Genomic DNA, 115,343 nt, shown 5'->3' on the forward strand with positions numbered 1-115,343 from the left:
CTGGTGAAGAGGGTGAAGCCATTCGCCAAATGCTGATTCATGAGGCACCAAAATATGGTAATGATGATGATTATGCCAATCATTTGGTGGTGGAAGCTTATGAAACATATATTGATGAAATCGCCAAATACCCTAATACCCGCTATGGCCGAGGCCCAATTGGAGGTATTCGCTATTCAGGAACCTCTTCTATCTCTGCCAATGTCGGTCAAGGCAAAGGGACTTTAGCTACACCAGACGGCCGTCATGCAGGAACCCCACTAGCTGAGGGCTGTTCTCCAGAACATAGCATGGACAAGAAAGGTCCGACCTCTGTTTTGAAATCGGTTTCTAAGTTGCCAACAGAAGAAATTGTTGGAGGGGTCTTACTGAATCAAAAAGTCAATCCACAAACCTTGGCTAAAGAAGAAGATAAGATGAAGTTGATGGCCTTACTGCGTACCTTCTTTAATCGCCTACATGGCTACCATATTCAGTATAACGTTGTCTCTCGTGATACCCTAATCGATGCCCAAAAACATCCTGAAAAACATAGGGATCTTATCGTTCGTGTCGCAGGTTATTCAGCCTTCTTCAATGTCTTGTCAAAAGCAACCCAAGACGATATTATCGAGAGAACAGAACACACATTTTAAGAGGAAAATACCATGGAATATATGTTAGACACTTTAGATATTGAGGCCATTAAAAAATGGCATCGTGTGCTCCCCTTAGCAGGGGTGACATCAAACCCTACCATTGCCAAAAAAGAAGGAGATATTGATTTTTTTGAGCGAATCAAAGAGGTTCGTGCTATTATTGGTGATCAAGCTTCGATTCATGTGCAAGTGGTGGCTCAAGATTATGAAGGGATTTTAAAAGATGCGGCGGCTATTCGTCAAGCTTGTGGCGATAGTATCTACGTCAAAGTGCCGGTTACTACTGAAGGCTTAGCAGCTATCAAGACCCTAAAAGCAGAAGGCTATCGTATTACGGCAACTGCTATCTACACGACTTTTCAAGGCTTATTAGCCATTGAGGCTGGTGCGGATTATCTGGCGCCTTACTATAATCGTATGGAAAATTTAGATATCAATGCTGAGGAAGTCATTGGTCAGTTGGCAGCGGCAATTGAGCGTGATTTTTCTGACAGTAAGATCTTAGCAGCTAGCTTTAAAAATGTGGGCCAAGTAACTAAGGCCTTTGCTCAGGGAGCTCAAGCTATTACAGCAGGACCAGATGTCTTTGAAGCAGCCTTTGCCATGCCCTCCATTCAAAAAGCAGTGGATGATTTTGGCAAGGACTGGGAAGCCATTCATCATAAGTCCAGTATCTAAACAAGCTTTCCCCTTTTAGAAAGATAAACAAAGAGTGCCTGATCTCCTTAGACTAGGCACTTTTTAATAGTGATGATGGTTATTATCCTTTTTGGCTTTGCTGAAACATAGCGAATGACAAAAAAACAGCTTCTTAGCTTAATAGCACTAAAGATCAAAAAAAAGCAGAACGGCTCATTAGAGCTTCTGCTTTTTAAGTTCTTCAAAAGGTTGTTGTTGGTTAGTAATAGCACTCTTAGCAGGGTCATTGTGAGCAATACGACTGGCTGCAGCTGCTGCAATAGCGCTGACAATATCATCTAAGAAGGTATGACAGGAGTGTCCATCTTTGGTATTGAGGGTTTCAACTATGCCTGGCTTAGTCTTATCGAGATAACCATAGTTGGTAAAGCCTATAGATCCGTAAAGGTTAACGATAGATAAAGCCATGATTTCATCAATACCATAAAGTCCCTCATCTTTTTTGAGAATAGTCAGTAAGGGTTGACTTAATTGGTTTGATTCAGCGAGTTTATCGAGCTCTATACCTGTGATGATGGCATTTTGCACCTCGCGTTTTTCAAGGACAGCTTTAACACTGTCTAAACATTCTTCAAGTGTCAGATGGGGAATGTACTTGTTTTGTAAAAACAAGACTAATTCTGCCATGTCTGTTAAACTAACACCTCTTTCTTGGAGGAGGTGATAAGAGACTTGTCGTAGTTCTTGATCGTTGGTCATAAAACATCTCCTTTTCTAAGTTTCTTTGCAAAATGACTAGAATCTGTTAGTGATCTGATTTTTTACTTTTTATAGTTCATGCCAATAATCATTCCAAGTAAGAGACCGATGGATAATCCGAGAGACAGATTGTCAAAGACAATACCCAAAGAGCTTCCAATACACATGCCAATTGTCATACCCTCAGACATAAAATCGTCTGCTTGAGCCTTCTTTTGGCGGCGAGCTCTTTCTTGCTTAGTTTTAGCGCTATAGATGGCATAAACTGCTAGTAGACTGACTATTAGTAGTGGTAGGATAATTCTGATGATTTCCATAGCCTTCTCCTTAATAAGGGGTAATTTCCCCTTTCCTTTGTAATAATGATTATATCAATTTTTTCTTACTTAAGCTCTTTAGAAGTGGACCTACTCCTAGAAAAGCCATAAATGCTTTTACAAAAGATAGGAAAGCGATTACAATAATCTTAAGGTAAACAAAGACTTTTAATGTGAACAAAATGGAGGTTTGTGATGACAAAGAAGACCTGGTATGTGATTGGGTTATCCTTAATCCTATTAGTGGGATTAGGTGGTACTTGGGCTTATCAGAATCATCTGCAGATGCGGCAAAAAGAAGAGAGACAGTGGCGACAGCCCATTTTCTCTAAAAAAACCATTAAGCTACCAAGTCCTCAACTAATGTCTGCTAAAGAAACCTTTGAAAAAGATGGTAAGACCTATCAAATCCTGTCAAAGACCTTACCTAAAGATGCGGGGCACCTGTATTTTTATTGTCACGTTAGTCCTAACAAAGAGGGATTGACCATTGATAAGGTGGAAACCCTTGCTTATGCGGCAGGGAAACAGGCGCTATCAGATTTGATACCATATACCTTTACAAAAGGAGATAGCCGTATCCATTTTACCGTCAATGGTCATCTAGTTGCTCTTACAGGGTCTCCTGTTCTCAAAGAAAATCACAGTTTAGATTCTCAGGTGGGGCAAATCAATGTTAGTCAGCAGAATCCTGAACCTAAAATTGTGAGTGACCTCCTAATTCTTGTGTTATGATAGGACAATCATAACTTAAAGGAGCTTGTGCGATGATTAAAAAAGTGGCTATTGTGAGCTTATCTAGTGGGATGCTGGGAGAAGACTTTATCCAGCATGAGTTAGACTTGGGTCTTAAGCGTCTTGAGGCTCTTGGCTTAGAGGTTAGTTTTACCCCAAATGCTTTAAAGGGCATTGATTACTTGAAGGAGCATCCAGAAGCTAGGGCTTCAGATCTGATTGCAGCTTTTGAAGATCCATCAGTAGATATGATTTTATGTGCTATCGGTGGTGATGATACTCATCGCCTGTCTCCCTACCTCTTTGATCATGAGGCTTTGAAGAAGGTGGTTAAGCAAAAAGTCTTTCTTGGTTTTTCAGATACTACTATTAACCATTTGATGTTACACCAGTTGGGAATCAAGACCTTTTATGGGCAATCTTTCCTGGCCGATGTCTGTGAATTGGAATCCGACAGATTGCCCTACAGTCGTGCCTACTTTGAGGAATTGGTGACAAGTGGACAGATTTTAGAAATCAAACCTAGTCCCTATTGGTATGAGGAGCGTAAGGATTTTAGTGCTAAAGCTCTAGGAACCAAACGTGTCCGTCATTTGAATCGTGGTTTTGAGCTCTTAAAAGGCTCCCCTACCTTTAGCGGTGAGATTTTGGGAGGCTACTTGGAATCTCTCTATCAACTTTTTGATCATTCATGCTATGACGATAGTGTGGCTATAGCTAGGAAATACCAGCTCTTTCCCTCTTTAGCCGATTTGACAGGTAAGATTCTTTTGTTGGAAATAAGTGAAGAAAAACCAGACCCTCTCTTATTTGAGCAAATGCTCAAAACACTAAAAGAAACCGGCATTTTTTCGGTGATTTCAGGGCTTTTGGTGGGGAAACCTATAGATGAGACCCATAAAGAAAGCTATCGGGAAATCCTATTGAAGGTGGTGGATACCGATATTCCAATCCTATACAACTTGAATGTGGGACATGCCACACCAAGAGCTATTGTACCATTTGGCGTGATGGCAGAAGTAGATGCCGAGGCTTCCGTCATTCGTTTTAAGATTGATTCATAAAAAAACCTCTGCCTATAGTGGCAGAGGTTTCAGATTGAAGACAAACTGGTCTAAACCTCCAGTTTGTCTTTTCTTTTACTATCATTATGATGATTTGCCTCATTTTGGCAACTTTCAGGCAAAGAAATAAGGCTATTCCAGCCATCCATTTGCTGTATTTTTCAGATTTAAACACGCTAAAGTAAGCCCAAGGGTTGCCCCCATTTTGGACTTTCCTTTAATCTCGTATAGCGTAAGTTATGGTATTCTTTAGCTGTCCCAAACAAGCGTTCAATAGTCTCTTTACGCTGTTGATAACGCTCTTTCATCCCTAGTTGGTGTCGGATGTCTTCGCAGACTTCTAAGTCATCTTTCCATAAATGACGTGTGATGACTTTTTGGTGGTTCTTCGACTGGGTACAAACTGATAAAAGAGCACAAGTCTGACAAATAGCTGGACCGCTTTTATACTCACGGTAACCGTCTCGATTAGTCGTTGAATAGTGCAAAGGTTGGTTTTCTGGACAAAGATAGACATCATAATACTCATCATAGATAAATTCTTTTGGCCGAAGCAGGTCCTTTTTACTATGAGGTCTTGTATAGGGAAAAACTGGTATGACACCTAGAGTTAATAAGTAATGAGCGATGCTTGGGGTTTTATAACCAGAATCAGCAATGAGATAGTGAGAGTTCAATGCTTTAATCTTGTCAAAGAGTTCAGGAAATGCCTGACTATCATGGACATCTCCAGCGTGAATACTATACCCCAATGCCCAACCATGTTTATCACAAGCAACTTGAGCGTTATAAGCGAAGACTTGTTTATGCTCTCCTTTATGAAACCAACCACTATCAGGGTCTGTTGTAGACATTTTCTTACTTGCGGGCTCTTTCTCTTTGGCGAGCCTTAAGGACTTTTTCCGTGTTTCTCCCTATCTTTGGCAATTTCCTTCTCCAATTGGTCACTCATAAATTTAGCTTGTGCCTCAACTTCCTGGTTGATGTATTTGTGATGATTAGCAGCTGCCTTGATATGAGTCCCATCCACAAAGATTTCGGTAGGATCAATCAAACCAGCATTGAGGCAGAGACCTAGAATATGAGAAAAGATGGCTTCAATGACTTGTTTATCTTGGAAACGACGGCTGTAGTTCTTGCCGTATGTTGTGAAATGAGGCGCCTTATCTTCTAGAATCAAGCCAAGAAACCAGCGGTAAGCTAAATTGACTTCAATTTCTTTGATAGTTTGACGCATAGAACGAATGCCAAACAGACATTGAATCATAGGAATCTTAATCAACATAACGGGATCCAAACTAGGACGACCATTATCAGCACAATAACTATCTTCAACTAAGTCATAAATAAATGAGAAATCAATGGCTTGGTCAATTTGACGTAAGAGATGGTCTTTAGGGACCAACTCATCTAAGCTATAAAAGCCAACTTGATTACGATTTTAGTTCGGATTTTCTTTGTGGAACATAGAGAGACCTCCTAGAGATTCTTGTCTTTATTATAACTCTTAGCGAACAAAAAAGCTCTAGAAATTCATTTTTATAGGGCTTTGTCTTCAATCTGAGCCTTTGATTATCAAAGGCTTTTTTATCTTTTAAACTAAACGAGAATATTTATTTTTGGTTCCCTCGTTCTCATCTATCCAGTTAGGAATAACTTCTTGTAACTTAAAGCCATGCTTTAGATAGAAGGGTATACCCCTCGTGTTGCCTGTCGTAACATAAACTTCTTGACGACTAATTAGATAGTTTTCAATTTGATACTCAGTTAAAAAGTCAAGTAATGCACTACCAATTCCTATCCCTTTGAGATCGGGCTTGACATATAAAACGTAGATAAAACCAACCTCATTGTCACATGTCCCTCCAATACATCCAAGGATATCATTCCCATCATAAGCAACTATATAACCATACCAGTCCTTAGATGATTCTTTACATTCTTCAGTAATCCGCTCAACATTATAAAAGTCATCTATTACTTTGGAAATATACTCATTAGAATATAGTTGAGCGTATGCTTTTTTCCAAGCTTGTGAACAAATATCAGAAATAGCTTGCGCATCTTCAATAGCTGCAAATCTAACTTTTATCATAAAATCTCCTCTAATTGCATTTATTAGTACTTTTGTTTTTGAATAGACTTCTGAAATTTTCTGTTAGTAATATATAGAAATATACCCATGGTGCTAGTTAATTTCAAAATATCTCAAATTGTAAGCTAGTATGATTTGTTCAATCCTCAATTGCAGCCCTGTCATGCCCCTATCCAGTGTTCGTTCCATATCAAAAAGGGAACAAAGTTCTGAAAATCTAGTCTCAATGGTTCGTCTCATAGCCATTAGTTTCCAATGATTATGCTGTTTAGCCCCTTCCATATTTTGACGCAAGGGAGTCCAGAGGTGATAGCCATTTTGCTTCAACTCATCTTTCAGCTCACGGTTAAGGTAACCTAAGTCTGCTAAAATGACGGATTGTTCACACCTTTCTAGCAACTCGTAAACTGCCTTAATATCATGAACAGAGGCTGGGCTGACAACATAATTCAGAATGTAGCCTGATAAGGTCACTAGCATGTGAACCTTAAAACCGTAAAACCACATATGTTTAGAGGCGGTGTAACCAATATTAGCTATCCCATTGAAAAGTCTGACCCTGTGGTTACGAATAGATTGACAAAGTGGCAAGGAAAGCTGTCTATAATACAATGGTATTGGGAGAAATTTGAGTGTTCATTGCCTGACGAATCACTTGAACCAGCCAAATCAACTGTCTTGCACGCCTATTAAAGCGACTTCTTTCTAGTAATGTACCGCAGGGAAATAGCTGACAAATCCTATAAAAGTGACGTTGTGATTTAATACCTAGTTCAGCTTGTAATAGCAGTAAAACTAGAAGAGATTGGTCTGAAACTTTGGACAGACAGACGTTACGACGGTGTTTGAAGTCTTCCGGACAATAATCCTGATAAAACTGAGAACAAATTTTTGATAATTGACGCATATTCCATTGTAAGTGATGGGATTTAGCTGTATACTGTAAGTGGCTCATTTGGACTAACCTCCTGTTTGTGTAGGCACTTACAGTATAGTCCTTTTGGGCTTTTTATTGTATTTTGAGATTAACTAGCACCACGGGTTAAATATATTTTATCATTCATTTGATAGGGAAACAAGTAAAGTTCAGACTTCAAAAGTACACTAAGGTTTATGTTAGTTAGCCTGTGTAAAGCAAAAAACTAAAACTACTACTCTGCAAGGAGTGTTGCCAGCGATTACTAAAAACGTAGTGAGACGGATTAGGTATGGTGCTGTAGGTGGTGTGTGAGACTAGAAATAGTTTTGCTAATGGATAAGGTGAACTTATTCGAATAATTAAGGCTTATTTGTTTTGTCTTGATTAAATATGCGAAGATACGAGCATACATTTAATTTTGTTTATTCTAAGAAATTGAAAAATGATCTTTATTAATTTAGGGGTCATTTTTTATTTTTGAAAAGGGTACTAATTGATAGTATCTTTTTTTGAGATATGTTTATTGTAAAATCGTGATTTATTTCATGGTTTTTTTATTTTGTTAATTATTAAAAAAAGGGGGGGATTAAGAGGAAAATATAGATGAAAAAAGAAAAAGACTTTTTTAGTAAACTGGAAAAAGCGAGAAAAAAACAAGAAGAATTAGATGATTTGATTAATGAAATATTTAATATATTTGATTTTGACTTATCAGAAATTCCTTTTGCATCTACAAATGCTACTAATCTAGAGGAGGCAATTTCATGCTATATCCTTTATGGAGAGAAACCTATTACAGGAGATATTTCAGATTTTTGGAAATTTGCTAAAGGGTATGAGGATTTTCATAATGAATATTAAATCGAAATGGTTGTTATTATTTTCATTACTAGTTATTAGTGTTGGTTTATTTATTTTAGATAATAGAAGTTATTTAACTCAAAAAGATTATAGGGATAATATAAAAGACACTAGAGTTAATTTAGTCTTTTATAAAAAGGGCTGTCCATATTGTAAAGCAGGTAAGGGTGAAGTTATAAAACAATTAAGAAAAAGTAAAGTAAGAACGTATTTTATTGATGTTGAAACAGAAAAAGGAATTAATATTGCTAGAAGTTATCTGAAATATAAACTTTTTGTAGAAATGAAATTTAGTTTACTAACCATGGTATGTTATAATAGTAGAAAAGGAGGGGTAGAAAATTATGGTTTATACAATTGAAGAAATAAAAGAAAAGATTCAGCCAATAGCTGAAAAGTATGAGTTGCCAGTAGTTTATCTCTTTGGATCATATGCCAGGAATGAAGCTGATGAAGATAGTGATATTGACTTAGCTATCTCAGTAAAAAATTTGGATATTACAGGTTTTGAGTTATTAGACTTAGAAGATGAGGTAAAAAGTCAATTTAATATACCTGTTGATTTTCTGATTGTAGAAGATATTGAGATGGGGAAATCTCCAATTGCATTACAAGTTAAAAAGAATTTTGAACAAGAAAAGGTAAGATTATATGAGACAGGAACAGTTAGAAAGAGATTATTATTTTCTTAAGCAGATGGTTTACTATTGTGAACAAACATTTGCGAGAATTGAATTTGCTAAGAGATCCCAGCTATCAATTAATGATGAGATGGTTATTGATTCTTTGGCAATGAATCTAGGTCAAATTGGTGAGCAGTTAGATTCTAGTAAGTTATCTGAGGAGTTAAGAGAAAAATATACGGATATCCCTTGGAGAAAAATAAAAGATTTTAGGAACTTAGCTTATCATAATTACGGAGCAATTAGGATACAAGTACTTTTAAGGATTATTGAAAATGAATTACCCATTTTACTTGATCAATTGTCATCAGTTTTGAGTGATGTGGAACGGAAGTTATCTAATCGTTAATAAAAAAAGAAGTCATGATTAAGTTCAAGACTTCTTTTTGTTTTATAAAAATAGTATTGTAGGAGAAAATAATATGAATTTAGAATTGCAAAAGTTAGGTTTTGTTGAAGTAATTTATCATGGTACTGGTGAAATGTGTTTTCAAAAAAGAACTAGAGGTCGTTTTATACACGAATTTAATATTTTTCCTGATGGAGAATTGATTATTAATTTTTATAAAAGCAGTGGGAGTATTACAATTTCAGATGATGAAGTTCTTTGTAATCGTAATCTCTTGCATAATGAAGCAAAAGACTTATTACTAGAATTAAGAAAGATTGGGTATTATTAATGAAACCAAATATTAAATTAAGTAAAATAAATAAAAAAATATTGGGTTATGTATTATTGATTAGTACGCTTTTATTAGTATTATTAGTGATTTGCTTTTTAATTTCCATTCACGAAAACTTACCTTTTTTAAAGGTATTTTTATTTGGGTTATTGATTTGGGTTATTGATTTGGGTTATTGATTTGGATTATTGATTTGGATTATTGATTTGGATTATTGATTTGGATTATTGATTTGGATTATTGTTGGAATTATTTTTGGGTTAATTGATTTTTCAATGAAGTTAATATTTAGTTAGTTTATGAATATATTAGACAGAAGTTAAGTTTTAGAAAGTTAGTAAAAATATTAAAAAATAGAAGCTACAATAATTATGTTTCTTTATTTTTTAAGGAAGATGAAAACACTCTGTTATTCGTTAAAAATGGTAAGAAATATAACAGATGTTTTTTGGTTAAGTTATCTTCTTATGACCTTGGTGTCATAAAATCGTATTTTATAGATGGTGATTTCATTATTTATAGTGGTATTGTGAAGTCACCATTGTTCAATTTATATTAGATAATAAAAGAAAGTGGTAGTCTATTGAGTTTTGGGATATAGATTAAAATAGGTATAAGTAATGGAGATCAAAGATAGAATAAGGGTTAAATTGGTTATATATTGCCTAATTGAAATAAGAGAATTTGTGTTGTCTCAATATACTAGTGAACTTATGGAAAAAATCAATAAAAAATTAGGTGATAGAGATGGGCATGGGATGTTATTGTTAACTTTAAGGAACTTGTTACCTTTTAAGGAATCCATATCAATTATTGTAGATGAAATATTTAAGAGTTTAGTAAATGATGCTAGGCATGTTAATGATAGTAAGGAATTATTCGTTTTTGCTGATGAAATGATACCTAATTATATTAATAAATTAAGATATTTGATTTTGGAAGAGTAATCTACTGATTTCATAAATATAGCCTAAGTTTTCGTGAAATAAAGGATTTGGTTTAAGTGTTTTTCCACAAGTTAAATGATTTAATGTGTTTGTTTTTGGATCATAATAGATTTCTTGAAACCAGTGAGAAATATCATAAGTATTAAAGTTCTCAATATGGTTGTTATTTTCATACAAAGCAACATTAGAACTATGATTTCCATTATATATAATAATTAAGTTCAGTGATTTGAAAAATTCTGCTCTCTTGTCGTCATCTGGTTGGAATGTGTTATTTATAAGTTCTCCGATTGTATAAAAATTATCTAGTAGTTTTTTTTGACTCCATAGTGTTGTTACAGTTGGAAAGAGGTTTATATTTAGAGTATTTGTTTCATTATCAATCATTTTAATAGAGAAATTTTTATTACAGTGGTTACAGAAAAGTTCTGTTGGAAAAATATCGTATGCTCCTCCAAAGTTCGATAAATGATCTGCATTTTCGCCCTTTAATATACGTAGAGTGGTATTTTTTTTGAAGTTCTAAGGTTAATATTTTTTTGAATTTGAGTGAGATTGCTTTTAGTTCTTCTTGAGAAAGTTCTTTATTTTTCAGGAATCCCGCGTTGTAAAATGAAGTGCAACAAAAAAGACATGTTCGTCTGATATACTAGAATTCCCCAATTCAGTATGGAAAGCAGATGAACATGTCCAACATTAATTCTACCAGAAAATCATCCTATTCTCATCTTTCAGCCACAGAACGGGGTGAAATTGCTGCTTATCTTAAAATGGGAAAGAAACCCGCTGAGATTGCTCGACTCTTGGGTCGTCACCGTTCTACAATCTGCCGAGAAATAAAACGTGGTTCAGTAGAACAGGTAAAGGATAAGAATGGAAAACAAACCTTCTTCAACGCCTATTTCGCTGATAGTGGGCAACGTGTCTATGAAACCAATCGTCAAAAGAGTTCTTATCTCAAGTTGAATGACTGCTCCGCTAGGTTCATTGAACAATTAGAATCTGCCTTGACGGCTAACATTCGTCTCCATAGTGTGGATAGTTTTGTTCAGACTTACAAAGTGAACCATCCTGAAGAAGTCGTCCCCTCTACCAAAACGATTTATCGTTATATCAAAGAGGGGGTATTAGCTATTAAACCAATCGATTTGCCTAAGATGGTTAGTATCAGAAAACGTTCTAAGAAAGTCATGAAGACGAATAAGAAGACTTTAGGTAAATCTATCGAAGAACGTCCAGAATATATTAATGATCGTTCTGAATTTGGGCATTGGGAGATTGATTTGGTTCTCGGCAAGAAAACCAAAGGTGAAGCTGTTATGTTGACTTTGGTAGAGCGCCAGACACGCTATGCACTAGGAGTTAAGCTAGAAGACAAGCAGTCCCAAACCATTAACCGTGCTGTCACGCATCTCATCAGTCAGTATCCTATTGCATCCATCACAGCGGATAATGGTTCTGAGTTTAGTTTACTCTCAAACTTAGAAGCTGTTGAAGTTTACTTTGCACATCCCTATTCTTCACATGAGAGAGGAAAAACGAGAACTTCAATGGCCTCCTCAGAGAATATGTCCCTAAAGGAGTCTCACTTAATCCACTAACCTCTGAAGAACTTGACAATTATATTACTGCCATCAATGAGCGCCCAAGACGACTTCTTCAATATCAATCCTCAAAATTCCTGTTTGAGCTATCCCGAACAGCTTAACATCTGGAACTCTAGTTATCTATGAACTGGTTGCACTTGACTTGACAACTTGCGTAGAAGAAAAGTCCCTGATTTTCCAATGAAATCAACTCCCTTTTTTAAGTATTTAGTGCTATAATAGAAACGATTGAAATCTTTAGATGAAAAGAGAGATAGCCTAGGAGTGATTTCTTGGGCGACTTGATTTCTCTTTCTAATATGATGAACAGGAGAAGAAGCATGTCTAAACCAATTCGTGTGCGTTATGCACCAAGTCCAACGGGGCTTTTACATATCGGGAATGCCCGAACAGCCCTATTTAACTACCTTTATGCCCGTCGTCACGGAGGCGCTTTTATCATCCGTATTGAAGATACTGACCGTAAACGTCATGTTGAAGACGGTGAACGTTCTCAGCTTGAAAACCTTAAATGGTTGGGAATGGATTGGGATGAAAGCCCAGAAACGCATGAAAACTACCGCCAGTCTGAACGTCTAGAACTTTATCAAAAATACATTGATCAATTGTTAGCTGAAGGAAAAGCCTACAAATCCTATGTCACGGAAGAAGAATTAGCTACTGAACGCGAACGTCAAGAAGCAGGTGGCGAAACGCCTCGTTATATCAATGAATTTATTGGTATGTCAGCTGACGAAAAAGCTAAGTACATTGCTGAGCGTGAAGCAGCAGGTATCGTTCCAACAGTCCGTCTTGCTGTTAATGAGTCCGGTATTTACAAATGGACTGACATGGTTAAAGGTGACATCGAGTTTGAAGGTGGTAATATCGGTGGTGACTGGGTTATTCAAAAGAAAGATGGCTACCCAACTTATAACTTTGCCGTTGTTGTTGATGATCATGATATGCAAATTTCTCACGTTATCCGTGGCGATGACCATATCGCAAATACACCAAAACAATTGATGGTCTATGAAGCTCTTGGCTGGAAAGCACCAGAGTTTGGTCACATGACTCTTATCATCAATTCAGAAACGGGTAAAAAATTATCTAAACGTGATACAAACACGCTTCAATTTATTGAAGATTACCGTAAAAAAGGCTATATGCCAGAGGCAGTCTTCAACTTCATCGCTTTACTTGGGTGGAATCCTGGTGGTGAAGAAGAAATCTTCTCTCGTGAGCAACTAGTCGAGCTTTTTGATGAAAATCGCCTTAGCAAATCACCAGCAGCTTTTGACCAAAAGAAAATGGACTGGATGAGTAATGAGTACCTTAAACATGCTGATTTTGAGACAGTATTTGCGCTATGCAAACCATTCCTTGAAGCAGCTGATCGCTTGACAGAAAAAGCTGAAAAATTAGTGGAACTCTATCAGCCACAATTAAAATCAGCCGATGAAATTGTGCCTTTAACAGACCTTTTCTTTTCTGATTTCCCTGAATTAACAGAAGCAGAAAAAGAAGTCATGGCTGGTGAAACAGTTCCAACCGTACTAGAAGCTTTCAAGGCTAAGTTGGAAGCTATGAGTGATGAAGAATTCCAACCAGAAAATATCTTCCCACAAATCAAGGCTGTTCAAAAAGAAACGGGTATCAAAGGGAAAAATCTCTTCATGCCAATTCGTATCGCTGTTTCAGGTGAAATGCATGGCCCAGAATTACCAAATACTATTTACCTACTTGGACGTGACAAGTCAATTGAGCATATTTCCAAGATGCTTTAAATGATAGTATTATTTATATCACTATTATTTTTTTTCAATATAAGTATAAAAAAGACGAATGATTTTTTACCTTAAGTTTTCTTAAGAAAAATGATTTCGTCTTTTCCTTGTTGTCAAGGCATTTGTCAGCAAATGAAACGGTATCTTGAGGTAACATTTCCTTAAAAGAATCTATTTTTAATATTTTTTTCATGTAATATGCTCTTAATTATTGTATAATACTTTTTTATCTTGCTTGGACTATTATGACTTTTTAAAAAAGACGATTATAGTTGGAGATTTAATTGTAACCAAATAGTATTGTCGGCTAAAGATGAAAATATGCTAAAATAATAAAGTTGGAAGGAGGAGAAATGACTAATATTGACTATGTTTTTTTGCTTCTTTCTATTTTGGTCTATTATATGACAGAAATTCGAATTTTTTCGTTTTTGTCAGATATTAAATTAGCCATTTGGAAGCAACTTTTTTTGTTGGCAGTCGCCCTATTTTTTAATCAATTTGCTTTTTTATCACCCCTTCTCATTGATCCTTTATTATTCCTGTTCATTTTAAAGCTTGAGAAGCAGCCTTGTTTGAGTTTAAAATCACTCTTTTTAGCCTTTATTCCAAGTGTCTTTATCGACTTATTATCTCGTTTTACCGTTATCGTGGTTATTCCTTATATCTTTTTAGCTCATGATATTGATGTGGGACATGGAGTGATTGATTTTATGGCTTACTTATTCTTCCCAGTTTTGCACTTATTAATTATTTTGTGGGAAAAGATTATAAAATAATATTTAAGGCTGATCATTCCAGTCGGGCTAGAAATTTTTACAAAATCCTCCTTATTTTTATTATTGCTTATTATGTTGATATCTTTATGATTTTAGGTTTCACCGATCCTTTTTTACATTTCAAACACTCGGTGACGGCACCTAGGTCATATAAGGTCTTGTTCTTAATTTTTAGTTTGTTATTGATTTACCTCTTATCTTATTTTAACCATGAGTCAAAAGAGTACCTGAAAGGCGAGCTCAAAAAAGAACAAGAAATTTACATTGATAACTTAGAGACTTATGGTAAGCAATTAGAAAAGCCCTATAAGGATGTCAGAGTCTTTCAAAAAGATTACCTTAATCGTTTGGAATTGCTTGGAAAAGCCATCGATGAGCGTTGTGTTACACACATACAAGACGTCTATGCACAAACCGTAGAAGACGCCAGTGATTACTGGGACGATAAACATTACAACATTTCAAAGCTTGGTAAAGTGACGATTTCTTCTATATAAAAGCCTCTTATCAGCAAAAGTAGTAGAAGCAGAAAAAGCCGGGATTTCATTGAACTTGGAGGTTCCTGATCTTATTGAAGAAAGTTTGATACCAGAGCTTGATTTGATTTTACTAATGTCTATTTTTTGTGATAACGCCATTGAAGCGAGCCTTGAAGCAGAGCACTCTAGCATGTCAATAGCCTATTTTTTAGTAGATCATAAACAAGTCTTTGCTGTTACGAATAGCACCAAAGAAGAAAAGGTTGATATTAATAAGCTTTTTGAAGAAGGCTATTCTTCAAAAGGAAGCGATCGAGGCATTGGTCTTTCAAATGCTCAGCGTATTTTACGTAAGTACCCGCAGTTGACTCTAAGGACAAAAAGTCAAAACGGTCAATTTAGTCAGACCTTAACCATTCCAAAAGTGGAGGAGTAAATGATTTACATTTATAGTTTGTTTTTCTTTTATCTCATTATTTGAAAAGGCAACACTTTTCTGTACAACATTTATAAAGTGCTTTTTTCTTTAAGCAATTAATCTCCATGTCATGGGTGTCTGGTAGTTGAGACTGCCATGAATGCGATGGTAATTCCACCAGTGCACATAATCTTTCGTTTTAAGGATTAATTCTTCCAGTGACTGAAAGGTTTCTTGATGAATAAATTCAATTTTGAAAGCGCGATAGGTGCTCTCAGCTACCGCATTGTCATAGGGACAGCCTGCTTGGCTTAGAGAACGATTGATTCCAAAAGCTTCCAACATGTCATCAATCAGCTGATTATCAAACTCCTTCCCACGATCAGAATGGAAGATCTTGACCTTGGTCAGAGCGTAAGGGATGCTCTGAATCGCTTGTTTAACCAATTCGGCGGTCTTATGCCAACCAACTGACAAACCGATGATTTCACGATTGAAGAGATCAATAATCAAGCAAACATAAGCCCAGCTATTACCGACACGAACGTAGGTTAAGTCTGTTACTAAAGCATTTAGAGGCTTTTCTTGATGAAATTGTCTGGCTAAGTGATTAGGAATAGCTGCCACATTCTTCCCTTTTGAATGTGGCTTGAAGGCTGCTTTCTGATAAACGGATACTAAGTTGAGTTTGTGCATGATGCGACGAATCCGACGACGAGACAGCTGGATGCCTTCATTTTCCAAACATTTCTTGATTTTCCTAGCCCCGTATCTGGCCTTACTTTCGAGAAAAATAGCTTTGATATTTTCTTCAAGTTCCGCTTCAGAGACTGGTTTAACAGCCTTGTAGTAATAGCTAGAACGAGGAATGTTCAACCAACGACACATGGCTGAAATGCTATATTTGTCTTTATTAGCAGTGATTACTTCTCTTTTCGTGCCATAATCACCGCCGCTTGCTTTAGGATATCTAACTGCATTTCGAGTTCTTTATTACGCTTTCGGAGTTCAATCAGTTCACGCTGCTCATCTGTAAGATTATCAATAGTTTTAAAGGAACCAGTTGTTTTAGCCTGACGTACCCACTTATCGAAGGTTGATGGGGTTAACTCATATTCTTTGATAAGCTCACTTCGTTTCATCCCTGCATTGTGAAGGTCAACGATTTGTTGCTTAAAGTCATCGGTGAAGTGGCGACGTATTTTTCTAGACATAATATTCTCCTATTTTCTTTAGTGTAGAACACTTTATAAATTCTGTCTAGTTTAGTGTAACCTATTCAATTTTTATGGATAGCTTGGTGGTTTTTTCTAAAACGTCGGGGATCACATTGGGCTGGAAGAAAGGTCTTCTTATTGGCTTTATTTTTAGTGCCATCAATATCGCTATCGGAAATTTGGTTTTAATTGATCAAGCTTTCTTTATTGTTCTTAGTTTTCTTTATGCGCTCCACAAGAAAATTTTTGAGCACATTTTTAATGGACTTTTTTCCATTATGATTGTAGAATTACTTTTTCGAACCATCGGCTCTTTCTTTTTGCTAGCAGTTATCGGCTACACCGTCAGCCAAATTAATAATAATTTAGCATTGACGGGGCTCTGCTATCTCTTGGCTCTGCCAGCTTTTTACATGTTTGCTTACATTTTTAGCATTGATTTGTCGCTGATAAAATTTATTCGCGAAGATCAATTGAAAAAATGGGTGACCTGGATGAACATTTCCATGGTCTTCTATTATATGTTGATTCACTTTTTTGTTTATGCTCAGAGTGATATCTTAAAAATGTATTTTCGTTATCGCTCGATTTTAATTGTGATTTACTTAGCCCTTTTTATGTGGGTCATTATTAAATTAGATCGTTTTGCTAAAGATCAATTGTCTCAGCAGTTAGATTTAGCTCAACAAGAGCGGATTTCTTATTTGGAAAATTATAATCACTATATTGAGCAACTATACCGTGAGATTCGAACAGTCAAACACGATTCAGAAAATATCTTGATTAGTCTAAAAGATAGCATTGACAGTGCTGACTTAGATGAGATTACCAAGGTTTACCAAACAGTGGTACAAAAATCAGCTAGTTCTATTAAAGAGATTGGCTTTGAAATATCTACTTTGGATAATATCAGTGAACCTGTTATTCGGGGATTACTTAGCTCCAAGTTACTGGCAGCTCAAAATTGTGGGATCGATCTCTTTGTTGAAATACCGGATATTATTGAGGAAGTTCCTATCAAACTCCTTGATTTTGTAGCTCTTTTGACAGTGGTTTTGGATAACGCTATTGCATCAGCTAAAGGTAGTAAGCGGCCTTTTTTATCCATTGCTTATTTTAAGCAAGATCAGAAACAGTGTTTCATTATTGAAAATAGTACCAAGCCTAATCGGATTGATATAGCCAAAAAATTCGATTGGAATAAGGCGGATGATTCAGAAGCCTATCAGAAGTGTCTGAGACATTTTCTGACGATTTTAGATAGTTACTCACAGGTGACCTTTTCTACCAAAAGTGACCACTATCGATTAAGACAAATGTTAGAAATGAGATAATAAAGAATGAATATTTTTATTCTAGAGGATGACTTCATACAGCAAACGCGAATTGAAACCGTCGTTAGAGATATTTTAGAAGACAGTAAAATCTCTTGTAGCAAGTTGGAAGTCTTTTCGAGTCCTCAAAAATTATTTGATAGTATCCAAGAAAGAGGCGACCATCAATTGTTTTTGTTAGATATTGAAATTGGTCAGGAATCTCGCTGTGGCTTGGAATTGGCGGCAGATATCCGTCGTAAGGATCCAAATGCCGTTATCGTCTTTGTGACCACTCATTCTGAATTTGCTCCTATCTCTTTTAAATACAAGGTTTCTGCTCTTGATTTTATTGACAAAGCGGTTGATAGTCAGCAATTTAAGGAACAAATTGAGGAGTGTATTCACTATACTAATCAGATGATGTCAAGTCGTGAAACAGAAGATACTTTTTTGTTTGAAACGCCACAGACACGTCTGAAATTACCCTATAAGGATATACTCTATTTTGCGACCTCAACAACTCCTCATAAGGTTTGCTTGTGGACACAGACAGAACGCCTAGAGTTTTATGGTAACTTGTCTGAAATACAAGCTGTAGCCCCAAAACTATACCTTTGTCACCGCTCTTAATTGGTTAATCTTGACAATGTGGTACGAATTGATAAAGCCAAGCAGCTGCTTTATTTTGAAAATGGAGATTCTTGTATGGTGTCACGTCTTAAAATGAAGAGCCTTTTTGAAAAATGGAAAGCGGTTCACTAAAAAGAACATTTTAGGATGAAAAATTAACATTTCAGGAAAAATGTGTCATTTCTCAGAAAATTTCGATATAATAAGTAATGTAAATAAAGATCTACGAAATCATCAGTTTATTAAGTGATCAATCCCCAATTCAATCAAAATATTGTTTTCTCTCTCTCTCCATAAACAAATAGTATTTTTGATATGATTGCTTTCTATCCCCAATGATAATTTCAGTTGTCTTTGTTTGGATATTACTTCACTGGTTATTCAATCAGTAATCATAAAACTCAGGAAACTGAGTTTTATTTTTTTGCTTTCATGGCGCTTAAAAAATTGTCTATGATGTGTAAGCCTTGCCTTAAATTACTTAGGGTTGAGGCTTTCTTGACATTTGTGGTATAATAGTCATAATTTAGATATTGGAGTTAAGTTTTGAAGAAAACCTATCGTGTCAAGCGTGAGAAGGATTTCCAAGCTATTTTTAAGGTTGGAAAGAGTGTGGCAAATCGCAAGTTTGTCGTTTATCATTTAGAAAAAGAACAAAAGCACTTCCGAGTAGGTATTTCTGCGGGTAAAAGGCTTGGTAATGCTGTCACCAGAAATGCTGTCAAGCGTAAAATTAGACATGTCTTAATTGATTTGAGAGATTCTCTTAAATCAGAGGATTTTGTTGTCATTGCGCGTAAAGGTGTTGAAGACTTAAGCTATCAAGAAGTCAAACAAAATTTATATCATGTTTTAAAATTAGCGAAATTGCTTGAGGAAGGTTTTGAGAGTGAAGAAAAAGTTTAAATTAATCAGTTTATTACCAGTCTTGCTATTACTAGCAGCATGTGGACGTGGGGAGGTAACCGCTCACTCATCTAACGGTTGGGACCAGTTGGTTTATTTTTTTGCCAAGGCCATTAAATGGCTAGCCTTTGATGGCTCTATTGGGGTTGGTATTATTTTATTTACCCTCATTATTCGCCTTGTGTTAATGCCTTTATTTAATATGCAAATTAAATCTAGTCAAAAAATGCAAGATATCCAACCAGAGTTAAAAGCGTTGCAAAAACAGTATGCTGGTAAAGACACTGAATCTCGGATGAAGTTAGCTGAAGAAAGTCAAGCCTTATACAAGAAATATGGTGTCAATCCTTATGCTAGTCTCTTGCCCTTAGTCATTCAAATGCCTGTTATGCTGGCACTTTTCCAAGCTTTAACACGTGTGTCCTTCTTAAAAACAGGAACCTTTTTATGGGCTGAATTAGCACAGCATGACCACCTTTACATTTTGCCAGTTTTAGCTGCCCTATTCACTTTTGCTTCAACTTGGTTGACTAACATGGCTGCTAAAGAAAAAAATATCATGATGACAGTGATGATTTACGTCATGCCTTTAATGATCTTTTTCATGGGGCTTAATCTGGCTAGTGGTGTGGTTCTTTATTGGACGGTGTCAAATGCTTTCCAAGTCGTTCAGCTTTTGCTTTTGAACAACCCGTTTAAGATTGTGGCTGAACGTAAACGTTTAGCTGATGAAGAAAGAGAACGCCGCGTTCGTGAACGCCGCGCCCGTAAAAAAGCTTTAAAGAGAAGATAGGAGTTTAGGTTATGGTATTGTTTACAGGTAAAACCGTTGAGGAAGCTATTGAAAATGGTCTGGCAGAGTTAGGACTATCCCGCCTTAAAGCACATATCAAAGTGATTTCCAAAGAGAAAAAAGGATTCCTTGGTTTTGGTAAGAAGCCAGCTCAAGTAGACATTGAAGGGATTAATGAGAAGACCGTCTATAAAGCGGATAAAAAAGCAGTTCGTGGTGTTCCAGAAGAAATCAACCGCCAAAACGCTCCTGTCATTCATCCAGATGAGTTGGCAGTTCAAGAACTAAAAGAAGCCAAGGCCAAAGAAGTTGCTGATCAAAAGGTGGTTCCTTTAGAGGGGCATGTAGCAACTGGTGAAGTTTCAGCACCTACAATTGCACCAAATAAAGATGATGCAGATAGTAAGTCTGCAGAGGAAAATACTGACAGAGCAGTCGAAGATGATACTTCTAGTCAAGAATTAGAAGACAGCTTGAGTAAAGATATTGATCAAGCGGCTCAAGAAGTTTCTGATTATGTGACTAAGATTATCTATGAGATGGATATCGATGCTACCATTGAAAGAAGTAATAGCCGTCGTCAAATCAATTTGCAAATTGAGACCCCAGAGGCTGGTCGTGTTATTGGTTATCATGGCAAGGTGCTTAAGTCTTTGCAACTCTTGGCTCAAAACTTCTTGCATGATCGTTATTCTAAGAATTTCTCTGTTAGCTTAAATGTCCATGATTATGTGGAGCACCGTACGGAGACCTTAATTGATTTTACACAAAAGATTGCTAAAAGAGTTTTAGACTCTGGTCAAGACTATACTATGGATCCAATGAGCAATAGCGAGCGTAAGATTGTTCATAAAACCATTTCAACTATTGAAGGTGTCGAGAGCTATTCAGAAGGCAATGACCCTAATCGTTATGTGGTTGTTAGTTTGCAACGATAATAAGTAGGAGCTTAGGACAAGTTTGTCCTAAGCTCTTTTTGTTACTGGTGCTTTTATGAGGAGCTGACTGATTCTAACGTTAATAATGTTAAGGGCTTATCGTCTGTGCAGTATTTTTTTGATTGACAGTTTTTAAATGTCGTGATAAGCTATTTTTGGAAAAACAAATCAAGATTTTTTGATATGAGGAGACTGTGATGTCGGATTTTACAAGAGATGCCCAACTGTTTAAAGCCCTGGCAGATGAAAAACGTCTTCTTATTCTAGATTATTTAAAGAATGGAGAGACTTGTGCTTGTGTTTTGATTGACGTATTAGGGATAGCCCAGTCTGCCTTGTCCTATCATATGAAAATTTTATGTCAATCAGGTATTGTCTCTAGTCGTCAAGATGGGAAATGGAAGCATTATCGTCTTAGTGAAAGTGGAGCTGATGAATTGCTTGAGCGTTTAAAAGTGATAACTGATAGTAAAGGAGAGCCTGCTAATGCCTGTCCTTGTCTTCAAAAGTCATCGTAAGTATGGCTTTTCAGTTTAATTAACATATCAAATTTTGTTGATATGTTGTAGAAAAGGAATATACATGTGGACCTTTATTCAAGACCAACTTTTAGGAATGAAGTGGTTAAATGACTTAGTTGAACAGTTTTTAACAATGATAGGGGTAGAAGTATCCTCGCAAATAGGGGGGAAGTTTACATTTTTTTATTTACGATGTGATTAAAATTACTCTTTTGCTTTGTTTGTTAATCTTTTTCATCTCTTATGTGCAAAGTTATTTCCCGCCAGAGCGTAGCCGAAAGATTCTAAGACGCTTTGATGGCATTTGGGCAAATATAGTTGCTGCTTTATTGGGGACGGTCACTCCTTTTTGTTCGTGTTCGTCGATTCCTCTTTTTATGGGATTCACCAGTGCAGGTCTTCCAGTTGGTGTTACTTTTTCTTTTTTAATCTCTTCACCGATGGTAGATTTGGGTAGCTTAATCCTATTGATGAGTATTTTTGGCAGCAAGATTGCTTTGATTTATGTCTTTCTTGGCTTGATAGTTGCTGTTTTAGGAGGCAGTCTTATTGAAGCGTTAGGTATGGAAAAGTTCGTTGAGGATTTTGTTAAACAGGCTAAAATGCCCACATTAGCAGAGAAAAAACTTTCTTTACAAGATAGAATGCAGTTTGCAAAAGAAGCGGTTAAAGAGACCTTTAAAAAAGTCTTTCCTTATATCTTGATAGGTGTGGGGATTGGTGCAGGCATTCATAACTGGATTCCAGAAAGTTGGGTGATTGCTACTTTGGGTAGTCATAATCCTTCTGGAGTCTTCATAGCCACCGCTATTGGCATTCCCATGTATGCGGATATTTTTGGATCTATCCCCGTAGCAGAAGCTTTATTAAGTAAAGGGGCGCAGTTAGGAACGGTTTTATCTTTTATGATGGCTGTTACAACTCTTAGTTTTCCCTCGCTTATTATGTTAAAAATAGCCGTAAAACCTCCCTTACTAATTGCTTTTATGGCTATTTGTTCCATAGGTATTATTGTAGTAGGTTATCTCTTTAATATGTTACAGTATCTCATTATTTAGGAGGAAAAAATGATGTCACAAAATGTCGTAGATCACTTGTCTGTTAAGATTTTAGGGTCTGGTTGTAAAAAGTGCAATTTATTAGAAGAACATGTCCGACAGGCTTTTCTGGAGCTAGACTTGCCGGTAAGGATTGCACATGAAAAAGATTTTGCTACTATTTGTAGTTATGGCGTTATGGCGTTATGGCGTTATGGCGTTATGGCGTTATGGCGTTATGGCGTTATGGCGTTATGGCGTTATGGCGTTATGGCGTTATGGCGTTATGGCGTTATGGCGTTATGGCAACCCCTGCCTTAGCTTTTGATGAGGAAGTGGTATCTTCAGGAAAAGTCCTTACTGTTGATGAGGTTAAAGGCCTTCTCAAGGAAAAACTAGGCGATAAATAGGGATTGAGAAAGGTTTAGGGCTTGAGCGTTTCTGACATTTTTAGGAAACTAGCTTAATTCCAAGTCCTTAGGGATGTAGAGATTTCAAAATATCATGTCAAGACAAAGTAAAAGTAAGTGTCTAGAGTTTTGAGAATTAATAAGAATATCGAATCAGTTTAAGAGAACGAGAAATCGTTCTCTTTTTGTATTGCTTTTGATTAGCAGAAAGGAAGTCGTTTTATGAAAACAAATCAAAAAAATTACGTATACAACAAAAACAATCAAGAAATATGGTAATTGCTTCACTGATGAAAGATACAGGTTGGCCACGGTCTAAAGTTGAGGAGTCACTTCGTGAACTTGAACAGTTTAATTTGATTGAGTTTCCTTCAACTTGAGAAACGATGTTGTAAGTTATTGGAATTAGTTAATAACTTATCAACAAAATCTTTAGAGAAAGAACTTACGTAGTGATAATGTTAAAGGTATGCTTGGATTCATAGCTGATTGTCTTTTTTACGCTTTTATATTGTATTATATAATAAGGACGCATAATATAACAGTATAACATAAAAACGCTTTCATAAAAAGACTTGTATTATAAAAAAAGATTTGTTATATTAGATTTGTAAAAAAATAATGATAAGGAGGAATCCCATGTCTCACTTGATTAGATGGTTTATTGCATTATTTTTTATAGTCATTTATTTTGTCTTCGTAGATGCATTTTCTAACTGGATGTTAATTCTAACTACAGTATATTTATTATTGGCTACAGTTACTTTTCCATTAACCGAAGAATGGGCAAGTAAAAAAATGTTAAACAAGTTTCCAATGTTCTCAACTTACAGTATTCCAAATTTGAATATCCCACTTATCTATATACTGTCTCCTGTGTTATTTTACTTAAAAATGAGGAAAAAATGAATAAGAAATTTAAATATTTATCAGTGATTTTGCTTCTTCTAATTTCTATTGGGACTATTTTTTCACCGATATCAGTAGTTGTTTCAGCACAAACAGTTGAAACCGAAATGGTAGAGTATAGTGACAACGAAATTAAAGCTGTTGCAGAGGAATTAAAGTTTTATTTTAGTGAAGCAGGATATCTTGATGATGACGGTGTATATCATGTAACAAACCCAGAACTAATTAAGCAAAAAGCAGATAGTGGGTCAGATGAAGTACAAGATTTATATGACCTTTATCTCAGTAGAAATGCACCAATTTATTATAAGAGTGGTAGAGATTTTATAGTCTGTATTGCAAGGGATTATTTTGGAGTATACATTGATATTTTAAATGGGAATGTCATTAGTGCTTTACAAGGTTATGTTTTAAGTCAACAGTGGGAAAGAGCTGCATTCTACTTTTTACAATTAATAGGCAAATCAACTTCAAAAGCAAATATAGTTGCCACTGCAGGACAGTTAGCCGTCGCTGTGTATAATTGTAGATCTAAATTATAATTAGTATTTTTAAGGGGATATTCATTAAGCTCGATTTATCATCAAGCTTTTAGTATATAATCTAAAACATTTTTTAACTAACATAATGTTAGTTAAAAATAGAGTTATTAAGTTTGATAAGAAATCTTTAGGGGATTAACCAAAATCTCAGTTGCTTATTGAAGATATAAGGAATAAAGCATCTTCACAATGTCATGTCGAGACAAAGTAAAAAATTGTCTTGACATGACCGCTTATTTATTATAGAATATTATGGTATGTTTAGTAACTGATATCACAAATAGCCGGCTAAACGAATACGAAAATCTATGAGGAGGTATTCACTGTGAAACGTACTTATCAACCAAGTAAAATCCGTCGTCAACGTAAACACGGATTCCGTCACCGTATGTCAACTAAAAACGGACGTCGCGTGCTTGCAGCTCGTCGTCGTAAAGGACGTAAAGTATTATCAGCTTAATCGCCAGAATATAAATAAAGTAAAACCAGGAGTGCTCGAGGCTCGTGGTTTTTTGTTTGCCTTTTATTTCTGAAAATAAATTCAATAATCTCCTATTTTTGAGAAAATATGAAAGTAGTTTCTAAAGCTTCAACTAATATTGTAAACGCTTTATTTATTGTTATAATAAGGTTGTGAACGTTCGTAAGATTAAAAAGCAAGGAGTAGACGAATGAAGGCTAAGGTTGATAAAGACAGCTTTTTAAAGATGATAAAAGGGGGATTAATTGTCTCTTGCCAAGCCTTGCCAGGAGAACCGCTTTATTCAGAAGACGGTGGTATTATGCCTCTTATGGCAAAGGCTGCTCAAGAAGCGGGTGCAGTAGGTATCAGAGCTAATTCGGTTCGTGATATTAAAGAAATACAAGCCGTTACCGATTTGCCCATTATTGGCATTATCAAAAAAGATTATCCTCCTCAAGAGCCCTTTATTACGGCAACTATGGCGGAGATAGATGCTTTGGCAGCACTAGATATTGCAGTAATTGCACTAGATTGTACCAAACGTCCACGTCACGATGGTCAAACCATTAGTGACTTTGTGAAGGCTATTAAGTCGAAATATCCGAATCAATTACTCATGGCTGACATCAGCACTTTCGAAGAAGGGGTTCTAGCTTATGAAGCTGGAGTTGATTTTGTTGGGACTACCTTATCTGGATATACGGACTATAGTCGTCAATCAGACGGTCCTGATTTGGCTTTAATGGATGCACTTTGCCGTCAGGGGATTCCAGTGATAGCCGAAGGCAAAATCCATACACCACAGCAAGCCAAAGATGTTCAAGATATAGGATTTGCAGGCATAGTTGTGGGAGGTGCGATTACGCGTCCCAAAGAAATTGCAGAACGCTTTATTCAAGCGCTCAAAGATTAAGTTTGTGTTATTAATTAGCTTATTAATCATAAAGGAGATTGTATGATGAATTTGAAGAAATTGGCTTCATTAACTATGCTTGGGGCATCTGTTTTAGGATTGGCTGCCTGTTCTGGTAATTCAGATAAGTCAGCAAGTGGAGACAAAAGCTCTTCTGCTGATAAAACAGAAATTACCTGGTGGGCGTTTCCCGTATTTACACAGGAAAAAGCAGAAGATGGTGTCGGCACTTATGAAAAGAAAATCATTGCTGCCTTTGAAAAGAAAAACCCAGAGATTAAGGTTAATTTAGAAACGATTGATTTCACCTCTGGTCCAGAAAAGATTACCACTGCGATTGAAGCAGGAACAGCTCCAGACGTCCTTTTTGATGCCCCAGGACGTATCATTCAATATGGTAAAAATGGTAAATTAGCTAAATTAGATGATCTTTTCACAGATGACTTCACCAAAGATGTCAGTAATGATAAGTTGATACAAGCCTCAAAAGCTGGTGATATCGCTTATATGTATCCGATTAGTTCAGCACCTTTTTACATGGCTTTAAACAAAAAAATGCTAAAAGATGCTGGAGTGCTTGAATTGGTTAAAGAAGGCTGGACCACAGATGACTTTGAAAAAGTGCTTAAAGCATTGAAAAATAAAGGTTACAATCCAGGTTCCTTCTTTGCCAACGGTCAAGGAGGAGACCAAGGGCCACGTGCTTTCTTTGCGAATCTCTATAGCAGCCATATCACTGACGACAAAGTCAGCAAATACACAACAGATGATGCTGACTCTATTAAAGCGATGACTAAAATATCAGATTGGATTAAAGAGGGCTTGATGATGAATGGCTCTCAATACGATGGCTCTGCGGATATTCAAAATTTTGCCAATGGTCAAACTTCATTTACCATTTTATGGGCACCTGCTCATCCGGGGATTCAAGCCAAATTATTGGAAGCAAGTAAGGTTGATTATCTTGAAATCCCATTCCCTTCAAACGATGGCAAAGCAGAACTAGAATATTTGGTTAATGGATTTGCAGTCTTTAATAACAAAGACGACAAAAAAGTGGAAGCTTCTAAAAAGTTCATCCAGTTTATTGCGGATGACAAAACATGGGGTCCTAAAAATGTGGTTCGTACAGGTGCCTTTCCTGTAAGAACTTCCTACGGTGACCTTTATCAAGACAAACGCATGGAAAAAATAGCGGATTGGACAAAACTCTACTCCCCTTATTACAATACTATCGATGGATTTGCTGAAATGAGAACCTTGTGGTTCCCAATGGTACAGGCTGTCTCTAATGGAGATGAAAAACCAGAAGCAGCCTTGAAAGCTTTTACGGAAAAAGCTAACAAGACCATCTCAAAAGCACAATAAGTGTTTCGTAAAGATAGCTCCTTTCCAATGCTCATAACAGGACTATTGGGAAGGGGCTTTTGTCATGATAAACCTTGATAGGGAGAGAGGTACACGTAAGTGAATGTCAATAAACTAAAAATGAGAGAAACCCTAATCTCATATGCTTTTCTAGCACCAGTCTTACTTTTCTTTGGTATTTTTGTCTTGATACCGATGATTATGGGATTTGTAACTAGCTTCTTTAACTATTCCATGACAGAATTTCGGTTTGTGGGATTGGCTAATTATGTTCGGATGTTTCAGGATCCTATTTTTATTAAATCGCTCATTAATACCTTAATTATCGTCATTGGCTCTGTGCCTATTGTCGTCTTTTTCTCACTTTTTGTGGCGGCTAAGACTTATGATAAAAATGTGGTGGCACGTTCTTTTTACCGTGCGGTCATCTTTTTACCAGTAGTAACAGGTAGTGTCGCTGTTACTGTCGTATGGAAATGGATCTACGATCCTGTGTCAGGTATCTTAAATTATGCGCTGCGTTATGTGCATGTGATAGAGCAAAATATCAGTTGGTTAGGGGATAAGCACTGGGCCTTGTTAGCCATTATTGTCATTTTGTTAACCACTTCTGTGGGTCAACCGATTATCCTCTACATTGCAGCCATGGGTAATATAGATAATTCTTTAGTGGAGGCTGCTCGAGTAGACGGGGCAACAGAATTCCAAGTGTTTTGGAATATCAAGTGGCCGAGCTTGTTGCCGACTACTTTGTATATCGCAGTAATTACGACCATCAATTCCTTCCAGTGTTTTGCTTTGATTCAATTGTTAACTTCTGGTGGCCCCAATTACTCTACTAGTACCTTGATGTACTATCTGTACGAAAAAGCTTTTAAATTGTCTGAATACGGTTATGCTAACACCATAGGAGTATTCTTAGCTGTTATGATTGCTATTATTAGTTTCGCCCAGTTTAAAATTTTGGGAAATGAAGTGGAATATTAGGAGGAGTTAAGATGACAAAAGCAAAAATTACCTTATCTGATATTCTGACGACATTTATTTTGTGTGTGCTCACAGTCTTGTTTATTTTTCCTTTTTATTGGATTATGACGGGAGCTTTTAAGTCACAACCAGATACTATTGTGATTCCGCCCCAGTGGTGGCCAAAAGCGCCAACTATTGACAATTTTAGAGCCTTAGTCATTCAAAACCCAGCCTTGAAGTGGCTGTGGAACAGTGTTTTTATTTCTTTAGCAACCATGTTTTTGGTTTGTGGGACGTCATCTTTGGCAGGTTACGCCTTAGCTAAAAAACGCTTTTATGGGCAAGGACTTTTGTTCTCAATTTTTATAGCAGCAATGGCATTGCCTAAGCAGGTGGTTTTAGTGCCACTGGTACGTATCGTGAATTTTATGGGAATTCATGACACTATGGCAGCTGTCATCCTACCTCTTGTGGGTTGGCCTTTTGGGGTTTTCTTGATGAAACAGTTTTCGGAAAATATTCCTACGGAGTTATTGGAATCAGCAAAGATTGATGGGTGTGGGGAAATCAGAACTTTCTTTAATGTGGCTTTTCCTATTGTAAAACCAGGCTTTGCAGCCTTGGCTATCTTTACTTTTATCAATACATGGAATGATTATTTTATGCAATTGGTCATGTTGACTTCGCGAGATAACCTAACCATTTCTTTAGGAGTAGCCACTATGCAAGCAGAAATGGCCACTAATTATGGCTTGATTATGGCGGGCGCAGCAATGGCAGCAGTGCCGATCGTAGCAGTCTTTCTCATTTTCCAAAAATCCTTTACCCAAGGGATTACTATGGGAGCTGTTAAGGGCTAAGGAGGTTCGATGCCATGATATATGATGATATTAGCTATATTCACAGATACAAAGGGATTCATCCTGACTTGGATAGTGCCATAAGCTATTTAGAAAGTCAGGATATTAAGCAATTACAAGAAGGTCGACACCGTATCTTGGATGATAAAATTGTGCTCTTTATTCAAAAAAATCGGCTTTCCAAAGACAGTAATGAGACATTTGAATACCATAAGCGTTATGCTGACTTGCATCTTTTGCTTGAAGGAAGTGAGTCAATAGCTTACGGACAGGGTGCTTGCCAGTATCTGGGAGATTTTAAAGATCAAGAAGATATCGGTTTTATGTCTTGTGATCAGTCGATTGCTCTTGTTTTAGGAGCTGGGCAGTTTGCCTATTTTTATCCTGAAGAAGCCCATCAACCTAACGGTTTCAATCATGCAGGAGAAGAAGTTGTCAAATGCCTCATCAAGGTTTTGATGACACAGTAGAAATAGAAAGGAAGTAGCCAGTGGCAGGATCCAAAAACACGATTGTGCAATCACTTTTTAGGCTGGATAGTAAGTGGATGAGGTATTCAGCTTTCATTTTTGATTTGCTGATTTTAAATGGACTCTTTTTGCTAACTTGTTTTCCTTTGGTCACGCATGGAGTGGCTCAGCTAGCCCTCTATGCAACTCTAAGAGATTTACGCCAAGGGCAAGCGGCGTCTGTTTCGAGGACTTATCTTCATTACTGTCGTCGTTATGGTAAAAGAGGATTGCTTTTGGGGATAACAGAATTAGTCTTGTTAGGAATAGCATTTTTGGATTTTTATTTGGTTAAGAATCAGACAACTCCGGCTTTTCAAGTATTTAAGCTCTTTTGCTTAGCTATAGGTTTTTTAAGTCTTGTCATTTATCGCTATGCTTATCCTTTAGCTATTAGGACATCTTTTTCACTGATTACTTTATGGCGAACATGTGTCTTGTTGGCAGCTTACTTTTTACCGTGGACAATTGGTTTTTTAGGTGTCATGGCGCTTGTCTTTTTAATGCTACAGCTCTCCCTTTTTTATCTGCTAATAGGGCTTTCTTTTTTAGCTATAATCGGCTGTAGCAGTATAAGCTATCTCTACCTAATAGTAATGGAAGGCTTGTTCAAGAAACTAAAATTTGATTAGAAAATAGAGGAAACCATTTATGAGAGATTTAAAAAAATACCAAGGTATTATTCCTGCTTTTTATGCGTGTTATGATAAAGAAGGAGCTGTCAGTCCTGAAAGAGTTCGAGCTCTGACGCAATACTTTATCGATAAAGGAGTTCAGGGACTTTATGTTAATGGTTCGTCTGGCGAATGTATTTACCAAAGCCTAGAGGATCGCAAGTTGATTTTAGAAAACGTTATGGCTGTTGCCAAAGGAAAATTAACTATTATTAATCATGTTGCCTGTAATAATAGTCAAGACAGTATAGCCTTGGCAAAACATGCAGAAAGTTTAGGGGTCGATGCTATCGCAGCTATTCCTCCTATTTATTTCCGCTTGCCAGATTATGCGGTGGCAGCTTACTGGAATGCTATTTCAGAAGCAGCCCCTCAGACGGATTTTGTCATTTATAACATTCCACAATTAGCGGGAATTGCACTGACACCTAGTCTTTACCAAGAGATGCTCAAAAATGACCGTGTCATCGGTGTCAAAAACTCTTCGATGCCAGTTCAAGATATTCAAGTCTTCACTGCTCTGGGAGGGGAGGATCATATGGTCTTTAACGGTCCAGATGAACAATTCTTAGGTGGTCACTTGATGGGTGCTAAAGCAGGTATTGGAGGAACTTATGGGGCAATGCCTGAACTTTTTCTACGCTTAAATCAGTTAATTGCAGATAAAGAGCTAGAAAAGGCTCAAGAATTGCAATATGCTATAAATGATATTATTGCTGTCTTGGTTTCTGCTCGTGGCAATATGTATGCGGTAATCAAAGAAGTGCTTCGTTTAAATGAAGGCCTTGATATTGGTTCGGTACGCTCACCTCTATTTCCTTTAGTAGAGGAAGATATGGTGATTTGTCAAGAAGCAGCATTGATTAATCGTGCCAAGGAAAATTTTTGTTAAACAGTTGGTAAGGAGAAAAGTATGGCAAAATACCTATCCATTGATATCGGTGGCACAGCCATCAAGTACGGATTGATTTCAGAGGAAGGGCAGATTCTAGAAAAACATGAGCAGGCTACACATGCTTATAAAGGTGGCCCCTATATCTTAGAAACAGTCAAAGGCTTGGTGGAAGATTATCATTCTAAAGAATGTCTGGCAGGAGTTGCCATTTCCTCAGCTGGGATGGTCGACCCTAATCAGGGAGCCATTTTTTACTCTGGCCCACAAATCCCTAATTACGCAGGCACTCAATTTAAAAAGGAGATAGAAGAAGCCTTTCAAATTCCCTGTGAAATAGATAATGATGTTAACTGTGCAGGTTTGGCAGAAGCCATTTCAGGAAGTGCAAAAGATGCTGATGTGGCCATTTGTTTGACCATTGGAACAGGAATTGGTGGCTGTTTGCTGGTCGATGGAAAGGTCTTTCATGGCAGTAGATATGCTGCTTGTGAAGTGGGATATATGCTGTTGCCAGATGGGCAATTTCAAGATTTAGCCTCAACAACCGCTCTGGTTCATGAAGTGGCTAGGCGCTATGGTCAAGAAGCTAGTCAGTGGGATGGTCGACGGATTTTTGAAAAGGCTAAAGCCGGCGATGTTCATTGTATAGCAGCTATCGATCGCATGGTAACTTACCTAGGCCAAGGAATAGCCAACATATGCTATGTGGCAAATCCTAGTCATGTCATTTTAGGTGGAGGAATCATGGCACAATCAGATTATCTCGCGCCAAAATTAAAAGCTTCCCTAGCTCATTATCTGGTTCCTAGCTTAGCGGAAAAAACACAAATAACTTTTGCTAGTCATGGCAACAGCGTGGGTATCTTGGGTACCTACTATCACTTAAGGCAAAAAGAGAAAACCTTCAAACACACCGAGAAGTAAAAAGGCGTCCCTTTAGGGAGCCTTTTGCTTTTAATCAGATTTTTCTTGTCCATTAATAATGGTATTTTTAAAGATTTTTTCTTTATGGACTTTATCAATAGCCAGAACATAAGCGTAGATAATATCCATCATAATCAATAAGGGAAATTGAGGAGAAACACGATTACCATAGTTGAGCTGGTGTGTAGAGGAGACCTTTATCACCTCAAAAGCTTGATGATAGTCTTCTTCTGACTGAGTTGTTAATAAAATGGTTTTGGCACCTCGGCTAGATGCTTGATTTAGAGCGTTGATGACAGAAGAAGTCTTCCCAGAGAGGGAAAAACCAAAGACAAGACAGTCTTCATTGACCAAACTGTTTGCCCAAGTAAAGCCATCGGTATCAGAATAGGCATCGCAAATAATTCCCAGTCGCATAAAGCGCAGCTTCATTTCTTGGGCGACTAAGGCAGAGGAGCCTTTTCCAAAGAAGTAAATACGTTCGGAGGCATCTATGCATTTAGCCAGATTTTGTAGCTTGTCTTCATCCACCAAATCATAGGTTTTATTAATCAAGGCATTGTAGTCCATTAAAACACGCTTTGTAAGCTCTAGGTTAATGAATTGGAAGTTATCTTCTGCTTCTTTCAAGCTGTTAATGTAATCAAAGGCGAAGGCGCTCTATAACCTGAAAAGCCACACTTCTTAGCAAAGCGTGTCAATGCAGCTTGAGAGACATGCAGTCGCTTAATCATTAAGGAAGCAGTCAAATCTTGTGCTTGTAAGTCGGTCTCCATAAAAAAATGAGCAATATCTTTTTCTAAGCTAGTCATATGTTCTAAGGCGGCTTCGATGGTTGTCACTAAACGATGGCTTTTTCTCATGCAGGACTCCTAAGGGTAAGGCTTTTCCTACCTAGTATAACATAAAAGTTAAGCAGGAAGACAGCGCAATTTGCCATCAGACTCACTCTGATGAGTATGGGTGAAGAAGGGGCTTAGATATGGTACAATAAAAAAGAGATGCCTCAGCTAGATGGAGGCAAAAAGGATAGAAAAAGAAATGAAACCTATATTTGATACACACACCCACTTAAATGTGGACACTTTTAAAGGAAAAGAAGAAGAGGAGCTGGCTTTAGCTAAAGAGATGGGCGTCGCTTACCACAATGTGGTTGGTTTTGACCAAGAAACCATTGACAGGGCCTTAGCTTTAGCAAACAAGTACCCAGAAGTCTATGCCACCATTGGTTGGCATCCAACAGAAGCTGGTTCCTACACGCCTGAAATTGAAGAAATGATTGTGGCCAACTTAAAGAATGAAAAGGTCATCGCCTTAGGTGAAATTGGACTGGACTATTATTGGATGGAAGACCCCAAAGAGATTCAAATTGAGGTTTTTAAACGTCAAATCCAATTGTCAAAAGATTATAATTTACCATTTGTGGTCCATACCCGTGATGCTTTAGAAGACACCTATGAAGTGATTAAAGAGGCTGGTGTTGGGCCCTGTGTTGGGATTATACATTCTTTCAGTGGAAGCTTAGAGGTGGCTCAAAAATTCATCGACCTGGGTATGCTGATTTCCTTCTCTGGAGTGGTTACTTTCAAAAAAGCAACCGACATTCAGGAAGCTGCGCAAGCCATTCCCCTAGATAAAATGCTGGTCGAAACCGATGCGCCATATCTTGCGCCTGTACCAAAACGTGGTCTTGAAAATAAGACAGCTTATACCCGCTATGTGGTGGATAAAATAGCAGAGCTTCGCGGTCTGACTTCAGAACAAATTGCGGAAGTAACGACGGCTAATGCCAAGAGGATTTTTAAGATTGACTAAAAAAATTAAGATTCAAGAAGTCATCGTCGTCGAAGGTAAGGATGATACTGCTAATCTCCGACGTTTCTATGAGGTTGACACCTATGAAACAAGAGGCTCAGCAATTAACGATGCTGACCTAGAGAGAATTGACCGCCTCAATCAGCTGCGTGGTGTCATTGTCTTTACAGATCCTGATTATAACGGCGAACGCATCCGAAAAATCATTATGCAGGCCGTGCCGACTGTTCGTCATGCCTTTCTAAACCGAGATGAGGCCGTACCTGGTTCCAAATCAAAAGGACGCTCACTAGGTATCGAACATGCCTCTTTTGAAGACTTGCAAAAAGCCTTATCCAAAGTAACCCAATCATACGACGACCAAAATGAGTTTGACATCACTAGAGAAGACTTAGTGAAATTAGGACTGCTCCTAGGTGGTGACAGTCGTAAACGTCGTGAATATTTGGGTGAAACACTTCGAATTGGCTATTGTAATGGTAAGCAGCTCCTCAAAAGATTGGAACTCTTTGGCATTACTCTAGCTCAAGTCAAGGATGCCATGGCTGATTATGACACACCCTAACGTAGAAAAACCATTTAGAAATGAGAAAATATGAGAATTGCTGATTATAGTGTGACCCGTTCAGTGCTCGAACGTCATGGCTTTACCTTTAAAAAATCCTTTGGTCAAAACTTTTTGACAGATACTAATATCCTTCAAAAAATTGTTGACACGGCAGAAATTGATAAGGGAGTCAATGTCATTGAGATTGGGCCAGGTATTGGTGCCTTGACAGAATTTTTAGCAGAGAATGCTGCAGAAGTCATGGCCTTTGAAATCGATGACCGTCTGGTACCTATCTTAGCGGATACCTTGCGTGATTTTGACAATGTTCAAATCATTAACCAAGATATCTTAAAAGCGGATTTACAAACACAGATTAAAGCCTTTAAAAATCCCGATTTACCTATCAAAGTGGTGGCCAACTTACCTTACTACATCACCACCCCTATTTTGATGCACTTAATTGAGAGCAAAATCCCGTTTCAAGAGTTTGTTGTTATGATGCAACGTGAGGTAGCAGACCGTATTTCAGCTGAGCCAAATACCAAAGTTTATGGCTCCTTATCCATTGCGGTGCAATATTACACGACGGCTAAGGTAGCCTTTATTGTCCCCAGAACCGTTTTTGTCCCTGCACCAAATGTCGATTCTGCTATTTTAAAAATGGTGCGCCGTGACCAACCCTTGATTTCCGTGCAAGATGAAAATTTCTTTTTCCGTGTCTCCAAGGTTGGTTTTGTTCATCGCCGTAAGACGCTTTGGAACAACTTGACTAGCCATTTTGGAAAAAGTGAGGATACTAAAGCTAAGCTAGAAAAAGGCCTTGCTTTGGCAGATATCAAGCCTTCTATTCGTGGAGAAGCCCTTTCCATTCAAGATTTTGGACGATTAGCTGATGCATTGAAAGAAGCTGGACTTTAAATAGTACATTAGTAACCCCTGTCAATGGCTGACCTTAGCCGACTGAGGGGGGCTTTTTTAGAAGAGAAGTTCTGGAGATAAAGTACTGAAGGGAAATAGATTTTTTGTTATAATGGAATTATTATAAGAAGAAAAAGGGAGCTCATTTGCAAGGTAAAATTATAAAATCTCTGGCTGGTTTTTATTATGTAGAGTCAGAAGGTCAAGTCTATCAAACGCGAGCGCGTGGGAATTTTAGGCAAAAAGGACAAAAACCTTATGTTGGAGATCTAGTTGATTTTTCGGCTGATGATCAGTCTGAAGGCTATATATTAGCCATTCACCAACGAAAAAATAGCTTGGTTCGGCCTCCTATTGTCAATATCGATCAGGCGGTGGTCATTATGTCTGTCAAAGAACCCGATTTTAATAGTAACCTTTTAGATCGATTTCTGATTTTATTAGAGCACAAGGGAATCCATCCGGTTATTTACATTTCCAAAATGGACCTGTTAAGGGATCCTGAAGAAGTGCAAGCTATTGCTGAAATTGGACGAAATTATAGAAAAATTGGCTATGATTTTGTTATGGATTTGGAAAGCTTCTTGCCGCTGTTAGCTGACAAAACCACTGTTTTTATGGGACAAACAGGGGTTGGGAAATCAACCTTGCTCAATCAAATAGCTCCGGATTTGGCTTTGGAAACGGGTGAAATCTCAGACAGTCTAGGCCGTGGTCGACACACGACTCGGGCAGTTAGTTTTTACAATACCCACGGTGGTAAAATCGCGGACACACCTGGATTTTCATCTCTTGATTATGAAATTGATAATGCAGAAGACCTTAATGAAGCCTTTCCTGATTTGCGTCATGTTAGTCATGACTGTAAATTCCGCTCTTGTACACATACCCATGAACCTCAATGTGCGGTTAAAGAAGCCGTTGATAAAGGTCTTATTTGGTCAGTTCGCTATCACAATTACCTTCAGTTTCTCAGTGAAATTGAAGATCGACGTGAAACATATAAAAAAGTTATTAAAAGAAAGTAGGTCTACTCCATGTCAACACTTAAAATTGCACCATCTATCCTAGCAGCAGACTATGCTAATTTTGCTTCGGAGCTTAAGCGCATTGAAGAAACAGATGCCGAGTATGTTCATATTGATATTATGGATGGTCAATTTGTCCCTAACATCAGCTTTGGTGCAGATGTTGTTGCTAGCATGCGAAAACACAGTAAACTTGTTTTTGACTGTCATTTAATGGTGGTTAATCCAGAGCGTTACATGGAAGCTTATGCTCAAGCAGGAGCAGATATTATGACCATTCATGTCGAAAGTACCCTACATAGTCATGGGGCTCTGCAAAAGATTAAAGGAGCAGGCATGAAGGCAGGTGTGGTCATTAATCCTGGAACGCCAGTGACTGCTATTGAGCCACTTTTAGAATTGGTGGATCAAGTCCTAATTATGACCGTTAATCCTGGTTTTGGAGGACAAGCCTTTATTCCAGAATGTTTGGATAAAGTAAGAGCTCTTGTTAAGATGCGCCAAGAAAAAGGTTTATCTTTTGATATTGAGGTAGATGGTGGTGTTGATGATAAAACCATTAAAGCTTGTTATCAAGCAGGAGCGAATGTTTTTGTTGCAGGTTCTTATCTCTTCAAAGCTACTGACTTGGTTAGTCAAGTTCAAACCTTGAGGACAGCTTTAAATGACTAAAGTAGCGATGTTTGCAGGTGGAGACCTGACCTACGTCAAAGATGATTTTGACCATTTTGTTGGAGTTGATAGAGGAAGTCTGTTTTTAGTCAAAAACGGACTTCCTTTGACAATAGCAGTAGGTGATTTTGACTCTGTAACAAGAGAAGAGTTATCGATGATTAAAGCGAAAGCTCAGCGTTTGGTGACTGCGGATCCTCAAAAAAATGATACTGATACCGAGTTAGCTTTAAAAGAGGTTTTCAAGCGTTTCCCCAAGGCCCAAGTGACTCTATTTGGTGCCTTTGGAGGTCGGATTGATCATTTTTTATCCAACATCTTTTTGCCTGGCGATCCAGAATTGGCTCCCTTTATGGCTCAGCTAACTCTAAGAGATGAGCAAAATAGTGTGACTTACAGACCTGCTGGTCATCATCAGATTATTCAAGAAGAAGGCATGACTTATGTGGCCTTTATGACAGATGGTAACGCTGAATTGGCCATCAGAGGGGCAAAGTTTGAGTTGACAAAGGATAACTTCTTTAAGAAAAAAATCTACTCCAGTAACGAATTCAAGAATCAACCCATTGAAGTGCATGTTCCAGAAGGTTATCTCATCATCGTCCAAAGTAAAGATCGGAGTTAAGATGGATATTATTCTATTAGCTTTAGTAATAGCAGTGCTAGCGGTTGCTCTTTTTTCTTATAGAAAAGTACAGGAGCTGCAAGGACACTTAAAAAAAGAGCTAGAAGATCATGCTGATCATTTATCGGATCAGCTATCTTATCAGTTAGATTTAGCGACTAAAAATCAAGTTCTTGATATGAGTCAGCTTATTAATCGTCAACAAACAGAACTCTTTCAGCAGCTGACAGAGATGCGTGAAGTGTTGCATCAGAGCTTGTCGGATAATCGTGACCGTTCTGACCAACGCCTTCAAACCATACAAGAGACCTTGAGTCAATCGGTCAAAACCATGCAAGAATCTAACGAAAAACGCTTAGAGGAAATGCGTCATACGGTTGAAGAAAAGCTAGAGCAGACCTTAAAAAATCGCCTCCAAGCTTCTTTTGAAACGGTGTCCAGACAGTTGGAAACCGTTAACCAAGGGCTAGGTGAAATGCGAACAGTTGCTCAAGATGTGGGAACCTTAAATAAAGTCTTATCCAATACCAAAACAAGGGGAATTCTTGGAGAACTACAATTGGGTCAAATTATCGAAGATATCATGACAAGTAGTCAGTATGAAAGAGAATTCCCAACAATTTCAGGTTCTAGTGAACGGGTGGAATACGCCATTAAACTACCAGGCAATGGCCAAGGGGACTATATCTACCTCCCTATTGACTCTAAGTTTCCTTTAGAGGATTATTACCGTTTAGAAGACGCTTATGAACTAGGCGATAAAAACGCTATTGAAAGCAGTCGGAAAGCCCTTTTAGTAGCTATCAAACGATTTGCTAAAGACATCAACAAGAAGTATCTCAATCCACCAGAAACCACTAATTTTGGTATTATGTTTTTACCAACCGAAGGCCTTTATTCAGAAGTGGTTAGAAACGCCAGTTTTTTTGATGCCCTTCGGCGAGAAGAAAATATTGTCGTAGCAGGACCTTCTACTCTATCAGCCTTGCTTAATTCTCTTTCGGTTGGCTTCAAAACCCTTAATGTTCAAAAAAATGCCGATGATATCAGCAAGATTTTGGGGAATGTGAAGGTAGAATTTGAAAAATTTGGCGGCTTATTGAGTAAAGCTCAAAAGCAAATCAATACGGCCAATAATACCCTGGAGCAGTTGCTCTCAACCCGTACAAATGCCATTGTTAGAGCCTTAAATACGGTTGAAAGTTATCAAGATCAATCCACCCAATCCTTATTAGATATGCCCTTATTAGAAGAGGAAGACCATGAAAATTAATCAAATGAAAAAAGACCAGCTTTTTGAAGGGTTTTACTTGATCAAATCAGCTGACGTCCGAAAAACACGAGCAGGTAAAGACTTTATTAACTTTACTTTTCAAGACGATACAGGAGAAATTTCAGGTAACCTGTGGGATGCCCAACCATACAATGTTGAAGAATACGTAGCTGGTAAAGTGGTCTTTATGAAAGGGCGACGCGAGGTCTATAATGGGACCCCTCAGGTTAATCAAATTACCCTAAGAAATGTTCGTCCTGGTGAGCCTAATGACCCTAAAGACTTTAAAGAAAAAGCCCCAGTTAGTGTGTCAGAGGTCCATGATTACCTTGATCAGATGCTCTTTAAAATTGAAAATGCCACATGGCAACGCATTGTCAGAGCCCTTTATCGCAAATTTGATAAAGAATTCTTTACTTATCCAGCTGCCAAAACCAATCATCATGCTTTTGAATCAGGTTTGGCTTACCATACAGCTACTATGGTGCGTTTGGCCGATACTATTGGTGACATCTATCCAGAACTCAATAAAAGCCTGCTCTTTGCAGGAATCATGCTTCATGACTTAGCTAAAGTACTTGAACTAACAGGACCTGACAATACTGAGTATACGGTGCGAGGCAACTTAATCGGCCATATTGCGCTAATCAACGAAGAAATTACCAAAGTATTGGCTGAGTTATCTATTGATGATACCAAAGAAGAGGTCATTGTTTTGCGTCACGTGATTTTGAGTCACCACGGTCAATTGGAGTATGGAAGTCCTGTTAGACCGCGCATTATGGAAGCTGAAATCATTCACATGATTGACAATATTGATGCTAATATGATGATGATGACAACAGCACTAAGTCGTGTCGGAGAAGGTGAAATGACTAACCGTATTTTTGCTATGGATAATCGTTCCTTCTACAAACCGAAATATGACGCTTAATCTGAAGAAAAATCGGACATTTCTTGTATGGAATGTTCGTTTTTTATTGACTTTATGATATAATAGTAGAAAGTACATAAAAATGGGGAAATTATGAAATTAAGACGAAGTGAACGTATGGTTGTTATCTCTAATTACTTGATTAACAATCCTTATAAATTGACCAGTTTAAATACCTTTGCAACCAAGTATGAAGCTGCCAAGTCTTCTATTTCTGAGGATATCGCAATCATCAAAAAAGCTTTCGAAGAAGCTAATATTGGTGACATCGATACGCTAACAGGAGCAAGTGGTGGTGTGATTTTTACACCTAGCATTTCTGAAGCAGAGGCACGTGCTATTGTAGAGGACCTATGTCAACGTCTTTCGGAAAATAACCGCATTTTACCAGGTGGCTATATCTACCTTTCAGATTTACTAAGTACACCAAAGATTTTACAAAATATCGGCCGTATTATCGCTAATGCCTTTAAAGGGCAAAAGATTGACGCTGTTATGACAGTCGCTACCAAGGGTGTTCCGCTAGCCAATGCGGTAGCTAACATCTTGAATGTTCCTTTTGTAATCGTGAGACGTGATTTAAAAATCACAGAAGGCTCAACAGTATCTGTCAACTATGCTAGTGCTTCAAGTGATCGTATCGAGAAGATGTTCTTATCAAAACGCAGTTTAAAACCCAATAGTCGTGTTTTGATTGTGGATGACTTCTTAAAAGGTGGAGGAACCATCACCGGTATGATTAGCTTATTAGCAGAATTTGATAGTACCTTGGTTGGTGTTGCTGTCTTTGCAGAAAATGCTCAATCTCAAAGAGATCAAATGGCTTTTAAATCACTCTTAAAAGTTTCAGAAATTGATGTTAAAAATAACAATGTCGTCGTTGAACTGGGAAATATTTTCGATAAATAATAACCAATATCATTACAGTTAGAAAAGGAGTAAGCATGGAATTAGAAAATCCAAAGTCAAGTCACGTCAAAAATAAGATCGCTTTAACGTCGACAATCGCCCTACTAAGCGCAAGCGTGGGGGTATCTCATCAAGTCAAAGCAGATGACGTCAAAACAAATGATACACAGGCTACAAATGCAAATGATGATAATCTCATCAAACCAGAAACTTTGGATGAAGCCTTAGCAGCTGTTGAAAATGTTGATCGTCAAATTGGTCAACAAAAAAGAGAATTAAAATATGTTGATTCAGAAATTGCACATGCAGAATCAGAAGTTGCCTTACTAGAAACGTTGAAAAACAATGAAACGGCTACAGTTGACAATACTGAAAAAGCCCTTCAATCAGTTGTCACAGTTAGTGATGAGGAATTGGCGACGCAAAGAGATAAAACTCAAGCTTCCCTTACCTCAACAACGAATCAGCTAGTTCAATCTCAAGCAGAGCTAACAACAGAAGAAAGTAATCGTCTTGCGCAAGAAGAGCGTGTAGCAAGTGAAGCTGCCCAAGCTAGTCAATTAGCTAAAGAATTGTCGGCTGTTGACCAGAAAGTGGCTAGCTTAAATGATATGATTAGCCAGCCTGAGGCAGTTACTTCTCAAGCTAACGAAGCTAGTCATGCTGTCAAATCCTTAGCTCAAGACCTTGAAAAAGCTAAGTCAGACTTAGCTACAATCGAAGAAACCACAAAGTCGTTGTTGCAGCAGGACTTGTTGAGTAATGAAGCAGCCTTACGTGAAAAAGAAGTTGAATTAAGTAAACTAGTAGCTAATCAGCCAAGTCGTCAAGTAAATGTTTCAGGCAGTAACGTCATGAAGGTTCCAGAAGGTTATCCTTTTGAAGAAATCAAAAAACTGACAGCTAGTGGTTACATTGGTACCGCTAATTACAACCGTTACTACTATGACAATGCAGAGACTATCATCACTAAAGCAACTCCAGGTCATCATATTAACAACTATGTTGATATTCCAAGTGATTTGGATCGGATAGTTGACCCTGATAATCTTAGCCCAGAAATCCAAAATGAATTAGGACAATTCGCTGCGGATCTTATTAACTCTGTTCGTCAACAACTAGGCTTAGTTCCAGTTATTGTTACAGAAGGCTCTCAAGAATTTGCCCGCCTTTTGACAAAAGAATATAAAAAGACACATGGTGATTTTCGTCCGTCATTTATCTATGGTCAACCAGGCCGTAATGGTCATTATGGAGTAGGTCCTCATGACAAGACCATTATTGAAGCCTCTGCAGCAGCTGTAGGACTTCGTCCTAACGATGACAACATGTATGAAAATGTTGGTTATTTCAACGATATTCACACGGTAAATGGTATCAAGCGAGGTATTTTTGACAGTATTCGCTACATGCTCTTTACAGATAACTTGCACGGCAATGTGTATGGACATGCGGTCAACCTCTTAAGGGTTGATAAAACCAATCCAAATGCACCGATTTATCTAGGTTTTTCAACGAGTAATGTGCAATCAATGAATGAGCACTTTGTGATTTTCCCAGAATCTAATATTCTTGATGCTAATCGTTTTAGCAAAACACCAATTGCCAAAACAAGCCAACTTGTCAATGATTCGGCAAGAACACAGCTCTTGAAAAGTAATATCGCGACCATTAAAGCGAGAATGGTTAACTTACAGTCACGCTTATCTCATCTGTCATCAGAAGCATCAATTAAGTCAATTCAAGCAAAAGTTGATGCCTTGCAAGAAAAGTTAGCGCTTAGCCAAGAAAAATCAAGCCAACTCAATAAACGTGTGGAAGGGTTATCAGATTCTAAAGGAGCCTTACGCACTCAACTGCTAAAAGCTAAAGAAGAACAAGTAGCTTTGCAAGGAAAACTTGATAAAGCACTAGCAACATTAGCTTCTTCAAAAGTAGCGTTGCATCATTTAGAGTCAGATCTTGCTAAGAAAGTTGATAAGATGGCTAGTCTAAAAACAAGAAAAGCCCACTTAGAGACCTTGCTTGAATTAACGACAAGTTCAAGCGGTAAAGTAAAACTTCATCAAAAATTAAATAAAATGAAACTAGCTTTACGTTTGACAAGCGCTCAATTAATCACTGCTAAAGATAACCTACAAAAGTTACAAGATCATAAGGCTGATTTACAGTCATCCATTGCAACAGCTGAGCAACGATTAACCTTGCTTCATTCCTTAGCGCAAAACAATCAATTCCGACCTTTTGGTGTCTTGCGCAACAACCTCTTTCCATTTGCAGAACCAAGAATGCTAAAAGCATCTTCACAAGAAGAAAGTGAGTTTGAAGCGATTCCTACTGAAGAAACTGAAGAAGTCCTCAGTACCGAAACTCTTAAGAAGATTGCCAGACAAGTGACTAAGCGTTCTTTTAGTCGTACGGCACAACTGGTTGCTGAAAGCACAGGTCTAGCAGCAGGTGCTATGGTTGAACAAGCCAGTGATATCTTAGCAGCGAAAGCTAATACGTCACAAGCTTCAGCTACTAACCCAATGGCTCCAGCCGCAAGCACTTCTTATGGCGCAGGCTCTTCAACAACAAGCAATATGACATCCGATCCAAAAGAAAGCACGGAACGTGCTTTGAAAGCGGGAGTCGTTATGTTAGCTGCGGTCGGTTTGACTGGAGCAAAATTAAAAAAAGATAGTGAATAATACTCTAAAAGAGTAAAAACAGTTTGACATCAAGTACCGTCTATGTTATTATATTAGACGGTACTTTTTACTTTTGGTCTCTCAAAAGTGTACAGAGACGTGCTGACAATTGTTGCAAAAAGTGCACCGGATATAGGCTGTCACCAAGTGCTATATCAACCAAAAATAAAAAACACAGGAGAATGTAGATGCCTACAATTAACCAGTTGGTACGTAAACCACGTAAATCTAAAATTGAAAAATCAGATTCACCAGCTTTGAACATTGGTTACAACAGTCACAAAAAAGTTCAAACTAAAATTGCTGCGCCACAAAAACGTGGAGTTGCAACTCGTGTTGGAACAATGACACCTAAAAAACCTAACTCAGCCCTTCGTAAATTCGCTCGTGTACGTTTGAGCAACCTTATTGAAGTTACAGCTTACATCCCAGGTATCGGACACAACTTGCAAGAGCACAGTGTTGTTCTTATCCGTGGTGGACGTGTAAAAGACCTTCCAGGGGTACGTTACCATATCGTTCGTGGAGCACTTGATACTGCAGGTGTTGCTGACCGTAAACAAGGCCGTTCTAAATACGGTGCTAAACGTCCTAAAGGATAATAGAAGGGGGATAAGAAAAAATGAGTCGTAAAAATCAAGCGCCTAAACGCGAAGTATTACCAGATCCATTGTATAACTCAAAAATCGTAACACGTCTTATCAACCGTGTTATGCTTGATGGTAAACGTGGTACAGCAGCTACTATCGTTTACGATGCTTTCACTGCTATCAAAGAAGCAACAGGAAATGACGCTCTTGAAGTATTTGAAACAGCTATGGACAACATCATGCCTGTACTTGAAGTACGTGCACGCCGTGTTGGTGGTTCTAACTACCAAGTCCCAGTTGAAGTTCGTCCAGAACGTCGTATAACTCTAGGACTTCGTTGGTTGGTAAATGCATCACGTGCTCGTGGTGAACACACTATGAAAGATCGTCTTGCTAAAGAAATCATGGATGCTGCAAACAACACTGGTGCATCAGTTAAGAAACGTGAAGATACTCACAAAATGGCTGAAGCTAACCGTGCCTTTGCTCACTTCCGTTGGTAAGATCAACCATTGGCTAACTTTAGTGCCTTTGCCTTTAAAAGGTTGGCTTTCTAAAGGAACCATTTAAAAACGAACATTTATCAAACGGGTAGGTCCTGCCTATCCGTTTTTTATAAATAATGCTATAATAAAGAGTAAACTAAAAAAATAGGAGAAACACATGGCTCGCGAATTTTCACTTGCAAAAACTCGTAATATCGGTATCATGGCTCACGTCGATGCTGGTAAAACAACTACAACAGAGCGTATCCTTTACTACACTGGTAAAATTCATAAAATCGGTGAAACACACGAAGGTGCATCACAAATGGACTGGATGGAGCAAGAGCAAGAACGTGGTATAACTATCACATCTGCTGCGACAACTGCACAATGGGATGGACATCGTGTTAACATCATCGACACACCAGGACACGTGGACTTCACCATCGAAGTACAACGTTCCCTACGTGTTCTTGACGGTGCGGTAACCGTTCTTGACTCACAATCAGGTGTTGAGCCTCAAACTGAAACAGTTTGGCGTCAAGCAACTGAATACGGTGTTCCACGTATCGTATTTGCTAACAAAATGGATAAAATTGGTGCTGACTTCCTTTACTCAGTACAAACACTTCATGACCGTCTTCAAGCAAATGCTCATCCAATTCAATTGCCAATCGGTGCTGAAGATGACTTCCGTGGTATCATTGACTTGATCAAGATGAAAGCAGAAATCTATACTAACGACCTTGGTACAGGTATTCTTGAAGAAGATATTCCAGAAGAATACTTAGAACAAGCACAAGAATACCGTGAAAAATTAATCGAAGCAGTTGCTGAAACTGATGAAGAATTAATGATGAAATACCTTGAAGGTGAAGAAATCACTAACGACGAATTGATCGCAGGTATTCGCCAAGCAACAATCAATGTTGAATTCTTCCCAGTACTTTGTGGTTCTGCCTTCAAAAACAAAGGTGTTCAATTGATGCTTGATGCGGTTATCGCATACCTTCCAAGCCCACTTGATATCCCTGCTATCAAAGGTATCAACCCAGATACAGATGCAGAAGAAGAGCGTCCAGCTTCTGACGAAGAGCCATTTGCTGCCCTTGCCTTCAAGATCATGACTGACCCATTCGTAGGTCGTTTGACATTCTTCCGTGTTTACTCAGGTGTTCTTAATAGCGGTTCTTACGTTATGAATACATCAAAAGGTAAACGTGAGCGTATCGGACGTATCCTTCAAATGCACGCAAACAGCCGTCAAGAAATCGAAACAGTTTATGCTGGTGATATCGCTGCCGCTGTTGGTTTGAAAGACACTACAACTGGTGATTCATTGACTGATGAAAAAGCAAAAGTTATTCTTGAGTCAATCGAAGTTCCAGAACCAGTTATCCAATTGATGGTTGAGCCAAAATCTAAAGCTGACCAAGATAAGATGGGTGTTGCCCTTCAAAAACTTGCTGAAGAAGATCCAACTTTCCGTGTTGAAACAAACGTTGAAACTGGTGAAACAGTTATCGCTGGTATGGGTGAGCTTCACCTTGACGTTCTTGTTGACCGTATGCGTCGTGAGTTCAAAGTTGAAGCAAACGTAGGTGCTCCTCAAGTATCTTACCGTGAAACATTCCGTGCTTCTACTCAAGCTCGTGGATTCTTCAAACGCCAATCTGGTGGTAAAGGTCAATTCGGTGATGTTTGGATTGAATTTACACCAAATGAAGAAGGTAAAGGATTTGAGTTTGAAAATGCTATCGTTGGTGGTGTGGTTCCTCGTGAATTCATCCCAGCTGTAGAAAAAGGACTTGTTGAGTCTATGGCAAACGGTGTTCTTGCAGGTTACCCAATGGTTGACGTTAAAGCTAAGCTTTACGATGGATCATACCATGATGTTGACTCATCTGAAACTGCCTTCAAGATTGCAGCATCTCTTGCTCTTAAAGAAGCAGCTAAGTCAGCACAACCAGCTATCCTTGAGCCAATGATGCTTGTTACTATCACAGCACCTGAAGATAACTTAGGTGATGTTATGGGACACGTAACTGCTCGTCGTGGACGTGTAGATGGTATGGAAGCACACGGTAACAGCCAAATCGTTCGTGCTTACGTTCCACTTGCTGAAATGTTTGGTTACGCAACTGTTCTTCGTTCTGCTACTCAAGGACGTGGTACTTTCATGATGGTATTTGACCACTATGAAGATGTTCCTAAATCAGTTCAAGAAGAAATCATCAAGAAAAACAAAGGGGAATAATAATCCCAAAAAAAGAGCAGAGCTTATCTGCTCTTTTTTCTTGTTTTATAGAACAAAAAAAGATGTAAAAAACAAAAATGGGAGATAGAGACAGAAGAGAAGAAAGGGAATTTTTTAGCTTCATTAAAGGTTTTAGAATCTCTTTAAAGCCTCTGATTCCCTTGAAAATAAAGGGTTTGCTTTTATGAAAACAACGAATTTGTTTGCATTTTTTCTGAAATAGTTATATAATAGATTTGTTGAAGGGTTATTGCAAAGGACTGCAAGTTAATCTTTTCACAATGGGTAGGGAGTAATCCCTTTATAATAATTCTTTTGATTTTCATAAGGAGGAAATCACTAATGGTAGTTAAAGTTGGTATTAACGGTTTTGGTCGTATCGGACGTCTTGCGTTCCGTAGTATTCAAAATGTTGAAGGTGTTGAAGTAACTCGTATCAACGACCTTACAGATCCAAACATGCTTGCACACTTGTTGAAATACGATACAACTCAAGGTCGTTTTGACGGAACTGTTGAAGTTAAAGATGGTGGATTTGAAGTGAACGGAAACTTCATCAAAGTTTCTGCAGAACGTGATCCAGAAAACATTGACTGGGCAACTGACGGTGTAGAAATCGTTCTTGAAGCAACTGGTTTCTTCGCTAAAAAAGAAGCTGCTGAAAAACACTTACATGCAAACGGTGCTAAAAAAGTTGTTATCACTGCTCCTGGTGGAAACGATGTTAAAACAGTTGTATTTAACACTAACCATGATATCCTTGATGGATCTGAAACAGTTATCTCAGGTGCTTCATGTACTACAAACTGTTTAGCTCCTATGGCTAAAGCACTTCATGATTCATTTGGTATCCAAAAAGGTTTGATGACTACAATCCATGCTTACACTGGTGACCAAATGGTTCTTGACGGACCACACCGTGGTGGTGACCTTCGTCGTGCTCGTGCTGCAGCAGCAAACATTGTACCTAACTCAACTGGTGCTGCTAAAGCTATCGGACTTGTAATCCCTGAACTTAACGGTAAACTTGACGGTGCTGCACAACGTGTTCCTGTTCCAACTGGATCAGTAACTGAATTGGTAGTAACTCTTGATAAAAACGTTTCTGTAGAAGAAGTTAACGCTGCTATGAAAGCTGCTGCAAACGAAAGTTACGGATACACTGAAGATCCAATCGTTTCTTCAGATATCGTTGGTATTTCATACGGTTCATTGTTTGACGCAACTCAAACTAAAGTTATGGAAGTTGACGGATCACAATTAGTTAAAGTTGTTTCATGGTATGACAACGAAATGTCTTACACAGCACAACTTGTACGTACTCTTGAGTACTTTGCAAAAATTGCTAAATAATTCATTTTAGAAACCTAGTTAATCTAGGTTTCTTTTTTTTATTTTAGTCGACAAAAATTTTACCTTATCTAATTCTTTTCCTCTGGTTGACAATCTCTTCTTATGGTAATACAATGGAAGGTGGTTAAAAATTAACCATGCTTAAGAAAGTTTTCAAATAGGAGGATATTATGAAATCACAGAAGCTTCTTAGCCTTGTCTCACTTAGTGTGTCACTTGTATTGGTAACTGGATGTTCCGTCAAGGACAATAAAAAAGCGGTTGCTCCAAAGGAGCCTAAGAAAGAGCAAGTACTTCGTTTATCAAATGACCAATTGCGGTCTAAAGAAAATACCATGTCAGTGCTATGGTATCAACAGTCTGAAGAAGCAAAGGCTCTTTATTTACAAGGTTATCAAGTGGCCAAAGACCGTCTAGATAGTCTTTTGGCTAAACCAAGCGAAAAACCTTATTCTATTGTTCTAGATATTGACGAAACTGTTTTGGACAATAGTCCTTATCAGGCCAAAAATATCAAAGAAGGAACTGGTTTTTTCTCCAGAGTCATGGGATTTATGGGTTCAAGAAAAATCAGCAAAACCAGTAGCAGGAGCTAAAGATTTCTTACAATATGCTAATGATAAAGGGGTTCAAATCTACTATGTTTCTGACCGAACAACTAAGCAAGTAGACCCTACAATGGAAAATCTAGAAAAAGAAGGTATTCCTGTGCAAGGAAAAGAGCATTTCTTATTCTATGAAGATGGCATGACTTCTAAAGAGTCTCGTCGCCAAAAAGTTATGGAAACAACTAATTTAGCCCTATTATTTGGTGATAACTTAGTAGACTTTGCTGAATTCTCTAAGACATCAAAAGAAGACCGTCAAACACTGTTAGATCAACTTCACCAAGAATTTGGAAACAAGTTTATCATTTTCCCTAATCCAATGTATGGCTCATGGGAGAGTGCTGTATACAAAGGTGAAAAATTAGATGGCAAAGGGCAAGTTAAGGCTAGTGAGAAGGCTTTAGAAGCTTTTGGAAACTAAAGCAATTGTTTAAATCGAAAAAGTAAAAATGAGATTTCAGAATCTATGAAAATTTGTGAAATAATTATTTTATTGTTTTCATATTTTAACTTTCTCAAGAGAATTGTGATATAATAGATAATATCAAAAATATTAAGGAGTCTATTCATATGGCTAAAATGACTGTTAAAGATATCGACTTAAAAGGAAAAAAAGTTCTTGTTCGTGTTGACTTTAATGTACCTTTAAAAGATGGTGTTATCACTAATGATAACCGTATTTCGGCAGCTCTTCCTACTATCAAGTATATTATTGAAAATGGCGGTCGTGCGATTCTTTTCTCTCACTTAGGACGTGTTAAAGAAGAAGCAGACAAAGAAGGCAAATCTTTAGCGCCAGTAGCTAAAAACTTAGCTGAAAAACTTGGTCAAGAGGTTGTTTTCCTAGGTGCTACACGTGGTGCAGAACTTGAAGATGCTATCAATGCGCTTGAAGACGGTCAAGTCCTATTGGTAGAAAACACTCGTTTTGAAGATGTTGACGGTAAAAAAGAATCTAAAAATGATCCTGAACTTGGTCAATACTGGGCATCACTTGGAGATGGTATCTTTGTAAACGATGCTTTTGGTACAGCTCACCGTGCTCATGCTTCAAACGTTGGTATCTCAGCAAACGTTGATAAAGCAGTAGCTGGATTCCTTTTGGAAAACGAAATTGCTTATATCAAAGAAGCTGTTGAAACTCCAGAACGTCCATTTGTAGCAATCCTTGGTGGTTCAAAAGTTTCAGATAAAATCGGTGTTATCGAAAACCTTCTTGACAAAGCTGATAAAGTTCTTATCGGTGGTGGAATGACTTATACCTTCTACAAAGCCCAAGGTATCGAAATTGGTAACTCACTTGTTGAAGAAGACAAGCTTGATGTTGCCAAATCACTTCTTGAAAAAGCTAATGGCAAATTGATCTTGCCAGTTGACTCTAAAGAAGCTAACGCTTTTGCAGGTTACGATGTTGTTCGTGATACTGAAGGTGAAGCTGTTTCTGAAGGCTTCCTTGGTTTGGATATCGGTCCTAAATCAATCACTAAATTTGAAGAAGCCCTTGAAGGTGCTAAAACCGTTGTTTGGAACGGACCAATGGGTGTCTTTGAAAACCCTGACTTCCAAGCTGGTACAATCGGTGTAATGGATGCTATCGTTAAACAACCAGGTGTTAAATCAATTATCGGTGGTGGTGATTCAGCAGCTGCTGCCATCAACCTTGGTCGTGCAGATAAATTCTCATGGATCTCAACAGGTGGTGGTGCATCAATGGAATTATTAGAAGGTAAAGAATTACCAGGATTATCTGCCTTAACAGAAAAATAAACTTCCATCTGTTGCAAGTCTCTGCAAAATCCTGATTTTGTAGAAAAGGAACAACCCTGGAATGTTAGAGAAAAGGTCGCTCGCGGCCTTTTTTTGTATGAGATGAAAAAGGTAAGTGTTCTACGATTTTCGTTCTGGGATGCCGAACCTTTCTTATTCTTTTTCGGTAATTAGTTTTCAAGTTTTGGCAATCATGTTAGAATAAACAGTATCTATAATGGATAGAAAATAAATGAGGCCTAAGTACAGATGAAGTATCGGTTTGATCCTACAAAATTTAAAATTGGCATGCGAACCTTTAAGACAGGTTTGGCAGTCTTTCTTGTTTTACTCCTATTTTCCTTCTTTGATTTAGAAGGCTTACAGATTGGCGTCTTGACAGCTGTTTTTAGTTTGAGAGAAGATTTTGATAGAACTGTTTCTTTTGGTTTTTCCAGAATTATTGGAAATACGATTGGTGGAATTCTAGCTTTGATTTTTTATTTTTTCAATGCTCTTTTTCATCAGCACATGCTAGTCACCCTGATATTAGTTCCTATTTTAACCATGTTAACGATTATGTTTAATGTGGCCTTTGGCAATAAGTCTGGAATTATTGGAGCAGTTGCGGCACTGCTGATTATCACCTTATCCATTCCTACAGGACAGACCTTTATATATGTTATTTCTCGAGTTTTTGAGACATTTTGTGGGGTCTTTATTGCTATTTTAGTCAATACTGACGTGGATTTGATTAAAAATAAGTGGTTTGGTAAAAAATACTTGAAATGATGTTAGAAAACCTAACATATATACTTGACAGCTAAAACAATTCAGCCTATAATAAGGGGGTGAAAGGAGTTCGTCATGAAAGAAAAAGAATTGAGACGCTCAATGGCAGTCTTCCCTATTGGCACGGTCATGAAGTTAACGGATCTCTCAGCGAGACAAATTCGTTATTATGAAGATCAAGAGCTGATAAAGCCTGAGAGAACAGATGGTAATCGCCGGATGTTTTCGTTAAATGATATGGATAGACTATTAGAAATCAAAGATTTTTTAAATGAAGGTCTAAACATTGCAGCGATAAAGCGTGAATACGCTCGTCGTCAAGACCGCTTGTTGCAAAAGCAAAAAGCCTTGACTGATGCTGACGTGAGACGTATCTTGCATGATGAGCTTCTCAATCAAAGTGGTTTTTCAACCCCTTCACAACATATTGGCAATTTTCGTATCTAAGCGATACTTAGAATGATTTTAAAGGAGACCTATTCAATGGCAATCACAGCAGCTGACATTCGTCGCGAAGTCAAAGAAAAAAATGTGACCTTCCTTCGCTTAATGTTCACTGATATCATGGGAATTATGAAGAATGTCGAAATTCCAGCAACTGAAGAACAATTAGATAAAGTCTTATCCAACAAAGCCATGTTTGATGGCTCTTCAATTGAAGGGTTTGTGCGTATCAATGAATCAGATATGTATTTGTATCCTGATTTAGACACTTGGATTGTTTTCCCTTGGGGAGATGAAAATGGTGCTGTTGCAGGTTTAATCTGTGATATCTACACAGCTGAGGGCAAACCTTTTGCAGGGGACCCTCGTGGCAACTTGAAAAAAGCTTTGAAACATATGGAAGAAGTTGGTTATCAGTCTTTCAATTTGGGACCAGAACCAGAATTCTTCTTATTTAAAATGGATGAAAAAGGTAATCCAACACTTGAAGTGAATGACAATGGTGGTTACTTTGATTTGGCACCAATTGACTTAGCGGATAATACGCGTCGTGAAATTGTGAATGTTTTGACCAAAATGGGCTTTGAAGTAGAAGCTAGTCACCATGAGGTCGCTGTCGGACAACACGAGATTGATTTTAAATACGCCGATGTGTTAAAAGCTTGTGATAATATTCAAATCTTTAAGTTAGTCGTAAAAACCATTGCCCGTGAACATGGCCTGTATGCTACTTTCATGGCGAAACCTAAATTTGGTATTGCTGGCTCAGGAATGCACTGTAATATGTCCTTGTTTACCAAAGATGGTCAAAATGCTTTTTATGATGAACACGATAAACGTGGCATGAAACTGTCAGACGACGCTTACTACTTCTTAGGTGGACTGATGAAGCATGCTTATAACTACACAGCTATCACTAACCCAACAGTGAATTCTTACAAACGTCTTGTTCCAGGCTATGAAGCACCTGTTTATGTGGCATGGGCAGGAAGTAACCGCTCACCACTTATCCGCGTTCCGGCATCACGTGGTATGGGAACCCGTTTGGAATTGCGTTCGGTGGATCCGACAGCTAATCCTTATTTAGCCTTGGCTGTTCTTTTGGAAGCTGGTTTGGATGGTATCATCAATAAAATTGAAGCACCACAACCAGTGGAAGCTAATATCTATACCATGTCTGTGGAAGAACGTAATGCAGCTGGTATTGTGGATCTGCCATCTACTTTGCATAATGCCCTAAAAGCTCTTCAAAAAGATGAAGTGGTTCAAGCCGCACTTGGTAGTCATATTTACACTAACTTCTTAGAAGCAAAACGTATTGAATGGGCATCTTATGCCACATTTGTCTCACAATGGGAAATTGATAACTACCTACACAATTATTAGAAAATAAAAATCCGCTCAACTTTTTGAGTGGATTTTTATTAATTTATTCATGTGTTGTGATTATTTATGAATAAAATGCTTTTAAAACGCTTATTTATAGATGAAAAAAATTTATCAAAAAACATAAAAATAAAATAAAAAATTTTCAGATAAATGTGTTTCCTTTTTTAAGAATTGTGATATAATTTAATCTATCAATTTATTTGATCATTTCACTAGGAGGTCTTTATATGACAAGATTACAATCAGCTACATGGAAACGTGTTGGATTCGGCACATTAACCCTTGCCTCTGCCGTCCTTTTAATGGCATGTGGCAATAAATCAACGGCTACGTCCTCTAACAAGGATGAAATTAGCTGGTACACTCCGACTGAAATTATCACCTTGGATATTTCAAAGAATACAGATACCTATTCTGGTCTAGCCATTGGTAACTCAGGGAGTAACCTTCTTCGTGCAGATGAAAAAGGAAAATTACAACCTGATTTAGCTAAAAAAGTAGAAGTTTCAGAAGATGGCTTAACTTACACCGCAACTTTAAGAGATAACCTAAAGTGGTCTGATGGCAGTAAATTAACAGCCGAAGATTTTGTTTATACTTGGAGACGTATGGTTGATCCTGCTACCGCCTCTGAATATGCTTATCTAGCAACAGAAGCTCATCTTGAAAATGCAGAAGAAATCAATAGTGGTAAAAATAGCGATTTGAGCTCACTAGGTGTTAAAGCTGATGGCGATAAAGTTATCTTTACTTTAACTAAACCAGCACCACAATTTAAGAGCTTGCTTTCATTTGGTAACTTTGTACCACAAAAAGAATCTTTTGTTAAGGAAGCTGGCAAAGACTACGGCACATCTTCAGATAAACAAATTTACTCAGGACCATATACAGTTAAAGACTGGAATGGAACAAGCGGAAGCTTTAAACTGGTTAAAAACAAAAACTACTGGGATGCTAAGCATGTCAAAACAAAAACCATCAAAATTCAAACTGTTAAAAAACCAGATACAGCCGTTCAAATGTATAAGCAAGGTAAGCTAGACTTTGCTAATATCTCAGGAACACCAGCTATCTATAATGCTAACAAAAAGAACAAAGATGCTATTCCTGTCTTAGAAGCTACCACAGCTTATATGGTCTACAACCAAACTGGCTCTGTTGAAGGCTTATCAAATCTTAAAATCCGTCAAGCACTGAACTTGGCTACTGACCGTAAAGGCATTGTCTCAGCAGCTGTAGACACTGGATCAAAAGCAGCGACTGCTATTGTACCAACTGGCTTAGCTAAACTTAAAGATGGTACTGATTTAACCAAACACGTTTCACCTGGTTACAAATATGATGAAAAAGAAGCTGCTAAACTCTTCAAAGAGGGGCTTTCAGAATTAGGAAAAGACTCACTTAAACTAACGATTACAGCAGATGCGGACAATCCTGTTGCCAAAGCCATGATTGACTACATCAAGGAAACTTGGGAAAGTGTTCTTCCAGGTTTGACCGTTGAAGAAAAATTTGTGCCATTCAAACAAAGGTTAGAAGATACTAAAAATCAAAACTTTGAAGTGGCTGTTGCTCTTTGGGGTGGTGACTATCCAGAAGGATCAACTTTCTATGGTTTGATGAAATCAGATTCTTCTTATAACTACGGTAAATTCTCAAACCAAGCCTTTGATAATGCTTATGAAAAAGCTTTAACAACTGATGCTTTAGACACTAAAGCAGCTGCAGATGATTATAAAGAAGGTGAAAAAGCTCTTTATGAAGCAGCTAACTATAACCCACTTTACTTCCGTAGCGGCCAAGGCTTACAAAATCCTAGCCTAAAAGGACTCATCCGTAACACTACTGGTTTAAATGTTGACTTTACATACGCCTACAAAAAATAAGATCCAAATGCGTCATAGCAAGAAAACTAAAACGTCTGTATAGAGATGATCAAACAGCTTTAAGGATAGGTTTTAAAAGGCTATTGTAACGAAATATGGCAAGAATTGGTGATAGCCAGTTCTTGCTTTTGTTAGAGGGAAAATATGACAAAATATCTATTAAAACGTGTGGCCATTTTATTAGCTACACTTTGGGTTGTTGTGACCCTTTCGTTCTTCCTGATGCAGGTCATGCCAGGAACACCTTATAATAATCCGAAATTAACGGATGAAATGATTGCCATGATGAATAAACAATATGGTTTGGATAAACCCTTGTGGCAACAGTACCTAACTTATCTGGTCAATATATTGCACGGTGATTTTGGCACCAGCTACCAGTCTATCAACCAATCGGTGACAAAACTTATCAGTCAACGTTTGGGCGTTTCTGTTCACTTGGGCTTGCAAGCATTGGTGGTTGGAATCACCTCAGGACTTTTTGTTGGGGCAGTTTCAGCTCGTAACAAAAATAACAAAATTGATGGGGTCTTGAGTGTGGTCTCTACGCTTGGAATATCGGTACCTGCCTTCATTATTGGTTTGTTACTATTGGACTATTTTGGATTCAAATGGGCTCTTTTACCGTTATCTGGTTGGGGTACTTTTGGACAGACCGTTTTGCCAACTTTGGCCTTAGCGATACCTGTTTTTGCTCAAGTGACACGTTTTTTCCGAAGCGAGATGATTGAAACCTTGAATTCAGATTATATTCAGCTAGCTAGAGCTAAAGGTTTGAGTAAGCGTCAAGTGACCAAAAAACATGCTTACCGTAATTCCATGATTCCGGTATTGACCCTTGTGGGACCTATGGCAGCTAATATTTTGACAGGTTCAGCCTTGATTGAGCAGATTTTTTCCATTCCTGGAATCGGGCAACAATTCGTTTCTTCGATTCCGACAAAGGATTATCCTGTCATTATGGGAACAACCATTGTCTATGCCTTGATGCTTATGGTGGCTATTTTGATCACCGATATTATTATTAGTATTGCCGATCCGCGCGTGCGTTTGGGATAGGAGAGTGTTATGCTAGAAGATACAAAATCATTTCAACTTGTGGGAGCAGGTAGCTCTGACTCACAAGAAAAGATACAAAAGCCAGCACTATCTTTTCTTCAGGATGCTTGGCGTAGGCTAAAACATAATAAATTAGCAGTGATTGCTATGGGATTTTTAGTTCTTTTACTATTGTTTTCACTAGGGTCTTCTTTGGTGGTCTCTAAAAAGGATGCTAATGCCTTTAAGAGTAAAGAAGTCAGTGTTTATCGTAATTTACCACCTAAGTTGAGTGACAGTTTACCATTTTGGAATGGGAGCATTACTTATGCCGGAAATACAGAAGCTAATGATGCTTATGCGGATCAAGGGGTTCCAGAAGGTCAAAAATTTCTTTTAGGAACTGACAATCTTGGTCGTAGTCTTGGCAAACGTATTACCGTAGGGATTCGTATTTCATTATTGATTGCGGTTGTAGCTACCTTAATTGACTTGGTCATTGGGGTGACCTATGGCTTGGTCTCTGGTTTTACGGGCGGTAAAGTTGATACGGTCATGCAACGGATTATCGAGATTATCTCTTCGATTCCTAATCTGGTTATTGTGACCATGCTTGGTCTTTTACTTGGAAATGGGGTCATGTCTATTATTATTTCCATTGCTATTGTGGGGTGGACATCAATGGCCAGACAGGTTCGTAATCTGACGCTCTCTTATCGCGAACGGGATTTTGTTTTGGCCTCACGTGCGCTTGGAGAAAGTCATTTTAAGATTGCCTTTAAGCATATCTTGCCAAATATTTCAGGGATTATCATTGTGCAAATCATGATGACGGTTCCAAGTGCCATCATGTACGAGTCTGTTTTATCGGCTATTAATCTAGGGGTAAAACCTCCAACAGCGTCACTTGGATCTTTGATTACTGATGCTCAAGAAAACTTGCAATATTACCCTTATCAAGTCTTGCTACCAGCAATGGCTTTGGTCTTCATTTCATTGGCCTTTATTCTTTTGGGTGATGGGCTTCGCGATGCCTTTGATCCAAAATCAAGTAACGATTAGGAGGATGTCAGATGACAGAAGAAATAATTTTAGATGTTAAAAACCTCCACGTTGATTTTAAAACCTATGCTGGAGACGTTAAAGCCATTCGAGATATTCATTTTACCTTAAAAAAAGGGGAAACCTTGGCTATTGTAGGTGAGTCTGGCTCTGGAAAATCAGTGACCACGCGTACCTTGATGGGCTTGAATGCTAAAAATGCAACTATTTCTGGTGAAATCAACTTTAAGGGCAAACGTTTAGATGCTCTAAAAGAAGAAGAATGGGTCAAATTACGAGGCAATGAGATTGCCATGATTTTTCAAGATCCTATGACCAGTCTAGATCCTACCATGAAAATTGGCATGCAGATTGCAGAAGCCATTCTCATTCATCAAAAGATTTCCAAAAAAGAAGCTTTAGAGCGCGCCTTGGAATTGATGACACAAGTTGGGATTCCAAATGCTGAGGAACATATCAATGATTACCCTCACCAATGGTCAGGTGGGATGAGACAGCGTGCTGTTATTGCCATTGCACTAGCAGCTAACCCTGAAATCTTAATCGCTGATGAGCCAACTACAGCTTTGGATGTGACCATTCAAGCACAGATTCTGAAGTTGATGAAAGACATTCAAGCCAATACTTCCTCGTCCATTATTTTTATCACCCATGATTTAGGGGTGGTGGCTGGTATGGCAGACCGTGTAGCGGTGATGTATGCTGGTGAAATTGTTGAATATGGAACCGTTGATGAAGTCTTTTATAATCCGCAACATCCTTACACATGGGGATTGTTAAACTCAATGCCAACAACCGATACAGAAGCAGGAAGCTTGGAATCTATTCCTGGAACACCGCCGGATTTATTGAACCCACCTAAAGGAGACGCTTTTGCGGCTCGTAACGAATTTGCTTTGGATATTGACCATGTAGAGGAACCTCCAATGTTTAAAGTTAGTGATAATCATTACGCAGCTACTTGGTTACTTGATGAGCGTGCACCACAGGTCACTCCGCCTTTACAAATTCAAAAACGATGGGCCAAGTGGCAAAGAATGAAAGGAGGCGAGGCTTAATGGTAGAAACACGTAAAAAATTAGTAGAGCTAAAAAATGTCTCCCTAACCTTTAATAAAGGCAAAAAAAATCAAGTTAAGGCTATTGATAATGTCAGTTTTGACATCTATGAAGGAGAAGTCTTTGGACTGGTTGGTGAATCGGGTTCTGGAAAAACAACGGTAGGCCGTGCCATTCTTAAATTATATGATATCAATGAGGGTGAGATTATCTTCAATGGTGACAAAGTCTCACATCTTAAAGGCAAAGAGCTTCATCAATTTCGGAAAAATGCCCAAATGATTTTCCAAGATCCTCAGGCCAGCTTGAATGGTCGTATGAAGATTAAAGATATTGTGGCAGAAGGATTGGATATTCACAAGTTAACCAGTTCTAAAGAAGAACGCGAAGAACGTGTTCAAGAGCTGTTAGATTTAGTTGGGTTAAATAAAGATCACCTTACTCGTTACCCTCATGAGTTCTCTGGGGGGCAACGTCAGCGGATTGGTATTGCCAGAGCTTTGGCGGTTAAACCTAAATTTATCATTGCTGATGAACCGATCTCAGCACTAGATGTGTCCATTCAGGCTCAGGTAGTTAACTTGATGCAAAAATTGCAACACAAACATGGCTTAACCTATCTCTTTATTGCCCATGACCTTTCCATGGTCAAATACATTTCAGATCGTATTGGGGTTATGCACTGGGGCAAACTGCTAGAGATTGGAACAGCAGATCAAGTCTATCATAACCCTATCCATCCTTATACCAAGAGTCTCTTATCGGCTATCCCAGAGCCTGATCCTGTGAAGGAACGTCAACGGGTAGCAGAAGTCTATGATCCTAGTCAAGAGCTCGATGGTCAGGAACGTCACATGCATGAAATCAGTCCTGGACACTTTGTTTTAGCAACAGAAGCTGAAGCACAGGCTTACAGAGCTGAGCAACTCTAAATCAAAAAAATCCCTTAAGTTTATTGACCTCACTTAAGGGATTTTTGCTATCAAAAAACACGAGCTTTCTAGCTCGTGTAGACCTGTTAAATATTAATTATCAGGTGTCAGCACCATTGGAATAATAATCGGTTCACGCTCTGTCTTTTCGTATAGGAAAGGACGAAGTGCGTTAACGATGGCACCATTAACCGATTGGATACTAGCATCTTTATTTTTTAAAGCGATACGAATAGCATTAAAGAGGACGCGTTGGCTTTCACGGATTAAATCTCCAGATTCACGCATGTAGATAAAGCCACGACTGAGAATATCTGGTCCTGCCAAAATCATTTGTGTCTCAAAATCAACAGTTGCTACCGCAAGAACAACACCATCTTCAGAAAGATCGCGACGATCACGCAAAACAGCTGTTCCGATATCGCCGATACCGTTACCATCAACATAGATATCTTGCGCATTAAAGCGACCTGCTAAGCGAGCACTATCGCTGGTTAGGGCTAAGACATCACCATTTTCCATGATAAAGATGTTTTCTTCTGGAATACCCGTATCAACAGCCAATCCAGCATGGACTTTTTGCATACGGTATTCGCCGTGGACGGGCATAAAGTATTTTGGTTTAATCAAGCGCAACATGAGTTTTTGCTCTTGTTGGCCACCGTGACCAGAAGTATGAATGTTATTAATCTTACCATGAATCACGTCAACACCAGCTTCTTGAATAGTGTTGATGAGCTTATTGACACTAGTGGTGTTTCCTGGGATTGGACTAGAAGAAAAAATAACGGTGTCGCCTGGTTGAAGGCTGACTTGTCGGTGGGTACCATTAGCAATTCTAGCTAAGGCTGCCATCGATTCTCCCTGACTACCCGTACACATGATCAAGACTTCATTGGCATGATAGTTCTTAAGTTCGTTAGGCTCAATGAAGGTTCCTTTCGGGACTTTGATATAGCCAAGCTCAATCCCGTTGACGATTGCTTTTTCCATGGAGCGTCCGAAAACAGCGATTTTACGACCGGTTTTAACAGCTGCTTCAGCTGCCTGTTGTAAACGGTAGATATTGGAGGCAAAAGAAGCAAAGATGATACGTCCGTGAATGCCTTCAATGATTTTTAAAATGGACTGACCAACCACTTTTTCAGAGTTGGTAAAGGTCGGCACCTCAGCATTTGTCGAATCAGATAAAAGACAAAGAACGCCGTCCTCACCAAGGGCTGCCATGCGATGAAGATCAGCTGGATCACCAACGGGTGTAAAGTCAAACTTGAAATCTCCGGTACAGACAATTTTACCTTGAGGGGTATGAATCACAATTCCTAGAGGCTCTGGGATAGAGTGTGTTGTCCTAAAGAAAGTGACACTCATATTTTTAAAGGTGAGCTCAGTGTTATGGTTAATTTCGTAGAGAGTAGCATCACGAAGTAAGCCGTGTTCTTCTAATTTGCCACGAATAAGGGCTAAAGCCAATGGTCCTGCATAGATGGGCACATTAGCTTGTTTAAGAAGAAAAGGAATCCCACCAATATGGTCTTCGTGTCCATGGGTAATGACTAAGGCTTTGACACGATCAAGATTATCGACAATGTAAGAGTAATCTGGAATAACGTAATCAATCCCAAGTAAGTCATCTTCAGGAAACTTAATACCGGCATCGACAATGATGATTTCATCTTTGTATTCAATCCCATAAGTATTTTTTCCAATTTCCCCAAGTCCACCGATGGCAAATACCCCAACTTCATTAGGTTTTAAACTGATATTTGTCATCTTAGAACTCCGTTAATTCAAAAACACCGGTCTCTTTTTCGTATTCGAGGTGTTTATCTGAGAGAAGCTCAATAAACTCAACATTATATCCTGTTTTTTCCTCGACTAATTTGCGGGCTTTGATACGGCCATCTAATTCGTTATCAGCTGTAATGTCTAGGTAAAGAGCTTGAGTGTTCTCGCGGCGTGGGCTACGTTCTTTTGTTTCTTGATAGAAAACTTTATAAATCATGTGTGGTATCTTCCTTTCGTTGTGAATCAATTATCCAAACAATAACAAATAGGTCAAAGCTAGAGACTATTTCTTTGACGACTAACTATAAGGACACCCTCAACTTTAGCTTTGGTAAGCACTCCTTTAACTCAACAAGCTTTTCTTGTGGGGCTTAAAAGAGAAATATAGGGTGTTAATCATTGTGTAATAGATTTAGACCTGATTCTGTGCAATTACTAGAATTATACCATATAATCAGCTTTTAGTAAAAAGTTTCGTCGAAATACTTAGCCACTAGCTTAAGCTGGCATTTTTGTTCAAGTATTAGGTTTTGTGTTATAATGGTCAATAGAATTGACAGCAGAAAGGCCAAAAATGAAGATACTTGCATTTGATACCTCAAATAAAACCTTATCGGTAGCTATATTAGAAGATCAGCTCCTCTTAGCTGATATGACAATTAATATTAAAAAAAACCATAGTGTCAGCCTCATGCCAGCTATTGATTTTTTGATGTCTTCTGTTGATCCCAAGCCTCAAGATCTCGATCGTATAGTCGTGGCTCAGGGTCCAGGTTCTTATACTGGTCTTCGAGTTGCAGTGGCCACAGCTAAAATGCTAGCTTACAGCTTATCGATTGATTTAGTAGGCGTTTCAAGTCTTTATGCTTTGGCATCTCAGGTTTCAAGTCGCTATCCAGATGCCTTGGTGATTCCTTTGATTGATGCTAGAAGACAAAATGCTTATGTTGGCTGTTATCAAGATAAGCAAGCAATCAAAGAAGATAGTCATCGTCCATTGGATGCACTCTTATCAGAATTGTCCAGTGAAAAAGATCTGATTTTTGTGGGGGAAGTAGCTGCTTTTGAAGAGCTTATCACAGAAAAATTACCACAGGCTCGCATTCAAGCCACTTTACCAAGTGCTTTTGAATTAGGTCTATTAGGACAGACCTTGCCAAGAGAGACAGTCTCTGCCTTTGTTCCTAACTACCTTAAGCGAGTGGAAGCTGAAGAGAATTGGTTAAAAACACACCAAGAAACCAGTCCAGAAGACTATATTAAGCGAGTGTGAGCATGTTGTCGATTGAGGAAAAAGCAAAAGCTGTTTACAATCTTTTGAGTCAGGTCTACCCCCATTCCCCTTGGCAGCTATCTCAGATTATAGCTGACATGCAACAAGAACAGGTTGATTATTTTCTGATATTTGAAGGAGACCTTTTGGTGGCATTTCTAGCCATTCAAAATCTTGTTGGGGAAATTGAAATTACCAATATTGCTGTCTTACCAGATTATCAAGGTAAGGGCTTAGCTTCACGCCTGATGGGGAACCTCTCAGATGCTAGTGAAAGTGTTTTTTTAGAGGTCAGAGAATCTAACCATAAGGCGCAAGCCCTCTATCGCAAACATGGTTTTGAGTGTGTTGGCAAACGTCCAAACTATTATAAAGAGCCAGCAGAAGCTGCATTGATTATGAAACGAGAAGGAAGTCATGACAGATAGATACCTTTTAGCCGTGGAGAGTTCATGTGATGAAACCAGCGTTGCTATTTTAAAAAATGATCATATCTTATTAACGAATATTATTGCAAGTCAGGTGGAAAGCCATAAGCGATTTGGAGGAGTAGTCCCTGAAGTTGCTAGTCGTCATCATGTGGAAGTGATTACCACCTGTTTTGAGGATGCCCTTAAAGAAGCTAATATCACGGCCAAGGACCTTGATGCTGTGGCAGTTACTTACGGGCCAGGACTAGTAGGATCTCTTTTGGTTGGCCTCACTGTGGCTAAAGCCTTTGCTTGGGCTAATGGCTTGCCACTTATTCCTGTCAATCATATGGCAGGGCACCTTATGGCTGCGCGTGAGCAAACAGAGCTAGTGTACCCCTTGATGTCCCTCTTGGTTTCTGGGGGTCACACAGAACTAGTCTATGTCACAGAGCCTGGAAACTATCACATTGTCGGAGAAACACGTGATGATGCTGTTGGAGAAGCTTACGATAAAGTAGGTCGTGTCATGGGGCTTACCTATCCAGCTGGTCGAGAAATTGATCAGTTGGCCCATCAAGGAAAGGATATCTATCAGTTTCCACGCGCTATGATCAAAGAAGATCATTTGGAATTCTCTTTTTCTGGACTGAAATCTGCCTTTATCAACCTTCATCACAACGCCAAACAAAAAGAGGAGACCTTGGTTTTGGAAGACCTTTGTGCTTCGTTCCAAGCGGCCGTTTTAGATATTTTATTGGCAAAAACCAAGAAGGCTTTGGATCGCTATCCTTCTAAGATGCTTGTGGTAGCTGGAGGGGTGGCAGCCAATCAAGGACTAAGAGAGCGCTTAGCTCAAGATATCACTGAAGTCCCAGTGATTATTCCGCCCTTACGCCTCTGTGGGGATAATGCTGGCATGATAGCTCTAGCAGCAGCAGTCGAATACGATAAGGGGCATTTTGCTGGTTTGGATTTGAATGCTAAACCAAGCTTAGCTTTTGATAATTATGACGAAAAAGCTTAACGTGAAAATCATATAGTAATGTCAAAAACCACGCCAGATGCTTCGTGATAGCATTTCTAGACGTGGTTTTTTTGATTGTTAGCAAAAAAGCAAAAAAACAGCTCGGCATCTTGGCATACCGAACTGTAATGATGATAAATAATTGGCTTCTATGATTACTAAAAATTAAACAAGGTGAGTCAAGCTTACCAGCTGGCTTTAGTGACGCCAGGAAGCTGTCCTTTGTGAGCTAAGTCACGGAAATTGATACGGCTAACACCAAACCTACGCATGTAAGCATGAGGACGGCCGTCAATTTTATCGCGGTTCTTCAAGCGGTTTGGATTTGAATCACGAGGCAATTTGCGAAGTGCTTCATAGTCACCATTGGCTTTAAGTTCGCGACGAAGGTCAGCGTACTGTTCAATCAGTTGGAGCTGCTTTTGGTATTTAGCAATTTTTGACTTTTTTGCCATTGCTTTCTCCTTCTTAATATTTAATAACCTCAGAGTCGTTATCAGCGCTCTGAATTCCCTTAACTGGTATTTAACCAGTTAAGGGAACGTGTAACCATTATACAATAAATAAAAGGAAAAGCAAGCAAAAAAATTAACTAGTTACCCGTGGTGCTAGTTAATCTCAAAATACAATAAAAAGCCCAAAAGGACTATACTGTAAGTGCCTACACAAACAGGAGGTTAGTCCAAATGAGCCACTTACAGTATACAGCTAAATCCCATCACTTACAATGGAATATGCGTCAATTATCAAAAATTTGTTCTCAGTTTTATCAAGATTATTGTCCGGAAGACTTCAAACACCGTCGTAACGTCTGTCTGTCCAAAGTTTCAGACCAATCTCTTCTAGTTTTACTGCTATTACAAGCTGAACTAGGTATTAAATCACAACGTCACTTTTATAGGATTTGTCAGCTATTTCCCTGCGGTACATTACTAGAAAGAAGTCGCTTTAATAGGCGTGCAAGAAAGTTGATTTGGCTGGTTCAAGTGATTCGTCAGGCAATGAACACTCAAATTTCTCCCAATACCATTGTTATTATAGACAGCTTTCCTTTGCCACTTTGTCAATCTATTCGTAACCACAGGGTCAGACTTTTCAATGGGATAGCTAATATTGGTTACACCGCCTCTAAACATATGTGGTTTTACGGTTTTAAGGTTCACATGCTAGTGACCTTATCAGGCTACATTCTGAATTATGTTGTCAGCCCAGCCTCTGTTCATGATATTAAGGCAGTTTACGAGTTGCTAGAAAGGTGTGAACAATCCGTCATTTTAGCAGACTTAGGTTACCTTAACCGTGAGCTGAAAGATGAGTTGAAGCAAAATGGCTATCACCTCTGGACTCCCTTGCGTCAAAATATGGAAGGGGCTAAACAGCATAATCATTGGAAACTAATGGCTATGAGACGAACCATTGAGACTAGATTTTCAGAACTTTGTTCCCTTTTTGATATGGAACGAACACTGGATAGGGGCATGACAGGGCTGCAATTGAGGATTGAACAAATCATACTAGCTTACAATTTGAGATATTTTGAAATTAACTAGCACCATGGGTAACTAGTTATCTTTTTTTAGCCATAATATCAAAAAACTCCATATCTAAATATGGAAGTCAGGTATTAATAATTATCTAAAGGGTAGTTAATGAGTGTCGCTTTGGCAACTTTGAGATTGAATGTTTAAGTCAAATAAATCAGCTGGGATATAGTGTTTATTTGTCACTAGGACCTTTTTCCCTTTAAAGACACTTTCTTGAATCAGAATAAAAGCACTGTCTTCAGATAAAGTATATTTGGTAGCAGTGTAGTTACCGGTATTAGTATAGCTGATTTGATTGTGGGCATGAGTGGCATTGCCTGATTGGTAAAGTTTTTCTTCTAAAAAAGACTGAATAGCTTCTTCGTGATTGAGATCGATGCCAAAATCAGAAATGACCTCAACTGGAATAAAGGATAGGCTGTAAGCGATGACTTTATCATGAGAATGATACCAACGGTCAACAATGACTACTACAGGTGTTTCTTGTTGTAAAGAGGCATTAATGGCAACGGTAGGAACCTCAATACGAAATTCTAGCTCAATTCTGGTAATGTCAGCTGATAATCCGACATGAACAGGATGCTGAAGACATTCCAATCCCTGATGACAAGCACTCTCAGGGTGTTTTAGGATAAAATTACCCTTACCCCTAATGTTTTTGATTAAGTGATCTTCTTGCAAGAGAGCTAATGATTTTCGAAGAGTCATCCGACTAACATTGAGTTGTTCAGCTAGCTCTGGCTCTGATGGTAGCTGCATGCCAGGACTGTAAGTACCGTCTTGGATGAGTTGGAAAATTTTATTGTAGACTTGTACGTGTTTGAGCTTTTTGAGCTTGGTACTTAACTCATGGGCTGACATTTGACTTACCTCATCATAACTTTTGTCGTTTAACTTGTCTAAAAAAGAGTTGATTCTTTTAAAAAAGGTCTCATTTCTTAGAAATGCTAATAATTATAGTGTTAGTATCTCACAGGTAGGAGCCATTTGTCAAAAAAATTTGCCAAAAAAAGATCAGAAAAAAGCGTTTACAAAACAATTGGTGTATGATAATATACAAGTGTGTTAAAAATTAGACAAGTAAAATACAGGAGGTTTTAACATGCAAAATTATTCAGGTGAAGTTGGACTACAATACCATTTACAAATTCGTCCCGGTGATGTAGGACGTTATGTGATTGTGCCAGGTGACCCAAAACGTTGTCATAAAATTGCACAGCATTTTGATAATCCTGTTTTAGTTGCAGATAGCCGTGAGTATATTACCTATACAGGCACTTTGAACGGGGAAAAAGTCAGTGTCACCTCAACCGGGATTGGTGGTCCATCAGCCTCTATCGCTTTGGAAGAACTGGTTCTTTGTGGTGCAGACACCTTCATTCGTGTAGGTACTTGTGGTGGTATTGATTTGGATGTTAAAGGTGGCGACATTGTGGTTGCAACAGGAGCTATCCGTATGGAAGGTACTAGTAAAGAGTACGCTCCCATTGAGTTTCCAGCGGTTGCCGACTTAGAGGTGACAAATGCACTTGTCAATGCTGCTAAAAAACTTGGCTACACCCACCATGCTGGTGTGGTACAATGTAAAGATGCTTTTTATGGTCAGCATGAGCCAGAGCGTATGCCAGTAAGCTATGAATTGCTTAACAAATGGGAAGCGTGGAAACGTCTTGGGACGAAAGCTTCTGAAATGGAATCAGCAGCTATGTTTGTAGCCGCAAGTCATTTAGGGGTTCGCTGTGGTTCAGACTTCTTGGTTGTTGGTAACCAAGAACGAAATGCCGCTGGTTTAGATAACCCAATATCACATGATACGGAATCAGCTATCAAAGTTGCTATCGAAGCGATTAAGACATTGATTGAAGAAGATAAACGCAAGTAATCAAAGTTACAGGAGTTTATCATGTCATTTATTTATAACATCATCGGAATCATTCTGGCTCTTCTCTTAGTGCGTTTCCCGCTTGGACAAAAAGTGGTTAGCATTGTGTCTGATGCTGTCACTAAAGTGATCAACTGTGGACAAGCTGGTCTTAATTTTGTCTTTGGCTCTTTAGCTGACAATACAGCGGCAACAGGCTTTATCTTTGCCATTCAAACCTTAGGGAATATTATCTTCTTGTCCGCCTTAGTGAGTTTACTTTATTATGCTGGCATTTTGGGCTTTGTGATTAAGTGGATTGGTAAAGGCGTTGGAAAACTCATGCACACTTCAGAAGTTGAGAGTTTTGTCGCAGTTGCTAATATGTTTTAGGGCAAACAGATAGCCCCATCTTGGTCAGCAAATACCTCAAACAGATGACAGATAGTGAAATCATGGTTGTCTTGGTTTCTGGTATGGGGAGCATGTCGGTGTCGATTTTAGGAGGCTATATTGCCTTAGGCATTCCAATGGAATACCTCTTGATTGCTTCGACCATGGTACCGATCGGAAGTATCCTTGTGGCCAAGACCCTTTACCCACAAGTGGAACCCATTCAAGAAATTGAAACGGTTAAAATGGATAATAAAGGGCAACATTCAAACATTATTGATGCCATTGCTGATGGAGCTAGCACAGGTGCCCAAATGGCCTTCTCTATTGGAGCTAGTTTGGTGGCCTTTGTTGGACTCGTTGCTTTGATTAACATGATCCTAAGTGTCTTTGGTATTCGCTTAGAACAAATCTTCTCTTATGTGTTTGCGCCATTTGGATTCTTAATGGGATTTGACGGTAAAAACATTTTAATGGAAGGAAACCTTCTAGGTAGCAAGCTTGTGCTTAACGAATTTGTGGCTTTCCAAGAATTAGGTCAGCACATTAAATCGCTTGACTATCGTACAGCCTTATTGGCAACTATCTCACTTTGTGGGTTTGCCAACCTTTCTAGCCTTGGTATCTGTATTTCAGGTATTGCGGTCCTTTGTCCTGAAAAACGTGGCACTTTGGCAAGATTAGTTTTTAGATCTATGCTTGGTGGCATTGCCGTTAGTTTATTGAGTGCCCTTCTTGTGGGACTCGTTACCCTTATTTAATGTTATAATAATAGCAAAGCCTTGAGTTCTTTGAGCTTGAGGGTTTGCTTGCTATCAGAAAGAGAGAAAAACATGCAACTTGATCACATTTTAAAAACAGTAGACCATACCTTATTAACAACAACAGCTACTTGGGAAGAGATTAAGGTCATCTTAGACGATGCTATGGCTTACCATACAGCTTCTGCTTGTATTCCTGCTTCATACGTTAAAGAAGCAGCCACTTATGTGGAGGGTAAATTGCCAATCTGTACAGTTATTGGTTTCCCAAATGGTTACAGCACAACAGCTAGCAAAGTTATTGAAACCAAAGATGCCATTGAAAATGGGGCTGCTGAAATCGACATGGTTATTAACCTAACGGATGTGAAGAATGGTCATTTTGATAAGATTGAAGACGAAATTCGTCACATCAAAGCGGCTTGTCAAGACCACATTTTGAAAGTTATTGTGGAAACATGCCTATTGACAGAAGAGGAATTAATCACACTTTGTGGCGTCGTGACACGTGCAGGTGCTGACTTTATCAAAACATCAACTGGTTTTTCAACAGCTGGAGCAACATTCAAAGATGTTGAAATCATGGCAGCTAACATTGGTGAAGATGTTCAAATCAAAGCAGCTGGAGGCATTTCATCGTTAGAAGATGCTGAAAAATTCATTGAGCTTGGCGCATCACGTCTGGGCACAAGCCGTATTATTAAATTGGTCAAAAACGAAGCTACAGAAGCAGGTAGCTACTAAGATTACGTCAAAAGATACTATTTGACAGCGTAGTAAAGGAAAATAGGTTGAAGCTGTCTTAGAAACAGGTAATTCATATGCATTATGAAGAGCATTACAAGGAATGGCTAGCAAATCCTTTTATTGATGAGGCTAGCAAAGCAGAGTTATTGGCCATTAAAGATGACCAAGAAGAGATTAAGGACCGCTTTTATAGCAGTTTGGCTTTTGGAACAGCTGGCCTTCGAGGTAAGCTGGGAGCTGGAACCAATCGCATGAACGTTTACATGGTGAGTAAGGCCGCTCAGGCTTTGGCTAATACCATTAGTGAGCATGGACAAGAGGCTAAGGATCGAGGGATCGCTGTCGCCTATGATGTGCGCTACCAGTCGCAAGCTTTTGCGGAGTTGACGTGTGCTATCATGGCAGCTAATGGGATCAAATCCTATCTTTTTAAAGGGATTCGACCAACGCCAATGTGTTCTTATGCCATTCGACAACTCCAATGCATCTCTGGTGTTATGGTGACAGCTAGTCATAACCCACAAGCTTACAATGGCTATAAGGTTTATTGGCAAGAAGGCTCGCAAATCCTTGATGATATTGCTGATCAAATTGCAGGCCATATGACTAAGATTGAAGCCTTTGAAGAGGTTAAAGTCATGCCTTTTGAGGAGGCTCTAGCTTCTGGAATGGCCTCTTATATCAACGAGGCGCTAGAAGAGGCCTACCAACAAGAGGTGCTGGCTTTGGCTATTCACGATCAAGCAGTGGATAAAGCGATTAAGGTGGTTTATTCTCCTCTAAATGGGGTGGGAAATCTGCCGATCCGCCAAGTACTGAAAAGACGTGGTTTCACTAATGTCTCTGTTGTTCCTGAGCAAGAATTACCTGATCCAGACTTCACCACAGTGGGTTATCCTAACCCAGAAGTTCCAAAAACTTTTGCCTATGCTGAAAGATTAGGTCAACAGTTAGATGCGGATATTTTAATCGCAACAGATCCCGATTGTGACCGAGTGGCCTTAGAAGTCAAAGGCCCAGACGGTGGCTATGTCTTTATCAACGGCAATAAAATGGGTGCCTTGTTAGCTTACTACATTTTTTCTCAACGAAAAGAAATGAAGACAATGCCAGAAAATCCTGTCCTTGTCAAATCTATTGTGACCAGTGACTTTGCCAAAACCATTGCGACCGCTTTTGGTGTGGAGACCGTTGAAACTTTGACCGGCTTCAAAAATATCTGTGGCAAAGCTGATGAGTATGAGCTAACCAAGAGCCATAACTATCTCTTTGGTTTTGAAGAAAGCATCGGTTTTTGCTATGGCACATTTGTCAGAGATAAGGATGCCGTGAGTGCCTCTATGATGGTGGTTGAGATGGCAGCCTACTATAAAGCAAAAGGGCAGAGCTTACTAGATGTTTTAGAAGAAATGTATGAACGATTTGGTTATTATAACGAAAGACCAATAACCTTAGAGTTAGAAGGACTTGAAGGTCAAGAAAAGATAGCTGCCATTATGGAAGCTTTCCGAAAAGAACCAATCAGTCAGATTGGACAAATGACACTAGCCAAGACCATTGATTTTAAGTTGGGCTATGAGGATTTGCCAAAACAAAACTGTTTGAAGTTCTACTTTGATGATGGCTCTTGGTATGCCTTGCGGCCATCAGGAACAGAGTCAAAACTAAAAATCTATAGTTATAGTATTGGGGAAAATGTGGCAGACAGTCTTTCTAAATTGGACGCCATAGAAGCAGCTTGTCAGGCTAAAATAGCCAAGTTATAAAGCATAAAGAAAAACTGTCATCTTCTGATGGCAGTTTTCATCATTAATAATGCATGCTTCCGGCAACCCAGCCAGAGCAAAGAGCAGAGGTGATATTGAAACCACCAGTATGGGCATTGATATCAAGTACCTCTCCTGCAAAGTGCAGGCCAGGAACTTTCTTGCTTTCTAAGGTTTTGGGGTTAATTTCTTTCAAATCTACCCCACCCTTGGTGACAAAGGATTTGGCTAGAGACATTTTGCCAGTAATGGCAATAGGAAATGCTTTAAGCTTTTGAAGTAATTCTTGTTCTTGTGTAGGGGATAAGTGTTTTACTTTTTCTGGAAAATCACTAGCCAAAAAGTCAGCTAGACGCTCTGGGAGAAGCCCCTTCAGAGTATTTTTGATGGTTTTGTCACGGTTTTCACTCAAATAAGTTAGAATGACTTGAGGTGACTTTTGGGGTAAGAAGTCAAGATGAGCTATTTCCCCACCTTTGACAAATGATGACAGACGAAGCGCTGCAGGACCAGACAAGCCAAAATGAGTAAAGAGCAAATCGTGCGTAATGACATGTTTGCCATAAGAGAGGGTGACGTCATCAAGCGAAATCCCTTGTAAGGCTTTATGAGGGAAATCTGTTAACAGAGGACTCTCTGCGGCTTCTAAATCTGTGACTTGAAGTTTAAAATGCCTTGCGATCTCATGGCCAAAGCCGGTCGACCCCGTTGAGGGATAGGACTTACCGCCAGTCGTGACAATTAGCTTAGGGCAAGTAAACTGCTGATCGGCAGATTTGACCACAAAAAGGTCATCCATTTTTTTAACTGAAACTACCTCAGTATTGGTTAGCACTTGTCCACCCAAGGATTTGATTTTTTGCTCCAGAGCATCAATAATGGTTTTTGATTTGTCAGTGGTTGGGAACATGCGCCCGTGGTCTTCTTCTTTTAGAGCGACGCCATTTTCCTTGAAAAATTGGATGATGTCATGGTTATCAAACTGTGAAAAAACGCTATAAAGAAAGCGCCCATTTCCCGGGATTCCTGCTAGAAGGTCATCAAGTGTGCCATTATTGGTCACGTTACAGCGTCCGCCACCAGTTCCGGCCAGCTTTTTACCTAAGCGCTTGTTTTTTTCGATGAGCAGTGTTTTGTAGCCATAATAGCTACTAGCAATGGCTGCCATCATGCCAGCAGGACCACCACCAATAATAATCGTATCGTATTGTGTCATAACCCTATTTTAGCACATTGTACAATGCTTGAATAGAAAAGTGGTTACTTGGCAAAAAAAGAGGCTTCAACTCCTAGATTTCAAGGGCTTATCAACTAGGCTAAATTGACAGAAATCTAGTATTGTGTTACTATTTTTAATAAGAATATTCAGTATAATGATAAAGAGGAAATTATGGCAATTGAAAAGACAGTTAGTGAACTAGCTGACATTTTGGGGGTAAGCCGTCAGGCTGTCAATAATCGCGTCAAATCTTTACCTGAAGAGGATCTTGACAAAAATGATAAGGGAGTCACTGTGGTTAAGCGTAGTGGCCTTATTAAGTTGGAAGAAATTTACAAAAAGACCATTTTTGACGATGAGCCAATTAGCGAAGAAACCAAACAGCGCGAACTCTTAGAAATCCTTGTGGATGAAAAAAATACTGAAATCACTCGTTTATATGAGCAATTAAAAGCTAAAGATCAGCAGTTGGCTTCAAAAGATGAGCAAATGCGTGTCAAAGATGTGCAAATTGCTGAAAAAGATAAGCAACTAGACCAACAGCAGCAGTTAACAGCTAAAGCTATGGCAGATAAAGAAACCCTTAAGTTGGAGTTAGAAGAAGCCAAGGCAGAAGCTGATCAAGCAAGGTTACAAGTGGAAGAAGTCCAAGCAGAAGTGAGTCCTAAAAAAGGCTTCTTTGGCCGACTTTTAAGAAAATAAATCAATGAAGCAAGACCCCATTAGGGTCTTTTTTCGAGGAGAAAGATGAAATGATTAGAGACATACATTGCCTTTGACCTAGAATTTAACACAGTGAAAGAGGTAAGCCATATTATTCAATTATCTGCCGTCAAAGTGGTTAATCACCAAGAAGTTGACAGCTTTGACAGCTATGTTTACACTGATGTGCCCCTACAGAGTTTTATTAATGGTCTGACAGGAATTACGGCTGACAAGATCAGCAAGGCGCCAAAGTTAGCAGAAGTCCTTGAAGTCTTTAAAACCTTTGTGGGAGAGACTGCCTTAGTAGGCTACAATGCTCAGAAATCAGATCTTCCTTTGTTGGCAGAGCAAGGTTTGGACTTAAGTGGTCAATACGAAGTTGACCTTTTTGACGAGGCCTATGACAGACGCAGCACGGACTTAAATGGCATTGCTAACCTTCGTTTACAGACAGTTGCAGAGACGTTGGGCATTAAGGGCAAGGGACATGATAGCTTAGAAGATGCGCGAATGACAGCTCTTGTCTACGAGAAATTTTTGGAGTTTGATGACAATAAATCATATTTGAACCAGCAAGAAGAGGTGCAAACAGACAATCCCTTTGCGGCTTTGGGAGGCTTATTTGATTAGTCACGCTAGCTATCTTTTTAAAAAAAAGAAAAATTACCTAAGGTCAGGGCTTGCTTGTGACCCTGGGTAATGTTCTATCATTAGGACAGAAAGGAGGTGAAAGACATGTCTCAAACCTATTCCACTGGAGATTTGGCCAATCTTGCCAAAGTATCTGTGAGAACGGCTCAATATTATGATAAAAGAGGGATTTTAGTACCTTCTCAGCTTACTGAGGGAGGACGCAGAATCTACACTGAGTCAGATTTGGAACGGTTGAAACTTATTTGCTTCTTACGGGAATTGGATTTTTCCATCGAGCAGATAAAGCGCGTGCTAGCAGAAGATAATGCCATGGCAGTGTTAGAGCTTGTGTTGGTAGATCATATCCAACAGTTAGAAGAAGACTTAAGGACTAAAAAGCACCAACTTGACACGGCTGTCAATCTCTTGTCAGGTATTCGTCAATCATCTAGTCACTCTTTGGAAAACCTATCAGACATGTCGCTTACCATGAAAAATCAAAAAGCTTGGCGTCGTTTGCAGTTGAAAATGTTTAGCGGTATTATGCTAGCAATAGTGGTCCATCTTATGTCAGTGTTACTCACTAGCTATTTTAACTTATCTTGGTTGATATGGATAGAGGCTCCACTATGGATAATCTTTTTTACGTTATTGATCATTTATTTTCGGAAGCAATTTGAATACCTATGTCCAAATTGTCATTCTATTTTTGAACCAAGTTTTAAAGAGTTTGCTTGGGCAGGCCATACCCCAAGAACTCGCAAACTGACTTGCCTCCACTGTCATCAAAAATCCTATTGTTTAGAATTGGCTAAAGAAAAATAAGCAAAATCTCCACTGGATTGTCCAGCGGAGATTTCTTACTATTAAAATGGTAATTTGCCAGCAAAAGCGCCCATTGTTTTTTTAGTGGCATCATCGACTTGTTTAAGGGCATCATTGATGGCTTGAGTGGTCATGTCAGATAGGGTTTCCATATCTTCAGGATCAACAACAGCTTCTTTGAAATCAATAGCAACCAATTTCTTGTCGCCAGTAAAAGTAGCTGTCACCAAATCCTGAGCAGACTTGCCCACAAACTCCATAGCTGCCAAATCAGCTTGCTTTTGTTCCATTTGTTTTTGAAGCTTTTGTACTTGCTTCATCATGTTTTGCATATTCATCATGAGATTTTCTAGATTCCTTTCGTATCAAGGGGTTAGCCCTTGTTGATGATTTCTGGATGCCTTATGTTATGGTCAAATAAGGCATCAATTTTTGTTATTTAATAAGTATATCATAGAAAAAATGATTATCATAATAGCTTTATAAATTGTATTCATATTTCTTGTTAATAATAGGAAAACAGGCTTCTATATTAAAATTAAACGAATCTTTTGTAGATAGCATTATCTCCTAGCTACGGTTCTAAACTAAGGAATCACTATTTTTAAAGTAGAAACAATTAATAGATAAGGATTTTTCTTCTAAGAATAGGGATTTTTCCACTTTTTTTGAAAAAAGAAAGCGATTTTATGGTTTCCTAAGAATGACCTAAGAATTATTTTATATTTAGCTTAAACTTACTTTATGTCTGGTTGTTATACTTAGTTCATAAAATAAATAACAAAAAAGAAAGAGGTAATCGCCATGAAAAAAACGACTACAGAAAAACAATCCCTAACAACTAAATTTGTGAAACTTGGATTGGTTTCAGCAATGTTTACAGGAGGTGCTCTTCTTGCTCTGCTAGCTTCAGCTTCAACTTATACTGACTACGATTATGATGCAGCTTACCGCAATGCTCAAACAGCTGAACTACCAGAATACATTACAGGTTCAATCTACGGTATTCTTAACCAAAACTCAAGTGTGACCTATCCAAAAGATATTGATGGTGCTCAGCCAGTAGCTTAAAAAGCGCAAGAAACCCTAACCTTAACAGATGATGAAATCTTAGAACGTGTTCAAAAGCTTGAATTGCCAGAATACATCACTGGTGGTTCCGTAAATAGCATCATCAACCAAAATTTAAGCCAAACTTGCCGTTAAGGACTGCTACACATTATAGGATTGAGACAATCAGCTTGTGATGAGATAGGAACTGTTCAAGTGCCAGGAATATGCTTTAGCAGAGATAATCTCATCGGATGTTTGGCTCAAACAGGAGTTAGTGTTATACTTGAAAAAGTATAGCACTAATTTTTTTATCAAGGAGAAAACATGACTTACAAGATATTATTAGTGGATGATGAGCTTGAAATCACAGACATTAATCAACGTTACTTGCAACAGGCTGGTCATCATGTGACAGTAGCAAGTGATGGTGCGCAGGCTCTAGAGATTTTTCACAAGGATCAGTATGATTTGATTATCAGTGATATCATGATGCCTAAGATGGATGGTTATGATTTTATTTGAGAAGTGTTGCTGGAAAAACCTAAACAGCCTTTCCTCTTTATTACGGCAAAAATTTCTGAGCCAGATAAAATCTATTCCTTAAGCTTGGGAGCAGATGATTTTATTTCTAAGCCTTTTAGTCCACGAGAATTAGTCTTGCGTGTCAAAAACATTCTCAATCGGATTTACGGTAAAAGCAGTCAAAGTGACCAATTGGTCATTGGGGATTTAACCATGGATCACAGTACCCGTGTGGTGACTGTGGCTAATCAGGACCTCAATCTCACCAATAAAGCTTTTGATCTGTTGTGGATTTTAGCCAATCACTTGAACCATGTTTTTTCAAAAACAGAACTTTATGAGCGCGTGTGGGAGGAAGAGTATTTGGATGATACCAATACGCTCAACGTTCATATCCATTCCCTGCGCAATGACTTAGCAAAATATAGCACAGACAAGACGCCTAAGATAAAGACGGTCTGGGGTTTGGGCTACAAATTAGAGGGGTAAGATGCGACTAAGAACCTATATTGTTATCGGCTATTTAGTGTCCATGCTCATTACCATAGCAGGCCTAATTGTCGGTTTAAATCAAATGCTCATTACAACTAAAGACATTTCTTATATTTTAATCATTGCACTGATTGCCTCATTAGCAGGAGGAATTGTGAATATGATTCTTTTGACCAATGTCTTTTCATCGCTTAAGAAATTAAAGGAGAAGATGCAGGCTATTTCCCCCAAAAAACTTTGACCGTGACAGACTGATCAAGTCACCTTTAGAGTTTAGGGATTTGGAAGGTAGTTTTAACCAAATGTCCTTAGAGTTAGAAGCTAGTTTTGAATCACTCAATGAGAGCGAGCGTGAAAAATCTATGATGATTGCACAGCTGTCTCATGATATCAAAACACCACTAACCTCTATTCAGGCTACTGTGGAAGGTATTTTAGATGGTGTCATTCCAAAAGAAGAAGAACGCCATTATTTGAATACCATTTCAAGGCAGACCAACCGATTAAATCAACTAGTTGAAGAATTACATCTGGTTAGTTTGAATGACCAAAGGCAGCTTGATAAGCAAGCGGGTCAACTCATCTATCTCGAAAAGTTGTTAATTGATATCTTGTCAGAATTTCAGTTAACTTTTGAACGTGAAAATCGCTCGGTTCATATTGATATGTCAAAAGAGGTGGTTAAAATCAAAAGCCAATACGATGCTCTTTCTCGCATCATTTTGAATTTGGTCAGCAATGCCATCAAGTATTCAGAGGCCAATACGGCTTTGACCATTAAAGCCTATCGTCAAGGCGATTCTGTCCGAATTGATGTCATTGATCAAGGTCAAGGTATCAAAGCAGAAGATTTGGATAGGATTTTCAAGCGCTTGTATCGTGTGGAATCATCACGTAATATGAAGACAGGCGGTCATGGCTTAGGGCTTTATATCGCAAGGCAATTGGCTCATCAGCTAGAAGGTGACATTAGGGTTGACAGTCAATTTGGAAAAGGCAGTTGCTTCTCATTGATTCTAAAAGATTATTAGATACTGCCTAGCCTAGTTTACTCTATCAGTTATAGTCCTCTCTATTTTAGAGAGGCTTTTTGGTGTGTGCAGTTGGGGTTTGACTTCTGATTTTCACTGGTCTATTATGAAGATAAGATTTTTCAAGTAGCATGAAAGAGGAGGAAGAAATGTCTCAACGTATTTATTTAGCAGATGATGAAAAAAATATCCGAGAATTACTGGTTCCATTTTTAAAACGGGACGGTTTTGAGGTGGAAGCTTTTGAGACAGGGGATGCTCTTTTAGCAGCTTACGCTAAAACTAAGCCAGACTTGGTGATTTTAGATGTGATGATGCCAGGAACAGATGGTCTAACTGTTTTAAGTCGGATTAGACAAGAAGATGAGCAATTGCCTATTGTCTTATTAACTGCTAGGGATTCAGATGCTGACTTTATCACAGCTTTCATACTAGGGATAGACGACTATTTCACCAAGCCTTTTTCTCCCATTAAACTAAGCCTGCACGTCAAGGCTCTTCTTAAGCGTCGTCAAAAAGACCTTGGATTAAGTCAAGAAAAAACCTATTTAGACCTCACTTTAGACACTACAAGCCGCCGAGATCATTTGGCTGGAAAAGAGTTACCTCTAACGAAAACAGAGTTTGATTTGTTAGATATCTTACTTGAAAATCCGGGGACAGCCTATTCGCGTGAAGACTTATTAGATCGCATTTGGGGCTAGGGTGATATTGAAAGTCGTGCGGTAGACGATACCGTCAAACGCTTACGCCGGAAATTACAGGATTACCCAAGTCAGCTTCGCATTCAAACCGTTTGGGGATTTGGCTTTAGGTTAGGACAAGATGACGCATGACAAAAAGACGTTTAACCCACGACCTGATTTCAATTTCAGGACTGACCCTTTGCTTGGGTTTTATTTTAATCTATTTTTCCTTTCATTATGTTATTCGCGATTATGTTAATCAAATGACCAGAGAAGCTATGCAGACGCATTTTTTGGTATTAGATAGCATCAATCAAAAAAAGGACATCCCAGATATTGTGTCCGAAAATAATGTGTTTGTCTGGTCTCAATATGCTATTGTTGATCAGGAAAAGCAGTCTCTTTTTACCAGTGATGCTAAGCAAAAAAAGAAGGACAAGCTATCTACGATTATTTACTGGAACACCGCTTGCAAGAAACCGCCAAAGCTAACTCGGGCTTAATTGTGACAGCACCTTCTAAAAAAACCTACCTTGTTCGAACTAAGCAATATAAAGGTCAACTAGAAGATGGTTTGATTGTCAGAGAAGGACCAAAAAGTGATGAAAAAACCTACCTTGCCTTGGTCTTTACGGATGTGACAACTATCCAAAAGGTGGTTGACCGGGTTAATCTTGTCTTATTGATTATTCTCTTTTTGACCTTGTTGCCCTTGCTGTTAATTATGCGAAAAACCATTTCTGGTATTGGAGAATCCATTGAAGCGGTACGCCAGTATATTGCGCGTTTATGGCGAAATCAAGACCAGCCTAAAGCAGAAGCACAGCGGGTTATCTTTTCAGAATTTGATGGTTTGTTACAAGAAAGTCACGACATGGCTAATCGCATTAAAGAAGCTGAGGAGACTCAGTGCCAATTTTTCCAAAACGCCTCCCGTGAATTACGAACTCCTCTCATGTCCATTCAAGGTTATACCGAGGGACTGAAAGAAGGGGTAATCCCTCAGGAGCAAGCTTTGCCAGTGATTCTTAGTGAAAGCTATAAAATGAAGCAATTAGTGGATGATATGATATTCTTGTCACGTTTAGATAGTCGTGAAAAACTGTCTCAAGAGAAGCTTTCCTTGTCTCATTTAGTTCAGGATTTTTGTGAATATTTTACTCCGATTGCAAATCAAGAGGGATTAAGCTTGATTTGTAGTGGGCTGGATGATGGCCTTCAAATTATCGGTAATCAGGAACTGTTACAAAGAGCTTTCTCAAATATCATGACCAATGCCCTGCGCTATGCTAGAAAGTCAATTAAGATTTCTCAGAGTGAGGGACAGCTCAGTATTTCAAATGATGGCCCTGAAATTTCAGCTGCTGAACTGCCTCATATTTTTGAACGTTTTTACAAGGGAGCAGGAGGACAAACAGGTATTGGACTAGCTATGACCAAAGAAATTTTGGAGCAACATGGAGCGACTATCAGAGCTGAAAGCAAGCCTCATCAAACCACTTTTATTATTGATTTTACTTGCCACAAAATTGCCACAACTTCACCTCAAACTTTCGGAGAATAAGTTGGAAAAAAAGCCTATACTATAATCAAGATAAGAAAAGCTTATCTAAAAAAAAGAAAAGGCAGGTATCACTAATGAACTATTCTAAAACACTAAAACACTAAAACACCTTTCTATTGCAAGTCTTCTTACCTTTGGAACAGTAACGTGTCTGCAGGCTAGCCCTATTGTTTCAGCTGAGCAAGCGGTTAAAGAACCTGCATCCAGTATCAAAGTCAAATTAGAAGCTGCAGATAAGGAAGCAGAACCAATTTATCAAAAAATGGATAGCATCAACCAAGAGATTATGGCGCTAAAAGAAGCGACAATAGGTCATCACGAAAAAGAACTCACTCAGCAGCTTGATCACTTATATGATCAACACCAGGCCCTTTTGGAAAAATTCTATGACGCCATTTGTGACGCTTATTGGTCAACAAGTGACGAAGCTAAGGCCCTAGTGGCAGAAACTAACTTGTCTGAAGAAGACAAACAAAGTTTAGTATCATACTTTGATCAAACAGATAAGATTGAAAAAGAGCTTGATAAGCAGTATGAAGCCTTCGACAAAGAAGTGACTGAGCAAAATGCTCAACTTGAAGCCCTCACCAAAGAAGCAGATGCTATTTACCAAAAACATGGTATTTCAAAAGATGCTCTAGAAGTATTTTACATGGGTCAAGACCAGCTTCCAGCAGACTAATTTCTTAGCGACTCCTTTTTAAGACATCATAAAAAAGCTAGCAACCCTTAAAGGTCTTGCTAGCTTTTTTGATTGATTTGCTTTTTCTTGACTAGTCCTCTTTGGACTGATGGGATAAGAGGTCTTGTCCAAAATCTAACCACTTATTATAGTTGTTTTCAGAAAGGCGCTCCGAAATCATCATTAAGTCTTTTTGGGGCAGATGATAATCAACTCCCTTTGACTCAGAGGCTCTTAAATCTTCTTCCATTAGTGCGGTTAGACTGACGTTAAAAATAGCAGCAATATCACTTAAAAGTCCTGATTTTGGAGTGTATTTTCCTTTTTCCCATTCACTGATTGAGGAAGAGCTTTTGCGTCCCAAGAGCTTCGCAAGTTCTAATTGTTCCATATTCTTTTGTAATCTAAGATATTTTAAATTAGTTGCAAAAAAGGTTTTCTTTGCGGACATAGCGGTCTCCTTTAGTTATATATAAGCTATCATACCATAAATCAAATTAAATCAAAAGATTTAGAAAAAAGGTAAAAAGACAAAAAACTTGACTTCATAAAAACCGAAGTTTATAATATGATTAACATGTGGAACTAATATGGGATAAGTATAGGGGAGAAGAAAGTGACCAAGTCAACCTTAAGAGAGATCAGAATTGCCCAAAAGATAACGCAACATCAACTATCAGAAATGACGGGTATTTCTGTACGCACCATTGCCCGTTATGAAAAAGACATTCAGACTTTTCGGCGAGCCAAATATGAAACCTTAAGAGGAATTGCCCAAGCATTGACGGTATCAGTCGATGATATTTTTTTAGATGATGGATCGGATTTTATGAAATAGAAAATGCAGCAGTTGTGAAAAGCTGCATCTTTTTGGATTTTTAATATACTTAAGTATGATTTACTTTAAAATTAATAATAGTTATTTTTGACTGACTTTTTTCTAGGAAGGTTATATAATGTCGCTAGGGTCATTTGACTAAATGAAGAAAAGGAGTTCATATGTTAACAGAAGAAATGAAAGAGCTTATCGCTAATCAATTAGCCATTGTGGCAACAGTCGATGAGCATGGCAATCCTAATATTGGTCCTAAACGATCTATGAGATTATTAGATGATAAGACCCTTATTTTTAATGAAAATACAGGTGGTCAGACCCAAGCCAATATTGACGCTAATGGTAAAATTGAGGTTGCTTATATTGACAGAGAGAAATTAAGAGGCTACCGTTTCAGAGGTCGTGCGGAAATCATTCATGATGGACCTGTTTATGAAGAAGCCAAAGCTTGGGCAGAAGGTAAAATGGGAGTTCCCAAAGCGGCAGGTCTGATTCATATTGAGGACATTTACAGTTTGCACTCTGGTGCTGAAGCTGGTAAGAAAGTTACTCTATAAGATAAAAAAGAGTTTTAGTGTGTGCTAGAGCTCTTTTTGAATTATTTTTGACATAAATGACATCATAAATAAATATTTGTAACAAAAATGAAATAAAAGTATTGCTTTTTTTCTCGAATGAATTATAATGAAAGAGTAAAAATAAAAAATCATTTAGGAGAATGACATCATGAAGACTCTCAAAAGCACAGGTTTATTAGTAACGCTTTCCCTTTTAGTTGGGACAACTTATCCTATTCAAAGCGTTTTAGCTGAAGATATGGCTCCTACAACAAGCCTTCAGGAGAAAAGCCAAGGGAGTGTGACTGTGGATGCTCAGCTTAGACCTAATAAACCCATCATTGATACCAAAATTAGAACTAGTCAGCCTTTAAAAAAAGCAAATTAAGCAACTGTATTACTTCTGGATGCCAATGGTAATACCATAAATCAGTACGAATACGGTATGCAGGCAGGTCAATCACAATTTTCAGTCTGGTTTGAGTTAAACTACCAACAAGTTGGTGATTATAGTATCGCCGTGACCGTAAAAGATGAGACGACGACTTTCTCTGGAGGTTCAGAAGCAGTGCATTTTGATGGTAAAGTGCAAAAACAAACAAATTCAGAAAATAAAGAAAGCACAAATCAAACTGAAAACAAGAGCCAATCTTCTCTGACGCCAGAAAATAAAGTATCTCCTTCTACAAATACTACAAATCAAACAGTTAACAGTGGCAGCAATCAAAATAGAGTTAAGGCCTCTGCCCCATCTCAACAAAAGGTTAGTCAAGCAAAAACAAAGGCAAAGCCAAAAGATGAGCAAATGCTGTCTGATCGTGATGAAACACAAGTAGAGACGAAAAAATCATTTCCTTGGGGAGTGGTAGGATTACTAGCAGTAGCAGGTCTAGCCTTGTTAGCCTTACTTGCCAAAGTTTTTCTTCGAAAATAAAAGAATTAGAAAGGTTTATTTGATGGCTTTCATGCTATAATGAAACTATGAAAGATAATCAATTAATAGAAGAAAACAATGATATGGTGTACGGTGTCCATGCCGTCACGGAGAGTTTACTGGCAAATACAGGTAATAAACTCTACATTCAAGATGATTTGCGTGGCAAAAATGTTGATAAGATAAAGGCTTTGGCGACTGAGAAGAAGGTGTCCATCTCTTGGATGCCAAAGAAATCTTTAACCGAGATGACAGAAGGTGCTGTGCATCAAGGTTTTGTCTTACGTGTCTCAGCCTTTGCCTATACCGAATTAGACAATCTCTTAGCCAAAGCTGATGAAGAATCAAACCCTCTGATTTTAATTTTAGACGGCTTAACAGATCCCCATAATTTTGGTTCTATTTTGAGAACGGCAGACGCTACCAAAGTTTGTGGGGTGATTATCCCTAAACATCGTGCCGTTGGGGTGACCCCTGTGGTGTCTAAAACATCTACCGGCGCTGTTGAGCATGTGCCAATTGTCCGTGTGACCAACCTCAGTCAAACCTTAGATAAACTGAAAGAAAAAGGATTTTGGACCTTTGGAACCGATATGAACGGAACGCCTTCTCACAAGTGGAATACCTCAGGGAAGTTAGCCCTTATTATTGGAAACGAAGGAAAAGGCATCTCAGCTAATATCAAAAAACAGGTTGATGAAATGATTACTATCCCAATGGATGGACATGTGCAAAGTTTGAATGCATCAGTGGCTGCTGCTGTCTTGATGTATGAAGTTTTTCGACATAAACTATAACAGATGAAAAAAAGACTCTTATTGGTTGATGGCTACAATATGATTGCTTTTTGGCAAGAAACCCGTCAATTATTTAAAACCAATCGTCTAGATGACGCTAGAGAAGTATTGTTGCGTAAACTTAATAATTACGCGCACTTTGAGAATATTGAGATTACCTGTGTCTTTGATGCCCAGTATGTTCCTGGATTGCGTCAGCGCTATGATCACTATAAGATTTCAGTCATTTTCACTGAAGAAGAAGAGACGGCAGATGCCTATATCGAACGAAGCGCAGCAGAGCTCAACACAGCTCTTCAAATGGTAGAAGTAGCGACCAGTGACCTCAATGAGCAGTGGACCATTTTCTCACAAGGAGCCTTAAGGGTCTCAGCGCGCGAACTAGAGCAGCGAGTCAATACCGTCAAATCTGATTTAGATAAAATGTCTAAACAGATTGATTTGACCAAGCCCAAACTCAGACCTTGGGATGAAGGACAGTTATCTCAATTACAAGAACTTTTAGATGAATTATAGAAGGAACTCCAAGTGAGTTTCTTTTTTTGTCATAAATACAAAACAAAATGTAAAATATAATTGACAAAATGACAACTGAGTTGTAAACTAAAGCTATCGAAACGATTAGTGCATTTTGGATAAGGTTAGCATAAGCTGGCGCAAGCCAAGTCATAAGGAGGGCTTAAGATGAAGAAGCAAAATATCGTTAAAAATCAATGGATTGCTATTGGGATCACAGGTCCTATGGCTCTTGTTAGTCTCATTGCGGCCGGTACAGCTCAAAATCCCTTTCAACAGAAGATTTGTGGTATAGCTAGTCTTCTATTAGTGATCATTTTGATCTTATTACTTTGGGGACTTAAGTCGGCTAAAAAAATGCAAGACAAATTAGAGGCTGGATGCACTGAGGATAAGGATGTGCAAAAGCTGTTAAAAACACCTGTCTATGATGAACGTCAGAAACTTCTAGTCTCAAAAAGCTATCAGTATGGCTTTTGGACTATACTTTTCTTACTTTGGGTTCAGAGTGTATTGGGTCGTTTTTGGTCAGAAACCGTTTCTGCTGAGTTCATGGCTCTCTTAACTATGTATACAGGGAGCACTGTATCAGCTAATCTTAATGGAGCGTCACCGTTTGTTGATCAACGTTTTGGCCATATTGGAAAGATCATAACCCTTCCTACCATCCTATTGGGCCTACTTTCTAGTCTAGGCGCGATTTGGGCAATGACAAAAGCTTCTGGATTAGCTCAAGTCTTTGGACATAGCGGCGCAGCCAGCATGTTTTGTTTGGGAGTTTCTTTGATAGCTATGGGAGTATCGATTGTCATCGGTCGTCGCCGGTTTAATGAGGAGGAGTAATAGGAAGTAGAAAGCCGTTTTGGTTCCTCATCTTCAAGCACATATTAGGTCCTTTTGTTCTATTTAGGATACACAACATCCTCACAGATACTTATGTTTATCAATGATTTGCAAAAGATGACGAGAAATCTTTGAATAACAAAGATTCTCTTCTTTAAAAAATAAGACTAGAAAGAGGGGACACCGTGAAAAATTTGAAATTAAAGGCTGCGCGTGCAGGAAAAGATTTATCCCAGCAAGCCTTAGCTGATTTGGTTGGAGTCTCCAGACAGACCATTGCAGCAGTGGAAAAAGGCGATTATAACCCGACTATTAACTTATGTATTGCTATCTGTAAAGTGTTAGATAAAACCTTAGACGATTTGTTTTGGCAAGCAGAAGAAGACTAAGAACATGTCAGCTAAAAGAGCCTTATAAAAATGCTAAAAAATAAGAAAAAGAGTGTAAAATAACTTGACTTGAACACTCTTTCTTTGGTATGATAGTAGACGGTATTGTTTACCCCATTTGAAAGGCCCCGGAACCTTCCAAATACCTTTGCGTGGGACGGAACACCCACCAACAACTGTAAACAAATATTACGAATTCGTATAGGAGAAATCATGAACAAAACAACTTTTATGGCTAAAACTGGCCAAGTTGAACGCAAATGGTACGTTGTTGACGCAACAGATGTACCTCTTGGACGTCTTTCTGCAGTAGTTGCTAGCGTACTTCGCGGAAAAAACAAACCAACATTCACACCACATACTGATACAGGTGACTTTGTGATCGTTATCAATGCTGAAAAAGTTAAATTAACTGGTAAAAAAGCAACTGATAAAGTTTACTACACTCACTCAATGTACCCAGGTGGTTTGAAATCAATCACAGCTGGTGAACTTCGTTCTAAAAATGCTGTTCGTTTGATTGAAAAATCAGTTAAAGGCATGCTTCCACATAACACTCTTGGACGTGCACAAGGTATGAAATTGAAAGTCTTCGTTGGCGCTGAGCATACACATGCAGCACAACAACCAGAAGTACTTGACATCTCAGGACTTATCTAAGAGGAAAGGAGCATTATATAATGGCACAAGCACAATATGCAGGTACTGGCCGTCGTAAAAACGCTGTTGCACGCGTTCGTTTGGTTCCAGGTACTGGTAAAATCACTATCAACAAAAAAGATGTTGAAGAATACATCCCACACGCAGACTTACGTCTTGTTATCAACCAACCATTTGCAGTAACATCAACTGAAGGTTCATACGATGTTTTTGTTAACGTTGTTGGTGGTGGATACGGTGGACAATCTGGTGCGATCCGTCACGGTATCGCGCGTGCATTGTTACAAGTAGACCCAGACTTCCGCGATTCATTGAAACGCGCTGGACTTCTTACACGTGACGCACGTATGGTTGAACGTAAAAAACCAGGTCTTAAAAAAGCTCGTAAAGCTAGCCAGTTCTCTAAACGTTAAGAACAGCTACATTACAGCATTTACAGCACTTCATGGTTCACACCATGGGGTGTTTTTTTGTATAAAATTGTGTCACTCCACCGACCTAATAAATTTTCATATTAATGAAAAAGTGTTTATTGATACCTTAATATGTTATTTACCCGTGGTGCTAGTTAATCTCAAAATACAATAAAAAGCCCAAAAGGACTATACTGTAAGTGCCTACACAAACAGGAGGTTAGTCCAAATGAGCCACTTACAGTATACAGCTAAATCCCATCACTTACAATGGAATATGCGTCAATTATCAAAAATTTGTTCTCAGTTTTATCAAGATTATTGTCCGGAAGACTTCAAACACCGTCGTAACGTCTGTCTGTCCAAAGTTTCAGACCAATCTCTTCTAGTTTTACTGCTATTACAAGCTGAACTAGGTATTAAATCACAACGTCACTTTTATAGGATTTGTCAGCTATTTCCCTGCGGTACATTACTAGAAAGAAGTCGCTTTAATAGGCGTGCAAGACAGTTGATTTGGCTGGTTCAAGTGATTCGTCAGGCAATGAACACTCAAATTTCTCCCAATACCATTGTTATTATAGACAGCTTTCCTTTGCCACTTTGTCAATCTATTCGTAACCACAGGGTCAGACTTTTCAATGGGATAGCTAATATTGGTTACACCGCCTCTAAACATATGTGGTTTTACGGTTTTAAGGTTCACATGCTAGTGACCTTATCAGGCTACATTCTGAATTATGTTGTCAGCCCAGCCTCTGTTCATGATATTAAGGCAGTTTACGAGTTGCTAGAAAGGTGTGAACAATCCGTCATTTTAGCAGACTTAGGTTACCTTAACCGTGAGCTGAAAGATGAGTTGAAGCAAAATGGCTATCACCTCTGGACTCCCTTGCGTCAAAATATGGAAGGGGCTAAACAGCATAATCATTGGAAACTAATGGCTATGAGACGAACCATTGAGACTAGATTTTCAGAACTTTGTTCCCTTTTTGATATGGAACGAACACTGGATAGGGGCATGACAGGGCTGCAATTGAGGATTGAACAAATCATACTAGCTTACAATTTGAGATATTTTGAAATTAACTAGCACCATGGGTGTTATTTGTATAATGTAATTATATAATTGGGAAATTTTTTCTTTTATAATTATTACATATAAAAATTGTTATAAAAGTGAATTATTATTTATTAGGAGTTATAACGATTGTTTAACTTGATAATTGAATTTTTTAGTCAAAAAAATTAGGAGACAATTTTGTGTTTTTGTTTTAGTATTTTTGATTATTATGCCTTTATTAATTAATTTTGCATTTAAGATTTATATTAATGAATCTTTGTCCGAGTTGACCATAATTGATAAATTAACTCTCCTTGGTCAATTGTATGCCCCAAAGTTGCGGGTGCAGGTCACTCAAGTAAATATAGAAAATATTGTAATCAAAACTGGAAGAAAGTATCACAGGATAGAAATTGAAAATATTCTGGATATTTAATTATTAGAGGAATTTGCCTATGACTAGACGAGAATTATATGAAGATAAGTTACAGTTGGATTATATGTCAGAGAGTTATCTCAAATTTGAAGAGGATTTCTACAAATATTCTAATATGAAAGTACCTTTGACATTTTTAACAGATGATATATTACTCACCATGGCAAAATCGGAAAGAAATTATTTTAAATTAAATAAAGAGAATGCCAAAGATAATCGTGATTATTACTTTGTCTTTAATGTGGATGCGACTGAAGCTAAATGGAAAGTGAGGAAGTATGAGTATGTAGGAGAGAGAAGAATTATGGATTAAGCAATGCACAAGTCAGAAATGACTTGTTTTTATATATTTCAATCGAGTACAAATTTTTACTATCCTGATATGACCTCACGATTTCATGATATAATAACACTATATTAAAAGTGAAAGGAGCATCTATGCTACCGATTTCATATGATAAGTTGTGGAAATTGTTAATTGATCGTAAGATGAATAAATCACAATTAAAAAAAGATGCTGGATTAAGTTCCAACATAATCGCCAAAATGGGAAAAAATCAACCTGTGTCGCTTGAAACACTTGTTAAAATTTGCCAAACACTATCCGTCAATATTGAGGATATTATCACAATAACAGAGGACAATAAATGATTACATCAGAAGAAATCAAAAAAACGATTATGGGATGGGGCTAATGAGCTTCGTGGGTCAATGGATGCATCACGCTATAAGGACTACATGCTAGGTTTGATGTTTTATAAATTTCTGAGTGATAAAACATTAGAAACTTTTGCCAATAATGCTGGACTAAGTAAAAATGACAATGTACTAGAAGAGTATTCTAAAGCACGTGAAGAGCTTGGTGATGACATTGAGGATATGATCCTGAAGGATCTAGGCTACTTTGTAAAACCAGAATATCTTTATCAACAATGGATTAAAGATATGGATGAAGGTACCTTTGCCGTTCAAAAAGTAGCAGATAGTTTAAATGAATTTGAAAAAATTGCCAACACATCTCTAGATTCAGATGATTTTAAAGGACTTTTTGCCAGCTCAACATTAGACTTGAGTGATACGGCACTCGGTAGTAATTTAAATGAACGTAGTAAAAATATTGTTGCTCTTATTAGACTTTTTGAAGATTTGGATATGGTTTCTCTCCAAAAGGATGATGTTCTTGGAGATGCTTATGAATATCTCATTGGTCAGTTTGCTATGGAGTCTGGTAAAAAAGCTGGAGAATTTTACACACCTCGTCAAGTCAGTGAAGTTATGGCTCAAATTGTCTCAAAAACAAAGGACATGACATCTATTTACGATCCAACGGTTGGATCTGGTTCGCTACTATTAACTGTAAAAAAACATTTACCAGTAACAGTACAAAAGAGTCTTGATTATTATGGTCAAGAAAAGAATACAGCAACTTTCAACTTGACTCGAATGAATCCTCTTCTACATGGCGCACGTCCGGAAAAGATGAAGATCAAAAACGGTGACACTCTGTCACAAGATTGGCCAGAAGATCCAGAACGTCCAAATGAAGGTGTGCTATTTGATGCGGTGGTTATGAACCCACCCTATTCGGTTAAAAACTGGAATCGTTCAAACTTAAAAGTGAGTGATCCACGGTTTGAAATGGTCGGAACGCTTCCGCCAGATTCTAAAGGGGATTTTGCTTTTCTTTTACATGGTTTACCCATGGTGCTAGTTAATTTCAAAATATCTCAAATTGTAAGCTAGTATGATTTGTTCAATCCTCAATTGCAGCCCTGTCATGCCCCTATCCAGTGTTCGTTCCATATCAAAAAGGGAACAAAGTTCTGAAAATCTAGTCTCAATGGTTCGTCTCATAGCCATTAGTTTCCAATGATTATGCTGTTTAGCCCCTTCCATATTTTGACGCAAGGGAGTCCAGAGGTGATAGCCATTTTGCTTCAACTCATCTTTCAGCTCACGGTTAAGGTAACCTAAGTCTGCTAAAATGACGGATTGTTCACACCTTTCTAGCAACTCGTAAACTGCCTTAATATCATGAACAGAGGCTGGGCTGACAACATAATTCAGAATGTAGCCTGATAAGGTCACTAGCATGTGAACCTTAAAACCGTAAAACCACATATGTTTAGAGGCGGTGTAACCAATATTAGCTATCCCATTGAAAAGTCTGACCCTGTGGTTACGAATAGATTGACAAAGTGGCAAAGGAAAGCTGTCTATAATAACAATGGTATTGGGAGAAATTTGAGTGTTCATTGCCTGACGAATCACTTGAACCAGCCAAATCAACTGTCTTGCACGCCTATTAAAGCGACTTCTTTCTAGTAATGTACCGCAGGGAAATAGCTGACAAATCCTATAAAAGTGACGTTGTGATTTAATACCTAGTTCAGCTTGTAATAGCAGTAAAACTAGAAGAGATTGGTCTGAAACTTTGGACAGACAGACGTTACGACGGTGTTTGAAGTCTTCCGGACAATAATCTTGATAAAACTGAGAACAAATTTTTGATAATTGACGCATATTCCATTGTAAGTGATGGGATTTAGCTGTATACTGTAAGTGGCTCATTTGGACTAACCTCCTGTTTGTGTAGGCACTTACAGTATAGTCCTTTTGGGCTTTTTATTGTATTTTGAGATTAACTAGCACCACGGGTATGGTTTATATCATTTAAGTCAAAAAGGGACAATGGCCATTGTTTTGCCACACGGAATACTTTTCCGTGGTGGTTCTGAAGGAGCAATTCGTCAGAAACTACTTGAAAAAAACTTAATAGATACTGTTATTGGTTTACCAGGAAATCTCTTTACGAACACGGGTATCCCAGTTTGTGTTCTTATTTTGAAGAAAAACAGGGAGTTAAATGATCCTGTTTTAATGATTGATGCTTCTAATCATTTTATCAAAGTTGGTAAGCAAAATGTGCTACAAGATAATGATATCGCTCGTATAGTCGATACTTATCTTGAGCGTTCTGAAATGGAAGGATTTAGTCACCTTGCAAATCGAAAAGAAATTGTTGCGAATGACTATAATCTAAATATTCCACGTTATGTTGAATCAATAGACAAAGAAATACCTCAAGATGTTGAGGCTCATATTAATGGAGGTATTCCAAGACATAATATCAATCAGTTGACAACGTTGAATAATCTTGTACCAAATGTTTTAGAGAATGCTATTAGAGACATCAGACCAGGTTATGTTCAACTGACAGTATCTACTGACGATTTGGAAGAAACGATTTTATCAGATAAATCATTGACAGAACAATTTTCTAAAATTCAAGACGATACAGAGTCTTATATTGAGAAGTGTTGGAAAGCATTACATGGCCTTAATCCTGAATCTGATCTAATAGCTTTCAGAGAATCCATGCTATCCGAAATTAAAGATATTTTAGGACAATTTGATGGTGTCGATACATATGAAGGTTACCAATTGGTAGCTGATATTTGGAATAATTCTCTGAATCATGATATTGAACTGATCGCTTCAAGTGGTTTCTATGAAACTAGCCGTTTACGTGAACCCAATATGGTACTGAAAGGTAAAGCGAAGGAGAAAGCTCAAGATGGTTGGATTGGAAAAATTATCCCTAATGCACTAATTGAACATGTCCTTTTTACTGATGTGGTTTCAGAGATTTCAGACTACCAAGAAAAGGTGTCACAAATTGATAATGACCTCGCTGAGATTGTTGAAAATGCCAAAGTAGAAGATAGCGATGAGTATAATATCCTGTTTGACTTATTGAAGCGAGACAAAGAAGGTGAATTACAAGATAACTTTGATAATAAGTTACTGAAAGCAGAGTTAAAAATCGTTGAAAAAGAAAGTGAAAGTTACTATTTAATTAATCGTATTCTTTCATACGGAAATGAAAAAACAGCTTTAAACAAAACGATCAAAGAAAAAAGTTCGGAGATAAGAGATGCTATATTTGAAAAGATTATTACGTTAACCAATGAAGAAGCAGACGCATTACTCTATCAGAAATGGTTTGGGGATCTAACTGAACAACTGATTGCCTTGGCTAAAAAGCCAATTAAAGAGGAGTTACAAGTTTTATCTATACTAAATGATCGCTATGGATTGACATTGAATGACTTAGATAAAGAGATTTCGAATTTAGAAAACGAATTTGAACTACTTTTTTCTGAACTGGTGGTGAACTAAATGATACAAGAAACTACTAAATCACCTAAAAGACGGTTTCCAGGTTTTTCTGACACTTGGGAACAGTGGAAGTTGGGGGAACTTATTAATGTAACGTCAGTAAAAAGAATTCTACAATCGGATTGGAGAGATTTTGGAATTAGATTTTTAAGAGCAAGAGATATCGTTGCTGAGTATAAAGGAGAAAAAACTACGGATAATTTATACATTTCTGAAGAAAAGTATGAAGAGTATTCTAGAATTTCAGGAAAAGTTAAAATTGGTGATTTATTAGTCACAGGTGTTGGGTCAATTGGAGTTCCAATGCTTATAAAAAATGATGATCCCGTCTATTTCAAAGATGGAAACATAATCTGGTTTAAAAATGGAAAAACTATTGATGGAAACTTTTTATATTACTCTTTCATTGGGAATTTAATTCAGAAATATATAAAAAATGTTGCCGGTATAGGTACTGTGGGTACATATACTATAGAGAGTGGAAAAAACCACCAATTTCACTTCCAAGCAAGCCAGAACAACAAAAAATCGGACAATTTTTCCAATCTATTGATACCCTCATCACTCTTCATCAGCGTAAGCTTGATAAATTAAAAAAAGTAAAAGAAGCTTACTTAACAGAGATGTTTCCTCAAGAAGGTGAAGATGTTCCTAAAAGACGTTTCCCAGGATTTACTGAACCTTGGGAACAGCGGAAATTGGGGGAGTTGTCAGAAATTGTTCGAGGAGCAAGTCCGAGACCGATACAAGATCCAAAATGGTTTGATGTTAATTCTGAAGTTGGTTGGTTACGAATTTCTGATGTCACTGAACAGAATGGAAGAATATATCACTTGGAGCAGAAAATTTCTGAATTAGGCCAAGAAAAAACTCGTGTATTGCGTGAACCACATTTATTGTTGAGTATTGCAGCTACCGTTGGAAAACCAGTTGTGAACTACGTTAAGACGGGAGTAAACGATGGATTCTTAATTTTTATGAATCCAAAATTTGATAGAGAGTATATGTTTCAGTTGTTAGAAATGTTTAGACCTATGTGGGCAAAATATGGACAACCAGGTAGTCAAGTAAATTTTAATTCTGATTTAGTCAGAGAACAATCCATTTCTATTCCCTCACTGACTGAGCAGGAAAAACTTGGCCAATTTTTCCAATCCCTAGACAGTCTCATCTCTCTTCATCAGCGTAAGCTAGACAAGCTAAAGAAAACGAAAGAAGCATTCCTAGAAGAAATGTTTATATAGATAACAGACAAAGGAGTATTTGCCTATGAGCAATAAACCTAAAGATGCCTCAGAACAAATTTTTCAAGAAAATTTTGTCAAAGAACTAGTAAAATATAAGTGGGTTGCACCAGAAGAATTAAATGGCAATGCATATAAAGTTACTGTCGATGACCTGATCAATCATTGGAGACAAGAATTAAATCGGTTGAATGCCTCAAGTCTTGAGGGAGTTCCTCTAACGGATGGCGAATTCTCACAGGTCATGGCCAAAGTTAATCAAATTAATAATAGTTATGAAGCTTCTAAACTCCTATCAATGGAACAGTCAAATGGACGCATTGATGGTATTTTCAGAGATAATCATCCCGATGTGACACGCAAACAAATCACATTGGATATTTTCAAAAAAGCCCAAGTTGGTGGTGGAGAATCAACCTATAAAATAGCTAGAGAAGTTCAGACGGATAATGGGAATCGCTTTGACATTGTGCTTTTAATCAATGGTTTACCTCTCATCAATATTGAACAAAAGCGAACAGATAAATCATTAGATGAAGCTATTGGTCAATTTAAACGCTATTATAAAGATGGTGAGTATGTTAATAACTTCATGGCATTTTCGCAAATGATGGTAGTGACAACCGAAATTGAAACTCGTTACTTTGCGACTCTAAAATCTCTAAAAGATTTTAATCCATCCTTTGTTTTTCATTGGTCAATAAAGCAAGAAGTTGAAAGATCAGGTAATCTGGGAAAAGCATTCAAGCAACGTATTGTGTCAGATTGGCGAGAAGTTGTCAAAGAATTTTTAATGATCCCAATGGCTCATCAAATGGTAGGTGATTATCTAGTTATTGATGAAGCAGAAGATGAAGAGAATCGCAGACACATGTTGATGCGTCCTTATCAAGTGCAAGCTCTACAAGCTATTGAATCGGCAGCTTTCGGCTATGATAATAAGGATAAAATTCCCCACGGAGGATTTGTCTGGCATACGACAGGTTCGGGTAAGACCATCACAAGCTATAAAACAGCTCTATTCTTATCACAACGTGCTGGATTTGATAAAGTTATTTTTTTAGTTGACCGAAAAGACTTAGACAAACAGACAATTGATTCTTACACAGCTTACTCTGCTTACGAGAATGTAACGGTTGATAAGACCCAATATACCTCAAGTTTACGACAGTCCTTAACAAAAAGATCAGGAATTGTTGTGACGACAACATTCAAACTAAACAGCCTTGTTAAACAATTGAATGAGGCCCAAGATGATAGCTTGAAAAACAAACGATTTGTCTTTATTATTGATGAAGCCCACAGGACTACCATGGGTGAGATGATGATTACAATAAGAGGCTACTTTAAACAAAATGGCCTGTTCTTTGGTTTTACAGGTACACCTTTATTTGATGACAATAAAGTTAGAGGAATGATCAATGAAAAGAGTGAGTTGATCAATACCACTGAGAAATTATTTGGTCCCTTGTTACATCAGTACACTATTGATGAGGCGATTGCTGACGGTAATGTTCTAGGTTTCCACATTGATTATCTCAATACTGGGGAATTTGCCTCTTACGAACAGTTACGGGAAAAACTGCTAGAGTTGAGACTGAATGATAAAGAAGAACATCAATCTAAAAAAGAGCTTGAACGCTCTATTCAGGCTTTATCAGATTTGGAAATTGAAAAAGAGGCTCATAAGACCAATCTAATTACATACCAAGACCAAACACATATCCCTAGAGTAGTAACGGAAATTCTTGATAATTGGTATGAACAATCTCAGGGTGCTCAGTTTAATGCTATGCTAACAGTGGCATATAAGGAACGAGTCATTCAGTATTATAGGGAATTTAAAAAGCAAATTTCTGAAAGGGAAGATCATCAAAATGTTCCTAATGTTGCAATGACTTTCAGCTTTGGAAATGAGAATGACCTTGAGAATGTTTCAAGAGATATTGAAGAAGAAATGTTCGCAGACTATGAACAAATAACTGGTGTACACATTATTCCAGGTGATAATAAAAAGGGAGAGAAGTTCTATTTTGAAGATCTAACGGAACGAGTAAAAAGAGGAGGAAGCGGTCGTAATCCTAAAAATATTGATCTTGTCATTGTTGCCGATCAATTATTAACAGGATTTGATGCCAAACGTTTAAATACTCTATATGTGGATCGTAAATTAGAATTACAAGGACTGATACAAGCTTACTCCAGAACAAATAGAGTATTTGGTAAAGATAAAGAATTTGGTAGTATCATTAATTTCCAATGGCCAAAAATGACAGAAGAATATGTTTCTCAAGCACTGAAACTTTATGGAAGTGGCGGAAAAAATAGTCGAGTAACTGTTGAAAAGTATAGTTTAGCGGTTGAAGCTTTTGCTTCCAAAGTTAAAACGTTACGAGAAACGATGAAAGATCCATCAAAAGATTGGATTCTAATCAAAGATAACGAAGAAGCTAAAACAGAATACCGCAAAGTCTTTGTTGACGCTAATAGCCAGCTGAATAAAGTGAGTCAGTATTATGAGTTTGAGTGGGATGATGATCGATTTGGTATAGATGAACATTTATGGATGATGTACTACGGTGCTTATAAAAACTTGAAAGGTGATAATGAAGATGGTGGGGGTGATGATGAAGTTATCCTTCCACTCTTTAGTCGTACGAAATTACAAAGTACGCAAGTTATTGACGCGCAACATATCCTAAATCTAATTGGCTCAAATCTTTTTATCGTTAACGGTACTAAGCAACTGGACGCAGAAACCTTGAGACTTGTTTATGAGCAGATTCAAGAACTTAGTAATATGGGTCAAAATGACCAAGCTGAACTCTTGAAGAAATTTGTGGATGAAGAAGTTGCAGATGGAAATTTCTCTTCTGATCGAGACTTCACAACAGCTTTTACAGAGTGGAAAGAGGATATTCGTAATTCAGTTATTACAGAATTCGCAAGTGAGTGGGGAGTCAATCCTGCCTTACTGATTTCTTCAGTTGATGAATATTCAGCCAAAAATCCAGATTATATCCCATTTGGTGATGAAATCAGTAAAACTCTAGATCCACAAATGGCTACTAATGAATTTAAAGGTAAAAAATTACTTTTGAATATGAAACTAAAAGCCATTTTACCGAAGTGGATGAATGAAGTGAAGAAAAAGTATTAAGGGATTTATTGTGTTTAGTATGTTATTAAAATTAAAACGACTCTAAAATAAAACGATATATTAAAATCAATTTCATATTAAACTCAAGAAATTGGTTCTAGATAGTAAGGGGATATCTTTGCCTACGTTGCATTGCAGATGACGGCTATGGCTTTACTTGACTATAGTTTAGACCAGCCTGATCATGGTATTAATTGCCTTAGTAAGTCTAAGATTTTACAAGAATGTTTGCTGGCCCTGGGGATTCCTGCAAGGAGAATGCACTTGATGCCTTTTGGTCCCTATGATTTGGATTGTCATGTTGTGGTAGAACTTTTCGATGATCAGCTCCAAAAGTGGATCATGTTAGATCCTACAAGCGACACGTATTGTGTGAATGAACAAGGTCTACCGCTTGATTTATTAGAGATGCGAGAGGCTTTTGAGAAAGGCCAAGAGGTGACTATCTTAGTCAATGGCCGTCCTCTTAAGAAAAGCGACCAAAGAATGCTTAAGTCCTACTATGCTAAGAATCTTTTTTACCTTAAGGCAGATTGTCATCAAACGGTTGACTTTGATGGAGAAATGGTTGATTTTAGGCCAAGCCATTTTGACATCACTTCTTATCGTCGTGCTAATTTAAAATATCGTTATCAAACCTTAAAAAATATGCCAGAAGTTGAAGTCAAGCTATTAGAGGAGGCAAAGAAAGCCATGGAAACTTTTGTTTCTGATGATAGCAAAAACGTTAGGGTTGCTTGCTTAAAAAAAGGCCAGCCAATGTTAGCAGTGGGATACTAAAACCGTAAAATATGTTCCATTTTTCTGTTTTTACAATAAAAATAATTAACAAATAAATGCATTCTTGGTTAAAAAATTAAAATAACACTTGATAAAATATATAATTTTGCCATAATTTAGTTATATTTTTTAGAAAGGAGATAAGATATGTCTCGTGTATGGCTAAAATTAGCAGAATATATCTTGATTATTCCTTTTATCATTGGTTCTTTGATTTACCATTATGTTAATAAATAAAGCTATTTTGAGAGAGTGTTAAACCGCTCTCTCTTTTTTGTATCTTGGAAGGTCTTCAAATAAAAGTTTTCCTATAATGAATTACCTCTATGGAAAGGTTTTCAATTGCATTTGTTAACAGTCTGATTTATAATAAAGTCAAATTGTGAGATAATTTAACAATTCTTAGCTGAAAAAAGAGATTGTTATGAGAGAAACGACATGATAAGAATTGGCTTATAGTTTATATTAGTTTTAAAAATTATCATTAAAGGAGGGGAAACCTATGGTATTCTCTAAATCGAAATGCATTTGTTTAATGTCAGCTGCTACCTTGGTAGCAGGATTAACTTTTTCTCTGTCTCCAACCATTTTGGCCGATACGACCTGTGCTGCAAATCAGTTATCCTATGATTTATTAGACAATCAAGTTCCTGGGAAAGGGGCACAGAACGAAGATCCAAGCCTGGATCCGCTAGACAATCAAGTTCCCGGAAAAGATGCGCAGAATGAAGACCCAAGTCTGAATCCACTAGATAATCAAGTTCCTAGGAAAGGAGCGCAGAATGAAGACCCGAGTTTAGATCTGCTAGACAATCAAGTTCCCGGAAAAGATGCACAAAATGAAGACCCGAGTTTAGATCTGCTAGACAATCAAGTTCCCGGAAAAGATGCACAAAATGAAGACCCAAGTCTGGATCCACTAGACAATCAAGTTCCTGGGAAGGATGCACAGAATGAAGACCCAAGTCTGAATCCACTAGACAATAAAGTTCCTGGGAAAGGGGCACAGAATGAAGACCCGAGTTTAGATTCCCTAGACAATCAGGTTCCTGGAAAAGGAGCACAAAACGAAGACCCAAGTCAAAGATAAATGCTTTTGAGCAGTCAGGTTTATTTTGACGGGCTTATAATATTCATACTTAAAAAGTCACTTTAGCACAATGTTTTTAAACAAAGGTTAAAGTGACTTTTAGTATGGAAAGGTGAAGGCTATCAGCCTTATCGTTTTTTACTGTTTAATGAGAGGGTTGTTCTTGAAAGGCGGGTTGCTAGGGCAGATATGATGGATAATCCCAATAAATTCCAAACCAGGTTTGCTTTCTTCTCGTTAGTTTGAGGTAGTTGTGCCTGATACGCTTTTGGTTGGTACCCTTTAGCCATAAGGGTTTGTGTTGTTTTTTGGATACTTGGTGATAATTGAGTCGACTTGTTTTGTGTTTTGGATTCGAGGTCTACTTCAGGTGCTTTAAGCTCAGGAGCCTCAGCTTTTGATTTTTTGGCTTTAGAAGTTTCAACTATAGGAGCTTCAATTTTCGGTCTATCAACTTCAGGAGTATCTACCATAGGCGTTTTTACTTCGGGCATATCACCCTTAGGAGCCATTGCTTTGAGATTAGTTAACTTTTGAGTAGCCAGCTCAAGTGACTCTTTCAACTCTGTCAAAAGTTGAGCTGTTTGTGCTTTGCGTTCATGAGCAACGGAGAGGGGCATAGCTTTATCCGTTGGAACGGTAGCCTGTAGTTTTATTTGTAGGGCTTTTAATTGGTCAAGTTTAGCATGTAGCTCAGTGCTCTTAGCTTCAGCGGCTTTTAGTTCAGCTTGTCTTTTTGATAATGTTTCTTTTGCCTCCGTTAATTTAGCTTTAGCAGCTTCAAAACGAGAACGCATACCTGAGTTATCACTGAAGTCACCTTGATAAGGATTGTCAATTTTAGCTTTGTCAAATGATGCCTCAGAAAGAATTTGACTGTCACTTACTTGAAGAATATGTACGGTTACGACATTCCCAATTCGAGAAAGGCTTGTTCCAAGATAAGCGCCTGAAATTCCTGTGCCAACTAAAGATTCGGTATGTGCCCAATTTGAATCATGATCATTATTCATCATATGTTCGATAGATTGAAGAATTCGTTCTTTAAGATCTTTCAACGTGAACATATCAGTATCAGAATTTTTTGCCATACCCGCATCTTCATAGATGTTTTTACCTGGGCTTGTTTGTAAACCATTTGAACTTGCGGCATTGTTAATGTCATCATAATCATGACCTTTTTCGAAGGAATTAAAATTATCTTTTCGATATCCGTCAGCTACATTTTTAGCGAACTTAGTGGCCCCGTTAGTGACAAAGACATTTCCAGCATTTAGCTTGGCACCTGCTTTTCGAGCTTGGTTACGAATTTGGTTGACAATTGATGCTGTATAATTTGATAAGTCGATTAAATCGTCATCTGAAAGTTTATTAGGATCTACAGAACGAGAGTCACCAGCATTTTCTTTGAGTTCAAAAGTATTACTTGGTCCAAACATTTGAAGATCTGTAAAATAGTCAGTATCTCCTTTAGTAGCTAGAGCTTTTGCATAATCATCATCTAATTCCACCCTACTTGCTTCTTTCGGGTGACTAACTTTTGCAAGTTCAGCCTCGGCAGATGCATAAACTTGCTATGCTGTATCAAACGCTTCCTGTGCAAGTGCAAGTTCATCTCTTTCAGCAGTAAGGTTATCAGTGCTAGTAGATATCTCTTTTTCTAGCTTTGTTATTTCAGAACTTACTTCAGCTTTTTTGGCGTCAAGTTCTTTAGGGTTTGTTTCAGCACCTGTTTGCTCAGATTTTTCAACCGCTTTTTGGGCTTCTGATACTTGTGTTTGTAAGTCTTTGATAAGTGCTTCTTGAGCTTGAATGTCTTCATCAAGATTACTTTGATGACTTTTTGTGCTTAAAAGGGTTGGGGTGTTGGTGCTAATGCTTGTATCGGCTTGAATGGTGTTTGCGCTTACATAAACGCTTGTTAAAATGGCGGTGCTTGCCAAAAGGTACTGGCTGCTTTTTCTTATCATTCTCATAACTCTCCTTTAATGAGCTTTATAGCTTAATTACTGCTATTTTAACAAAAATGCGATACTTATTCAATACAATTTGTAATACAAATAAAAATATATACAAACCGGCAAAAACATCTTACTATTAAGGGTGGAATAGGAGACAAAAATGGCATTTCAACTAAAATCTGATAAAAAAGAATCGGAAACAAAAACAATTCGTTTTCCACTTGAATTAATAGCATCCATTGAAAAAGTAATTGTTAATAAAGAGGTTACTTTCTCAAGTTTTGTGATACAAGCTTGTCAGTATGCATTGGAAAATATGGACAAAGACCCTAAATAAGGTTTTTGAGAGACGAGTCATTCAAAAAAAGTTCGAGCTTTTGTTAGGATTTTTTATTTTTATCGTAAGAAGAAGGAAGGCATTTGGATGTTTGCACAAATAATTTTGTGATTTCGTCAATTACCAAATAGTCCTTATTTTTATAAGATGTAAGCGTAAACAAAAATATAAGGAGATTAATAAATGAATACGATAGAAATTCCCTGGTTTGCGGCTATCTTTGGTTTATTGTTGGCTATTTTTTTAATTTTAAAAAACTCAATCCTGTTTATTCCCTATTTTTAGGGGCAATTGTAGGAAGTTTGATTGGTGGCGTATCACTGGCAGATACAGTAACCATTTTGATTACAGGGACACAAAGTATCATGGGAACGGCTGTTCGTGTCTTGGCGGCTGGTTTATTAGCGGGTGTCATGATGGAATCAGGAGCTGCTGAGTCGATTGCCCATGCCATTGTGACTAAATTAGGTGAGAAAAAGGCTATTTTATCCTTGGCCTTGTCAACTATGATTATCACATCCGTTGGTGTGTTTATTCCTGTAGCGGTACTAATTGTAGCACCGGTAGCCCTATCTGTTGGTAAGCAAACGGGAATTGGTAAGCTTGCTTTACTAACTGCTCTATCTGGAGGCGGAAAGGCAGGGAATATTATCTCTCCTAATCCAAATACAATTGCTGCGGCAGAAGGTTTTCATTTAAATCTCAGTGATGTGATGTTAGCCGGTTTTATCCCTGCTATTTTTGGCCTTTTGACGGCAGTCTTGGTGGCAAATCTGATTAAGCATAAGGGCATTCCAGTTTTAGAGAAAGATATTGATCTTGTTGAAGAGAAAAGCTTGATGCCTTTGAAGAAGGCTTTGGTAGCACCTTTGTTAGCTATTTTCTTGCTCTTGCTCAATCCTATTGGTAATCTGTTGCAGTTAGGCTTTATTCAGGATTTGAAAATTGATGCCCTTTATATTTTACCTTTAGCTTCGGTTATTGGAACTTTAGCTATGGGGCATGGTAGGAAATTAAAAGATTATGCTTCGGCAGGGTTGAAGCGTGTAACGGATACGGTTTTGATTTTAATCGGAGCAGGTGCTATTGCAGGATTGATTTCTTCATCTGATTTGTCTGCTCAGGTAGTGCATTTAATTGATACCATTGGTATTTCAGGAAGCTTTTTAGCTCCTATTTCAGGGGTACTGATGGGACTGGCGGTAGGTTCTACTTCAACGGCAGTCATTTTAGCCACAGGATCCTTTGGACATGCTATTTTAGATACAGGTGTTGCACCTTTATCAGCAGCTGTTATGGTTCATACGGGAGCTACTGTTATTGATGGGGTTCCTCAAGGTAATTATTTCCATATCACTGCGGATAGCATGAAAATGTCCATTAAAGAACGCTTACAAGTCATGCCTTTTGAAATCTGTGTCGGTGGTGTTATGACGATTGTAGCGATTATACTGTCAAGCTTTGGTTAGGAGGAGAGACGAAATGCCTAAAAAATTTGTACTAGCACCAGATTCTTTCAAAGAAAGCATGTCTGCCAAAGAAGTCTGCCACCACATGTCACTTGGAATTAAAAAAGTCATGCAAGATGCCGAGATTGTTCAGGTACCAATGGCTGACGGAGGTGAAGGTACTGTTGATGCCACAGGCGGACAAAAAATTCCTGTTCAAGTATCAGGTCCCTTTCCCGAAGAGAAGATTTATACCTATTTTGGTTTACTAGGAGACGGTCAAACGGCTGTCATTGAAATGGCTAAAGCTAATGGTATTGGCTTGCTATCTAAAGAAAAGCGAAATCCTCTCAAGACATCCACTTTTGGGACTGGCCAACTTATCTTAGCGGCTCTAGATTATGGGGTTAAGAAAATCATCATTGGAATAGGGGGCAGCGTCACAAATGATGGCGGTGCTGGTATGGCAGCGGCATTGGGTGCCCGCTTCCTTGACGCTTCTCATGAAGTGATTCCTTTTGGTGGTGGCTATTTATCAGAATTGGCCCATATTGATGTCTCAAACCTTTACAGTCGTTTAGAAGATGCATTGCTTCAGATATGACCAATCCTTTGACAGGTCCAACAGGGGCTTCAAGAGTCTTTGGTCCCCAAAAAGGAGCCGATCCAGAGATGGTTGAGCAACTAGATGATAACTTGAAGCATTATGCAGCTCTTATTAGACAAGACTTGGGAGTTGATATTGAACTGATTCCAGGAGCAGGAGCTGCTGGTGGTTTAGGAGCGGGACTACTAGCCTTTACCAATGCTTCTTTAAGACCAGGAATTGATATTGTTATTGATGTGACAGGACTAGAAGAACATATTAAAGCAGCTGATTATGTCTTTACCGGAGAAGGTGGCATGGATTTCCAAACCAAATTTGGAAAGGCTCCTTATGGCATCTCTAAGTTAGCCCAAAAGCACCAGAAACCTGTCTTTGCTTGTGCAGGCTACATTGGTGAAAAAGTTGACGTTTTATACGATGAAGGAATGACTGCTATTTTCGGAATTCTGTCTAAAACAGGAAGCCTGGAAGAAGCGCTTAAACAGGGCAAAGAAAATATTGAGAGAACCGCAGAGAATATTGCGCGTGTCTTATTAGTGGCCAACCAATAATTCACTTCGGTATCCCTCCGTTTCATAAGAAGTGACAATGGGGTTCTAAATCCATCAAGCCTAAAAAGCATGCTATAATAAAGAATAGTTAGTAAAAACTAGGGTTGAGTTGTGAAGAGCAAGGTAAAGAGATGATTTAGGGTTAGAAAATAGAGGGTATCATGCAAAGTTTAGACCAGTCACAAGCACAGATTATTGTGGATCGTTTGATGGAAGATATTCCCTACAATATCAATATCATGGATCGTTTTGGGAAAATCATTGCAAGTGGTGATAAGAAAAGAATCAGACAGCAGCATTATGCAGCTGAACAAGCTATCAAAACAAAAGATAGGATTGATGTCTTTAAAGATTCTAGATATGCTAAAAAAGGAACCAATGAGCCCATCGTTTACAAAGGTGAGCTACTTGGTGTGGTTGGCATTAGTGGAGAACCAAATGAGGTTGGTCCCTTCACTAAAATTGTGAGTTCAATCGTTTATTTGCTAGTTCAGGAGATGCAGGATTATCGTTATCTCCAAAAAATGAAAAATCAAAAGAACTGTTTTTTGAATCAGCTCTTAGACTACAATAGTTCGGAAAATTACAGTGATAGCTTAGTTAGTCAAGGTTTAGTTTTTTATCAATTAAATTTATTGGTAGACAATAGATGTGTCTTAAGTCAGAACAAAGACCTGATTCGAGACTTAGCCGGTGACTGTGCTCTATTTCATTACAAAGACTTTTATTTCTTTTTGAGCGACACCATCACTCCGCATCAATTGGAGGAGCAATGGCGTCTTCGCCAGAAGACTTCTTTAGTGATTATCAGTCAAGCCAAATCTTCTATTTAAAGAAGCTGTAGAAGAAGCCAGTCTTGCTTGGTCGGTGGCGGATTTCTTTAAACTAGGCGACCAGCTCTTTCAGGCCCAGGAGATTCCTTATTTGTTTGTTTTTGATTTAGCGGAGCGTGTGGATGATGATATTTTAAGTAAGGTAGATGCGATCTATTCCGATTACTATGAAACCTTAATCGTTTTTGCTAAGGAAAATAGTAATTATTTGAGGACTTCTCAAAAGCTACATATCCATCGAAATACCCTTAGTTATCGGTTAAATCGCATAAAAGAAGAGACAGGATTAGATCCCTGTCTGTGGTACCAACTAACTCGATTACTTTACTATTTTAGTTTGTCTTATTTAAAATAGTTATTTCTTACGAGGAAGAAATAAACAGTTTCTAATCGTCTAAACAAGTTTAGCCAAATGCTAGGCTTGTTTTTGTTTGTCAGTAAAAAGTTTTGATATATTAAGAATAGATTCGAAAGGTTGTTCGCAAATCTACCATTTCTTCTCTATATAATGTGGAAAGAAGTTGGTTTCAAAAAAGTAAGCGCTTACTATAAAATAAATATAGAAGCCTGAAGGGAGATATGATGAATATTAGACAACGTAATGTCTTAATCCAACTTTTAGGCTTGAATGATTATGTTAGCGGTCAAGCTCTAGCCGGTCAGTATAAGGTTTCAAGTAAAACCATTTATGCTGATTTAAAGAGATTAGAAACTCTCTTAGAGAGGGAAGGTTTACAGTTAGTGCGCCTACCTAGGCATGGTATCAAAATAGAAGGGACTTATTTTCAAAAAGAGAAATTAAAAAATCAGCTGACTGACTGGAAAGATACCACAAATAATAAGGACTTCCAAGAACGTGAAAAAGATTATCTAAGAAAACTTTTTTTAGAAACTCAAGCCCTCGTGGTGGCAGACCTTTCAGAAGATTTTTATTTGAGCGAAACTTCTGTTAGACGAGATCTGGATAAACTCGAGAAAACGATACTCACTCACGGTATTCGATTAATGAGAGCAAATGGTAGCCTCATGCTTGAAGGGGAAGAAACAGAGCTACGTAATTACCTTAGGTATGTCTTGCTTGAAGGCTCACAAAACGCTAAGTCAAAACAAAATGAGCTTACATTTTTAAGTACTTTCTTTCTGGATGAGAAGGTTGAGTTGCTTTTACTATTCCAGATAATCATTTAATTTATTTGTTAGTGGATCTTTTAATTGCTAAGTCGCGAATTAGTTTAGGTTATGGTTTAAAAAAGGCAAAAGGAGGTATAGAAGAAGATATTCGAAGATTTGAAGTCTACCTTTTTGCAGGGGATTTGCTAAGTCGAAGTTTAGGAATCCCTTTGGAAGAAGTTTCTGATCAAGAAATCACTCAGCTAGCCTTTACTATTTTATCGATTGGTTACACCAAAGAGAATCATACAGGCAGTCAGTTTGAGCGTCTTGCTATTCAGTTAATTGACAAGGTCAGTGACCTATCTGAGATTGATTTTAATAATGATTCTTATCTTCAAGATATGATTGCCAATCACATGCGTCCCATGCTTTATCGTTTGAAAAATGACATTAAAATTGAAAACCAGACCACAGAAGAAATCAAAAAGCGCTATTCCATCTTATTCAATATGGTGTGGTTAGCTTCTAAAATTGTTTCAGATCAGTACGACTTACAATTTTCGGATGCAGAGATTGCTTTTTTGACCATTTACTTTGAAATTGCAGTGGAAAAATTGGAAAAACCTTTAGTGATTTATGTGGTTTGTCCTCATGGTTTAGCCACATCAGAATTGATTATGAACACCTTGCGTCAAATGCTCTCACCTTTTGATCATCTCAAGAAAATTGAGTTATCAGAAGTCACTGAAGCACAAGTGGCTAAAGCGGATATCTTAATTAGTTCAGTTGTCCTAGAAGCTGTTAATCAAAACTATATTTTAGTTAGCCCCCTCTTAACGCGACAAGAAACCGAGAAAATTCAAATGGCTTACCAAGAGTTAAGAGACGGTAATCGTAAAATGTTATCACTGATTAATGATAAGCATCACCTTAACCACTCAGTGATTCGAAGTCTAGTGGATGACAATCTTTATTTACGTCAACAACTATTAGATAAAGAAGCAGCTATTTCTTTTTTGGTAGAGCAAGGTAGCACTGTTAATAATGCTAGCCCTAGATACTTAGCATCAATCATAGCACGAGAGGCTATGGGAAGTACCAGTGTTTGTACAGGAGTAGCTTTGCCACATGCCGCCCCCGAACACGTCAGTCAATCTCAATTGATGTTGATGAGCTTAGAAGAACCTATCTTATGGGGGACAAATTGGGTTAGCCTAATTATCCTGATTGCAATCAAAGAAGGTGAAGAAGAAAGGTACAAAGATGCTTTGATTTATCTTTATTCCAAAATTGATGATAGGGATTTTATTGATACTTTGGCAAAGATGGAGGATGAGGATTTATTTATGAAAACATTATTTGAAAAGGAGACATGATATGGATGAAGAGTTGGTTTTTCTTCAAGTTGAGAAAAACAAAGATCAAACAGAAGTCTTAAGAACCTTAGCAAAAGCACTTTTTGATAAAGGTTTTGTGAAAGAAGGATTTAGCCAAGCCGTCATTGAAAGAGAAAAGAGTTTTCCAACAGGACTTCAGTTTGAAGGTTATGGCATAGCTATTCCACATACAGATAGTTATTATGTTAACCAAACACAATTGGCAGTGATGACCTTGAAAGAGCCGGTTTACTTTACTCAAATGGCGACGCAAGAGGAAAAAGGAGCTGTTCGTATTGTGATTATGTTGGCAATTAAGGAGGCCCATGGGCAACTTGATATGTTACAAAAACTAATTGGCTTATGCCAAGATTCTGACTTGGTGCAAGAAATGTTGTCCTTTCAACAAGATGATAGTCAGAAATTGTTAACCTTATTGCAGAAGCATCATATTATTTAGGAGGTTGTTATGTTTGACATACTGCAAAGTTTTATTGATTTAGGAGCAATCGTTGTTCTACCTGTCTTAATTTTTATTTTCGGACTCTTACTTGGAACACCTGCCAGAAAGGCTTTCAATGCGGGCTTAATCGTTGGGATTGGATTTGTTGGTTTAAATCTAGTTGTGGAGTTATTGTCTGGTAGTTTGGGTAAAGCGGCTCAAGCTATGGTGGAACGTTTTGGACTTCAGCTGACTACTCTTGATGTTGGGTGGCCTGCAGCAGCAGCCATTTCATATGGAACCTTGTTAGGCAGTCTGGCAATTCCTCTTGGGATTGGAATCAATATTCTATTATTGTTTATAGGATGGACAAAAACCTTAATGGTTGACATGTGGAATTTCTGGCATGCCGCTTTTGTGGCGTCACTAGTATATGCGGTAACCCATAGTTTTGCGCTTGGTTTGTACGCTATGGTGACCTATCAAGTGATGATTTATCTTTTAGCAGATATTATTGCACCAGCTATCAAACGCTTCTATGGATTTCCTAACATTACTTTCCCACACGGTACTTCAGCTCCAGGATTTTTAGTGGCTATTCCTTTGAACTGGCTCTTTGATAGAATTCCGGGATTTAATAAGATTGAGGCTGATCCAGAAACCATTCAGAAAAAATTCGGTATTTTCGGTGAAAGCACAGTAATGGGGTTGATGATAGGAATCGTTATTGGCTTGCTAGCAGGATATGATATGCAAGGAACCCTTCAGCTAGGAGTCAAAACGGCAGCTGTAATGCTTTTGATGCCTCGTATGGTTTCAGTCTTAATGGAAGGTTTGGCACCTATTTCAGAGGCTGCTAATAACTTTGTTCAAAAACGCTTCCCAGGTCGTGAAGTCAATATCGGCATGGATTCAGCTTTATCTGTCGGCCATCCAGCTGTTTTATCAAGTTCCCTTTTGTTAGTTCCGATTACCATATTATTAGCAGTAGTCCTACCAGGAAATACAACATTACCGTTTGGAGACTTGGCAACCATACCGTCTGTGGTGTGTTTGATGGCAGCAGTTTTCAGAGGAAATATCATTCGAACTGTAGTCGGTGGTTCCCTCTATATGGTGTCTATTTTGTACATTACGTCTTGGGCAGCTCCGCTAGTAACTTCAGCTGCTAAAGCAGCCAAATTTAATTTAGAAGGGCATTCTCGTATCACAGCTATGGCAGAAGGTGGACTTTGGCCAACAGGACTATTTATTGCCGCTGCTAATTATTGGCCATGGGTATTTATTTCTCTGATTTTAATCATTTCTCTAGCAGGGCTTTATATGGTTAATCATTCTAAAACAAATAAAAGTGAGGTAAACTAATGAAAAAATTACTAGTAATGTGTGGCTCTGGAATTGCAACGTCAACAGTAGTGATGGGGAAAGTAAAGACTTGGCTACAAGAAAATGGCTACCAAGATCAGGTTCAACTTTATCAATCAAAGATTGCTGAGGAAATCAATCATATTGATGATTATGACATTGTTATTTCAACAACTGTCGTCCCTGACCAAGTCAAAGACAAGGTTATTATGGGATTGCCTTTATTAACTGGAATAGGAACAGAGCCCTTATGGGCAGAGGTTAAAAAAGAAATCGAGGCCTAACCATGCGAGTGAGTATGTCAGCCCTTCTTAAGGCGGCGCAAAAAGGGCATTATGCTATTCCCGCCATGAATTTTATTGATTTTAATAGTGCTAAAGCCTACGTTGAAGCAAGTGAAGAAAAAGATTTGCCACTCATATTGGCGTTTGCCCAGTCTCATAGTGACTGGCTTAGCCTAGAAGAGGCGGCAGCAATCGGACGATACTTTCAAGAAAAAGCAAAAACACCAATTGTGCTTCATTTAGATCACGGACAAGATAGTGCTTTTATTAAAAAAGCTATTTCACTAGGTTTTAATTCGGTTATGATTGATGCTTCTTTGGATAGTTTTGATAAAAATGTTAGAAAAACCAAAGAAGTGGTAGCTTATGCTCAGTCTCATCAAGTAGCTGTTGAAGCTGAGATTGGCTTTGTGGTAGCTAATGAAAATTTAGAAAATCACAAGAAAATAGAGTCGATTTATACTGAGGTATCGGTAGCAAAAGCTTTTTTTCAAGAAACCCAAGTTGATTCTTTAGCGGTATCTATTGGAACAGCTCACGGGATTTATAAAGGAAGGCCTCACCTTAATTTTCAACGTTTGCATGAAATAGCACAAGAACTTCCAATTCCACTAGTCTTACATGGAGGTTCCTCATCAGGAAATCAGAATTTAAAACGATGTTCCCAAGAAGGGATAGCTAAGATTAACATCTTTTCTGACGTCATGGCAGCAGCCTATCAAAAAAGTCGTGATTCTGCCGCTTATGATTACCCTAGCCTTAATCGAGCTATGATAGAAGCTATGAAATCAGTGCTCATACATTATTATGAGGTCTTTGGAACGAAAAAGGAGCTGAGTTTATGACAAAAAAATGTTGCCCAAACTTTTTTATCTTTAATCCTAAGTCCTACTTATATGGGGAAGCATTACTTGAATTAGCAGAGCTAGCAGATAGCTTAGTGGAGGAAACAATCAGCATTTTTGTGACAGGACCCTATGTTAGCTTACCTGCTATGAAAGCGAGAACGAAACAGATTATAGTAACAGCTCAACATTTAGATGGCATAGAGCCTGGAGCAGGCATGGGCAAAGTACTACCCGCTTCTTTGGTGGATGCGGGGGTTGATGCCGTTTTCTTAAATCATGCTGAGAAGCCATTGACACTTGCAGAGTTAGTAGAAGCCTTAAAAGCAACTAAAAGGTATGGGTTACTTTCCATTGTATGTGCTAATTCAGTTGAGGAAGCACGTGCCATTGTATGTGCTAATTCAGTTGAGGAAGCACGTGCCATTGCTATGCTTAACCCGGATATCATTTTGTGTGAACCAACAGAACTCATTGGTACAGGAAAAAGAAGCGATTTATCCTATATAAAAGAAACTAACCAAGCCATAAAAAGTGTTAATCCAGATATTCTTATCATGCAAGCGGCAGGTATTAGTAGTGCAGAGGATGTTTACATAACCTTAAAAGCAGGTGCGGATGGTACAGGCTGCACTAGCGGCATAGTCAAAGCACCATCTCCAAAAGCAATACTAGAAGAAATGGTTGCCGCCCTAAAGCAAGCAGTAAAGGAGAGGTAGATGGTCATTTTTCAAAAAAACATCCTATAAAAACAGTAGCTGCTAGAGATAGCTACCATGATATAACAACATTAGTAGCAGAATCTATTAAAGAAAGTGGTATTCAAACAGGAATCTGCCTTATTCATAGCCCACATACCACCTGTTCCATTTTTTATGAAGAATACACGCATGATGATTACAATGGGGATGATTACCTCTCGCTTGACTTATCAAAGAAACTTGAGAAAATGATTGAGCCACACCTTTCCAAAGATAGTTACTACTATCCTGGTCCCAAACACTATGAAGCAGTAGAAGCTTGGCCTCATCCAGAGCAATGGTTACCAAATGGTGATAAGAAAGCTTTGTGGAATGGCGATGCACATCTAAAAGTAATCTTAATCAGTTCTAGTCAAACTGTTCCAATAAGTAAGGGTAAACTTTCGTTTGGCAAAACAGGATATCTCTATTTTGTTGATTTCGATAGAACTAGAGAAAGGGAACGCTTTTTTCAACTAACGATAATGGGAGAATAGCTGCTCAACTTAAAGCAAGTACCAATTTGGTGCTTGCTTTTTACAAAATAAAAATTTTCGCAAGTTGTCAAGTCAAGTGCAACCAGTTCATAGATAACTAGAGTTCCAGATGTTAAGCTGTTCGGGATAGCTCAAACAGGAATTTTGAGGATTGATATTGAAGAAGTCGTCTTGGGCGCTCATTGATGGCAGTAATATAATTGTCAAGTTCTTCAGAGGTTAGTGGATTAAGTGAGACTCCTTTAGGGACATATTCTCTGAGGAGGCCATTGAAGTTCTCGTTTGTTCCTCTCTCATGTGAAGAATAGAGATGTGCAAAGTAAACTTCAACAGCTTCTAAGTTTGAGAGTAAACTAAACTCAGAACCATTATCCGCTGTGATGGATGCAATAGGATACTGACTGATGAGATGCGTGACAGCACGGTTAATGGTTTGGGACTGCTTGTCTTCTAGCTTAACTCCTAGTGCATAGCGTGTCTGGCGCTCTACCAAAGTCAACATAACAGCTTCACCTTTGGTTTTCTTGCCGAGAACCAAATCAATCTCCCAATGCCCAAATTCAGAACGATCATTAATATATTCTGGACGTTCTTCGATAGATTTACCTAAAGTCTTCTTATTCGTCTTCATGACTTTCTTAGAACGTTTTCTGATACTAACCATCTTAGGCAAATCGATTGGTTTAATAGCTAATACCCCCTCTTTGATATAACGATAAATCGTTTTGGTAGAGGGGACGACTTCTTCAGGATGGTTCACTTTGTAAGTCTGAACAAAACTATCCACACTATGGAGACGAATGTTAGCCGTCAAGGCAGATTCTAATTGTTCAATGAACCTAGCGGAGCAGTCATTCAACTTGAGATAAGAACTCTTTTGACGATTGGTTTCATAGACACGTTGCCCACTATCAGCGAAATAGGCGTTGAAGAAGGTTTGTTTTCCATTCTTATCCTTTACCTGTTCTACTGAACCACGTTTTATTTCTCGGCAGATTGTAGAACGGTGACGACCCAAGAGTCGAGCAATCTCAGCGGGTTTCTTTCCCATTTTAAGATAAGCAGCAATTTCACCCCGTTCTGTGGCTGAAAGATGAGAATAGGATGATTTTCTGGTAGAATTAATGTTGGACATGTTCATCTGCTTTCCATACTGAATTGGGGAATTCTAGTATATCAGACGAACATGTCTTTTTTGTTGCACTTCATTTTACAACGCGGGAAATAAAAATTTTTTTAAAAAATGGTTGACAGAGACAAGTTGATCTAGTATACTAATAAAGTTGTCAGATGAGAGGACGCGTCAGTGAAAGAAACTGAAAAAAAGTAGTTGACAAGTTTTCTTAGATTTGATAGAATAAAGAAGTTGTCTCGCAAGAGATAAAGACCTTTGAGAACTGAATAAGACGAACCAAACGTGAGGGTGATATGGAGACATATTACCCGTCAAAAAACGAGAAATAAATCTGTCAGCGACAGAAAAGAACGAGTAAGTTCAAACTATAAATGAGAGTTTGATCCTGGCTCAGGACGAACGCTGGCGGCGTGCCTAATACATGCAAGTAGAACGCTGAGGACTGGTGCTTGCACTAGTCCAAGGAGTTGCGAACGGGTGAGTAACGCGTAGGTAACCTACCTCATAGCGGGGGATAACTATTGGAAACGATAGCTAATACCGCATGACAATTAAGTACACATGTACTAAATTTAAAAGGGGCAATTGCTTCACTATGAGATGGACCTGCGTTGTATTAGCTAGTTGGTGAGGTAACGGCTCACCAAGGCCACGATACATAGCCGACCTGAGAGGGTGATCGGCCACACTGGGACTGAGACACGGCCCAGACTCCTACGGGAGGCAGCAGTAGGGAATCTTCGGCAATGGACGGAAGTCTGACCGAGCAACGCCGCGTGAGTGAAGAAGGTTTTCGGATCGTAAAGCTCTGTTGTTAGAGAAGAACGGTAATGGGAGTGGAAAATCCATTACGTGACGGTAACTAACCAGAAAGGGACGGCTAACTACGTGCCAGCAGCCGCGGTAATACGTAGGTCCCGAGCGTTGTCCGGATTTATTGGGCGTAAAGCGAGCGCAGGCGGTTCTTTAAGTCTGAAGTTAAAGGCATTGGCTCAACCAATGTACGCTTTGGAAACTGGAGAACTTGAGTGCAGAAGGGGAGAGTGGAATTCCATGTGTAGCGGTGAAATGCGTAGATATATGGAGGAACACCGGTGGCGAAAGCGGCTCTCTGGTCTGTAACTGACGCTGAGGCTCGAAAGCGTGGGGAGCAAACAGGATTAGATACCCTGGTAGTCCACGCCGTAAACGATGAGTGCTAGGTGTTAGGCCCTTTCCGGGGCTTAGTGCCGCAGCTAACGCATTAAGCACTCCGCCTGGGGAGTACGACCGCAAGGTTGAAACTCAAAGGAATTGACGGGGGCCCGCACAAGCGGTGGAGCATGTGGTTTAATTCGAAGCAACGCGAAGAACCTTACCAGGTCTTGACATCCCGATGCCCGCTCTAGAGATAGAGTTTTACTTCGGTACATCGGTGACAGGTGGTGCATGGTTGTCGTCAGCTCGTGTCGTGAGATGTTGGGTTAAGTCCCGCAACGAGCGCAACCCCTATTGTTAGTTGCCATCATTCAGTTGGGCACTCTAGCGAGACTGCCGGTAATAAACCGGAGGAAGGTGGGGATGACGTCAAATCATCATGCCCCTTATGACCTGGGCTACACACGTGCTACAATGGTTGGTACAACGAGTCGCAAGCCGGTGACGGCAAGCTAATCTCTTAAAGCCAATCTCAGTTCGGATTGTAGGCTGCAACTCGCCTACATGAAGTCGGAATCGCTAGTAATCGCGGATCAGCACGCCGCGGTGAATACGTTCCCGGGCCTTGTACACACCGCCCGTCACACCACGAGAGTTTGTAACACCCGAAGTCGGTGAGGTAACCTTTCAGGAGCCAGCCGCCTAAGGTGGGATAGATGATTGGGGTGAAGCCGTAACAAGGTAGCCGTATCGGAAGGTGCGGCTGGATCACCTCCTTTCTAAGGAAATGGAATACGTTTATCGTCTTATTTAGTTTTGAGAGGTCTTGTGGGGCCTTAGCTCAGCTGGGAGAGCGCCTGCTTTGCACGCAGGAGGTCAGCGGTTCGATCCCGCTAGGCTCCATTAAAACAGGATACTAACAGACGGTTCGCTTGCGAAAACTTCTGTAGAAAATTAGGAAACTGACAAAGTGTGTTTACACACAAGGAAGTTTATCTATTTTCCTAAGAAGTTAGTCTGGAGTTCAACTCAAGTTTCTGTTTTATCTATAGTCCATTGAAAATTGAATATCTATATCAAATTCCACGATCAGAAATGATTGTAGAAAAGTAACAAGAAATAAACCGAAAACGCTGTAAGTATTTAATGAGTTTAGGTCGCAAGACCAAAAATAAGGTTAAGTTAATAAGGGCGCACGGTGGATGCCTTGGCACTAGAAGCCGAAGAAGGACGTGACAAACGACGAAATGCTTTGGGGAGCTGTAAGTAAGCGCTGATCCAGAGATGTCCGAATGGGGGAACCCGGCATGTAATGCATGTCATCCATGACTGTTAAGGTCATGAGAAGGAAGACGCAGTGAACTGAAACATCTAAGTAGCTGCAGGAAGAGAAAGCAAACGCGATTGCCTTAGTAGCGGCGAGCGAAACGGCAGGAGGGCAAACCGAGGAGTTTACTCCTCGGGGTTGTAGGACTGCGACGTGGGACTTTAAAATGATAGAAGAATTACCTGGGAAGGTAAGCCAAAGAGAGTAACAGCCTCGTATTTAAAATCGTTTTGAGCCCTAGCAGTATCCTGAGTACGGCGAGACACGCGAAATCTCGTCGGAATCTGGGAGGACCATCTCCCAACCCTAAATACTCTCTAGTGACCGATAGTGAACCAGTACCGTGAGGGAAAGGTGAAAAGCACCCCGGGAGGGGAGTGAAATAGAACCTGAAACCGTGTGCCTACAACAAGTTCGAGCCCGTTAATGGGTGAGAGCGTGCCTTTTGTAGAATGAACCGGCGAGTTACGTTATGATGCGAGGTTAAGTTGAAGAGACGGAGCCGTAGGGAAACCGAGTCTTAATAGGGCGCTTTAGTATCATGATGTAGACCCGAAACCATGTGACCTACCCATGAGCAGGTTGAAGGTGCGGTAAGACGCACTGGAGGACCGAACCAGGGCACGTTGAAAAGTGCTTGGATGACTTGTGGGTAGCGGAGAAATTCCAAACGAACTTGGAGATAGCTGGTTCTCTCCGAAATAGCTTTAGGGCTAGCGTCGATGTTAAGTCTCTTGGAGGTAGAGCACTGTTTGGGTGAGGGGTCCATCTCGGATTACCAATCTCAGATAAACTCCGAATGCCAACGAGATATAATCGGCAGTCAGACTGCGAGTGCTAAGATCCGTAGTCGAAAGGGAAACAGCCCAGACCACCAGCTAAGGTCCCAAAATATATGTTAAGTGGAAAAGGATGTGGGGTTGCACAGACAACTAGGATGTTAGCTTAGAAGCAGCTATTCATTCAAAGAGTGCGTAATAGCTCACTAGTCGAGTGACCCTGCGCCGAAAATGTACCGGGGCTAAAACATATTACCGAAGCTGTGGATTACCTTTAGAGGTAATGGTAGGAGAGCGTTCTATGTGTGAAGAAGGTGTACCGTGAGGAGCGCTGGAACGCATAGAAGTGAGAATGCCGGTATGAGTAGCGAAAGACAGGTGAGAATCCTGTCCACCGTAAGACTAAGGTTTCCAGGGGAAGGCTCGTCCGCCCTGGGTTAGTCGG

The 115,343-nt window shown here is 38.4% G+C and carries 108 protein-coding genes, 1 tRNA gene, 2 rRNA genes and 17 pseudogenes (2 of these 128 cut by a window edge); 109 read left to right on the plus strand and 19 right to left on the minus strand.

What is annotated here, in order from left to right; translation table 11 throughout:
• Window positions 1–635, plus strand: the final stretch of a protein-coding gene (locus tag STRIC_RS08815; protein WP_008089615.1) for a glycyl radical protein. 1,783 nt of this gene lie to the left of the window's left edge; only the last 635 of its 2,418 coding nucleotides appear in the window; its start codon lies beyond the left edge, outside the window; it ends in the stop codon at window positions 633–635.
• A gap of 12 nt (window positions 636–647) precedes the next feature.
• Window positions 648–1,316, plus strand: coding sequence for a fructose-6-phosphate aldolase (locus STRIC_RS08820; protein ID WP_008089748.1), 669 nt, complete (start codon window positions 648–650; stop codon window positions 1,314–1,316).
• Window positions 1,317–1,493: 177 nt separating this feature from the next.
• Here STRIC_RS08820 and STRIC_RS08825 read toward each other — a convergent pair whose 3' ends face one another.
• On the minus strand, window positions 1,494–2,036 hold the full coding sequence (locus tag STRIC_RS08825) for a phosphatidylglycerophosphatase A family protein (RefSeq protein WP_008089872.1): 543 nt from the start codon (window positions 2,034–2,036) through the stop codon (window positions 1,494–1,496).
• Between the two features lie 62 nt (window positions 2,037–2,098).
• Window positions 2,099–2,353, minus strand: a complete 255-nt coding sequence (locus tag STRIC_RS08830; RefSeq protein ID WP_008090070.1) for a hypothetical protein — start codon at window positions 2,351–2,353, stop codon at window positions 2,099–2,101.
• A gap of 195 nt (window positions 2,354–2,548) precedes the next feature.
• Between STRIC_RS08830 and STRIC_RS08835 the strand changes: the two genes are divergently transcribed.
• Together STRIC_RS08835 and STRIC_RS08840 are read left to right on the plus strand one after the other, a co-directional pair.
• Complete coding sequence (locus STRIC_RS08835; RefSeq protein WP_008089781.1) at window positions 2,549–3,088, plus strand: hypothetical protein; 540 nt, start codon at window positions 2,549–2,551, stop codon at window positions 3,086–3,088.
• Between the two features lie 32 nt (window positions 3,089–3,120).
• Window positions 3,121–4,152: a S66 family peptidase gene (locus STRIC_RS08840; RefSeq protein WP_008090005.1), complete on the plus strand. Its 1,032-nt coding sequence runs from the start codon at window positions 3,121–3,123 to the stop codon at window positions 4,150–4,152.
• On the opposite strand, the pseudogene STRIC_RS11945 reads toward STRIC_RS08840, so the two are convergent.
• The 3 genes and pseudogenes from STRIC_RS11945 to STRIC_RS11950 form a co-directional block, all read right to left on the minus strand.
• Window positions 4,136–5,620 (minus strand): annotated as a pseudogene (locus STRIC_RS11945) (IS1182 family transposase). The gene STRIC_RS08840 and the pseudogene STRIC_RS11945 sit on opposite strands and share 17 nt — an antisense overlap.
• A gap of 126 nt (window positions 5,621–5,746) precedes the next feature.
• Window positions 5,747–6,247 (minus strand): GNAT family N-acetyltransferase, encoded by a 501-nt coding sequence (locus STRIC_RS08860; protein WP_008090030.1) that lies wholly within the window; start codon window positions 6,245–6,247, stop codon window positions 5,747–5,749.
• A gap of 93 nt (window positions 6,248–6,340) precedes the next feature.
• Window positions 6,341–7,202: pseudogene (locus STRIC_RS11950) on the minus strand (IS982 family transposase).
• Between the two features lie 567 nt (window positions 7,203–7,769).
• On the opposite strand from STRIC_RS11950, the gene STRIC_RS08870 reads away from it, so the two are divergent.
• The 6 genes from STRIC_RS08870 to STRIC_RS08900 all read left to right on the plus strand — a co-directional run bounded on the left by STRIC_RS08870 (window position 7,770) and on the right by STRIC_RS08900 (window position 10,340).
• Window positions 7,770–8,027: a hypothetical protein gene (locus STRIC_RS08870; protein WP_008089885.1), complete on the plus strand. Its 258-nt coding sequence runs from the start codon at window positions 7,770–7,772 to the stop codon at window positions 8,025–8,027.
• Window positions 8,017–8,388 (plus strand): hypothetical protein, encoded by a 372-nt coding sequence (locus tag STRIC_RS08875; RefSeq protein ID WP_008089603.1) that lies wholly within the window; start codon window positions 8,017–8,019, stop codon window positions 8,386–8,388. Before STRIC_RS08870 ends, STRIC_RS08875 begins: the two co-directional genes overlap by 11 nt.
• Window positions 8,372–8,719 carry a nucleotidyltransferase family protein gene (locus STRIC_RS08880; RefSeq protein WP_008090308.1) on the plus strand — a complete coding sequence of 116 codons (348 nt, stop codon included), beginning with the start codon at window positions 8,372–8,374 and terminating at the stop codon, window positions 8,717–8,719. Before STRIC_RS08875 ends, STRIC_RS08880 begins: the two co-directional genes overlap by 17 nt.
• Before the next feature lie 4 nt (window positions 8,720–8,723).
• The gene (locus tag STRIC_RS08885; RefSeq protein ID WP_234944209.1) at window positions 8,724–9,059 is read left to right on the plus strand and encodes a HepT-like ribonuclease domain-containing protein; all 336 of its coding nucleotides are present in this window, start codon (window positions 8,724–8,726) and stop codon (window positions 9,057–9,059) included.
• 73 nt (window positions 9,060–9,132) lie between these two features.
• Complete coding sequence (locus STRIC_RS08890; RefSeq protein WP_008089623.1) at window positions 9,133–9,390, plus strand: hypothetical protein; 258 nt, start codon at window positions 9,133–9,135, stop codon at window positions 9,388–9,390.
• 623 nt (window positions 9,391–10,013) lie between these two features.
• Window positions 10,014–10,340: a hypothetical protein gene (locus STRIC_RS08900; RefSeq protein WP_156033613.1), complete on the plus strand. Its 327-nt coding sequence runs from the start codon at window positions 10,014–10,016 to the stop codon at window positions 10,338–10,340.
• Here the strand turns inward: STRIC_RS08900 and STRIC_RS08905 are convergent.
• Window positions 10,314–10,727 carry a DUF6710 family protein gene (locus STRIC_RS08905; protein ID WP_008089821.1) on the minus strand — a complete coding sequence of 138 codons (414 nt, stop codon included), beginning with the start codon at window positions 10,725–10,727 and terminating at the stop codon, window positions 10,314–10,316. The two genes, STRIC_RS08900 and STRIC_RS08905, sit on opposite strands and share 27 nt — an antisense overlap.
• Window positions 10,728–11,026: 299 nt before the next feature.
• Here STRIC_RS08905 and STRIC_RS08910 point away from each other — a divergent pair.
• From STRIC_RS08910 to STRIC_RS08920, 3 genes and pseudogenes are all read left to right on the plus strand, one after another.
• Window positions 11,027–12,048, plus strand: a pseudogene (locus STRIC_RS08910) (IS30 family transposase).
• Between the two features lie 219 nt (window positions 12,049–12,267).
• Window positions 12,268–13,713: a glutamate--tRNA ligase gene (gene gltX, locus STRIC_RS08915; RefSeq protein WP_008090339.1), complete on the plus strand. Its 1,446-nt coding sequence runs from the start codon at window positions 12,268–12,270 to the stop codon at window positions 13,711–13,713.
• 353 nt (window positions 13,714–14,066) lie between these two features.
• Window positions 14,067–15,407: pseudogene (locus STRIC_RS08920) on the plus strand (GHKL domain-containing protein).
• A 90-nt stretch (window positions 15,408–15,497) separates the two neighbouring features.
• Here the strand turns inward: STRIC_RS08920 and STRIC_RS08925 are convergent.
• Window positions 15,498–16,603 (minus strand): IS3 family transposase gene (locus STRIC_RS08925; protein WP_156033570.1). Its coding sequence is split into 2 segments (ribosomal slippage): window positions 15,498–16,327 and window positions 16,327–16,603, totalling 1,107 coding nucleotides; the frame shifts between segments, so codons are not numbered across the junction.
• A 74-nt stretch (window positions 16,604–16,677) separates the two neighbouring features.
• Here STRIC_RS08925 and STRIC_RS08935 point away from each other — a divergent pair.
• From STRIC_RS08935 to STRIC_RS09030, 19 genes and pseudogenes are all read left to right on the plus strand, one after another.
• Window positions 16,678–17,940: a GHKL domain-containing protein gene (locus tag STRIC_RS08935; protein ID WP_040832335.1), complete on the plus strand. Its 1,263-nt coding sequence runs from the start codon at window positions 16,678–16,680 to the stop codon at window positions 17,938–17,940.
• A 6-nt stretch (window positions 17,941–17,946) separates the two neighbouring features.
• Window positions 17,947–18,684 (plus strand): annotated as a pseudogene (locus STRIC_RS08940) (LytTR family transcriptional regulator DNA-binding domain-containing protein).
• 414 nt (window positions 18,685–19,098) lie between these two features.
• On the plus strand, window positions 19,099–19,458 hold the full coding sequence (gene rnpA / locus STRIC_RS08945) for a ribonuclease P protein component (protein ID WP_008090091.1): 360 nt from the start codon (window positions 19,099–19,101) through the stop codon (window positions 19,456–19,458).
• Window positions 19,424–20,251 (plus strand): YidC/Oxa1 family membrane protein insertase, encoded by an 828-nt coding sequence (locus tag STRIC_RS08950; RefSeq protein WP_156033614.1) that lies wholly within the window; start codon window positions 19,424–19,426, stop codon window positions 20,249–20,251. Before rnpA ends, STRIC_RS08950 begins: the two co-directional genes overlap by 35 nt.
• Before the next feature lie 11 nt (window positions 20,252–20,262).
• Complete coding sequence (gene jag / locus STRIC_RS08955) at window positions 20,263–21,189, plus strand: RNA-binding cell elongation regulator Jag/EloR (protein WP_008089959.1); 927 nt, start codon at window positions 20,263–20,265, stop codon at window positions 21,187–21,189.
• Window positions 21,190–21,386: 197 nt separating this feature from the next.
• On the plus strand, window positions 21,387–21,707 hold the full coding sequence (locus STRIC_RS08960; RefSeq protein WP_008089736.1) for an ArsR/SmtB family transcription factor: 321 nt from the start codon (window positions 21,387–21,389) through the stop codon (window positions 21,705–21,707).
• A 64-nt stretch (window positions 21,708–21,771) separates the two neighbouring features.
• Window positions 21,772–22,768, plus strand: a pseudogene (locus tag STRIC_RS08965) (permease).
• Between the two features lie 12 nt (window positions 22,769–22,780).
• Window positions 22,781–23,068 (plus strand): thioredoxin family protein, encoded by a 288-nt coding sequence (locus STRIC_RS11955; protein WP_083835450.1) that lies wholly within the window; start codon window positions 22,781–22,783, stop codon window positions 23,066–23,068.
• Window positions 23,002–23,157 (plus strand): thioredoxin family protein, encoded by a 156-nt coding sequence (locus STRIC_RS12910; RefSeq protein WP_050897406.1) that lies wholly within the window; start codon window positions 23,002–23,004, stop codon window positions 23,155–23,157. The genes STRIC_RS11955 and STRIC_RS12910 overlap by 67 nt, the downstream gene beginning before the upstream one ends.
• Before the next feature lie 905 nt (window positions 23,158–24,062).
• Window positions 24,063–24,608 carry a hypothetical protein gene (locus STRIC_RS08985; RefSeq protein ID WP_008090103.1) on the plus strand — a complete coding sequence of 182 codons (546 nt, stop codon included), beginning with the start codon at window positions 24,063–24,065 and terminating at the stop codon, window positions 24,606–24,608.
• Window positions 24,609–24,933: 325 nt separating this feature from the next.
• A complete protein-coding gene (rpmH, locus tag STRIC_RS08990) occupies window positions 24,934–25,068 on the plus strand; it encodes a 50S ribosomal protein L34 (protein ID WP_002885866.1) in 135 nt (44 codons plus the stop codon).
• A gap of 211 nt (window positions 25,069–25,279) precedes the next feature.
• Window positions 25,280–25,984 (plus strand): N-acetylmannosamine-6-phosphate 2-epimerase, encoded by a 705-nt coding sequence (locus STRIC_RS08995; protein WP_008090129.1) that lies wholly within the window; start codon window positions 25,280–25,282, stop codon window positions 25,982–25,984.
• A 45-nt stretch (window positions 25,985–26,029) separates the two neighbouring features.
• Window positions 26,030–27,352 carry an ABC transporter substrate-binding protein gene (locus STRIC_RS09000; RefSeq protein ID WP_040832439.1) on the plus strand — a complete coding sequence of 441 codons (1,323 nt, stop codon included), beginning with the start codon at window positions 26,030–26,032 and terminating at the stop codon, window positions 27,350–27,352.
• 99 nt (window positions 27,353–27,451) lie between these two features.
• On the plus strand, window positions 27,452–28,339 hold the full coding sequence (locus STRIC_RS09005; protein ID WP_008089647.1) for a carbohydrate ABC transporter permease: 888 nt from the start codon (window positions 27,452–27,454) through the stop codon (window positions 28,337–28,339).
• Window positions 28,340–28,350: 11 nt separating this feature from the next.
• Complete coding sequence (locus tag STRIC_RS09010; RefSeq protein WP_008089890.1) at window positions 28,351–29,181, plus strand: carbohydrate ABC transporter permease; 831 nt, start codon at window positions 28,351–28,353, stop codon at window positions 29,179–29,181.
• 14 nt (window positions 29,182–29,195) lie between these two features.
• A complete protein-coding gene (locus tag STRIC_RS09015; protein WP_008089826.1) occupies window positions 29,196–29,651 on the plus strand; it encodes a YhcH/YjgK/YiaL family protein in 456 nt (151 codons plus the stop codon).
• A gap of 20 nt (window positions 29,652–29,671) precedes the next feature.
• On the plus strand, window positions 29,672–30,322 hold the full coding sequence (locus STRIC_RS09020) for a DUF624 domain-containing protein (RefSeq protein WP_008090176.1): 651 nt from the start codon (window positions 29,672–29,674) through the stop codon (window positions 30,320–30,322).
• A gap of 19 nt (window positions 30,323–30,341) precedes the next feature.
• Window positions 30,342–31,256, plus strand: coding sequence for a dihydrodipicolinate synthase family protein (locus STRIC_RS09025; RefSeq protein WP_008090089.1), 915 nt, complete (start codon window positions 30,342–30,344; stop codon window positions 31,254–31,256).
• 21 nt (window positions 31,257–31,277) lie between these two features.
• Complete coding sequence (locus STRIC_RS09030) at window positions 31,278–32,183, plus strand: ROK family protein (RefSeq protein ID WP_008090406.1); 906 nt, start codon at window positions 31,278–31,280, stop codon at window positions 32,181–32,183.
• Window positions 32,184–32,213: 30 nt separating this feature from the next.
• On the opposite strand, the pseudogene STRIC_RS09035 reads toward STRIC_RS09030, so the two are convergent.
• A pseudogene (locus STRIC_RS09035) lies at window positions 32,214–33,046 on the minus strand (MurR/RpiR family transcriptional regulator).
• 178 nt (window positions 33,047–33,224) lie between these two features.
• Between STRIC_RS09035 and STRIC_RS09040 the strand changes: the two are divergent.
• The 24 genes and pseudogenes from STRIC_RS09040 (at window position 33,225) to STRIC_RS09155 (ending at window position 59,240) form a co-directional block, all read left to right on the plus strand.
• Window positions 33,225–33,998, plus strand: a complete 774-nt coding sequence (locus tag STRIC_RS09040) for a TatD family hydrolase (RefSeq protein ID WP_040832441.1) — start codon at window positions 33,225–33,227, stop codon at window positions 33,996–33,998.
• On the plus strand, window positions 33,970–34,563 hold the full coding sequence (gene rnmV / locus STRIC_RS09045) for a ribonuclease M5 (protein ID WP_040832357.1): 594 nt from the start codon (window positions 33,970–33,972) through the stop codon (window positions 34,561–34,563). Before STRIC_RS09040 ends, rnmV begins: the two co-directional genes overlap by 29 nt.
• Before the next feature lie 30 nt (window positions 34,564–34,593).
• The gene (gene rsmA / locus STRIC_RS09050) at window positions 34,594–35,466 is read left to right on the plus strand and encodes a 16S rRNA (adenine(1518)-N(6)/adenine(1519)-N(6))-dimethyltransferase RsmA (RefSeq protein WP_008090228.1); all 873 of its coding nucleotides are present in this window, start codon (window positions 34,594–34,596) and stop codon (window positions 35,464–35,466) included.
• A gap of 146 nt (window positions 35,467–35,612) precedes the next feature.
• Entirely contained in the window at window positions 35,613–36,494 is an 882-nt protein-coding gene (rsgA, locus tag STRIC_RS09055; RefSeq protein WP_008089844.1) for a ribosome small subunit-dependent GTPase A, read from the plus strand.
• Window positions 36,495–36,503: 9 nt separating this feature from the next.
• A complete protein-coding gene (gene rpe, locus STRIC_RS09060; protein WP_008089848.1) occupies window positions 36,504–37,166 on the plus strand; it encodes a ribulose-phosphate 3-epimerase in 663 nt (220 codons plus the stop codon).
• Window positions 37,159–37,791, plus strand: a complete 633-nt coding sequence (locus tag STRIC_RS09065; RefSeq protein WP_008089743.1) for a thiamine diphosphokinase — start codon at window positions 37,159–37,161, stop codon at window positions 37,789–37,791. The genes rpe and STRIC_RS09065 overlap by 8 nt, the downstream gene beginning before the upstream one ends.
• 1 nt (window position 37,792) lies before the next feature.
• A complete protein-coding gene (gene rmuC, locus STRIC_RS09070) occupies window positions 37,793–39,064 on the plus strand; it encodes a DNA recombination protein RmuC (protein WP_008089610.1) in 1,272 nt (423 codons plus the stop codon).
• Window positions 39,054–39,998 carry a 3'-5' exoribonuclease YhaM family protein gene (locus tag STRIC_RS09075; protein ID WP_008090023.1) on the plus strand — a complete coding sequence of 315 codons (945 nt, stop codon included), beginning with the start codon at window positions 39,054–39,056 and terminating at the stop codon, window positions 39,996–39,998. The genes rmuC and STRIC_RS09075 overlap by 11 nt, the downstream gene beginning before the upstream one ends.
• Window positions 39,999–40,091: 93 nt before the next feature.
• On the plus strand, window positions 40,092–40,907 hold the full coding sequence (gene purR, locus STRIC_RS09080) for a pur operon repressor (protein WP_008089887.1): 816 nt from the start codon (window positions 40,092–40,094) through the stop codon (window positions 40,905–40,907).
• A 35-nt stretch (window positions 40,908–40,942) separates the two neighbouring features.
• Window positions 40,943–43,600 carry an SEC10/PgrA surface exclusion domain-containing protein gene (locus STRIC_RS09085; RefSeq protein ID WP_008089962.1) on the plus strand — a complete coding sequence of 886 codons (2,658 nt, stop codon included), beginning with the start codon at window positions 40,943–40,945 and terminating at the stop codon, window positions 43,598–43,600.
• Between the two features lie 188 nt (window positions 43,601–43,788).
• Window positions 43,789–44,202, plus strand: a complete 414-nt coding sequence (gene rpsL, locus STRIC_RS09090) for a 30S ribosomal protein S12 (RefSeq protein ID WP_008090075.1) — start codon at window positions 43,789–43,791, stop codon at window positions 44,200–44,202.
• A 20-nt stretch (window positions 44,203–44,222) separates the two neighbouring features.
• The gene (rpsG, locus tag STRIC_RS09095) at window positions 44,223–44,693 is read left to right on the plus strand and encodes a 30S ribosomal protein S7 (protein WP_008090222.1); all 471 of its coding nucleotides are present in this window, start codon (window positions 44,223–44,225) and stop codon (window positions 44,691–44,693) included.
• Between the two features lie 160 nt (window positions 44,694–44,853).
• Window positions 44,854–46,932 carry an elongation factor G gene (gene fusA, locus STRIC_RS09100; RefSeq protein ID WP_008090094.1) on the plus strand — a complete coding sequence of 693 codons (2,079 nt, stop codon included), beginning with the start codon at window positions 44,854–44,856 and terminating at the stop codon, window positions 46,930–46,932.
• Between the two features lie 342 nt (window positions 46,933–47,274).
• Window positions 47,275–48,285: a type I glyceraldehyde-3-phosphate dehydrogenase gene (gene gap, locus STRIC_RS09105; protein WP_008090210.1), complete on the plus strand. Its 1,011-nt coding sequence runs from the start codon at window positions 47,275–47,277 to the stop codon at window positions 48,283–48,285.
• Window positions 48,286–48,455: 170 nt separating this feature from the next.
• A pseudogene (locus STRIC_RS09110) lies at window positions 48,456–49,314 on the plus strand (5'-nucleotidase, lipoprotein e(P4) family).
• 149 nt (window positions 49,315–49,463) lie between these two features.
• Window positions 49,464–50,660, plus strand: coding sequence for a phosphoglycerate kinase (locus STRIC_RS09115; RefSeq protein WP_008089895.1), 1,197 nt, complete (start codon window positions 49,464–49,466; stop codon window positions 50,658–50,660).
• A 249-nt stretch (window positions 50,661–50,909) separates the two neighbouring features.
• Window positions 50,910–51,431 carry an FUSC family protein gene (locus tag STRIC_RS09120; RefSeq protein WP_008089782.1) on the plus strand — a complete coding sequence of 174 codons (522 nt, stop codon included), beginning with the start codon at window positions 50,910–50,912 and terminating at the stop codon, window positions 51,429–51,431.
• A gap of 75 nt (window positions 51,432–51,506) precedes the next feature.
• Window positions 51,507–51,878 (plus strand): MerR family transcriptional regulator, encoded by a 372-nt coding sequence (locus tag STRIC_RS09125; protein ID WP_008089683.1) that lies wholly within the window; start codon window positions 51,507–51,509, stop codon window positions 51,876–51,878.
• 36 nt (window positions 51,879–51,914) lie between these two features.
• Window positions 51,915–53,261 carry a type I glutamate--ammonia ligase gene (glnA, locus tag STRIC_RS09130; RefSeq protein WP_008090340.1) on the plus strand — a complete coding sequence of 449 codons (1,347 nt, stop codon included), beginning with the start codon at window positions 51,915–51,917 and terminating at the stop codon, window positions 53,259–53,261.
• Window positions 53,262–53,491: 230 nt separating this feature from the next.
• Window positions 53,492–55,150 (plus strand): peptide ABC transporter substrate-binding protein, encoded by a 1,659-nt coding sequence (locus tag STRIC_RS09135; RefSeq protein ID WP_008090345.1) that lies wholly within the window; start codon window positions 53,492–53,494, stop codon window positions 55,148–55,150.
• 144 nt (window positions 55,151–55,294) lie between these two features.
• A complete protein-coding gene (locus STRIC_RS09140) occupies window positions 55,295–56,209 on the plus strand; it encodes an ABC transporter permease (RefSeq protein WP_008090077.1) in 915 nt (304 codons plus the stop codon).
• 9 nt (window positions 56,210–56,218) lie between these two features.
• Window positions 56,219–57,250: an ABC transporter permease gene (locus STRIC_RS09145; RefSeq protein ID WP_008090116.1), complete on the plus strand. Its 1,032-nt coding sequence runs from the start codon at window positions 56,219–56,221 to the stop codon at window positions 57,248–57,250.
• A gap of 11 nt (window positions 57,251–57,261) precedes the next feature.
• A complete protein-coding gene (locus STRIC_RS09150; RefSeq protein WP_008090184.1) occupies window positions 57,262–58,308 on the plus strand; it encodes an ABC transporter ATP-binding protein in 1,047 nt (348 codons plus the stop codon).
• Window positions 58,308–59,240, plus strand: coding sequence for an ABC transporter ATP-binding protein (locus STRIC_RS09155; protein ID WP_008090050.1), 933 nt, complete (start codon window positions 58,308–58,310; stop codon window positions 59,238–59,240). The genes STRIC_RS09150 and STRIC_RS09155 overlap by 1 nt, the downstream gene beginning before the upstream one ends.
• A 93-nt stretch (window positions 59,241–59,333) precedes the next feature.
• On the opposite strand, the gene rnjA is transcribed toward STRIC_RS09155, so the two are convergent.
• Window positions 59,334–61,013 carry a ribonuclease J1 gene (gene rnjA, locus STRIC_RS09160; protein ID WP_008090114.1) on the minus strand — a complete coding sequence of 560 codons (1,680 nt, stop codon included), beginning with the start codon at window positions 61,011–61,013 and terminating at the stop codon, window positions 59,334–59,336.
• A gap of 1 nt (window position 61,014) precedes the next feature.
• Window positions 61,015–61,245: a DNA-dependent RNA polymerase subunit epsilon gene (locus tag STRIC_RS09165; RefSeq protein ID WP_008090337.1), complete on the minus strand. Its 231-nt coding sequence runs from the start codon at window positions 61,243–61,245 to the stop codon at window positions 61,015–61,017.
• Window positions 61,246–61,602: 357 nt separating this feature from the next.
• Here STRIC_RS09165 and tsaB point away from each other — a divergent pair, with 357 nt between their 5' ends.
• From tsaB to tsaD, 3 genes are read left to right on the plus strand one after another with little or no spacing between them, the layout of a single operon-like run.
• Window positions 61,603–62,301, plus strand: a complete 699-nt coding sequence (tsaB, locus tag STRIC_RS09170) for a tRNA (adenosine(37)-N6)-threonylcarbamoyltransferase complex dimerization subunit type 1 TsaB (RefSeq protein WP_008090405.1) — start codon at window positions 61,603–61,605, stop codon at window positions 62,299–62,301.
• Between the two features lie 2 nt (window positions 62,302–62,303).
• Window positions 62,304–62,729, plus strand: a complete 426-nt coding sequence (gene rimI / locus STRIC_RS09175) for a ribosomal protein S18-alanine N-acetyltransferase (protein WP_008089645.1) — start codon at window positions 62,304–62,306, stop codon at window positions 62,727–62,729.
• The gene (tsaD, locus tag STRIC_RS09180; RefSeq protein WP_008089765.1) at window positions 62,719–63,738 is read left to right on the plus strand and encodes a tRNA (adenosine(37)-N6)-threonylcarbamoyltransferase complex transferase subunit TsaD; all 1,020 of its coding nucleotides are present in this window, start codon (window positions 62,719–62,721) and stop codon (window positions 63,736–63,738) included. The genes rimI and tsaD overlap by 11 nt, the downstream gene beginning before the upstream one ends.
• Before the next feature lie 185 nt (window positions 63,739–63,923).
• On the opposite strand, the gene rpsN is transcribed toward tsaD, so the two are convergent.
• Window positions 63,924–64,193 carry a 30S ribosomal protein S14 gene (rpsN, locus tag STRIC_RS09185; protein WP_008090095.1) on the minus strand — a complete coding sequence of 90 codons (270 nt, stop codon included), beginning with the start codon at window positions 64,191–64,193 and terminating at the stop codon, window positions 63,924–63,926.
• 231 nt (window positions 64,194–64,424) lie between these two features.
• On the opposite strand from rpsN, the gene STRIC_RS09190 reads away from it, so the two are divergent.
• The gene (locus STRIC_RS09190; RefSeq protein ID WP_008090011.1) at window positions 64,425–65,288 is read left to right on the plus strand and encodes an IS982 family transposase; all 864 of its coding nucleotides are present in this window, start codon (window positions 64,425–64,427) and stop codon (window positions 65,286–65,288) included.
• 96 nt (window positions 65,289–65,384) lie between these two features.
• On the opposite strand, the gene STRIC_RS09195 is transcribed toward STRIC_RS09190, so the two are convergent.
• Window positions 65,385–66,143: a GntR family transcriptional regulator gene (locus STRIC_RS09195; RefSeq protein ID WP_008090364.1), complete on the minus strand. Its 759-nt coding sequence runs from the start codon at window positions 66,141–66,143 to the stop codon at window positions 65,385–65,387.
• A 241-nt stretch (window positions 66,144–66,384) separates the two neighbouring features.
• Here STRIC_RS09195 and udp point away from each other — a divergent pair, with 241 nt between their 5' ends.
• The 4 genes and pseudogenes from udp to STRIC_RS09215 all read left to right on the plus strand — a co-directional run bounded on the left by udp (window position 66,385) and on the right by STRIC_RS09215 (window position 70,810).
• Entirely contained in the window at window positions 66,385–67,164 is a 780-nt protein-coding gene (gene udp, locus STRIC_RS09200; protein ID WP_008089745.1) for a uridine phosphorylase, read from the plus strand.
• Window positions 67,165–67,203: 39 nt separating this feature from the next.
• Window positions 67,204–68,297, plus strand: a pseudogene (locus STRIC_RS09205) (NupC/NupG family nucleoside CNT transporter); the annotation flags it as partial.
• Window positions 68,298–68,369: 72 nt separating this feature from the next.
• Window positions 68,370–69,041, plus strand: a complete 672-nt coding sequence (gene deoC, locus STRIC_RS09210) for a deoxyribose-phosphate aldolase (RefSeq protein WP_008089906.1) — start codon at window positions 68,370–68,372, stop codon at window positions 69,039–69,041.
• A gap of 77 nt (window positions 69,042–69,118) precedes the next feature.
• Window positions 69,119–70,810: a phospho-sugar mutase gene (locus tag STRIC_RS09215; protein WP_008090123.1), complete on the plus strand. Its 1,692-nt coding sequence runs from the start codon at window positions 69,119–69,121 to the stop codon at window positions 70,808–70,810.
• 43 nt (window positions 70,811–70,853) lie between these two features.
• Here the strand turns inward: STRIC_RS09215 and STRIC_RS09220 are convergent, their stop codons facing one another.
• Window positions 70,854–72,026: a BaiN/RdsA family NAD(P)/FAD-dependent oxidoreductase gene (locus tag STRIC_RS09220; RefSeq protein WP_008090028.1), complete on the minus strand. Its 1,173-nt coding sequence runs from the start codon at window positions 72,024–72,026 to the stop codon at window positions 70,854–70,856.
• 174 nt (window positions 72,027–72,200) lie between these two features.
• On the opposite strand from STRIC_RS09220, the gene STRIC_RS09225 reads away from it, so the two are divergent.
• From STRIC_RS09225 to STRIC_RS09235, 3 genes are all read left to right on the plus strand, one after another.
• Entirely contained in the window at window positions 72,201–72,731 is a 531-nt protein-coding gene (locus STRIC_RS09225) for a DUF536 domain-containing protein (RefSeq protein WP_008089720.1), read from the plus strand.
• Window positions 72,732–72,797: 66 nt separating this feature from the next.
• Window positions 72,798–73,364, plus strand: a complete 567-nt coding sequence (locus STRIC_RS09230) for a 3'-5' exonuclease (RefSeq protein ID WP_234944215.1) — start codon at window positions 72,798–72,800, stop codon at window positions 73,362–73,364.
• Window positions 73,365–73,469: 105 nt separating this feature from the next.
• Complete coding sequence (locus tag STRIC_RS09235; protein ID WP_008089626.1) at window positions 73,470–74,192, plus strand: MerR family transcriptional regulator; 723 nt, start codon at window positions 73,470–73,472, stop codon at window positions 74,190–74,192.
• A gap of 41 nt (window positions 74,193–74,233) precedes the next feature.
• Here the strand turns inward: STRIC_RS09235 and STRIC_RS09240 are convergent, their stop codons facing one another.
• Window positions 74,234–74,533 carry a YbaB/EbfC family nucleoid-associated protein gene (locus tag STRIC_RS09240; RefSeq protein WP_008090180.1) on the minus strand — a complete coding sequence of 100 codons (300 nt, stop codon included), beginning with the start codon at window positions 74,531–74,533 and terminating at the stop codon, window positions 74,234–74,236.
• Window positions 74,534–74,996: 463 nt separating this feature from the next.
• Between STRIC_RS09240 and STRIC_RS09245 the strand changes: the two genes are divergently transcribed.
• From STRIC_RS09245 to STRIC_RS09270, 7 genes and pseudogenes are all read left to right on the plus strand, one after another.
• Window positions 74,997–75,263: a hypothetical protein gene (locus STRIC_RS09245; protein ID WP_008089897.1), complete on the plus strand. Its 267-nt coding sequence runs from the start codon at window positions 74,997–74,999 to the stop codon at window positions 75,261–75,263.
• 306 nt (window positions 75,264–75,569) lie between these two features.
• Window positions 75,570–76,256: pseudogene (locus STRIC_RS09250) on the plus strand (response regulator transcription factor).
• A 1-nt stretch (window position 76,257) separates the two neighbouring features.
• Window positions 76,258–77,290, plus strand: a pseudogene (locus tag STRIC_RS09255) (sensor histidine kinase).
• Window positions 77,291–77,439: 149 nt separating this feature from the next.
• Window positions 77,440–78,126: pseudogene (locus STRIC_RS09260) on the plus strand (response regulator transcription factor).
• The gene (locus STRIC_RS12735) at window positions 78,123–78,479 is read left to right on the plus strand and encodes a hypothetical protein (RefSeq protein WP_008090054.1); all 357 of its coding nucleotides are present in this window, start codon (window positions 78,123–78,125) and stop codon (window positions 78,477–78,479) included. Before STRIC_RS09260 ends, STRIC_RS12735 begins: the two are co-directional and overlap by 4 nt.
• Window positions 78,446–79,540 (plus strand): sensor histidine kinase, encoded by a 1,095-nt coding sequence (locus tag STRIC_RS09265; RefSeq protein WP_008090203.1) that lies wholly within the window; start codon window positions 78,446–78,448, stop codon window positions 79,538–79,540. The genes STRIC_RS12735 and STRIC_RS09265 overlap by 34 nt, the downstream gene beginning before the upstream one ends.
• Window positions 79,541–79,802: 262 nt before the next feature.
• Window positions 79,803–80,222, plus strand: coding sequence for a hypothetical protein (locus tag STRIC_RS09270; RefSeq protein WP_008089815.1), 420 nt, complete (start codon window positions 79,803–79,805; stop codon window positions 80,220–80,222).
• 91 nt (window positions 80,223–80,313) lie between these two features.
• On the opposite strand, the gene STRIC_RS09275 is transcribed toward STRIC_RS09270, so the two are convergent.
• Window positions 80,314–80,673: a helix-turn-helix domain-containing protein gene (locus STRIC_RS09275; RefSeq protein ID WP_008089769.1), complete on the minus strand. Its 360-nt coding sequence runs from the start codon at window positions 80,671–80,673 to the stop codon at window positions 80,314–80,316.
• A 165-nt stretch (window positions 80,674–80,838) separates the two neighbouring features.
• Here STRIC_RS09275 and STRIC_RS09280 point away from each other — a divergent pair, with 165 nt between their 5' ends.
• The 14 genes from STRIC_RS09280 (at window position 80,839) to STRIC_RS09350 (ending at window position 89,408) form a co-directional block, all read left to right on the plus strand.
• Window positions 80,839–81,060 carry a helix-turn-helix domain-containing protein gene (locus STRIC_RS09280; protein WP_008089671.1) on the plus strand — a complete coding sequence of 74 codons (222 nt, stop codon included), beginning with the start codon at window positions 80,839–80,841 and terminating at the stop codon, window positions 81,058–81,060.
• A 161-nt stretch (window positions 81,061–81,221) separates the two neighbouring features.
• Window positions 81,222–81,614: a pyridoxamine 5'-phosphate oxidase family protein gene (locus STRIC_RS09285; RefSeq protein WP_008090302.1), complete on the plus strand. Its 393-nt coding sequence runs from the start codon at window positions 81,222–81,224 to the stop codon at window positions 81,612–81,614.
• Between the two features lie 169 nt (window positions 81,615–81,783).
• Window positions 81,784–82,002, plus strand: coding sequence for a hypothetical protein (locus STRIC_RS09290; protein WP_008090142.1), 219 nt, complete (start codon window positions 81,784–81,786; stop codon window positions 82,000–82,002).
• Window positions 82,003–82,059: 57 nt separating this feature from the next.
• A complete protein-coding gene (locus STRIC_RS09295; RefSeq protein WP_008090059.1) occupies window positions 82,060–82,548 on the plus strand; it encodes a hypothetical protein in 489 nt (162 codons plus the stop codon).
• Between the two features lie 47 nt (window positions 82,549–82,595).
• Window positions 82,596–83,345, plus strand: coding sequence for a 23S rRNA (guanosine(2251)-2'-O)-methyltransferase RlmB (gene rlmB / locus STRIC_RS09300; RefSeq protein ID WP_008089950.1), 750 nt, complete (start codon window positions 82,596–82,598; stop codon window positions 83,343–83,345).
• A 3-nt stretch (window positions 83,346–83,348) separates the two neighbouring features.
• Complete coding sequence (locus tag STRIC_RS09305) at window positions 83,349–83,861, plus strand: NYN domain-containing protein (RefSeq protein ID WP_008089838.1); 513 nt, start codon at window positions 83,349–83,351, stop codon at window positions 83,859–83,861.
• 168 nt (window positions 83,862–84,029) lie between these two features.
• A complete protein-coding gene (locus STRIC_RS09310; protein ID WP_008089843.1) occupies window positions 84,030–84,704 on the plus strand; it encodes a hypothetical protein in 675 nt (224 codons plus the stop codon).
• 185 nt (window positions 84,705–84,889) lie between these two features.
• Window positions 84,890–85,093 carry a helix-turn-helix transcriptional regulator gene (locus STRIC_RS09315; RefSeq protein ID WP_008089784.1) on the plus strand — a complete coding sequence of 68 codons (204 nt, stop codon included), beginning with the start codon at window positions 84,890–84,892 and terminating at the stop codon, window positions 85,091–85,093.
• A gap of 213 nt (window positions 85,094–85,306) precedes the next feature.
• Window positions 85,307–85,753, plus strand: a complete 447-nt coding sequence (gene rplM / locus STRIC_RS09320; protein ID WP_008089677.1) for a 50S ribosomal protein L13 — start codon at window positions 85,307–85,309, stop codon at window positions 85,751–85,753.
• A 20-nt stretch (window positions 85,754–85,773) separates the two neighbouring features.
• Entirely contained in the window at window positions 85,774–86,166 is a 393-nt protein-coding gene (rpsI, locus tag STRIC_RS09325) for a 30S ribosomal protein S9 (RefSeq protein WP_008090296.1), read from the plus strand.
• 229 nt (window positions 86,167–86,395) lie between these two features.
• Complete coding sequence (locus tag STRIC_RS09330) at window positions 86,396–87,259, plus strand: IS982 family transposase (protein ID WP_008088535.1); 864 nt, start codon at window positions 86,396–86,398, stop codon at window positions 87,257–87,259.
• 425 nt (window positions 87,260–87,684) lie between these two features.
• The gene (locus STRIC_RS09340) at window positions 87,685–87,978 is read left to right on the plus strand and encodes a DUF5960 family protein (RefSeq protein WP_008090232.1); all 294 of its coding nucleotides are present in this window, start codon (window positions 87,685–87,687) and stop codon (window positions 87,976–87,978) included.
• Between the two features lie 125 nt (window positions 87,979–88,103).
• Window positions 88,104–88,316: a helix-turn-helix domain-containing protein gene (locus STRIC_RS09345; protein WP_008090360.1), complete on the plus strand. Its 213-nt coding sequence runs from the start codon at window positions 88,104–88,106 to the stop codon at window positions 88,314–88,316.
• Between the two features lie 60 nt (window positions 88,317–88,376).
• Entirely contained in the window at window positions 88,377–89,408 is a 1,032-nt protein-coding gene (locus tag STRIC_RS09350; protein WP_008090128.1) for an N-6 DNA methylase, read from the plus strand.
• Here the strand turns inward: STRIC_RS09350 and STRIC_RS09355 are convergent.
• The gene (locus STRIC_RS09355; RefSeq protein ID WP_008088535.1) at window positions 89,373–90,236 is read right to left on the minus strand and encodes an IS982 family transposase; all 864 of its coding nucleotides are present in this window, start codon (window positions 90,234–90,236) and stop codon (window positions 89,373–89,375) included. The genes STRIC_RS09350 and STRIC_RS09355 overlap by 36 nt on opposite strands.
• A 105-nt stretch (window positions 90,237–90,341) precedes the next feature.
• Between STRIC_RS09355 and STRIC_RS09360 the strand changes: the two are divergent.
• The 5 genes and pseudogenes from STRIC_RS09360 to STRIC_RS09385 all read left to right on the plus strand — a co-directional run.
• A pseudogene (locus STRIC_RS09360) lies at window positions 90,342–91,847 on the plus strand (N-6 DNA methylase); the annotation flags it as partial.
• A 623-nt stretch (window positions 91,848–92,470) separates the two neighbouring features.
• Window positions 92,471–93,085 (plus strand): annotated as a pseudogene (locus STRIC_RS09370) (restriction endonuclease subunit S); the annotation flags it as partial.
• Window positions 93,086–93,116: 31 nt separating this feature from the next.
• Window positions 93,117–96,251 carry a type I restriction endonuclease subunit R gene (locus tag STRIC_RS09375; protein ID WP_008089776.1) on the plus strand — a complete coding sequence of 1,045 codons (3,135 nt, stop codon included), beginning with the start codon at window positions 93,117–93,119 and terminating at the stop codon, window positions 96,249–96,251.
• A gap of 147 nt (window positions 96,252–96,398) precedes the next feature.
• Window positions 96,399–97,031 (plus strand): hypothetical protein, encoded by a 633-nt coding sequence (locus STRIC_RS09380; protein WP_162097590.1) that lies wholly within the window; start codon window positions 96,399–96,401, stop codon window positions 97,029–97,031.
• A gap of 502 nt (window positions 97,032–97,533) precedes the next feature.
• Window positions 97,534–98,121: a hypothetical protein gene (locus STRIC_RS09385; RefSeq protein ID WP_008090335.1), complete on the plus strand. Its 588-nt coding sequence runs from the start codon at window positions 97,534–97,536 to the stop codon at window positions 98,119–98,121.
• A 128-nt stretch (window positions 98,122–98,249) separates the two neighbouring features.
• Here STRIC_RS09385 and STRIC_RS09390 read toward each other — a convergent pair.
• A pseudogene (locus tag STRIC_RS09390) lies at window positions 98,250–99,674 on the minus strand (SEC10/PgrA surface exclusion domain-containing protein); the annotation flags it as partial.
• A gap of 21 nt (window positions 99,675–99,695) precedes the next feature.
• On the minus strand, window positions 99,696–100,091 hold the full coding sequence (locus STRIC_RS09395; protein ID WP_008089943.1) for a hypothetical protein: 396 nt from the start codon (window positions 100,089–100,091) through the stop codon (window positions 99,696–99,698).
• A 151-nt stretch (window positions 100,092–100,242) separates the two neighbouring features.
• On the opposite strand from STRIC_RS09395, the gene STRIC_RS12460 reads away from it, so the two are divergent.
• From STRIC_RS12460 to STRIC_RS09445, 13 genes and pseudogenes are all read left to right on the plus strand, one after another.
• Complete coding sequence (locus tag STRIC_RS12460; protein ID WP_008089945.1) at window positions 100,243–100,419, plus strand: YlcI/YnfO family protein; 177 nt, start codon at window positions 100,243–100,245, stop codon at window positions 100,417–100,419.
• 183 nt (window positions 100,420–100,602) lie between these two features.
• Window positions 100,603–101,888: pseudogene (locus tag STRIC_RS09400) on the plus strand (GntP family permease).
• A 13-nt stretch (window positions 101,889–101,901) separates the two neighbouring features.
• Window positions 101,902–103,025 (plus strand): annotated as a pseudogene (locus STRIC_RS09405) (glycerate kinase family protein).
• Between the two features lie 161 nt (window positions 103,026–103,186).
• Complete coding sequence (locus tag STRIC_RS09410) at window positions 103,187–103,858, plus strand: sugar diacid recognition domain-containing protein (protein ID WP_008090380.1); 672 nt, start codon at window positions 103,187–103,189, stop codon at window positions 103,856–103,858.
• Between the two features lie 34 nt (window positions 103,859–103,892).
• Window positions 103,893–104,213: a helix-turn-helix domain-containing protein gene (locus STRIC_RS12915; RefSeq protein ID WP_083835441.1), complete on the plus strand. Its 321-nt coding sequence runs from the start codon at window positions 103,893–103,895 to the stop codon at window positions 104,211–104,213.
• Between the two features lie 227 nt (window positions 104,214–104,440).
• A complete protein-coding gene (locus STRIC_RS12750) occupies window positions 104,441–105,046 on the plus strand; it encodes an HTH domain-containing protein (protein WP_008090369.1) in 606 nt (201 codons plus the stop codon).
• 11 nt (window positions 105,047–105,057) lie between these two features.
• Window positions 105,058–106,347: a BglG family transcription antiterminator gene (locus STRIC_RS09415; protein WP_234944210.1), complete on the plus strand. Its 1,290-nt coding sequence runs from the start codon at window positions 105,058–105,060 to the stop codon at window positions 106,345–106,347.
• Window position 106,348: 1 nt separating this feature from the next.
• Entirely contained in the window at window positions 106,349–106,807 is a 459-nt protein-coding gene (locus tag STRIC_RS09420) for a PTS sugar transporter subunit IIA (RefSeq protein WP_008090117.1), read from the plus strand.
• Between the two features lie 9 nt (window positions 106,808–106,816).
• The gene (locus STRIC_RS09425; RefSeq protein WP_008090026.1) at window positions 106,817–108,154 is read left to right on the plus strand and encodes a PTS galactitol transporter subunit IIC; all 1,338 of its coding nucleotides are present in this window, start codon (window positions 106,817–106,819) and stop codon (window positions 108,152–108,154) included.
• Window positions 108,154–108,438, plus strand: a complete 285-nt coding sequence (locus STRIC_RS09430) for a PTS sugar transporter subunit IIB (protein ID WP_008090362.1) — start codon at window positions 108,154–108,156, stop codon at window positions 108,436–108,438. The genes STRIC_RS09425 and STRIC_RS09430 overlap by 1 nt, the downstream gene beginning before the upstream one ends.
• Before the next feature lie 2 nt (window positions 108,439–108,440).
• A complete protein-coding gene (locus tag STRIC_RS09435) occupies window positions 108,441–109,283 on the plus strand; it encodes a class II fructose-bisphosphate aldolase (protein WP_008090329.1) in 843 nt (280 codons plus the stop codon).
• The gene (locus STRIC_RS09440; protein WP_008089707.1) at window positions 109,280–110,002 is read left to right on the plus strand and encodes a triose-phosphate isomerase; all 723 of its coding nucleotides are present in this window, start codon (window positions 109,280–109,282) and stop codon (window positions 110,000–110,002) included. The genes STRIC_RS09435 and STRIC_RS09440 overlap by 4 nt, the downstream gene beginning before the upstream one ends.
• A 113-nt stretch (window positions 110,003–110,115) precedes the next feature.
• A complete protein-coding gene (locus STRIC_RS09445; protein ID WP_407635926.1) occupies window positions 110,116–110,520 on the plus strand; it encodes a YjbQ family protein in 405 nt (134 codons plus the stop codon).
• Between the two features lie 112 nt (window positions 110,521–110,632).
• Here the strand turns inward: STRIC_RS09445 and STRIC_RS09450 are convergent, their stop codons facing one another.
• Window positions 110,633–111,655: an IS30 family transposase gene (locus tag STRIC_RS09450; RefSeq protein ID WP_200857385.1), complete on the minus strand. Its 1,023-nt coding sequence runs from the start codon at window positions 111,653–111,655 to the stop codon at window positions 110,633–110,635.
• 367 nt (window positions 111,656–112,022) lie between these two features.
• On the opposite strand from STRIC_RS09450, the gene STRIC_RS09455 reads away from it, so the two are divergent.
• The 3 genes from STRIC_RS09455 to STRIC_RS09465 form a co-directional block, all read left to right on the plus strand.
• Window positions 112,023–113,571, plus strand: a 16S ribosomal RNA gene (locus STRIC_RS09455).
• Window positions 113,572–113,622: 51 nt separating this feature from the next.
• A tRNA-Ala gene (locus tag STRIC_RS09460) sits at window positions 113,623–113,695 on the plus strand.
• A gap of 272 nt (window positions 113,696–113,967) precedes the next feature.
• A 23S ribosomal RNA gene (locus STRIC_RS09465) occupies window positions 113,968–115,343 on the plus strand; it runs 1,527 nt beyond the window's last position.
• Together the 16S and 23S rRNA genes with 1 tRNA gene alongside form the textbook arrangement of a ribosomal RNA operon.

It is taken from the genome of Streptococcus ictaluri 707-05 (assembly GCF_000188015.2).
Lineage (GTDB): Bacteria > Bacillota > Bacilli > Lactobacillales > Streptococcaceae > Streptococcus > Streptococcus ictaluri.

What these genes read in the sequence shown, in the direction of transcription:
- STRIC_RS09085 (WP_008089962.1), top strand. Translation starts at nt 40,943, where the DNA reads ATGGAATTAGAAAATCCAAAGTCAAGTCACGTCAAAAATAAGATCGCT.
- STRIC_RS08985 (WP_008090103.1), top strand. Translation starts at nt 24,063, where the DNA reads ATGAATAAGAAATTTAAATATTTATCAGTGATTTTGCTTCTTCTAATT.
- STRIC_RS09295 (WP_008090059.1), top strand. Translation starts at nt 82,060, where the DNA reads ATGCAGGCAGGTCAATCACAATTTTCAGTCTGGTTTGAGTTAAACTAC.
- gltX (WP_008090339.1), top strand. Translation starts at nt 12,268, where the DNA reads ATGTCTAAACCAATTCGTGTGCGTTATGCACCAAGTCCAACGGGGCTT.
- STRIC_RS08890 (WP_008089623.1), top strand. Translation starts at nt 9,133, where the DNA reads ATGAATTTAGAATTGCAAAAGTTAGGTTTTGTTGAAGTAATTTATCAT.
- STRIC_RS09410 (WP_008090380.1), top strand. Translation starts at nt 103,187, where the DNA reads ATGCAAAGTTTAGACCAGTCACAAGCACAGATTATTGTGGATCGTTTG.
- STRIC_RS09395 (WP_008089943.1), bottom strand. Translation starts at nt 100,091, where the DNA reads ATGATAAGAAAAAGCAGCCAGTACCTTTTGGCAAGCACCGCCATTTTA.
- rpsN (WP_008090095.1), bottom strand. Translation starts at nt 64,193, where the DNA reads ATGGCAAAAAAGTCAAAAATTGCTAAATACCAAAAGCAGCTCCAACTG.
- STRIC_RS09310 (WP_008089843.1), top strand. Translation starts at nt 84,030, where the DNA reads ATGAAGAAGCAAAATATCGTTAAAAATCAATGGATTGCTATTGGGATC.
- STRIC_RS09245 (WP_008089897.1), top strand. Translation starts at nt 74,997, where the DNA reads ATGAAAAAAACGACTACAGAAAAACAATCCCTAACAACTAAATTTGTG.
- rnmV (WP_040832357.1), top strand. Translation starts at nt 33,970, where the DNA reads ATGCCAAGAGGATTTTTAAGATTGACTAAAAAAATTAAGATTCAAGAA.
- STRIC_RS09140 (WP_008090077.1), top strand. Translation starts at nt 55,295, where the DNA reads ATGACAAAATATCTATTAAAACGTGTGGCCATTTTATTAGCTACACTT.
- STRIC_RS12735 (WP_008090054.1), top strand. Translation starts at nt 78,123, where the DNA reads ATGACAAAAAGACGTTTAACCCACGACCTGATTTCAATTTCAGGACTG.
- STRIC_RS08835 (WP_008089781.1), top strand. Translation starts at nt 2,549, where the DNA reads ATGACAAAGAAGACCTGGTATGTGATTGGGTTATCCTTAATCCTATTA.
- STRIC_RS08820 (WP_008089748.1), top strand. Translation starts at nt 648, where the DNA reads ATGGAATATATGTTAGACACTTTAGATATTGAGGCCATTAAAAAATGG.
- STRIC_RS09195 (WP_008090364.1), bottom strand. Translation starts at nt 66,143, where the DNA reads ATGTCAGCCCATGAGTTAAGTACCAAGCTCAAAAAGCTCAAACACGTA.
- STRIC_RS09450 (WP_200857385.1), bottom strand. Translation starts at nt 111,655, where the DNA reads ATGTCCAACATTAATTCTACCAGAAAATCATCCTATTCTCATCTTTCA.
- STRIC_RS09350 (WP_008090128.1), top strand. Translation starts at nt 88,377, where the DNA reads ATGGATGCATCACGCTATAAGGACTACATGCTAGGTTTGATGTTTTAT.
- STRIC_RS09015 (WP_008089826.1), top strand. Translation starts at nt 29,196, where the DNA reads ATGATATATGATGATATTAGCTATATTCACAGATACAAAGGGATTCAT.
- STRIC_RS08960 (WP_008089736.1), top strand. Translation starts at nt 21,387, where the DNA reads ATGTCGGATTTTACAAGAGATGCCCAACTGTTTAAAGCCCTGGCAGAT.
- STRIC_RS09065 (WP_008089743.1), top strand. Translation starts at nt 37,159, where the DNA reads ATGACTAAAGTAGCGATGTTTGCAGGTGGAGACCTGACCTACGTCAAA.
- rnjA (WP_008090114.1), bottom strand. Translation starts at nt 61,013, where the DNA reads ATGACAAATATCAGTTTAAAACCTAATGAAGTTGGGGTATTTGCCATC.
- STRIC_RS09330 (WP_008088535.1), top strand. Translation starts at nt 86,396, where the DNA reads ATGAGCCACTTACAGTATACAGCTAAATCCCATCACTTACAATGGAAT.
- STRIC_RS09075 (WP_008090023.1), top strand. Translation starts at nt 39,054, where the DNA reads ATGAAAATTAATCAAATGAAAAAAGACCAGCTTTTTGAAGGGTTTTAC.
- STRIC_RS08905 (WP_008089821.1), bottom strand. Translation starts at nt 10,727, where the DNA reads ATGATTGATAATGAAACAAATACTCTAAATATAAACCTCTTTCCAACT.
- STRIC_RS09290 (WP_008090142.1), top strand. Translation starts at nt 81,784, where the DNA reads ATGAAGACTCTCAAAAGCACAGGTTTATTAGTAACGCTTTCCCTTTTA.
- deoC (WP_008089906.1), top strand. Translation starts at nt 68,370, where the DNA reads ATGCAACTTGATCACATTTTAAAAACAGTAGACCATACCTTATTAACA.
- STRIC_RS09225 (WP_008089720.1), top strand. Translation starts at nt 72,201, where the DNA reads ATGGCAATTGAAAAGACAGTTAGTGAACTAGCTGACATTTTGGGGGTA.
- STRIC_RS09190 (WP_008090011.1), top strand. Translation starts at nt 64,425, where the DNA reads ATGAGCCACTTACAGTATACAGCTAAATCCCATCACTTACAATGGAAT.
- STRIC_RS09305 (WP_008089838.1), top strand. Translation starts at nt 83,349, where the DNA reads ATGAAAAAAAGACTCTTATTGGTTGATGGCTACAATATGATTGCTTTT.
- STRIC_RS09340 (WP_008090232.1), top strand. Translation starts at nt 87,685, where the DNA reads ATGACTAGACGAGAATTATATGAAGATAAGTTACAGTTGGATTATATG.
- STRIC_RS09165 (WP_008090337.1), bottom strand. Translation starts at nt 61,245, where the DNA reads ATGATTTATAAAGTTTTCTATCAAGAAACAAAAGAACGTAGCCCACGC.
- rimI (WP_008089645.1), top strand. Translation starts at nt 62,304, where the DNA reads ATGTTGTCGATTGAGGAAAAAGCAAAAGCTGTTTACAATCTTTTGAGT.
- STRIC_RS09270 (WP_008089815.1), top strand. Translation starts at nt 79,803, where the DNA reads ATGGATAGCATCAACCAAGAGATTATGGCGCTAAAAGAAGCGACAATA.
- fusA (WP_008090094.1), top strand. Translation starts at nt 44,854, where the DNA reads ATGGCTCGCGAATTTTCACTTGCAAAAACTCGTAATATCGGTATCATG.
- STRIC_RS09235 (WP_008089626.1), top strand. Translation starts at nt 73,470, where the DNA reads ATGTCTCAAACCTATTCCACTGGAGATTTGGCCAATCTTGCCAAAGTA.
- jag (WP_008089959.1), top strand. Translation starts at nt 20,263, where the DNA reads ATGGTATTGTTTACAGGTAAAACCGTTGAGGAAGCTATTGAAAATGGT.
- rlmB (WP_008089950.1), top strand. Translation starts at nt 82,596, where the DNA reads ATGAAAGATAATCAATTAATAGAAGAAAACAATGATATGGTGTACGGT.
- STRIC_RS09215 (WP_008090123.1), top strand. Translation starts at nt 69,119, where the DNA reads ATGCATTATGAAGAGCATTACAAGGAATGGCTAGCAAATCCTTTTATT.
- rpsL (WP_008090075.1), top strand. Translation starts at nt 43,789, where the DNA reads ATGCCTACAATTAACCAGTTGGTACGTAAACCACGTAAATCTAAAATT.
- rsmA (WP_008090228.1), top strand. Translation starts at nt 34,594, where the DNA reads ATGAGAATTGCTGATTATAGTGTGACCCGTTCAGTGCTCGAACGTCAT.
- STRIC_RS08840 (WP_008090005.1), top strand. Translation starts at nt 3,121, where the DNA reads ATGATTAAAAAAGTGGCTATTGTGAGCTTATCTAGTGGGATGCTGGGA.
- rplM (WP_008089677.1), top strand. Translation starts at nt 85,307, where the DNA reads ATGAACAAAACAACTTTTATGGCTAAAACTGGCCAAGTTGAACGCAAA.
- STRIC_RS09285 (WP_008090302.1), top strand. Translation starts at nt 81,222, where the DNA reads ATGTTAACAGAAGAAATGAAAGAGCTTATCGCTAATCAATTAGCCATT.
- STRIC_RS09220 (WP_008090028.1), bottom strand. Translation starts at nt 72,026, where the DNA reads ATGACACAATACGATACGATTATTATTGGTGGTGGTCCTGCTGGCATG.
- STRIC_RS08935 (WP_040832335.1), top strand. Translation starts at nt 16,678, where the DNA reads ATGGATAGCTTGGTGGTTTTTTCTAAAACGTCGGGGATCACATTGGGC.
- STRIC_RS08830 (WP_008090070.1), bottom strand. Translation starts at nt 2,353, where the DNA reads ATGGAAATCATCAGAATTATCCTACCACTACTAATAGTCAGTCTACTA.
- STRIC_RS08885 (WP_234944209.1), top strand. Translation starts at nt 8,724, where the DNA reads ATGGTTTACTATTGTGAACAAACATTTGCGAGAATTGAATTTGCTAAG.
- STRIC_RS09040 (WP_040832441.1), top strand. Translation starts at nt 33,225, where the DNA reads ATGAAACCTATATTTGATACACACACCCACTTAAATGTGGACACTTTT.
- glnA (WP_008090340.1), top strand. Translation starts at nt 51,915, where the DNA reads ATGGCAATCACAGCAGCTGACATTCGTCGCGAAGTCAAAGAAAAAAAT.
- purR (WP_008089887.1), top strand. Translation starts at nt 40,092, where the DNA reads ATGAAATTAAGACGAAGTGAACGTATGGTTGTTATCTCTAATTACTTG.
- STRIC_RS08880 (WP_008090308.1), top strand. Translation starts at nt 8,372, where the DNA reads ATGGTTTATACAATTGAAGAAATAAAAGAAAAGATTCAGCCAATAGCT.
- STRIC_RS08870 (WP_008089885.1), top strand. Translation starts at nt 7,770, where the DNA reads ATGAAAAAAGAAAAAGACTTTTTTAGTAAACTGGAAAAAGCGAGAAAA.
- STRIC_RS09135 (WP_008090345.1), top strand. Translation starts at nt 53,492, where the DNA reads ATGACAAGATTACAATCAGCTACATGGAAACGTGTTGGATTCGGCACA.
- STRIC_RS09275 (WP_008089769.1), bottom strand. Translation starts at nt 80,673, where the DNA reads ATGTCCGCAAAGAAAACCTTTTTTGCAACTAATTTAAAATATCTTAGA.
- STRIC_RS09240 (WP_008090180.1), bottom strand. Translation starts at nt 74,533, where the DNA reads ATGATGAATATGCAAAACATGATGAAGCAAGTACAAAAGCTTCAAAAA.
- tsaB (WP_008090405.1), top strand. Translation starts at nt 61,603, where the DNA reads ATGAAGATACTTGCATTTGATACCTCAAATAAAACCTTATCGGTAGCT.
- STRIC_RS09030 (WP_008090406.1), top strand. Translation starts at nt 31,278, where the DNA reads ATGGCAAAATACCTATCCATTGATATCGGTGGCACAGCCATCAAGTAC.
- STRIC_RS09375 (WP_008089776.1), top strand. Translation starts at nt 93,117, where the DNA reads ATGAGCAATAAACCTAAAGATGCCTCAGAACAAATTTTTCAAGAAAAT.
- STRIC_RS11955 (WP_083835450.1), top strand. Translation starts at nt 22,781, where the DNA reads ATGTCACAAAATGTCGTAGATCACTTGTCTGTTAAGATTTTAGGGTCT.
- rmuC (WP_008089610.1), top strand. Translation starts at nt 37,793, where the DNA reads ATGGATATTATTCTATTAGCTTTAGTAATAGCAGTGCTAGCGGTTGCT.
- STRIC_RS08825 (WP_008089872.1), bottom strand. Translation starts at nt 2,036, where the DNA reads ATGACCAACGATCAAGAACTACGACAAGTCTCTTATCACCTCCTCCAA.
- STRIC_RS09430 (WP_008090362.1), top strand. Translation starts at nt 108,154, where the DNA reads ATGAAAAAATTACTAGTAATGTGTGGCTCTGGAATTGCAACGTCAACA.
- rpsI (WP_008090296.1), top strand. Translation starts at nt 85,774, where the DNA reads ATGGCACAAGCACAATATGCAGGTACTGGCCGTCGTAAAAACGCTGTT.
- udp (WP_008089745.1), top strand. Translation starts at nt 66,385, where the DNA reads ATGCAAAATTATTCAGGTGAAGTTGGACTACAATACCATTTACAAATT.
- gap (WP_008090210.1), top strand. Translation starts at nt 47,275, where the DNA reads ATGGTAGTTAAAGTTGGTATTAACGGTTTTGGTCGTATCGGACGTCTT.
- STRIC_RS09380 (WP_162097590.1), top strand. Translation starts at nt 96,399, where the DNA reads ATGGCTTTACTTGACTATAGTTTAGACCAGCCTGATCATGGTATTAAT.
- STRIC_RS09000 (WP_040832439.1), top strand. Translation starts at nt 26,030, where the DNA reads ATGAATTTGAAGAAATTGGCTTCATTAACTATGCTTGGGGCATCTGTT.
- STRIC_RS09435 (WP_008090329.1), top strand. Translation starts at nt 108,441, where the DNA reads ATGCGAGTGAGTATGTCAGCCCTTCTTAAGGCGGCGCAAAAAGGGCAT.
- STRIC_RS08860 (WP_008090030.1), bottom strand. Translation starts at nt 6,247, where the DNA reads ATGATAAAAGTTAGATTTGCAGCTATTGAAGATGCGCAAGCTATTTCT.
- STRIC_RS09115 (WP_008089895.1), top strand. Translation starts at nt 49,464, where the DNA reads ATGGCTAAAATGACTGTTAAAGATATCGACTTAAAAGGAAAAAAAGTT.
- STRIC_RS09425 (WP_008090026.1), top strand. Translation starts at nt 106,817, where the DNA reads ATGTTTGACATACTGCAAAGTTTTATTGATTTAGGAGCAATCGTTGTT.
- STRIC_RS12750 (WP_008090369.1), top strand. Translation starts at nt 104,441, where the DNA reads ATGAATATTAGACAACGTAATGTCTTAATCCAACTTTTAGGCTTGAAT.
- STRIC_RS09025 (WP_008090089.1), top strand. Translation starts at nt 30,342, where the DNA reads ATGAGAGATTTAAAAAAATACCAAGGTATTATTCCTGCTTTTTATGCG.
- rpe (WP_008089848.1), top strand. Translation starts at nt 36,504, where the DNA reads ATGTCAACACTTAAAATTGCACCATCTATCCTAGCAGCAGACTATGCT.
- STRIC_RS09120 (WP_008089782.1), top strand. Translation starts at nt 50,910, where the DNA reads ATGAAGTATCGGTTTGATCCTACAAAATTTAAAATTGGCATGCGAACC.
- STRIC_RS09145 (WP_008090116.1), top strand. Translation starts at nt 56,219, where the DNA reads ATGCTAGAAGATACAAAATCATTTCAACTTGTGGGAGCAGGTAGCTCT.
- STRIC_RS12910 (WP_050897406.1), top strand. Translation starts at nt 23,002, where the DNA reads ATGGCGTTATGGCGTTATGGCGTTATGGCGTTATGGCGTTATGGCGTT.
- STRIC_RS08900 (WP_156033613.1), top strand. Translation starts at nt 10,014, where the DNA reads ATGGAGATCAAAGATAGAATAAGGGTTAAATTGGTTATATATTGCCTA.
- rpsG (WP_008090222.1), top strand. Translation starts at nt 44,223, where the DNA reads ATGAGTCGTAAAAATCAAGCGCCTAAACGCGAAGTATTACCAGATCCA.
- STRIC_RS09125 (WP_008089683.1), top strand. Translation starts at nt 51,507, where the DNA reads ATGAAAGAAAAAGAATTGAGACGCTCAATGGCAGTCTTCCCTATTGGC.
- STRIC_RS08875 (WP_008089603.1), top strand. Translation starts at nt 8,017, where the DNA reads ATGAATATTAAATCGAAATGGTTGTTATTATTTTCATTACTAGTTATT.
- STRIC_RS09010 (WP_008089890.1), top strand. Translation starts at nt 28,351, where the DNA reads ATGACAAAAGCAAAAATTACCTTATCTGATATTCTGACGACATTTATT.
- STRIC_RS09420 (WP_008090117.1), top strand. Translation starts at nt 106,349, where the DNA reads ATGGATGAAGAGTTGGTTTTTCTTCAAGTTGAGAAAAACAAAGATCAA.
- tsaD (WP_008089765.1), top strand. Translation starts at nt 62,719, where the DNA reads ATGACAGATAGATACCTTTTAGCCGTGGAGAGTTCATGTGATGAAACC.
- STRIC_RS12460 (WP_008089945.1), top strand. Translation starts at nt 100,243, where the DNA reads ATGGCATTTCAACTAAAATCTGATAAAAAAGAATCGGAAACAAAAACA.
- STRIC_RS09355 (WP_008088535.1), bottom strand. Translation starts at nt 90,236, where the DNA reads ATGAGCCACTTACAGTATACAGCTAAATCCCATCACTTACAATGGAAT.
- STRIC_RS09440 (WP_008089707.1), top strand. Translation starts at nt 109,280, where the DNA reads ATGACAAAAAAATGTTGCCCAAACTTTTTTATCTTTAATCCTAAGTCC.
- STRIC_RS08995 (WP_008090129.1), top strand. Translation starts at nt 25,280, where the DNA reads ATGAAGGCTAAGGTTGATAAAGACAGCTTTTTAAAGATGATAAAAGGG.
- STRIC_RS09150 (WP_008090184.1), top strand. Translation starts at nt 57,262, where the DNA reads ATGACAGAAGAAATAATTTTAGATGTTAAAAACCTCCACGTTGATTTT.
- STRIC_RS09385 (WP_008090335.1), top strand. Translation starts at nt 97,534, where the DNA reads ATGGTATTCTCTAAATCGAAATGCATTTGTTTAATGTCAGCTGCTACC.
- STRIC_RS09345 (WP_008090360.1), top strand. Translation starts at nt 88,104, where the DNA reads ATGCTACCGATTTCATATGATAAGTTGTGGAAATTGTTAATTGATCGT.
- STRIC_RS09155 (WP_008090050.1), top strand. Translation starts at nt 58,308, where the DNA reads ATGGTAGAAACACGTAAAAAATTAGTAGAGCTAAAAAATGTCTCCCTA.